Annotated in this window: 103 protein-coding genes, 2 tRNA genes and 2 pseudogenes (1 of these 107 cut by a window edge); 56 read left to right on the top strand and 51 right to left on the bottom strand. The window is 71.5% G+C overall.

The annotated features are described in order from the left end of the window. Positions 1-165: 165 nt before the first annotated feature. Entirely contained in the window at positions 166-1140 is a 975-nt protein-coding gene (locus ACFYX4_RS10865; protein WP_389329321.1) for an ArsR family transcriptional regulator, read from the bottom strand. A 278-nt stretch (positions 1141-1418) separates the two neighbouring features. On the opposite strand from ACFYX4_RS10865, the gene ACFYX4_RS10860 reads away from it, so the two are divergent. The 3 genes from ACFYX4_RS10860 to ACFYX4_RS10850 all read left to right on the top strand — a co-directional run bounded on the left by ACFYX4_RS10860 (position 1419) and on the right by ACFYX4_RS10850 (position 4766). After that, positions 1419-2639 (top strand): MFS transporter, encoded by a 1221-nt coding sequence (locus tag ACFYX4_RS10860; protein ID WP_389329318.1) that lies wholly within the window; start codon positions 1419-1421, stop codon positions 2637-2639. Continuing rightward, positions 2636-3406 carry a rhomboid family intramembrane serine protease gene (locus tag ACFYX4_RS10855; protein WP_389329315.1) on the top strand — a complete coding sequence of 257 codons (771 nt, stop codon included), beginning with the start codon at positions 2636-2638 and terminating at the stop codon, positions 3404-3406. Before ACFYX4_RS10860 ends, ACFYX4_RS10855 begins: the two co-directional genes overlap by 4 nt. A 250-nt stretch (positions 3407-3656) precedes the next feature. Then, the gene (locus ACFYX4_RS10850) at positions 3657-4766 is read left to right on the top strand and encodes a M20/M25/M40 family metallo-hydrolase (protein ID WP_389330233.1); all 1110 of its coding nucleotides are present in this window, start codon (positions 3657-3659) and stop codon (positions 4764-4766) included. 48 nt (positions 4767-4814) lie between these two features. Here ACFYX4_RS10850 and ACFYX4_RS10845 read toward each other — a convergent pair whose 3' ends face one another. Then, positions 4815-5513: a nucleotidyl transferase AbiEii/AbiGii toxin family protein gene (locus ACFYX4_RS10845; RefSeq protein ID WP_389329312.1), complete on the bottom strand. Its 699-nt coding sequence runs from the start codon at positions 5511-5513 to the stop codon at positions 4815-4817. 233 nt (positions 5514-5746) lie between these two features. Here ACFYX4_RS10845 and ACFYX4_RS10840 point away from each other — a divergent pair, with 233 nt between their 5' ends. After that, positions 5747-6070: a barstar family protein gene (locus ACFYX4_RS10840; protein ID WP_389329309.1), complete on the top strand. Its 324-nt coding sequence runs from the start codon at positions 5747-5749 to the stop codon at positions 6068-6070. Positions 6071-6190: 120 nt separating this feature from the next. On the opposite strand, the gene ACFYX4_RS10835 is transcribed toward ACFYX4_RS10840, so the two are convergent. From ACFYX4_RS10835 to ACFYX4_RS10790, 10 genes are all read right to left on the bottom strand, one after another. Then, on the bottom strand, positions 6191-6865 hold the full coding sequence (locus ACFYX4_RS10835) for a CoA transferase subunit B (protein WP_389329306.1): 675 nt from the start codon (positions 6863-6865) through the stop codon (positions 6191-6193). After that, a complete protein-coding gene (locus ACFYX4_RS10830; protein WP_389329303.1) occupies positions 6862-7617 on the bottom strand; it encodes a CoA transferase subunit A in 756 nt (251 codons plus the stop codon). The genes ACFYX4_RS10835 and ACFYX4_RS10830 overlap by 4 nt, the downstream gene beginning before the upstream one ends. 11 nt (positions 7618-7628) lie before the next feature. After that, on the bottom strand, positions 7629-8399 hold the full coding sequence (locus ACFYX4_RS10825) for an SDR family NAD(P)-dependent oxidoreductase (protein ID WP_389329300.1): 771 nt from the start codon (positions 8397-8399) through the stop codon (positions 7629-7631). Then, positions 8396-9148, bottom strand: coding sequence for an SDR family NAD(P)-dependent oxidoreductase (locus ACFYX4_RS10820; protein WP_389329297.1), 753 nt, complete (start codon positions 9146-9148; stop codon positions 8396-8398). Before ACFYX4_RS10820 ends, ACFYX4_RS10825 begins: the two co-directional genes overlap by 4 nt. Beyond that, positions 9145-10122: a fumarylacetoacetate hydrolase family protein gene (locus tag ACFYX4_RS10815; protein ID WP_389329294.1), complete on the bottom strand. Its 978-nt coding sequence runs from the start codon at positions 10120-10122 to the stop codon at positions 9145-9147. Before ACFYX4_RS10815 ends, ACFYX4_RS10820 begins: the two co-directional genes overlap by 4 nt. Before the next feature lie 116 nt (positions 10123-10238). Next, positions 10239-11177, bottom strand: a complete 939-nt coding sequence (locus ACFYX4_RS10810) for a VOC family protein (RefSeq protein WP_389329291.1) — start codon at positions 11175-11177, stop codon at positions 10239-10241. A gap of 24 nt (positions 11178-11201) precedes the next feature. Next, positions 11202-12278, bottom strand: a complete 1077-nt coding sequence (locus ACFYX4_RS10805; protein ID WP_389329288.1) for an amidohydrolase family protein — start codon at positions 12276-12278, stop codon at positions 11202-11204. After that, positions 12275-13405 carry an FAD-dependent oxidoreductase gene (locus ACFYX4_RS10800; RefSeq protein ID WP_389329285.1) on the bottom strand — a complete coding sequence of 377 codons (1131 nt, stop codon included), beginning with the start codon at positions 13403-13405 and terminating at the stop codon, positions 12275-12277. The genes ACFYX4_RS10805 and ACFYX4_RS10800 overlap by 4 nt, the downstream gene beginning before the upstream one ends. Positions 13406-13428: 23 nt before the next feature. After that, a complete protein-coding gene (locus tag ACFYX4_RS10795) occupies positions 13429-14400 on the bottom strand; it encodes a cyclase family protein (RefSeq protein ID WP_389329282.1) in 972 nt (323 codons plus the stop codon). Beyond that, positions 14397-15395, bottom strand: coding sequence for a fumarylacetoacetate hydrolase family protein (locus ACFYX4_RS10790; RefSeq protein ID WP_389329279.1), 999 nt, complete (start codon positions 15393-15395; stop codon positions 14397-14399). Before ACFYX4_RS10790 ends, ACFYX4_RS10795 begins: the two co-directional genes overlap by 4 nt. A gap of 136 nt (positions 15396-15531) precedes the next feature. Here ACFYX4_RS10790 and ACFYX4_RS10785 point away from each other — a divergent pair, with 136 nt between their 5' ends. Beyond that, positions 15532-16473: a LysR family transcriptional regulator gene (locus ACFYX4_RS10785; protein ID WP_389329276.1), complete on the top strand. Its 942-nt coding sequence runs from the start codon at positions 15532-15534 to the stop codon at positions 16471-16473. A gap of 299 nt (positions 16474-16772) precedes the next feature. Further along, entirely contained in the window at positions 16773-18056 is a 1284-nt protein-coding gene (locus tag ACFYX4_RS10780; RefSeq protein WP_389329273.1) for an MFS transporter, read from the top strand. A 470-nt stretch (positions 18057-18526) separates the two neighbouring features. Here the strand turns inward: ACFYX4_RS10780 and ACFYX4_RS10775 are convergent. The 3 genes from ACFYX4_RS10775 to ACFYX4_RS10765 form a co-directional block, all read right to left on the bottom strand. Next, positions 18527-18602: transfer RNA gene (locus ACFYX4_RS10775), tRNA-Arg, on the bottom strand. A 101-nt stretch (positions 18603-18703) separates the two neighbouring features. Then, entirely contained in the window at positions 18704-20311 is a 1608-nt protein-coding gene (locus ACFYX4_RS10770) for a helix-turn-helix domain-containing protein (RefSeq protein WP_389329270.1), read from the bottom strand. A 259-nt stretch (positions 20312-20570) separates the two neighbouring features. Continuing rightward, a complete protein-coding gene (locus ACFYX4_RS10765; RefSeq protein WP_389329267.1) occupies positions 20571-21878 on the bottom strand; it encodes a M6 family metalloprotease domain-containing protein in 1308 nt (435 codons plus the stop codon). A gap of 323 nt (positions 21879-22201) precedes the next feature. On the opposite strand from ACFYX4_RS10765, the gene ACFYX4_RS10760 reads away from it, so the two are divergent. Further along, positions 22202-22855 carry a TetR/AcrR family transcriptional regulator gene (locus ACFYX4_RS10760; protein WP_389329264.1) on the top strand — a complete coding sequence of 218 codons (654 nt, stop codon included), beginning with the start codon at positions 22202-22204 and terminating at the stop codon, positions 22853-22855. Between the two features lie 143 nt (positions 22856-22998). Next, positions 22999-24537 (top strand): MFS transporter, encoded by a 1539-nt coding sequence (locus tag ACFYX4_RS10755; protein WP_389329261.1) that lies wholly within the window; start codon positions 22999-23001, stop codon positions 24535-24537. A gap of 153 nt (positions 24538-24690) precedes the next feature. Here the strand turns inward: ACFYX4_RS10755 and ACFYX4_RS10750 are convergent, their stop codons facing one another. Next, a complete protein-coding gene (locus tag ACFYX4_RS10750) occupies positions 24691-25200 on the bottom strand; it encodes a MarR family winged helix-turn-helix transcriptional regulator (RefSeq protein ID WP_389329258.1) in 510 nt (169 codons plus the stop codon). A gap of 199 nt (positions 25201-25399) precedes the next feature. On the opposite strand from ACFYX4_RS10750, the gene ACFYX4_RS10745 reads away from it, so the two are divergent. Then, positions 25400-26167, top strand: coding sequence for a dioxygenase (locus tag ACFYX4_RS10745; protein ID WP_389330230.1), 768 nt, complete (start codon positions 25400-25402; stop codon positions 26165-26167). A 66-nt stretch (positions 26168-26233) separates the two neighbouring features. On the opposite strand, the gene ACFYX4_RS10740 is transcribed toward ACFYX4_RS10745, so the two are convergent. Further along, entirely contained in the window at positions 26234-26749 is a 516-nt protein-coding gene (locus tag ACFYX4_RS10740) for a GNAT family N-acetyltransferase (RefSeq protein ID WP_389329255.1), read from the bottom strand. A 172-nt stretch (positions 26750-26921) separates the two neighbouring features. On the opposite strand from ACFYX4_RS10740, the gene ACFYX4_RS10735 reads away from it, so the two are divergent. Together ACFYX4_RS10735 and ACFYX4_RS10730 are read left to right on the top strand one after the other, a co-directional pair. Further along, positions 26922-27917: an RNA polymerase sigma factor RpoD/SigA gene (locus ACFYX4_RS10735; protein ID WP_389329252.1), complete on the top strand. Its 996-nt coding sequence runs from the start codon at positions 26922-26924 to the stop codon at positions 27915-27917. 845 nt (positions 27918-28762) lie between these two features. Then, positions 28763-29422: a TetR/AcrR family transcriptional regulator gene (locus ACFYX4_RS10730; protein ID WP_389329249.1), complete on the top strand. Its 660-nt coding sequence runs from the start codon at positions 28763-28765 to the stop codon at positions 29420-29422. Positions 29423-29636: 214 nt separating this feature from the next. On the opposite strand, the gene ACFYX4_RS10725 is transcribed toward ACFYX4_RS10730, so the two are convergent. Then, complete coding sequence (locus ACFYX4_RS10725) at positions 29637-30638, bottom strand: helix-turn-helix transcriptional regulator (RefSeq protein ID WP_389329246.1); 1002 nt, start codon at positions 30636-30638, stop codon at positions 29637-29639. Between the two features lie 63 nt (positions 30639-30701). Between ACFYX4_RS10725 and ACFYX4_RS10720 the strand changes: the two genes are divergently transcribed. From ACFYX4_RS10720 to ACFYX4_RS10700, 5 genes are all read left to right on the top strand, one after another. Continuing rightward, positions 30702-32240 (top strand): MFS transporter, encoded by a 1539-nt coding sequence (locus ACFYX4_RS10720; RefSeq protein WP_389329243.1) that lies wholly within the window; start codon positions 30702-30704, stop codon positions 32238-32240. Positions 32241-32510: 270 nt separating this feature from the next. Continuing rightward, positions 32511-33272 carry a DeoR/GlpR family DNA-binding transcription regulator gene (locus ACFYX4_RS10715; RefSeq protein WP_389329240.1) on the top strand — a complete coding sequence of 254 codons (762 nt, stop codon included), beginning with the start codon at positions 32511-32513 and terminating at the stop codon, positions 33270-33272. Continuing rightward, the gene (gene pfkB / locus ACFYX4_RS10710) at positions 33269-34216 is read left to right on the top strand and encodes a 1-phosphofructokinase (RefSeq protein ID WP_389329237.1); all 948 of its coding nucleotides are present in this window, start codon (positions 33269-33271) and stop codon (positions 34214-34216) included. The genes ACFYX4_RS10715 and pfkB overlap by 4 nt, the downstream gene beginning before the upstream one ends. Before the next feature lie 337 nt (positions 34217-34553). Further along, the gene (locus ACFYX4_RS10705; protein WP_389329234.1) at positions 34554-36686 is read left to right on the top strand and encodes a fructose-specific PTS transporter subunit EIIC; all 2133 of its coding nucleotides are present in this window, start codon (positions 34554-34556) and stop codon (positions 36684-36686) included. 515 nt (positions 36687-37201) lie between these two features. Further along, entirely contained in the window at positions 37202-37402 is a 201-nt protein-coding gene (locus ACFYX4_RS10700) for a hypothetical protein (RefSeq protein WP_389330228.1), read from the top strand. Positions 37403-37460: 58 nt separating this feature from the next. On the opposite strand, the gene ACFYX4_RS10695 is transcribed toward ACFYX4_RS10700, so the two are convergent. From ACFYX4_RS10695 to ACFYX4_RS10685, 3 genes are all read right to left on the bottom strand, one after another. Further along, positions 37461-38207 carry a DUF6227 family protein gene (locus ACFYX4_RS10695; protein ID WP_389329231.1) on the bottom strand — a complete coding sequence of 249 codons (747 nt, stop codon included), beginning with the start codon at positions 38205-38207 and terminating at the stop codon, positions 37461-37463. 195 nt (positions 38208-38402) lie between these two features. Continuing rightward, positions 38403-39629, bottom strand: a complete 1227-nt coding sequence (locus tag ACFYX4_RS10690; RefSeq protein ID WP_389329228.1) for an Ig-like domain-containing protein — start codon at positions 39627-39629, stop codon at positions 38403-38405. A 161-nt stretch (positions 39630-39790) separates the two neighbouring features. Beyond that, on the bottom strand, positions 39791-40825 hold the full coding sequence (locus ACFYX4_RS10685; protein WP_389329225.1) for a P1 family peptidase: 1035 nt from the start codon (positions 40823-40825) through the stop codon (positions 39791-39793). Between the two features lie 49 nt (positions 40826-40874). Here ACFYX4_RS10685 and ACFYX4_RS10680 point away from each other — a divergent pair, with 49 nt between their 5' ends. Then, positions 40875-41057: a hypothetical protein gene (locus ACFYX4_RS10680; protein ID WP_389329223.1), complete on the top strand. Its 183-nt coding sequence runs from the start codon at positions 40875-40877 to the stop codon at positions 41055-41057. A 19-nt stretch (positions 41058-41076) separates the two neighbouring features. Here ACFYX4_RS10680 and ACFYX4_RS10675 read toward each other — a convergent pair whose 3' ends face one another. Continuing rightward, positions 41077-41568: an MscL family protein gene (locus ACFYX4_RS10675; RefSeq protein ID WP_389330225.1), complete on the bottom strand. Its 492-nt coding sequence runs from the start codon at positions 41566-41568 to the stop codon at positions 41077-41079. A gap of 189 nt (positions 41569-41757) precedes the next feature. Next, complete coding sequence (locus tag ACFYX4_RS10670; protein WP_389329220.1) at positions 41758-42393, bottom strand: hypothetical protein; 636 nt, start codon at positions 42391-42393, stop codon at positions 41758-41760. Positions 42394-42483: 90 nt separating this feature from the next. Here ACFYX4_RS10670 and ACFYX4_RS10665 point away from each other — a divergent pair. Next, positions 42484-42909 (top strand): annotated as a pseudogene (locus tag ACFYX4_RS10665) (GNAT family N-acetyltransferase); the annotation flags it as partial. A 53-nt stretch (positions 42910-42962) separates the two neighbouring features. Here ACFYX4_RS10665 and ACFYX4_RS10660 read toward each other — a convergent pair. The 4 genes from ACFYX4_RS10660 to ACFYX4_RS10645 all read right to left on the bottom strand — a co-directional run bounded on the left by ACFYX4_RS10660 (position 42963) and on the right by ACFYX4_RS10645 (position 47496). Then, positions 42963-43796 (bottom strand): S-methyl-5'-thioadenosine phosphorylase, encoded by an 834-nt coding sequence (locus tag ACFYX4_RS10660; RefSeq protein ID WP_389329217.1) that lies wholly within the window; start codon positions 43794-43796, stop codon positions 42963-42965. A gap of 144 nt (positions 43797-43940) precedes the next feature. Then, positions 43941-44270, bottom strand: a complete 330-nt coding sequence (locus ACFYX4_RS10655; protein ID WP_389329214.1) for an FmdB family zinc ribbon protein — start codon at positions 44268-44270, stop codon at positions 43941-43943. Positions 44271-44337: 67 nt separating this feature from the next. Further along, positions 44338-45642, bottom strand: coding sequence for an MFS transporter (locus tag ACFYX4_RS10650; RefSeq protein WP_389329211.1), 1305 nt, complete (start codon positions 45640-45642; stop codon positions 44338-44340). Between the two features lie 273 nt (positions 45643-45915). Beyond that, on the bottom strand, positions 45916-47496 hold the full coding sequence (locus tag ACFYX4_RS10645; RefSeq protein ID WP_389329208.1) for a potassium/proton antiporter: 1581 nt from the start codon (positions 47494-47496) through the stop codon (positions 45916-45918). 199 nt (positions 47497-47695) lie between these two features. Between ACFYX4_RS10645 and ACFYX4_RS10640 the strand changes: the two genes are divergently transcribed. Next, positions 47696-50539 carry a penicillin acylase family protein gene (locus tag ACFYX4_RS10640; protein ID WP_389329205.1) on the top strand — a complete coding sequence of 948 codons (2844 nt, stop codon included), beginning with the start codon at positions 47696-47698 and terminating at the stop codon, positions 50537-50539. Between the two features lie 113 nt (positions 50540-50652). Here ACFYX4_RS10640 and ACFYX4_RS10635 read toward each other — a convergent pair whose 3' ends face one another. Beyond that, a complete protein-coding gene (locus ACFYX4_RS10635; protein WP_389329202.1) occupies positions 50653-51267 on the bottom strand; it encodes a 5-formyltetrahydrofolate cyclo-ligase in 615 nt (204 codons plus the stop codon). A gap of 99 nt (positions 51268-51366) precedes the next feature. Between ACFYX4_RS10635 and galU the strand changes: the two genes are divergently transcribed. From galU to ACFYX4_RS10600, 7 genes are all read left to right on the top strand, one after another. Beyond that, positions 51367-52293 carry a UTP--glucose-1-phosphate uridylyltransferase GalU gene (gene galU, locus ACFYX4_RS10630; protein ID WP_389329199.1) on the top strand — a complete coding sequence of 309 codons (927 nt, stop codon included), beginning with the start codon at positions 51367-51369 and terminating at the stop codon, positions 52291-52293. A 5-nt stretch (positions 52294-52298) separates the two neighbouring features. Continuing rightward, positions 52299-53624: a gephyrin-like molybdotransferase Glp gene (gene glp, locus ACFYX4_RS10625; RefSeq protein ID WP_389329196.1), complete on the top strand. Its 1326-nt coding sequence runs from the start codon at positions 52299-52301 to the stop codon at positions 53622-53624. An 87-nt stretch (positions 53625-53711) separates the two neighbouring features. Continuing rightward, positions 53712-54227 (top strand): cyclic pyranopterin monophosphate synthase MoaC, encoded by a 516-nt coding sequence (moaC, locus tag ACFYX4_RS10620; RefSeq protein WP_389329193.1) that lies wholly within the window; start codon positions 53712-53714, stop codon positions 54225-54227. Next, complete coding sequence (locus tag ACFYX4_RS10615; protein ID WP_389330222.1) at positions 54212-54760, top strand: molybdenum cofactor biosynthesis protein B; 549 nt, start codon at positions 54212-54214, stop codon at positions 54758-54760. Before moaC ends, ACFYX4_RS10615 begins: the two co-directional genes overlap by 16 nt. Next, positions 54757-55476, top strand: a complete 720-nt coding sequence (locus ACFYX4_RS10610) for a GNAT family N-acetyltransferase (protein ID WP_389330219.1) — start codon at positions 54757-54759, stop codon at positions 55474-55476. Before ACFYX4_RS10615 ends, ACFYX4_RS10610 begins: the two co-directional genes overlap by 4 nt. A gap of 172 nt (positions 55477-55648) precedes the next feature. Next, a complete protein-coding gene (gene glpR, locus ACFYX4_RS10605; RefSeq protein WP_389329190.1) occupies positions 55649-56995 on the top strand; it encodes a gephyrin-like molybdotransferase receptor GlpR in 1347 nt (448 codons plus the stop codon). Between the two features lie 85 nt (positions 56996-57080). Further along, positions 57081-57154 (top strand) — tRNA-Ala (locus ACFYX4_RS10600). A 26-nt stretch (positions 57155-57180) separates the two neighbouring features. Here ACFYX4_RS10600 and ACFYX4_RS10595 read toward each other — a convergent pair. Further along, positions 57181-59601 (bottom strand): FtsX-like permease family protein, encoded by a 2421-nt coding sequence (locus ACFYX4_RS10595; RefSeq protein WP_389329187.1) that lies wholly within the window; start codon positions 59599-59601, stop codon positions 57181-57183. Then, positions 59595-60368, bottom strand: coding sequence for an ABC transporter ATP-binding protein (locus ACFYX4_RS10590; RefSeq protein WP_389329184.1), 774 nt, complete (start codon positions 60366-60368; stop codon positions 59595-59597). The genes ACFYX4_RS10595 and ACFYX4_RS10590 overlap by 7 nt, the downstream gene beginning before the upstream one ends. A 176-nt stretch (positions 60369-60544) precedes the next feature. Here ACFYX4_RS10590 and ACFYX4_RS10585 point away from each other — a divergent pair, with 176 nt between their 5' ends. Next, on the top strand, positions 60545-61885 hold the full coding sequence (locus ACFYX4_RS10585; protein ID WP_389329181.1) for a sensor histidine kinase: 1341 nt from the start codon (positions 60545-60547) through the stop codon (positions 61883-61885). Beyond that, complete coding sequence (locus tag ACFYX4_RS10580; protein ID WP_389329178.1) at positions 61855-62517, top strand: response regulator; 663 nt, start codon at positions 61855-61857, stop codon at positions 62515-62517. The genes ACFYX4_RS10585 and ACFYX4_RS10580 overlap by 31 nt, the downstream gene beginning before the upstream one ends. Positions 62518-62560: 43 nt before the next feature. On the opposite strand, the gene ACFYX4_RS10575 is transcribed toward ACFYX4_RS10580, so the two are convergent. Further along, positions 62561-63043, bottom strand: a complete 483-nt coding sequence (locus tag ACFYX4_RS10575; RefSeq protein WP_389329175.1) for a GNAT family N-acetyltransferase — start codon at positions 63041-63043, stop codon at positions 62561-62563. A 78-nt stretch (positions 63044-63121) separates the two neighbouring features. Between ACFYX4_RS10575 and ACFYX4_RS10570 the strand changes: the two genes are divergently transcribed. Then, on the top strand, positions 63122-63925 hold the full coding sequence (locus ACFYX4_RS10570) for an exodeoxyribonuclease III (RefSeq protein WP_389329172.1): 804 nt from the start codon (positions 63122-63124) through the stop codon (positions 63923-63925). Here the strand turns inward: ACFYX4_RS10570 and ACFYX4_RS10565 are convergent. Further along, positions 63922-64632, bottom strand: a complete 711-nt coding sequence (locus tag ACFYX4_RS10565) for a MerR family transcriptional regulator (protein WP_389329170.1) — start codon at positions 64630-64632, stop codon at positions 63922-63924. The two genes, ACFYX4_RS10570 and ACFYX4_RS10565, sit on opposite strands and share 4 nt — an antisense overlap. 185 nt (positions 64633-64817) lie before the next feature. Between ACFYX4_RS10565 and ACFYX4_RS10560 the strand changes: the two genes are divergently transcribed. The 5 genes from ACFYX4_RS10560 (at position 64818) to ACFYX4_RS10540 (ending at position 69756) form a co-directional block, all read left to right on the top strand. Beyond that, the gene (locus ACFYX4_RS10560; protein WP_389329167.1) at positions 64818-66635 is read left to right on the top strand and encodes a flavin-containing monooxygenase; all 1818 of its coding nucleotides are present in this window, start codon (positions 64818-64820) and stop codon (positions 66633-66635) included. Continuing rightward, positions 66632-67651, top strand: coding sequence for an alpha/beta fold hydrolase (locus ACFYX4_RS10555; RefSeq protein WP_389329164.1), 1020 nt, complete (start codon positions 66632-66634; stop codon positions 67649-67651). The genes ACFYX4_RS10560 and ACFYX4_RS10555 overlap by 4 nt, the downstream gene beginning before the upstream one ends. Next, positions 67648-68541: an SDR family oxidoreductase gene (locus ACFYX4_RS10550; protein ID WP_389329162.1), complete on the top strand. Its 894-nt coding sequence runs from the start codon at positions 67648-67650 to the stop codon at positions 68539-68541. The genes ACFYX4_RS10555 and ACFYX4_RS10550 overlap by 4 nt, the downstream gene beginning before the upstream one ends. A 90-nt stretch (positions 68542-68631) precedes the next feature. Further along, on the top strand, positions 68632-68823 hold the full coding sequence (locus ACFYX4_RS10545; RefSeq protein ID WP_389329159.1) for a hypothetical protein: 192 nt from the start codon (positions 68632-68634) through the stop codon (positions 68821-68823). A gap of 159 nt (positions 68824-68982) precedes the next feature. After that, positions 68983-69756 carry a hypothetical protein gene (locus tag ACFYX4_RS10540; protein ID WP_389329156.1) on the top strand — a complete coding sequence of 258 codons (774 nt, stop codon included), beginning with the start codon at positions 68983-68985 and terminating at the stop codon, positions 69754-69756. On the opposite strand, the gene ACFYX4_RS10535 is transcribed toward ACFYX4_RS10540, so the two are convergent. Then, positions 69745-73029: a S41 family peptidase gene (locus ACFYX4_RS10535; RefSeq protein WP_389329153.1), complete on the bottom strand. Its 3285-nt coding sequence runs from the start codon at positions 73027-73029 to the stop codon at positions 69745-69747. The genes ACFYX4_RS10540 and ACFYX4_RS10535 overlap by 12 nt on opposite strands. Before the next feature lie 231 nt (positions 73030-73260). On the opposite strand from ACFYX4_RS10535, the gene ACFYX4_RS10530 reads away from it, so the two are divergent. Both ACFYX4_RS10530 and ACFYX4_RS10525 read left to right on the top strand, forming a co-directional pair. Continuing rightward, complete coding sequence (locus ACFYX4_RS10530; RefSeq protein ID WP_389329150.1) at positions 73261-73860, top strand: TetR/AcrR family transcriptional regulator; 600 nt, start codon at positions 73261-73263, stop codon at positions 73858-73860. 182 nt (positions 73861-74042) lie between these two features. Beyond that, positions 74043-76256, top strand: coding sequence for an MMPL family transporter (locus ACFYX4_RS10525; protein WP_389329147.1), 2214 nt, complete (start codon positions 74043-74045; stop codon positions 76254-76256). Positions 76257-76383: 127 nt separating this feature from the next. Here ACFYX4_RS10525 and ACFYX4_RS10520 read toward each other — a convergent pair whose 3' ends face one another. Beyond that, entirely contained in the window at positions 76384-76632 is a 249-nt protein-coding gene (locus ACFYX4_RS10520; RefSeq protein ID WP_389329144.1) for a hypothetical protein, read from the bottom strand. Positions 76633-76993: 361 nt separating this feature from the next. Between ACFYX4_RS10520 and ACFYX4_RS10515 the strand changes: the two genes are divergently transcribed. The 3 genes from ACFYX4_RS10515 (at position 76994) to ACFYX4_RS10505 (ending at position 78943) form a co-directional block, all read left to right on the top strand. Then, positions 76994-77509 carry a lamin tail domain-containing protein gene (locus ACFYX4_RS10515; RefSeq protein WP_389329141.1) on the top strand — a complete coding sequence of 172 codons (516 nt, stop codon included), beginning with the start codon at positions 76994-76996 and terminating at the stop codon, positions 77507-77509. A 163-nt stretch (positions 77510-77672) separates the two neighbouring features. Continuing rightward, positions 77673-78170, top strand: a complete 498-nt coding sequence (locus ACFYX4_RS10510) for a YbaK/EbsC family protein (protein WP_389329138.1) — start codon at positions 77673-77675, stop codon at positions 78168-78170. After that, on the top strand, positions 78167-78943 hold the full coding sequence (locus tag ACFYX4_RS10505; protein WP_389329135.1) for an EamA family transporter: 777 nt from the start codon (positions 78167-78169) through the stop codon (positions 78941-78943). The genes ACFYX4_RS10510 and ACFYX4_RS10505 overlap by 4 nt, the downstream gene beginning before the upstream one ends. A 59-nt stretch (positions 78944-79002) precedes the next feature. Here ACFYX4_RS10505 and ACFYX4_RS10500 read toward each other — a convergent pair whose 3' ends face one another. From ACFYX4_RS10500 to ACFYX4_RS10490, 3 genes are all read right to left on the bottom strand, one after another. After that, positions 79003-79542 carry a hypothetical protein gene (locus tag ACFYX4_RS10500; protein ID WP_389329132.1) on the bottom strand — a complete coding sequence of 180 codons (540 nt, stop codon included), beginning with the start codon at positions 79540-79542 and terminating at the stop codon, positions 79003-79005. Between the two features lie 284 nt (positions 79543-79826). Further along, positions 79827-80531 carry a hypothetical protein gene (locus ACFYX4_RS10495; protein ID WP_389329129.1) on the bottom strand — a complete coding sequence of 235 codons (705 nt, stop codon included), beginning with the start codon at positions 80529-80531 and terminating at the stop codon, positions 79827-79829. A 244-nt stretch (positions 80532-80775) separates the two neighbouring features. Beyond that, positions 80776-81462, bottom strand: coding sequence for a maleylpyruvate isomerase family mycothiol-dependent enzyme (locus ACFYX4_RS10490; protein ID WP_389329126.1), 687 nt, complete (start codon positions 81460-81462; stop codon positions 80776-80778). Between the two features lie 224 nt (positions 81463-81686). On the opposite strand from ACFYX4_RS10490, the gene ACFYX4_RS10485 reads away from it, so the two are divergent. Continuing rightward, entirely contained in the window at positions 81687-82592 is a 906-nt protein-coding gene (locus tag ACFYX4_RS10485; RefSeq protein WP_389329123.1) for a hypothetical protein, read from the top strand. A gap of 569 nt (positions 82593-83161) precedes the next feature. On the opposite strand, the gene ACFYX4_RS10480 is transcribed toward ACFYX4_RS10485, so the two are convergent. Beyond that, positions 83162-84925 carry an ATP-dependent endonuclease gene (locus ACFYX4_RS10480; protein WP_389329120.1) on the bottom strand — a complete coding sequence of 588 codons (1764 nt, stop codon included), beginning with the start codon at positions 84923-84925 and terminating at the stop codon, positions 83162-83164. A 245-nt stretch (positions 84926-85170) separates the two neighbouring features. Between ACFYX4_RS10480 and ACFYX4_RS10475 the strand changes: the two genes are divergently transcribed. Then, positions 85171-86085 carry a phosphotransferase enzyme family protein gene (locus ACFYX4_RS10475; protein ID WP_389329117.1) on the top strand — a complete coding sequence of 305 codons (915 nt, stop codon included), beginning with the start codon at positions 85171-85173 and terminating at the stop codon, positions 86083-86085. A gap of 3 nt (positions 86086-86088) precedes the next feature. Here the strand turns inward: ACFYX4_RS10475 and ACFYX4_RS10470 are convergent, their stop codons facing one another. Then, positions 86089-87462, bottom strand: coding sequence for a sporulation protein (locus ACFYX4_RS10470; RefSeq protein WP_389329114.1), 1374 nt, complete (start codon positions 87460-87462; stop codon positions 86089-86091). A 210-nt stretch (positions 87463-87672) separates the two neighbouring features. On the opposite strand from ACFYX4_RS10470, the gene ACFYX4_RS10465 reads away from it, so the two are divergent. Then, entirely contained in the window at positions 87673-88233 is a 561-nt protein-coding gene (locus ACFYX4_RS10465; protein WP_389330216.1) for an ATP-binding protein, read from the top strand. Positions 88234-88580: 347 nt separating this feature from the next. After that, the gene (locus ACFYX4_RS10460) at positions 88581-88832 is read left to right on the top strand and encodes a hypothetical protein (protein ID WP_389330213.1); all 252 of its coding nucleotides are present in this window, start codon (positions 88581-88583) and stop codon (positions 88830-88832) included. Positions 88833-89241: 409 nt separating this feature from the next. Here the strand turns inward: ACFYX4_RS10460 and ACFYX4_RS10455 are convergent, their stop codons facing one another. Beyond that, complete coding sequence (locus tag ACFYX4_RS10455) at positions 89242-90021, bottom strand: GntR family transcriptional regulator (RefSeq protein WP_389329112.1); 780 nt, start codon at positions 90019-90021, stop codon at positions 89242-89244. A gap of 167 nt (positions 90022-90188) precedes the next feature. On the opposite strand from ACFYX4_RS10455, the gene ACFYX4_RS10450 reads away from it, so the two are divergent. The 5 genes from ACFYX4_RS10450 to ACFYX4_RS10430 all read left to right on the top strand — a co-directional run bounded on the left by ACFYX4_RS10450 (position 90189) and on the right by ACFYX4_RS10430 (position 95304). After that, positions 90189-90539, top strand: coding sequence for a hypothetical protein (locus ACFYX4_RS10450; protein ID WP_389329109.1), 351 nt, complete (start codon positions 90189-90191; stop codon positions 90537-90539). Further along, the gene (locus ACFYX4_RS10445; RefSeq protein ID WP_389330210.1) at positions 90539-91840 is read left to right on the top strand and encodes an FtsK/SpoIIIE domain-containing protein; all 1302 of its coding nucleotides are present in this window, start codon (positions 90539-90541) and stop codon (positions 91838-91840) included. The genes ACFYX4_RS10450 and ACFYX4_RS10445 overlap by 1 nt, the downstream gene beginning before the upstream one ends. Continuing rightward, positions 91837-92034, top strand: a complete 198-nt coding sequence (locus ACFYX4_RS10440; protein WP_389329107.1) for a hypothetical protein — start codon at positions 91837-91839, stop codon at positions 92032-92034. The genes ACFYX4_RS10445 and ACFYX4_RS10440 overlap by 4 nt, the downstream gene beginning before the upstream one ends. Before the next feature lie 296 nt (positions 92035-92330). Beyond that, positions 92331-93671, top strand: coding sequence for a replication initiator (locus ACFYX4_RS10435; RefSeq protein ID WP_389330207.1), 1341 nt, complete (start codon positions 92331-92333; stop codon positions 93669-93671). Between the two features lie 865 nt (positions 93672-94536). Further along, on the top strand, positions 94537-95304 hold the full coding sequence (locus ACFYX4_RS10430; protein ID WP_389329104.1) for a DUF6585 family protein: 768 nt from the start codon (positions 94537-94539) through the stop codon (positions 95302-95304). Positions 95305-95365: 61 nt separating this feature from the next. On the opposite strand, the gene ACFYX4_RS10425 is transcribed toward ACFYX4_RS10430, so the two are convergent. Further along, the gene (locus tag ACFYX4_RS10425; RefSeq protein ID WP_389329101.1) at positions 95366-96814 is read right to left on the bottom strand and encodes a recombinase family protein; all 1449 of its coding nucleotides are present in this window, start codon (positions 96812-96814) and stop codon (positions 95366-95368) included. A gap of 26 nt (positions 96815-96840) precedes the next feature. Between ACFYX4_RS10425 and ACFYX4_RS10420 the strand changes: the two are divergent. Continuing rightward, a pseudogene (locus tag ACFYX4_RS10420) lies at positions 96841-96963 on the top strand (EamA family transporter); the annotation flags it as partial. A 13-nt stretch (positions 96964-96976) separates the two neighbouring features. On the opposite strand, the gene ACFYX4_RS10415 reads toward ACFYX4_RS10420, so the two are convergent. Next, positions 96977-97375, bottom strand: coding sequence for a VOC family protein (locus ACFYX4_RS10415; RefSeq protein ID WP_389329099.1), 399 nt, complete (start codon positions 97373-97375; stop codon positions 96977-96979). A gap of 256 nt (positions 97376-97631) precedes the next feature. On the opposite strand from ACFYX4_RS10415, the gene ACFYX4_RS10410 reads away from it, so the two are divergent. Next, positions 97632-97907 carry a DUF1876 domain-containing protein gene (locus ACFYX4_RS10410; RefSeq protein ID WP_389329096.1) on the top strand — a complete coding sequence of 92 codons (276 nt, stop codon included), beginning with the start codon at positions 97632-97634 and terminating at the stop codon, positions 97905-97907. Positions 97908-97913: 6 nt separating this feature from the next. On the opposite strand, the gene ACFYX4_RS10405 is transcribed toward ACFYX4_RS10410, so the two are convergent. The 6 genes from ACFYX4_RS10405 to ACFYX4_RS10380 form a co-directional block, all read right to left on the bottom strand. Next, positions 97914-99089 (bottom strand): serine hydrolase domain-containing protein, encoded by a 1176-nt coding sequence (locus tag ACFYX4_RS10405; RefSeq protein WP_389329093.1) that lies wholly within the window; start codon positions 99087-99089, stop codon positions 97914-97916. Between the two features lie 75 nt (positions 99090-99164). Beyond that, a complete protein-coding gene (locus ACFYX4_RS10400) occupies positions 99165-99569 on the bottom strand; it encodes an organic hydroperoxide resistance protein (RefSeq protein WP_389330204.1) in 405 nt (134 codons plus the stop codon). A 131-nt stretch (positions 99570-99700) separates the two neighbouring features. Continuing rightward, positions 99701-100189, bottom strand: coding sequence for a MarR family winged helix-turn-helix transcriptional regulator (locus tag ACFYX4_RS10395; RefSeq protein WP_389329090.1), 489 nt, complete (start codon positions 100187-100189; stop codon positions 99701-99703). Beyond that, complete coding sequence (locus tag ACFYX4_RS10390; protein WP_389329087.1) at positions 100186-100959, bottom strand: energy-coupling factor ABC transporter ATP-binding protein; 774 nt, start codon at positions 100957-100959, stop codon at positions 100186-100188. The genes ACFYX4_RS10395 and ACFYX4_RS10390 overlap by 4 nt, the downstream gene beginning before the upstream one ends. 89 nt (positions 100960-101048) lie before the next feature. Further along, positions 101049-101810 (bottom strand): cobalt ECF transporter T component CbiQ, encoded by a 762-nt coding sequence (gene cbiQ, locus ACFYX4_RS10385; protein WP_389329085.1) that lies wholly within the window; start codon positions 101808-101810, stop codon positions 101049-101051. A gap of 3 nt (positions 101811-101813) precedes the next feature. After that, positions 101814-102887 (bottom strand): energy-coupling factor ABC transporter permease, encoded by a 1074-nt coding sequence (locus ACFYX4_RS10380; protein WP_389329082.1) that lies wholly within the window; start codon positions 102885-102887, stop codon positions 101814-101816. A 183-nt stretch (positions 102888-103070) separates the two neighbouring features. Between ACFYX4_RS10380 and ACFYX4_RS10375 the strand changes: the two genes are divergently transcribed. After that, entirely contained in the window at positions 103071-103427 is a 357-nt protein-coding gene (locus ACFYX4_RS10375) for an SsgA family sporulation/cell division regulator (protein WP_389329079.1), read from the top strand. A 31-nt stretch (positions 103428-103458) separates the two neighbouring features. On the opposite strand, the gene ACFYX4_RS10370 is transcribed toward ACFYX4_RS10375, so the two are convergent. The 3 genes from ACFYX4_RS10370 to ACFYX4_RS10360 form a co-directional block, all read right to left on the bottom strand. Continuing rightward, positions 103459-105129, bottom strand: a complete 1671-nt coding sequence (locus tag ACFYX4_RS10370) for a penicillin-binding transpeptidase domain-containing protein (RefSeq protein WP_389329076.1) — start codon at positions 105127-105129, stop codon at positions 103459-103461. A 271-nt stretch (positions 105130-105400) separates the two neighbouring features. After that, positions 105401-107041 (bottom strand): penicillin-binding transpeptidase domain-containing protein, encoded by a 1641-nt coding sequence (locus ACFYX4_RS10365; RefSeq protein ID WP_389329073.1) that lies wholly within the window; start codon positions 107039-107041, stop codon positions 105401-105403. A 163-nt stretch (positions 107042-107204) separates the two neighbouring features. Continuing rightward, positions 107205-108956 carry a dolichyl-phosphate-mannose--protein mannosyltransferase gene (locus ACFYX4_RS10360; RefSeq protein WP_389329070.1) on the bottom strand — a complete coding sequence of 584 codons (1752 nt, stop codon included), beginning with the start codon at positions 108954-108956 and terminating at the stop codon, positions 107205-107207. A 63-nt stretch (positions 108957-109019) separates the two neighbouring features. Between ACFYX4_RS10360 and rsmI the strand changes: the two genes are divergently transcribed. The 5 genes from rsmI to rsmA form a co-directional block, all read left to right on the top strand. Then, on the top strand, positions 109020-109892 hold the full coding sequence (gene rsmI / locus ACFYX4_RS10355) for a 16S rRNA (cytidine(1402)-2'-O)-methyltransferase (RefSeq protein ID WP_389329067.1): 873 nt from the start codon (positions 109020-109022) through the stop codon (positions 109890-109892). A gap of 236 nt (positions 109893-110128) precedes the next feature. Continuing rightward, positions 110129-110539 (top strand): hypothetical protein, encoded by a 411-nt coding sequence (locus ACFYX4_RS10350; protein ID WP_389329063.1) that lies wholly within the window; start codon positions 110129-110131, stop codon positions 110537-110539. 83 nt (positions 110540-110622) lie between these two features. Then, positions 110623-111501, top strand: a complete 879-nt coding sequence (locus tag ACFYX4_RS10345; RefSeq protein WP_389329060.1) for a TatD family hydrolase — start codon at positions 110623-110625, stop codon at positions 111499-111501. Between the two features lie 135 nt (positions 111502-111636). Then, a complete protein-coding gene (locus ACFYX4_RS10340) occupies positions 111637-113262 on the top strand; it encodes a ubiquitin-like domain-containing protein (RefSeq protein ID WP_389329057.1) in 1626 nt (541 codons plus the stop codon). A 129-nt stretch (positions 113263-113391) separates the two neighbouring features. Further along, positions 113392-113520: the beginning of a 16S rRNA (adenine(1518)-N(6)/adenine(1519)-N(6))-dimethyltransferase RsmA gene (rsmA, locus tag ACFYX4_RS10335; RefSeq protein WP_389329054.1), read on the top strand. It continues 738 nt past the right edge of the window; 129 of the gene's 867 nt are visible here — the first part of the coding sequence; it begins with the start codon at positions 113392-113394; the stop codon falls past the right edge of the window.

Genomic DNA, 113520 nt, shown 5'->3' with positions numbered 1-113520 from the left:
GCCGCTGGGGCGGCACGGGTGGGCGCGGCGGCACCCCGTAAGCGCCGGGCTGCGCGACCCACCCCGAGCCCCAGCCAACCGGCACGACTCACCCCGAGCCAAAGACCAACCCGCACAACTCACCCCGAGCCAAAGACCAACCCGCACAACTCACCCCGAGCCGAATCACCCCGCCGCCCCCACCACCGCATCCCCCACCCCCGTCCGCGAATACAACACAGACCGCCCCACCCTCCGCCGCTCCACCACCCCCGCCTCCAACAACACCCGCAGATGCCGCCCCACCGACCCCAGCCCCTGCCCGGTCAGGGCGACCAGCTGGGTCGTGCTCAGCGGACCCTCACCCAGCAGCACCAGAACCGTCGCCCGCCCCACCCCCAGCAGCGCGCCCAGCGCGGCCGGCACGGCCCGCCGCCCCTGCTCCCCGGCTAGCGCACCCACGCAGGGATACACCACGGCATACCGCCCCCACCCTTCCTCCTCCTCCCAGGACACCCACCCCGCCCGCGGAGTGACCGGCACGAACATCAGCTCCGCCCCGGAGATCTCCCGAGGCGGATACTCATGCGCGTTCACCTGCAACCGGCTCTCCCCGAGCCACCGCGTCCCCGGCCGCAACGAGTCGAGAACGGCCGCCCACCCACCCCGACTGACCTGCGCCGTCCGCACCGCGACATCCGCTTCGAGCACCCTGCGCCGCCGCTCCCAGTACGGCCGTACGCCCGCCTCCCACACGTACTCCAGCAACTCGGCCGCCCGCTCGGGCAGATCGTCCCGCTCCAGGACGTCCGGCAGCGGCCCGGCGAGCGAGACCCGAAGATGCGCACGGGCCGCCGCCGCCCGCGCGCCCCGCACCCGCTCGACGCCCTCAGCGAAGCTCTCCCCGTCGCGGGGCGTGGGCGTGAGGAAGTCCGCGAGCCAGTACCGCCCGAGTCCGGCGCGCACCAGCCGCGCGGTGACCGGATCGGCGGCGAGCCGTGCCCGGTAGCCGGGCAGGTGCGCCCGCAGCCACGCCGTCTCACCGGGATGCGCGCCCACCCCCGAGTGCAGCAGCTTCAGACTCGCGAAGGTCTCCGCGAGCGGCGAGATCACGAACCGGCTCCCGGCCAGAGTGTCGGCATTCACCTGCCACCAGCCCACACCACCCACCCCCTCCCTGACCCAAGACCGCCGCCCCTGCCCAAGACCGCCCTGCCCACGACCGCCCCTGCCCAGCCCACGCGAAGATTCCCCCGCCCACCCGAAGCCCACGCCCCCGAAGAATCCCCCGCCCACCCGAAGCCCGCGCCCCCGAAGAAACCCCCGCCCACCCGAAGAAGCGCACCCCCACCCGAAGAAACCCCCGCCCCCCGCCGGAGGCTTTCGCACTCGCGCGAAACAATAACCACCACCCCCCACCCCACCCGAGACTCCGGCGCATGACCGCCTACCGACGTCTCCTCCGCACCCCCGAGTTCACCCCCCTCCTCCTCTCCTCCGCCGCCCATACCGCCGCCCAGACGATCGCCGGCCTGGCCCTCGGCACCCTCGTCCACCGGGCCACCGGCTCCCCGTTGCTCTCGGCGGTCAGCATGTTCGGCCCGTCCCTCGCCCAGGTCGTCGGCGCGAGCGTCCTCCTCTCCGGGGCCGACCGCCTCCCCCCGAGACGAGCCCTGGCCGGCCTGTCCCTCGCCTTCGCCGCCACCACGGCCGTCCTCGCCGCCCCCGCCCTGCCGATCGCCGCCGTCTTCGTCGTCGTCCTCGCCCAGGGCCTGGTCGCGGCGCTCGGCGGCGGGGTTCGCTGGGGCCTGCTGAACGAGATCACCCCCAAGGACGGCTACCTCCCCGCCCGTTCCGTCTTCAACATGATGAACGGGCTCCTCCAGATCACCGGGTACGCGACCGGCGGCGTCCTCGTCACCGTCCTGTCCCCGCACCGCGTCCTCCTCCTCGCCGCCGTCCTCCACACGACCGCCGCGCTCACCGCCCGCGCCGGACTGACCGCCCGCGCACCCCGTGCCACCGGCCGACCCTCGGCCGCGGCGACCCGCCGCACCAACGCCGTGCTGTGGTCCTCCCGCCCCCGCCGCCTGCTCTACCTGGGCCTGTGGCTGCCCAACGGCCTGATCGTCGGCTGCGAGGCCCTCTTCGTGTCGTACGACCCCGCCGGCGCCGGAGCCCTGTTCGCCTGCGCGGCGCTGGGCATGCTGGCCGGCGACCTCGCCGTCGGCCGCCTCCTCCCGCCCGCGCTGCGCGCCCGCCTCGCCACCCCACTCCTCCTGCTCCTCGCCGCCCCGTACGCCGTCTTCGCCCTCCGCCCGCCGCTGCCCGTCGCCGCGCTCGCCGCCGCCGTGGCCTCGGTCGGCTTCGGCGCGAGCCTCGTCCAGCAGGAACGACTGATGGCCCTCACCCCGCCCGAACTCGCCGGGCACGCGCTCGGCCTGCACTCCGCCGGGATGCTCACCGCGCAGGGCGTGAGCGCGGTCCTGGCGGGCACGGCGGCCCAACTCACCTCTCCCGCAACGGCGATGACGACGATGGCGCTCGCGTCGGCCGCGGTGACCCTGACACTGGCGCGGGCGGGATCCCCACGCGCCGCCGCACTCCGTAGAGTGCGAGGCGAGGGGGACGGGGTCCACCAGGGAGGGGAAGCAGGATGAGCAAGTCGGACGGTTCGCTGGCCAGTCCCGAACGGATGATCGCGGAGGCGCGGAAGGCGTTCTTCACGATGTTCGGTTTCCTGGCGCTCATTTGGCTGGTGCAACTGGCCAACTCCGCCCAGGACTACGGGCTCGCCCGCGACTACGGCGTGACGTCCGGCGACATCGGGACGCTGCCGCACATGCTGTCCGCGCCGTTCCTGCACTGGAGTTGGGCCCACATCGAGTCCAACTCCGGCCCGCTGTTCGTCTTCGGCTTCCTCGCCGCCTACCGCGGGGTCACCCGCTTCCTCGGGCTGAGCCTGCTGGTCGCGCTGACCAGCGGCACGGCGGTCTGGCTCCTGGAGCAGGGCGACGCGGTGACGGTCGGAGCCAGCGGCCTGGTCTACGGCTACTTCGCCTACGTCGTCGTCCGCGGCCTCTTCGACCGGCACCTGATCGACACCCTGATCGGTCTCGTCATGGCCGCGTCATTCGCCTATATCCTCACCACGGCCGTCCCCGGCACCCCCGGGATCAGCTGGCTGGGCCACCTGGGCGGCCTCGTCGGCGGCCTCGCGGGAGCCTGGATCTTCCGCTCCCGCACCCCCCGGCCCACGACCGCGCCGTCCTCCACCGCACCCCTGGGCCCCGCCGCCCCTCCCGCGTCCCCCGCATCCCTCGACGCGCGCCGCCCCGCCACCGGGAAGGGCCGCGCCCTCCCGCCCGCCGCCGACCACCCCCGCGCGGCCCTCCACAAGGAACTGGACGACCTCGGTCTGCTCTGACGTAGGCATTTGGTCGCTGCCGCCGGCATGTCCTGCGCCCGCCCGGCGTCGTTGACGCGACGGCGGCGCTCCCGGACGAACGGGAGCCCCCGCGGCGGAAGGAGGCGACGACGTCATGCCACGACGGGAAGCCGAGAACGAGAAGAAACGAGAAGAGGCGCGAGAAGGGGCGCGAGAAGAGGCGCGAGGAGAGGCGAGAGAAGGGGCGAGCCCGGTGAGCCGGGGCCGCCCAGCGCTCGCGCTGCCGGCGATGCTGGCCGATCTGGAGGAGCTCGTACGGTGCGAGTCCTTCTCGGCGGACCACGCGGCGGTGGCGCGCAGCGCCGAGGTGGTCGCAGCCCTCGGCACCCGGCTGCTGGAAGCAGCGCCGGAGACGATCGTGATCGACGGGGTGACCCACCTGAGGTGGACGTTCGGACGGCCGCGCGTCCTGCTGCTGGGCCACCACGACACGGTGTGGCCCCTCGGCTCGCTCCGCTCCCACCCCTGGTCGGTCGAGAACGGCGTCGCCCGCGGTCCGGGCGTCCTGGACATGAAGGCCGGCCTGGTGCAGCTGTTCCACGCGCTGGCGTCCCTGCCGTCCCGGTCCGGTGTGTGCGTGCTGGTCACCGGGGACGAGGAGGTGGGCTCCCCGACCTCCCGCCGGCTGGTCGAGGAGGCCGCGCGCCGCTGTGCGGCCGCCTTCGTGCTGGAGGCGTCGGCCGACGCGAGGGGCGCGGTCAAGATCGCCCGCAAGGGCACGTCACGGTACGAGGTCGTGGTGCACGGCCGGGCCGCGCACGCGGGCGGGGAGCCGCACAAGGGGATCAACGCGTCCGTCGAGGCGGCCCACCAGGTGCTGGCCGTCGCCGGGATCGCGGCCACGATGGCCGACGCCGACGCGCCCGACCCCGTCCTGGGCGCGGCGACCGTCACGCCGACCCTGCTGACCTCGGGCAGCACGCGCAACACGGTGCCCGCGCGGGCGAGCCTGTGGATCGACGCGCGCGTGCCGACGGCGGCGGCGCAACGCCGTGTCGACGAGCTCGTACGCGGCCTCACCCCCGTCACGCCGGGCGCGCGCCTGGAGATCCTGGGCGGCGCCCAACGCCCCCCGATGCAGCCGGACGCCTCGGCCGACCTGTTCGCCCTCGCCGCCCGCGTCGCCGAGGACCTGGGCCAGCACCCCCTGCGCGGAGCGCCCGCCGGAGGAGCCTCCGACGGCAACTACACCGCGGCGACGGGCTGCCCCACCCTGGACGGCCTGGGCGCAGTGGGCACGGGCGCCCACGCGGACACCGAACACGTCGACATCACCCAGCTGATCCCCCGAACCCGCCTACTGGCAGAACTGACCACCAGAACCCTCAACTCCCCCTGACACAAAGCCCGCAACCCACGCCGCGATCACCTGACCGGCGAACGGAACTCACTCTTCTTCCGCGTCCTCCGCGTCCTCCTCCTCGGGAGGCGACGACTCGAGCAGCCGCTCGCCGATGTCATCCGCCCACTCCTGCGCCCACAGGCGGAGCGCGGCGACGGCGTTCCCGTCCAGGCCGTAGGAGGCGAACTCGACGTCGTCGATCATCTCCGCGCCGGTCAGACGGGCCTGGAGATCGGTGAGGTCGAGGGTGTCACGGGCATGGCGGCGGCCCAGTTCCTCCAGCTCCGGGTGGCTCCAGCGCTCCGCGGCGGCGTGGACGTCGATGAGATCGCGGGCGAGTCCGCGGTCGGCCAGCGCCCGCACCTTCGTGCCGACGACGTCGTCGAGGGAGAGGGTGAGCCCCAGCTCCGTACGGACCGGTGGCCGCCAGAGCACCTCCTTGAGGACGTCGACCTGGCACTCCTCACCGGTGACGGGCTCGGCGACGACCAGCCGCGCGGACAGCGGATCCGCCTCCGGCGCTCCGGGCACGAGCCACCCGCGCTCCTCCAGCCCGGCGCGGATCGCGACGGCGATGTCCTCCATCCCGGCCGGATTCTCGGTCGCGACGGCCACATGCCGACCGGCCCGCTCCACAAGCCCATGCGCCTGAATGGCGTACCCACCGGTCACCGCGAGCGGATAGGCGGCGCCCACATCGAGGAGATCGGCCAGGAGACGCCGATGCAGTTCCGTCAGCTTCACGCGGCAAGTGTGACTCATCGTCACCTCGCGTACGATTCCCGCGATGCTGTTCCTGGACACGGCAGCCCACCGAACGGAACCCGCCCGAACGGGCCGACGCCAGACGGCCGCCGCGGCCACCGCGGTACGGCTCTGCGCAATGGGGAAACGATCAGCGACTCAATCCACCTGATCCACCTGATCCACCCGATCCACCTGGCCACCACCCCCTTGATGAAAGACTCCCGACTGCCATGACGGACGAAACAGACGAAGCAGAGCCGACGCTCCCCGACCCCCTGGTCATCGACCTGACCGAGGTACGGAGCGCAGAAGAACTCCAACGGCTGCTCCAGCAGGAGCTGTTGTTCCCCGACTTCTACGGCCGCAACTGGAACGCCTTCTGGGACGCGATCACAGGCCTGGTCGAACTGCCCTACGACCTCACCTTCACCGGCTGGCCCACCTTCTCAACAGCACTCCCGCCGGAGGCCCGACAACTACGCCGACTCCTCGACGACTACCTCAGCGAGTACGGCAAGTACGCCAAGTCCCAGCGCGTGATCCGCTACGAGTAGCGACTGGCTGGCCGACCTCGACACCCTGCTGACGCGCTACGAGGACGCCTTGCGGGAGCACAACATCTCGCGGCCGTACTTCCTGCCCGAACCTGCGAGCGGGGTTGTGGACGACCGCGTTCAGCAGGCAGCGGTGACGGCGTCGGTCCGCAGGGGCGCGGCCGTCTTCGCGGTGATCTCGTCGAGGGTGATGCCGGGTGCGGTCTCGACGACGGTGAGGCCGTCGGGTGTGATGTCGAGGACGCCGAGGTCGGTGATGACGCGGTGGACGCACCCTTCGCCGGTGAGCGGCAGGGTGCACTCGGTCAGGATCTTCGGGCTGCCGTCCTTGGCGGTGTGCTCCATCAGGACGATGACCCGGCGGGCGCCGTGGACCAGGTCCATCGCCCCGCCCATGCCCTTGACCATCTTTCCGGGGATCACCCAGTTGGCCAGGTCACCGCGTTCCGACACCTGCATGGCGCCCAGCACCGCGGTGTCGATGTGACCGCCGCGGATCATGCCGAAGGACAGGGCCGAGTCGAAGAAGGAGGCCCCCGGCAGGACGGTGACGGTCTCCTTGCCCGCGTTGATGAGATCCGGGTCGACCTCGTCGGCGGTCGGATAACGGCCGGTGCCGAGGATGCCGTTCTCGGAGTGCAGCACCACCTGCACGCCGGGCGGGAGGTGGCCGGGGACGAGTGTGGGCAGGCCGATGCCGAGGTTGACGTAGGAGCCGTCGGTGAGGTCAGCGGCGGCGCGGGCGGCCATCTGGTCGCGGGTCCAGCCCCGGGGCGTGTCCATCGTCGCGCTCATGCTCGTACCGTCCTCTTCTCGATCTGCTTGTCAGCGGCCTGAGCGGGGGTGAGCTCCACGATCCGCTGGACGAAGACGCCGGGCAGGTGGACGGCGTCGGGGCTCAGCTCGCCCGGTTCCACGAGCTCTTCGACCTCGGCGATCGTGATCCGGCCGGCCATCGCCGCGAGCGGGTTGAAGTTGGCCGCGGCGCGGCGGAAGACCAGGTTGCCGTGCCGGTCCCCCCGCCAGGCCCGGATGAGGGCGAAGTCGGTGGTGATGGCGTGCTCCAGGACGTGCGGCCGGCCGTGGAAGTCGCGGGTCTCCTTGGGCGGGGAGGCCACGGCGACCGAGCCGTCCGCCGCGTACCTCCACGGCAGACCGCCGTTGGCGACCTGGGTGCCCACACCGGCCGGGGTGTAGAACGCGGGGATGCCCGCGCCGCCGGCGCGCAGCCGTTCGGCCAGTGTGCCCTGCGGCACCAGTTCCACCTCCAGCTCGCCCGACAGGTACTGGTGGGCGAACTCCTTGTTCTCGCCGACGTAACTGCCCGTCACGCGGGCGATCCGGCCGGCGGCGAGCAGCACGCCCAGCCCGCGGCCGTCCACGCCGCAGTTGTTCGACACGACCCGCAGGCCGGTGGCGCCCTGCTCGTGCAGGGCCCGGATCACCACGTCGGGGACGCCGCTGAGGCCGAAGCCGCCGACGGCCAGTGACGCGCCGTCGGGAATGTCGGCGACCGCCTCGTCGGCGTCCACGCTGACCTTGTTCACTGAGCGACCTTTCAGCCGGGGAGTACGGACGACCAGCCGCCGTCGACGACGAGGTTGGCGCCGGTGATGTACGAGGCCTCGTCGGAGGCGAGGAAGACGGCGGCGTTCACGACCTCGTCGGGGAGGCCGACGCGGCCGAGGGAGATGTGGCGGGCGATGGTGCGCATGGGGTGGTCGGCGGCGAGCAGGTCACCGCGCGAGCCCTCGGTGTCGACCATCCCGGGGCTGACGCAGTTGGCCCGGATGCCGTGCGGGGCGCCTTCGGCGGCGAGTTGGCGGGTCAGGGCGATCACGGCGCCCTTGGAGGCGGAGTGCGCCGTGCGCCGGTTGGTCAGCGAGCCGGTCAGTCCGGCCGTCGAGCCGACGGTGAGGACGCAGCCGCAGCTGCGCACCAGGTGCGGCCAGGCGACGTGCGCGGCCAGCCACACCGAGTCCAGCTCCGCGCGCAGGGTGAAGGTGAAGTCCTCGTACGGCTGGGTGTCCACGGCTCCGAAACGGACGGCGCCGGCGTTGGCGTAGAGGATGTCGATCCCGCCGAAGGCGTCCACGGCCTCCTGCACCCACGCGCGGACGGAGGCCTCGTCCGTGACGTCCAGCGGGCCGGGAGTCAGGGCCGTGCCGCCCGCCTCCCCCACGAGCCGCTGGGTCTCCAGCGCCGCCTCGTGCAGCAGGTCTCCGCCGACGACGATCGCGCCCTCGGCCGCGAAGCGCAGCGCCGCCGCCCGGCCCTGGCCACGGGCGGTGCCCGAGATCAGGGCCACCTTGCCTTCGAGGCGTCTCATGACGCCTCCGGGCGCAACGCGTCGGCGATGGACTTCACGCCGCCGTGCGCGGTGAGTCCGCCGTCGACCGGGATCTCGGCGCCGGTGATGAAGGAGGACTCGTCGGACAGGAGGAAGATTACGAGCGGGGCGACCTCGTCGACCGTGCCGGTGCGGCCGAGAGGGGTCTCGCGGATGTTCGCCTCGCGGAATGCGGGCGCGGCGGAGGCGGTCATCTCGGTCTCGATGAAGCCGGGGTGGATCGTGTTGACGCGGATGCCGCGCGGGCCGAGCTCCGTGGCCGCGGTCTTCGACAGGCCGCGCAGCGCCCATTTGCTGGTCGTGTAGGCGACCGGGTAGTGGCCGCTGAGCGCGGCGGTGGAGCCGACGTTGACGATGGACGAGCCGGGCGGCATCAGCGGCGTCAGGTGCTGGATGGCAAGGAGCGGGCCGGTGACGTTGACGGCGTGGACGCGGGCGAAGTCGTCGGGGGTCACTTCGTCGAGGCGGGCACGCCAGGTGATGCCCGCGTTGTTGACCAGGCCGTGCACCTGGCCGTACGACTCCCGCAGTTCGGCGGCCAGCTTCGCCCAGTGCTCCTCGTCGGTGACGTCGAGGCGGCGGCAGCCGGGGGCCTCGGTCACGTCGGTGGCGATGACGCGGGCGCCCTCGCGGGTCAGGGCCTCGGCCTCGGCGGCGCCCTGGCCGCGCGCGGCGCCGGTGACGACGACGACCTTGCCGAGGAGCCTCTTGGAGTGCGGGTCGTTCACGGCCGCTCCCGGGTGCGGCGGCGGGCGGTCGGCAGCGGCTGCGGATCCCTGCCCGCGACCACGGTGTTGGAGACGGTGCCGATCCCCTCCACGGTGAGGGTGACGGTGTCTCCCGGCTTCAGTGGGGGCGGGGACTGCTCGCCCCGGACGCCCCACAGCTCGGCGAGGCAGCCGCCGTTGCCGCAGGTGCCGGAGCCGAGCACGTCGCCGGGGCGGACGACGGTGCCCCGCGAGGCGTAGGCGACCATCTCCTCGAAGGTCCAGCTCATGTTGGACAACAGGTCTTTGCCGACGACCTCGCCGTTCACCGAGGCGGTCAGTGCCAGGCGCAGAAAGCCGTCGGTGTCGTGGTACGGCTCCAGCTCGTCGGCGGTGACCAGGTACGGGCCGAGGGTGGCGGCGGTGTCCTTGCCCTTGCACGGGCCGAGGCGGACCTGCATCTCGCGGGACTGGAGGTCGCGGGCCGACCAGTCGTTGAAGACCGTGTAGCCGATGATGTGGTCCCGTGCCTGGTCGGGAGTCAGGTCGCGCCCCTCCCTGCCGATGACCGCGGCGACCTCCAGCTCGAAGTCGAGGACCTCGCTGCCCGGCGGCACCGGGACGTCGTCGTGGGCGCCGATGACGGCGTACGGGTTGGTGAAGTAGAACGTCGGGGCGTCGTACCAGGCTTCGGGCACCCCGCCGACGCCGGCCCCGTCGACGGATCGCCGTACCCCTTCGACGTGCTCCTCGAAGGTGACGAAGTCCCGCACGGTGGGCGGCTGGAGCGGTGGCAGCAACCGCACCTCGGACACGTGGGGGCCCGGCGGGACGTCGAGCGTGGCGGCCCCGGCGCGCAGGAGCGCGTCGAGTCCGTCGCCGCGGCTGATCAGCTCCGTGAGCGAGCGCGCCCCGGGAACCGGGTGGAGGGTGCCGTCCTCCTCCACGACGGCGACCCGGCGCTGGTGTCGGTGTTCATAGGTGGCGAAACGCATGCACGGCTCCAGGATCCGGCGGTCATCGACAGCAGTGGAAGCCGGGGACGCGGCAAGGGCGTCAGGGCGGTGACAGGGCCACCGCGTCCCCGGGGTTCTGGACACGACCCAGGGGGTCAGACCGGCGGGGCGATGAACACACCGCGGTCGACGTCGTTGAACGACTCCTTGGCGATCAGCTCGTTCATGGGGTTGGCGGTGCCCCACTGGTCGGTGACCTCGGGCTGGGAGAAGTCGTAGACGTGGGGGTGCCAGGTGTCCTCGTCCAGCAGCTCCAACTCCGTCGTGTACTCGACGGTGTTGCCGTGCGGGTCCAGGAAGTACGTGAACGTGTTGTCGCCCGCCAGGTGCCGGCCCGGACCCCAGACCTTCTTGAAGCCGGCGCGGATCACGCGGCCGGAGCCGCGCATGTACTCGTCCAGGCCGCGCATCTCGAAGGAGACGTGGTGCAGGGAGGTGTGCGGGCCCTTGGCGATGGCCATGGAGTGGTGCTGGTCGGAGATCCGCATGAAGTGCATGACGTCACCGACGTGCGGCGAGCTGAGCGTGTCGGAGTGGCGGAAGCCGAGGTGGGTCTCGTACCACTCACGGGTCCTGTCCAGGTCCGGCGAGTTCAGCACGACGTGCGACAGCTTGACCGGGATCGACTCCTTCTCCTCGATCTTGCGGTGCTGCCGTACGTCCACATCGGCGGACACTTCGATGGTGCGGCCGTCGACGTCGAAGAAGCGGAAGCCGTAGCCGCCACCGGGTGTGTCGATCTTGCCCGGCTGGGAGATCAACCGCACGTCGCCCGCGAGGAGTTGTTCGGCGAGGGTGTCCACGTCCGCCGCGCTCGCGGCGCCGTACGAGACGAGGTCGAGGCGCTTCTCCTCGGCCTTGCGCAGCCGCACCACGTACTGCTCGGGGCTGCCCTCGGCGGCGAGGAAGGAGATGCCGGAGTCCTCGGCGACCTGGGTCAGGCCCCAGACGCCGGCGTAGAAGTCGAGCTGTTTGTCGTAGTCGGGCACAGCGAGGTCGACGTGCCGCAGATGGGTGAGCAGGCGTGCGCTCATGGTGGGTTTTCCTCCGGTGGGGGGTCAGGTGAGGCGCAGCAGCGTTGTCGCGTTGCCGCCGCGCACGGCGTGGAAGTCGTCGTCGGGCAGGCGTGCGGCACGCAGTGCGCCGACGGGGTCCTCGGTGCCCATGTCGAAGGGGAAGTCGGAGCCGAGCAGCACCCGGTCCGCGCCGGCCGCGCCGATCAGTGCCCGCAGTACCTGCGGGTCGTGGACCAGGGAGTCGAAGTACAGGCGCTTGAGGTAGCTGCTGGGCAGGTGGGCGCAGCCCGCGCCCGCGTCGGAGCGGGCCGACCAGGCGTGGTCGGAGCGGCCGATGTGGGTGGGCAGATAGCCGCCCCCGTGCGCGGCGACGACCTTCAGCTCCGGGTGCCGGTCCAGCACCCCGGAGAAGATCAGGTGCGAGAGCGCGACGGCGTTCTCGGTGGGCTGGCCGACGGTGTTGGACAGGTACCACTGGTCGAGGCGCTCGTCGAGCGTGCAGCCGAAGGGGTGCAGGAAGAGGATCGCGCCCGTCTCCTCGGCCCGGGTCCAGAACGGTTCGTATGCAGGGTCGGACAGTTCGCGGCCCGGCGCGTGCGAGGAGATCTCGACGCCCGACAGGCCCATGCCCATGGCGAGTTCGAGTGCGCGCACCGCCGATTCCGGGTGTTGCAGGGGGGCGAGGCCCAGACCGTGCAGCCTGCCGGGAGCCTGGGCGCAGTGGGCGGCCGTCGCCTCGGCGGCGAGGCGGTACACCTTCTCCGCCGTCTCCTCGTCCGCCCAGTAGTGGTAGTGCGAGGGCGACGGGCTGACCAGCTGGACGTCCACGCCCTGCGCGTCCATCGCCGCCAGTCGTACGGCGACGTCCGTCAGCCTCGGGATGCGTTCGGCGACCATGGGGCCGCTGACGGCCAGGGCCGCGGGCCCGTTGCGGCGGGCGTCGAGGGCCTTGGCCTTGGCCAGGCCCCGCAGGCCGGCCACCAGGGCCTCGACCTCGGGGATCAGCACGTGCGCGTGTACGTCGACAGTCGGGGACGTGCGCGCGTCCGTGCTCGACGAGGGGCGGGGACCGGGCTGGGGGCGGCTCCCGGCGGTGGCCGGGGGAGGGTGGGCCGTCACGGCAGTTCCTTGAGGGCGGTCATGGTGCGGCCGATCAGTCCGGGCACATCCGCGTCGTGCACCTGGTCCAGCTGCCACTGGCAGAGCTGGACGGACGCGTCGACGACGGTCCGGACGCGCGGGACGCGTCGGTCGTAGTACGCCTGGAAGAGGGCGTCGTCCCATGCGCGCCCGCTCGTGAGCAGTTCCGTCAGGACGGAGGCGTCCTCCAAGGACATCGCCGCGCCCTGGGCGAAGGTGGGCGGGCAGCAGTGAGCGGCGTCCCCGACGAGGACGACCCGGCCGCGGTGCCAGGAACCCTCGACCAGATGCCGGTCGAACCACGTGTAGTTGACCTTCGCCGGGTCCGTGATGTGCTTGGTGATCTCGGGCCAGGCACCGCCGTACTGCTCGGCCAGCCGGCGCATCTCGTCCGCGTAGGTGGCCGGGTCGATGGAGTTGCGGTCCCGGTTGGCCTCGACGACGTAGGCGTAGAGGGTGTTCTCGCCGGTGGGGGTGTAGCCCGCGATGTAGGCGGGGCCACCGAAGGTGAGGTCCGAGCGGGTGACGCTCTCGGGGCGCGGGGCGGGGGCGCGCCAGATGGCCATGCCGACGGGCTCGGGACGGTCGCTGATGCCGATCGCGGCGCGGGTCGTGGAGTTGACGCCGTCGGCGGCGATCACCAGGTCGTAGCGGCCCTCGGTGCCGTCGCTGAACCGGACGGAGACACCGTCGGCGTCCTGCTCCAGGGTCTCGGCGGTGGTGCCCAGGCGTACGGTGGCACCTGTCGCGCGGACGGCGTCGATGAGGATCTGCTGAAGTTGCGGCCGCCGCATGCCGAGGGTGGCGGGCAGGTCGTCACCGCCGGACTTGATGTCCTCCTTGACGAACAGCAGGGTGCCGTCGGGGGCGGTCACCCCCAGCGAGCCGTAGGCGAACCCCGATGCTTCCACCTGCTCCCACACGCCCAGCTCGCGCAGGACACGCAGGGCGTTGCCCTGGAGGGTGATGCCGGAGCCGGTGGTGGCGTTCCAGTCGGGTCTGGCCTCGATCAGGTCGACCAAGAGGCCGGCCCGGCGCAGCAGGATGGTGATGGCGTTGCCGGAGGCGCCGCCGCCTATGACGAGGACCGTGCGGGGTGTGGTCATGGGGAACTCCCTTGTTCCGCCGCTTACTTGACGGCGATCGGATTGACGGGGGAGCCCACGGCTCCGGTGATGGGCAGGGGTGCGGCGGTGAGCCAGAACTCGTACACGCCGTCGCGGGCGCAGTCGTCCGCGAGGGCGTCGGGGTCCCACATCTCGCCGATCAGCAGGCCCATGTTGGGGATGACGACCTGGTGCAGCGGCTGGAAGGCGCCGTCGAACTCGTTCGGCCGTACCTCGAAGCCCCAGGTGTCGGTGGCGATTGCGGCGATCTCGCTCGCGTGCAGCCAGCCTGCGGTGGTGAAGGACAGACCGGGCGAGTCGCCGCCCGCGTAGTCGCCCCAGCCCTCGCGGCGGGCGCGCGTCAGCCGCCCGGTCCGGACGACGACGATGTCCCCGCGGCCGACGGCCACGCCGTGCGCCTCGGCCGTCGCGCTCAGGTGTTCCTCGGTGATCGCGAAACCGTCCGGAAGTTCCCCGCGTTCGTCGCCGATCACCCGGCCGACGTCGAGGAGGACCGCGCGCCCGGCGACGTACGGGGCCATGTGCTCGATGCCGGTGACCAGATCGCCGTCCGAGGTGACGGTCTTCGCGGCGTCGCGTCCGTTCCACGCCTTGCCGTGGTCGAAGATGTGCCCGAGCCCGTCCCACTGGGTGGAGCACTGCAACGGCATCGCGATCACGTCGTCGGCGCCGCCGATGCCGTGCGGGAAGCCCTGGTTGCCCAGCGCCGCGTCCGTGCCCGTGTCCAGCATGGTGTGGACGGGGTTGGTGCGGCGGCGCCAGCCCTTCTGCGGGCCGTTCATGTCGAACCGCTGCGACAGCGAGAAACTCACGCCCCGGCGGACCAGTGCCGCACCCTCGCGGCGCTTGGCCTCGTCGAGGAAGTTCAGCGTGCCGAGCACGTCGTCCTCGCCCCAACGCCCCCAGTTGGAGTACCGCTTGGCGGCCTCGTTGATGGCGCCCTCGGTGTCCGTGGGGTCGAGCGGGGCCGTCATGACACGGTCCCCTCGGCGACGCAGCGGGTGCGCTGCGCGCCCAGACCCGTGATGGAGCCCTCCATGACGTCGCCGTCGCGCAGCAGCCGTCCCCAGTGCATCCCGTTGCCGGCCGGGCTGCCGGTGAGCACCAGGTCGCCGGGCAGGAGCCGGGCGGTCTGGGAGATGTACGACACCAGCCGGGCGATGCCGAAGAGCATGTCCTTGGTGGACTCGTCCTGCATGGTCTCGCCGTTGAGCTTCAGCGTGACGCGCAGGTCACCCGGGTCGGCGATCGACTCGGCGGGCACGATCCACGGGCCGAGCGGGGTGAAGCCGGGGGCGTTCTTGCAGCGCAGCCAGTCGGTGCCGATGGCCTTCATGTCGCGGCGGAAGACGGTGGCGCGGTCGGTGAGGTCGTTGGCGATGGTGTAGCCGGCCACGTACTCCAGGGCCTCCTCGACCGTCACCTGGTATGCGGGCCTGGCGATGACGGCCGCCAACTCCAGCTCCCAATCCGGCTGTTCGGCCCAGTCGGGGAGTACGGCGTCGTCGAAGGGGCCGGTGATCGCGCTCGGCAGGCCGATGAACACGTACGGCAGGTCCTCGGCCGCCCGCCGGTCCATGACCGCGGCGATCTCGGCGCGTGCCTCCTCGACCGTGCGGGGGTCGTCGGGGGAGCGGTGGGCGACCTCCAGGTCGATCACGTGCTGCCGGTAGTTGGCGCCGGACTGGAAGACCTGGCGGGGCTCGACCGGCGCGTGCGCCCGCAGGTGCTCCAACGGTCGCCAGTCGGCCGTCTCATCGGCCGCGAGTTCGTGCAGGCGAGGGAGCATCTCGTCCCAGCGGTCGAAGATCTCCCGGGCCGTCAGGGCCGGTTCTCCGAGGGCCTTACGAAGATCCAGCACGCGCCCCCCGGGGATCACGAGACCGGGGAAAGGCGCCTGGTCAGAGGCGGAGAGAACGCCAAGGGCGAAGGGTCCGGAGAAGGACGGGAAAACGGCTGCGGGTTTCACGGGTATGTCCTCCAGATTGCGGTGGCACCAATGTGGCCCTCACCCAGTAATCTGGGAAATCGATTCTTTAGATGTTGATCATCGGTGGTGCAAATGCCGCTGCCGCAAGCGGCCCCGCTCCCGCTCTGGAGGCGTCGTGTCCCTCTCCGGCCTCGATCTCAACCTCGTCCTGTCCCTGCGGGCCCTGCTGGAGGAACGCAACGTCACCCGCGCCGGGCAGCGCGTCGGGCTCAGCCAGCCGGCGATGAGCGCGGCCCTGGCCCGCCTGCGCCGCCACTTCGACGACGACCTGCTCGCGCGCGTCGGCAAACAATACGAACTGACCGCCCTCGGCCGCGCTCTGCTGGACCGCACATCGACCGCCTGCGACCTGCTGGAACGGGTCTTCAGCAGCAGGGCCGACTTCGCCCCGGGCAGCGAGGAGCACGAGTTCACCCTGCTCACCTCCGACTACGCCCTCGCCGTGTTCGGCGCCGAGCTCGCCCGGACCGTGCACGCCGAGGCCCCGGGGGTACGGCTGCGCTTCCAGCGGACGCCCATCGACGTCACGGAGGACACGGCACCGCTGCTCAGCACGGCCGACGCGCTGCTGATGCCGCGCGGCATCATCAGCGGTTTCCCCGCTGTCGACCTGTTCACCGACCGCTGGGCCTTCCTGGTGGCCGAGGCGAACGACGAGGTCGGCGACCAGCTGACCATGGAGAACCTGGCACGGCTGCCCTGGGTCATCTACCAGCGCGCCTACGACGCTCCGGCCGCCCGGCAGCTGAGCATGCTCGGCGTCGACCCCCACGTGGAGATCTCCGTCGACAGCTTCCAGGCGCTGCCCTTCCTGGTCGCCGGCACCCGCCGGATCGCTCTGGTACAGCAGCGCCTGGCCGAACTGCTGCGCGGCGTGGCCGCCGTACGCCTCATGGAACCCCCCTACGGGGCAGTCCCTCTCCAGGAGGCGCTGTGGTGGCACCCGGTGCACACCCACGACGCGGCCCACATCTGGCTGCGCGAGACCGCGGCCCGCGTGGGAGCGAAGCTGGCCGCTACCGAGCCCAGTCGTATCGCCACGGTCGCACAGAGATAGCGGGCCCGTGCTGGTGCCTGGCATCCAAGGCCCGGATGATCCACATCTTCGATATCGATCGGATGAGGGCTAGGCAGGGCCTGTCCGTTGGCCCATAGTCATCTCCACCCGGCGCCGGAGCCACCACACCGTCCCCCGCTGCCGGGACCGGGCGGGCGCCCGGCGCGCCTGCCCGCCGAGACGCCCGGCAGCCATCGGCTCCGGCTCCGAACCTGCCACGGATACCGGGCGGCCCGACGGCCCGACCATGACGGCCGCACCATCCCGTCCTCTCCCAACCCGCCACGTGGAGTTCCCGCATGCCTGCACCCGTGCCCCCGCTCCCGTCCCCGACGCCCACAGCCGTCGAGGACACCCCGACCGAGCAGGCCGTGTCCGGCGCCGGCCACCGGCTTCGCATCACGCTGCTGATGGCCGGCAGCTGTCTGCCCATCCTGGGCGCCGTACTCATCGCCCCCGTCCTACCGCAGATGCAGGCCCACTTCGCCGACGTGCCGGGCGTCGACGCGCTCGTCCCCATGGCCCTGACCATCCCCGCCCTCTCCCTGGCCCTGCTGGCCCCCTTCGCCGGCGTCATCGTCGACCGGCTCGGCCGCAAACGCCTGCTCGTCGTCTCGACCGTGCTGTACGCGATCCTCGGCACCGCCCCCCTGTGGCTGGACTCCCTCGGCGCCATCGTCGCCAGCCGCGCCCTCGTCGGTGTCACCGAAGCCGCCATCATGACCTGCAGCACCACGCTGATCGGCGACTACTACTCCGGCCGGCAACGCGACCGCTACCTCGCGATGCAGACGATGTGTGCCTCGATCTCCGCGACGGCCTTCTTCGTGCTCGGCGGCGCCGCCGGATCGGCCGGCTGGCGCGCACCGTTCTGGGCCTACGCTGTGAGCCTGCTGCTCGCCCCCGCCATGGCCGCCGTCCTGCCCCAGCCCCGACCGGCCGACCACGCAAACGAGCCCTCTCCCACCACCGGGGAACCGATGGCCAAGCGGCCCTTCCCCTGGCGTCCGCTGGCCCGCACGTGCGCGCTGACCCTCTTCGGCGCCGTCCTCTTCTACACCGTCCAGGTGGAGATGGCGTTCCTCCTGAACGACGTGGGCGTCAGCAACCCCGGCGTGATCGGACTGGCCACAGCCGGCTCCAGTGCCGCGGTCGTGGTCGGCGCCGTCGTCTTCGCCAAGACCGGCCGCAGCCCGCAAGCCTGGCTGCCCACCGCCTTCGGCCTGTCCGCCCTCGGCTTCGCGGTGATCTGGCTCGCCCCCAACCCCGTCGTACTGACCGCCGGCGCGGTGATCAACTGCCTCGGCAGCGGCATCATGCTGCCGAGCCTGCTCACCCTCGCCATGTCCAAGCTCGACTACGCCGACCGCGGCCGCGGCACCGGCCTGTGGACGGGCTTCTTCTTCCTCGGCCAGTTCATCTGCCCGCTCGTGGTCCTCGCGCTCACCTCCGCCGTCGGCACCCTGGCGAACGCCTTGGGCGTCCTCGCCCTCGCCGGGGCCGTGGCCACCGCCGCACTCGGCCTCGCCGCCCGGCGCCGGCGGACGGCCGCCCCGGAACCGATCCAGCAGACGGCGGGCTGACCACGCGGCGCCGATCCACCACGAGAACCGCACACTCGTCGAGATCGGCATCGCGGATTTCCCCGCGATGCCGATCGCCACGCGTTCCACTGGAAGAACGAAGTATGCCGACGCCGACCGTGATCGCCGCCACCCGTCGCAAGCCGGGTATGACGCACCAGGCGTTCCTGCACTGACTCCACTTCCGGGAGCAGTATGCGCTGCCCCTGTCGGTGTGCATGATCACGCCGGGGGCGTCGCCGTCCCGGGTGGTGTCTTCGCACGGCTTCCTGTGCGTCACTCCGCGCGTTCTCCGGACGCCCACCGGGTGACCCATGCGCGTCCGTAGGCGTTTCCGTACACCGGGTGGATGTGGAACGGGCGTGGGGCGTCATAGCACGCACCGCTCACGCAAACGGCCCCGGACGAGGAGTCCGAGGCCGAGTAAACGCCTCCCTGGAAGAGAAACCCCAGGTCAGATGGGTTACGTGTGGTGCCCCCGGCAGGATTCGAACCTGCGACACCCGCTTTAGGAGAGCGGTGCTCTATCCCCTGAGCTACGAAGGCATGGCAGGGCTGGGGTGCAGCCCGTTGCCGTCCACAGTGTAGCGGTTGGGGGTGTGGGGGCCGGTGCCTTGGTCGGGTTCGGGGGGAGGGGGGCTGGGGGGTCAGGTCAGGGGGACTTGGGTGTGGCGGGATGTCGTGTGGAGGTCGGCTTCGATCCGGGTTGCCGTGGTCAGTAGGTGGGGGAGGATGTCGCGTTCGCATTCCTCCTGGGTGCGGCGGGCCGTGTGGGTGGTCGTGGTGAGGGCTGCGATCGTGCGGCCGGTGCGGTCGTGGAGGGGGACGGCTATCGCGCGCAGGCCCTCCTCCCATTCCTCGTCCAGGAGGGCGTGGGTGGCCTCGCCGGCGTCGAGGAGCAGGCGTCCTGCCGCTGTTTTGCGGGCCGGCAGGCGGGTGCCCGCCGCTATGTCCACGCTCATCACGTGGCGGGCCGGTGTGCGGGCCACGTAGTGGATTTCGTCGCCCGGGGTGGGGGTGGAGGTGGTGAGGACCGCCAGGGACGTGGATTCCTGGACCCGGTCCGTCAGGGCTGCCATGTGGGGGGCCGCGATGCGGGGGAGCGTCGTGCGGGAGAGGGGCGGGAAGCCCAGGGCCAGGACCCGGGGGGTCAGGGAGAAAGTGCGGGTCGTGGCAGAGTGCGTGACCAGGCCCAGGTGTTCGTAGGTGATCAGGGCGCGGCGGGCCGTCGCTCTCGCCAGGCCCGTCGCCCTCGCCACCTCCGACAGGGTCAGGGCGGACCTTCCCTCGCCGAAGGCCGTCAGCACCGTCAGGCCCCGGGCCAGGGATTCGATGAACTCTCGGCCCAACTGCTGCTTCGATCCGCTCGTCCAGGTGGCCAGCCCCGTCGGGGTGGCCGGTGCCGCGGGGGCGGCGGTCGGTCGGCGTAGGTCCTCCTGCATCGCTTCTGCCGCCGTTCGGAGGCGGGGGAGGAGCGTCGTGCGCAAGGACTCGGCCGTGTGGCGGCTGGTGTGGCTCACCACGTTCGCCACGCAGGCGATCCTGGACGTGTCCGGGTGCCGTACCGGGACCGAGACCGCCACCAGGCCCGGTTCGATCAGCTGGTCGTCCAGGGACCAGCCGTCCTGCGCTGCCCTTTTCGTGCGGTGCGCGAAGTCGTCCCGCAGGGCCGCGTCCGCTTCCGGGCGGCGTGGGGGGAGTGCCGGGAAGTCCCGGTCGGCGGGGTCCGACGTGCGGCGGGTGTGCCAGCAGGTCCAGTCGGCGTCCGTCCACTCCGTGGCGAACAGCGGGCCTGGGGCGGTGCGTTCGGCCGGCAGCAGGTCGCCGATGCGGAAGCTCAGGGACATCGCCCGGCGGCGGGTCGCCTGGTGGATGAAGCGGATGCCGTCGCGGTCGGCCACCGCCAGGGAGACGGACTCGTCGAGTTCGTCCGCCAGGTCGTCCGCCCGGCCGCTGAGCAGCGCGGGCAGGCGCAGGGCCGCCAGGTAGGCGTTGCCGAGCTCCATCACGGGCGGTGCGAGTACGGCGTCCCGGCCGTCCAGACGGACGTAGCCCATGCGGGCCAGGGTCGCGGCGATCCGGTCGACCGTGGAGCGGGCCAGGCCGGTGGCGCGTTCCAGGGCGCTCAGGCTCATCGTCCCGCCCGCGGCGGCCGTCAGCTCCCGGAGTACGGCGATCCCGCGGATCAACGGCGTGACCGCCTCCTCCGGGACGGTCGGCGGCTCCCCGGCTGGCGTGGGCGTCTTCGCGGGCATGTGCTCGGTCTCCGGGACGGGTGCGGGGGCGGGACGGGTGCGGGGCGGGGTGGGGTGGCGTCGGCGGTCCCACCGTAATCGGCGCCGCGCGGATCTCTTTCCGGTGGCCGAGGCCGCCGCCGAGTTCTTCCCCTGCGGACCGGGCGCCCTCCAATTCCTTTGACCCTCCCCCTACGACCCCTACGACCCCTACGACCCCTACGACCCCTACGACCCCTATAAACCCCCTAAGACTGCCTCCGGGCTCCCCCAACGACCCCTACGACCGAGTCACCCGCACCCGATAGTTCCCCTCCAGGTCCGCCGCCGTCACCGCGATGCGGAGGCCGCGTACCGGATCCTCGAACTTCTCGCCCGGGGCGAACGGGGCGTCCGAGAGTTCCGCGTGGACGTTCGGGGTGCGGGTGCAGCCGCCGCTGTCGCGGTTGGCGTCGTGGACCCGTACCGGGCCCATGCCGGTGTCCACCTCCGCGTCGACCTTGTAGACGAGGACGCCGGGGCGGCACACCGCCTCGTCGTTGCCGCCGCGGGCGCGCAGCTCGACCGCGTAACCGGTGCGGCGGTCGATCGGTACGACGATCAGCTTGGGGCCGCCGGCGCGGAAGAGCGGGGTGAGGGTGTACTCGGCGGTGCCCGAGGCGACCGCGCAGCGCACCTGGTCGGTGTCCAGCCAGCCCAGTTTCCACTTGTGCCAGCCGAGCAGGTCGTTGTTGGCGCCCCAGTCCTCGCTCATGATGTCCCAGTGGCCCACCGCCCCCCCGCCCTCCTGGGTGTACAGGTCGGGCAGGCCGAAGACATGGCCGTTCTCATGGGGGAGCACCCGGTAGCCGGTGCGGTCGTAGGAGCCCGAGCCGTCGTCCTGCCGGGAGTAGACGAAGGACGCGTTGGCCACCGGGACGCCGTCCGCCACCGGGGCCTCGGTGTTGCCGGCGAACGTCACCGACAGGACCGTGTCCAGCGCGGAGGGCCCGGCGTTGGGCGTGACCAGCACGTTCATGAGGTCGTACGAGTGGAAGTCGACCTTGGGGTCGGCGGCGGCGACGATGTCCTGGACGAGCTGCCGGTAGCCCGGGTCGAAGGGGGCGCCGCGTTCCATGCCGTACTCCTCGAAGGACTTCGGCATGCGCAGCCAGCCGGGGATCGGGGTGTCGGGGCGGTAGTCGAGCCGGCCGTAGGAAGCCGTGCGGAACCACTCCTGGGTCTGCGGGAAGAACTCGCGGAACCGGTCCAGCGCCTTGCCCGCGCCCGGCGCGTCCGAGAAGTCGATCATCAGGGTGAGGGCGCGGACGGTGCCCGTGGAGCGTGCGTAGCCGCCGGGCGTCGGCACCCCCTCGGACATCTGCACGGTGGGGCTGCCGTAGATCAGGCAGGGGGCGTGGGTCGCGGTGCGGGCCGGGGAGACCGGGCCGGCGCCGCCCGTCGCCGGGTTCGGGGGGAGGCGGCCGGAGCCCGCGGAGGTGCTCACGGCGAGGGTCAGCGCCGTCACGGCCGCCAGGGCGGCCGCTCGGCGGGTGCGTATCCAGCGGGGGGAGGGGCGCGGTGCAGGGCGTTCGGGCTGCGGCTGCATGCGGGGACCCTTCGCTCCGGCAGCCACCCGTCACCGGCTGCACCCATGACATCACCCTCCGTCGTGGCATGGTGGTGCGCGCGTTGGGGCGGCCGATCGTGGGTTACCGGAAGGTAGGCGGAAGGGGGGTGAAGGGGGGCTCAGGAGGAGTGACCCAGGTCACAGGAAAAAGGTCCCGCCGTCGGAATTAACGGGGAGCGTTTCCCCGTTTAGCCAGTGTCCGACCGAAACGGGGAACGCCTCCCCGGTTCAAGAGTCCGGACGACGTACCCAGCACCACCGCACCACCGACGAACCCGGCACCACCACTGAAGGAGCACACCGTGCAGACCGCCCACCCCGTACAGCGCAAGGCGACCCGGCCGCGCGCCGACGCCCTGCGCAACCGGGAGCGGATCGTCACCGCCGCCCGGGAGATGTTCGTCGAGCTCGGTCCCGATGTGCCGCTCGACGACATCGCCCGCCGGGCCGGCGTCGGCAACGCGACGGTGTACCGCAACTTCCCCGACCGTGACGCGCTGGTCCGCGAGGTCGTCTGCTCGGTCATGGACCGGACGGCCGAGGCGGCCCGGCAGGCGCTCGCGGAGACGGGCGACGCCTTCAGCGCGCTGGAGCGCTTCGTGCACGCGGCAGCCGACGAACGCATCGGCGCGCTGTGCCCGATGGTCGCCAGCACGTTCGACGAGAACCACCCCGACCTCGTGGCCGCCCGGCTGCGCGCCGAGCAGCTCGTCGGCGAGGTCATGGGACGCGCCCGGCAGGCCGGGCAGCTCCGTGACGACGTCGGCATCGGCGATCTGATGGTCGCCGTGGCCCAGCTCAGCCGGCCGCCGGCGGGCACCGCGTGCCCGAGCGTCGACCGTTTCGTCCACCGCCACCTTCAGCTGTTCCTGGACGGACTGCGGGCACCGGCCCGATCCGTGCTGCCCGGCGCGGCCGTGACCATGGAGGACCTCCGCCAGGCCGCACCGATCTGATCGCACCTCGAATTGACCTGACCTTGACCTGATCTCCCTTCGACCGTCACCCGACCTCACCGAGAACTTCCGGCCGTCGCCGTCGACGCGCCGTCCCTTGGCTCGCCCCTTTTCCGTCACGAAGTCCCGAAGTGGGTACCCCCATGTCTGAAACAGCCAGCAAGGCTCCCGGCGCCGTCCAGGCGGACCCGGGCCGCTGGAAAGCGCTCGTCTTCATCGCGCTCGCCCAGCTGATGGTCGTCCTCGACGCCACCATCGTGAACATCGCCCTGCCCTCCGCCCAGCAGGACCTGGGCATCTCCGACGGCAACCGGCAGTGGGTCGTCACGGCCTACGCCCTCGCCTTCGGCGGTCTGCTCCTCTTCGGCGGCCGGATCGCCGACCTGTGGGGCCGCAAGCGCGCGTTCGTCGTCGGTCTGGTCGGGTTCGCCGCCGCCTCCGCGCTGGGCGGCGCCGCCACCAACGAGGCGATGATGTTCGGCGCCCGCGCCCTCCAGGGCGTGTTCGGCGCGCTGCTCGCGCCCGCCGCGCTCTCCCTGCTCGCCGTGATGTTCACGGACGCCAAGGAGCGCGCCAAGGCGTTCGGCATCTACGGCGCGATCGCCGGCGGCGGCGGGGCCGTCGGCCTGATCCTCGGCGGCTTCCTCACCGAGTACCTGGACTGGCGCTGGACGTTCTTCGTGAACATCCCGTTCGCCGTCGTCGCCGCGGCCGGCGCCTACTTCGTCATCCGTGAGCCGGAGGGCAGCCGCAACCGCTCCCCGCTCGACATCCCCGGCGTCGTCCTGTCCACCCTGGGCCTCGTCGCCCTGGTCTACGGCTTCACCCGCGCGGAGTCCGAGGGCTGGAGCGACTCCCTGACCATCGGCATGTTCGTCGCGTCCGGCGTGCTGCTGCTCGCGTTCGTGCTGGTCGAGGCGAAGGTCAAGGCCCCGCTGCTGCCCCTGCGCGTGGTCACCGAGCGCAACCGCGGCGGTGTCTACCTCTCGCTCGGCCTGGCGATCATCGCCATGTTCGGTCTGTTCCTCTTCCTGACCTACTACCTCCAGGTCGTGAAGGGTTACACGCCGGTGAAGACCGGTTTCGCCTTCCTTCCGATGATCGTGGGCATGATCGCCGGATCCACCCAGATCGGCGCCCGCCTGATGACCCGGGTCCCGCCGCGGCTGCTGATGGGCCCCGGCTTCCTGGTCGCCGCGCTCGGCATGCTGCTGCTGACCCGCATGGAGATCGGCTCCTCGTACACGACCCTGCTGCTGCCGGCGATGCTGCTGCTCGGCCTCGGCATGGGTACGGCGTTCATGCCGGCCATGTCCCTGTCGACCCAGGGCGTCGAAGCGCGCGACGCGGGTGTCGCCTCCGCGATGGTCAACACCTCGCAGCAGGTGGGCGGCGCGATCGGCACCGCCCTGCTGAACACCGTCGCCGCCTCCGCGACCACGTCGTACATCACGGACCACATCGCCTCCGCGTCCTCCGGGCCGCAGCAGCAGCTGGTCCAGCTGGAGGGCATGGTGCACGGCTACACCAGCGCGATCTGGTTCGCCGTCGGCATCCTGGTCGCCGCCGCGGTGATCGCCCTGACCCTCGTCAACGCCGGCAAGCCGGACATGGGCGCGGTGAACGGCTCCGGAGCCGAGGACGCCGACGAGGCCGTACCGGTACCGGTGGTCGCCCACTGACACCCCACGCCGCAGACATGTGCGGGGCGTTGTAAGCGGCGGTTGAACAGCACCCCCAGGGGCGCGGGGAACTGTGTGACCGGCCACTACGGCGCCGCAGCGAACCGCAGCCCCCGCCCACCGGCACGACCACCGGCGCCCCCCAGCGGAGCGTCACCGCAGCCAGGGCAGGTCCGCACCCGCTTCGTTCGGCTGGAGTCCCTCGGCGATGATCTGCATGATCTCGCCGAGGGACTTCTGCTGTTCCGGGGAGAGGCGGTCGAAGAGAGCGTTGCGCACGGCGGCCACGTGGCCCGGCGCGGCGCTCTTCAGCATCTCCAGGCCCTGGTCGGTCAGCACCGCGAACTGTCCGCGCTTGTCCGAGGGGCAGTCCTCGCGGCGCACCCAGCCGTTCTTCTCCAGGCGGGCGACGGCGTGGGAGAGACGGGAACGGGTGATCTTCGCCTGCATGGCCAGCTCGGTCATGCGCAGCCGCCGGCGGGGGGACTCGGCGAGTTTGACGAGGAGCCCGTAATAGATGTGCGGCATCCCCGCGTCACGTTGGAGCTGGCGATCCATGTGATCTTCGAGGAGGTAGGTGGCGTGCAGGTAGGAGCGCCAGATGCGCTGCTCCTCTGCGGTGAGCCACTGGGGCTCTTCAGCGGGTGCGGCAGCCGTCTTCATGCACTCCACTGTACGGGGTTTGTCCTTGAACATTAAACAAGTGGTGCGTACAGTGAGATGGCGATGAAGTTTTAGTTTTCAAGCAAAGGTCGCACAGGACCACACCGTCTACGGGGGCCCGCCCGGACCCTCGGAGGGAGTCGCCGCCATGTCCGCCCCCGCCGCCCAGGAACGCGCCGTCCCGCAGGAGCGGGAGCGCATGCCCGCCCTGTACCTCAGCCACGGGGCCCCGCCCCTCGCGGACGACCCCGTCTGGCCCGGCCAGCTCGCCGCCTGGTCCGCCGGCCTGCCCCGCCCCAAGGCGATCCTCATGGTCTCCGCCCACTGGGAGGAGGCCCCGCTCGCCCTCGGCGCCGTCGAGACCGTCCCCCTGGTCTACGACTTCTGGGGCTTCCCCGAGCACTACTACCGGGTGACTTACGCCGCCCCGGGCGCGCCGGAGCTCGCGGAGGCGGTACGCAAGCTGCTGCGCGCCCCCGGCACGCCCGTCCAGGACATTCCCGACCGCGGCCTCGACCACGGGGCGTACGTCCCGCTCGTCGAGATGTTCCCGGACGCCGACATCCCGGTACTCCAGATCTCGATGCCGACCCTCGATCCCGTGCGCCTGATGGAGATCGGCCGACGGCTCGCGCCCCTGCGCGACGAGGGTGTGCTCATCGTCGGCTCCGGCTTCTTCACCCATAACCTCGCCGCGCTGCGGCACACCGGGGGCGGGGTGCCGGGCTGGTCGGCCGAGTTCGACGACTGGGGGCGGCGGGCGCTGGACACCGGGGACGTCGACGCGCTGCTCGACTTCGCCCACAAGTCCCCGGCGGGCCTGCTCGCCCACCCGCGCACGGAACACTTCGCACCCCTCTTCGTGACGATGGGCGCCGCGGACGCGGCCGGCGAGCTGGGGGAGCAGCGGTCGGTGATCGACGGCTTCTGGCTGGGGCTGGCGAAACGGTCGGTGCAGTTCGGCTGAGACACCGTGCGGCGGTGCCGGGCTGTGCACGCTGTGCGGCGGTGTCGCGCCGTGCCCGGCGTGGAGTTACAGCTCCTTCTCGTGCCAGGCCACGTCCCAATACCTGCCGAACTTGCGGCCGACCTCGCGGTGCGTGCCGATGTGGCGGAAGCCGAAGTGTTCGTGCAGGCGCGTGGACGCCTCGTTGGGCAGGGCGATGCCCGCGTACGCGCGGTGCAGGTCCTCGTCGGCGAGCGCCTCGAACAGGGCGGTGTAGAGGAGCGTGCCGATGCCGCGGCCGCCGGCGTGCGGGGCGACGTAGATCGTCGCCTCCACCGACGTCGAGTAGGCGGGTTTCGCTCGGTAAGGGCTGGATGTGGTGTAGCCCAGAATCTCCTGTGAACCGGCGTCCCTGGCAACCATCAGGCGATACGGCCCGTCTTCAGGGTGGGAGAGCAGCCAAGGGCGGCGCTCTTCCGCCGTGAAGGCCACCGTGTCGAATGTGATGGGCGTCTCACGTACGTAGTGGTTGTAGAGGTCCGTGAGGGCGTCGAGGTCCGCCTCGACTCCCGGCCTGACCTGCACCTCTGTACGTTCCGTCATCATCTCGCCTCCCCGCGTGGCCGGACAGGGTACTGCATGATCAGAAAAATCGTGGGTTGGGTTGGGAATTCTGTCCTGATTCCAGTCGTTGTTTCCATCGGATGCAGGGCACCCGACAAGAGTGCCGAGCGTCCAGGACCACCCGCTGACCCACCATCGCAAGGGAGCACGCATGGCAACCCGTGCCGTCGCCCGTCGTCAGTCCGCCACCGGCGAGACCGGCGCGGCAAGCAGTGTTCGCGTACACGGCGGAGAGCTCGCCGACCGCGATCTGGTCGGCATGTACCTCGACGAGATCGCACGCACGCCGCTGCTCGACGCCGCCAAGGAAGTCGAGCTGTCGCAGATCATCGAAGCGGGTGTGTTCGCGCGACAGGTCCTCGACGGATTCGAGGAGTCCAAGACGGACGCCTCCCGTGAGGAGTTCGAGGCACTCGTCGCCGAGGGGGAGCGCGCCAAGGACGTCTTCATCCGTTCCAACCTCCGCCTCGTCGTCGCGGTCGCCCGCCGCTACCCGCGCAGCGGACTGCCCCTGCTCGACCTGATCCAGGAGGGCAACGCCGGTCTGGTGCGCGCGGTCGAGAAGTTCGACTACCGCAAGGGCTTCAAGTTCTCCACGTACGCGACCTGGTGGATCCGCCAGGCGATCACCCGCTCGATAGCGGACCAGTCGCGCACGATCCGGCTGCCCGTCCACCTGGTGGAGGAGCTGGGCCGCATCCGTCGCGTCCAGCGCGAGTTCAACCGGGAGAACGGCCGCGACCCGGAGCCGATGGAGATCGCCGCAGAGCTGGGCTCCACGCCGGAGCGCGTCGTCGACGTGCTCGACTGGGCCCGTGACCCGGTCTCGCTGAACATGGCGGTCGACGACGAGGGCGAGACGCAGTTCGGCGACCTGCTGGAGGACACCTCCGCGGTCTCGCCGGAGCAGTCCGTGCTGACGCTGCTGCGCAGCGAGGAGCTCGACGGCCTGATCGACCGCCTCGACCCGCGCACGGCCTCCATCATCAAGATGCGCTACGGCATCGAGGACGGCCGGGAGCGGACGCTGACGGAGGTCGGCAAGGAGCACGGCCTCACCCGCGAGCGGATTCGGCAGATCGAGAAGCACGCCCTGCTGGAACTGAAGAAGCTGGCACGCTCGACCGGGTTCGAGGCAGCGGCGTAGCGAAGACGGGGCACGGTCCCGCGACCGACGCGAGGTCACGCGGGCGGCTCTTGGGCCGCCGCGGGCCCCGGCGGGCCTGAGCGGCACGGCCGGCGCGGGTACCTGGGCCGCCGCAGGTCGGTCTGGGCCTGAGCGGTGCGGCTGGGGCGGGTGCTCCGGGCCGTCGTAGGCCCGCCTGGGCTTGGCCACGGCGGCCCGCGCGGGCTTCCTGGCCCTGAGCCGGTACGGGGCCCGTGTTGTGGCGATGGCGCTTGCGTCGGGCGGGGGCTTCAGCGCTGGCGCGTGCACGGCGGTGAGGGCCTCCGGCGCTCCCCGCTGGTGTCGACGCCGGCGTGCGCCCGGTGGCCGAAGTCCGCGCAAACATGGCGGTACAACGCCGCTTAACCGTCTCGACCGGGGGAACAAGACTTCAGGGCACGGGAGTTCGGATCCTCCGGACCCCGAAGCCTCACTGTGACCATGTGGTTGGCCGTAGTTCAGTGTGCGGTGCCTGCTGAGCGAATCCCTCCGCATGCCACGTCCCACAGACCACGTCCCGACGCACCCCCCCCGGCGCCGGGACCTTCAAAAGGCCGGGCCCGGCGCCTTCCCCCCCCAAGGCGCCGGGCCCGCCCTGCTTTCCCGTCCCGGAGTTGCGGGCGCACACGGACCGCGTGGACATGCTGAACGGCGGGGCACCCCGTACCTGAACCCCGGGGTGACCCGCCTGAATGGCAGATTGTGCCACATGGGCATAGCCTGCAAGGGTGACCAGTCCCGCCCCAGCCCCCTTCCCCTCTCGGGAAACCGCTTCCACTTCGCCTGCCTCGGTTTCGCTGACCGAGCGGCGCAAAGCGGCGACCAGGATGGAGATCGCCCGGGCGGCGGCCCGCCTCTTCGTGAGCCGTGGCCTCAAAGCCACCCGCGCCGAGGACATCGCCGGCGCCGCGGGCATCGCGCCCCGCACCTTCTACCGGTACTTCGCCACCAAGGAGGAGGCCGTCGCCCCCCTCTACGCGGCGGGCGCCAGCCGCTGGGCCGAGGCGGTGCGCGACGCCCCGCCCGGACTGCCGTTGCCGGAAGCGCTGGAACACGCGGCACGGCGCACCCTCACCCCGGGCGAGGGAGTGTCGGCGGCGTCCTGGGAATGGGTCCGCACCCTGATCCGCCTGGCCGCGAGCAGTCCGGCCCTGGGCAAGGTCTGGGCCGAGGTCTGCCATGCGTCGGAGGAGACCCTGGCGGAGATCCTGCGGGCGCGAGGGACGGGTTCCCCGGAGCCCGACAACGTTGCCGAGCCGACCCCACGCGAGCCGACCCCGCGCGAACCGTCCCCGCACGAACCGCCCCCGAACGAGCTGACCCCGCACGAGCGTTTCACCGCGGCGGTCGCCGGCGCCGCGGTGCGGGTGGCCGTGGAGAGCTGGGCCAGGGGAGACCACCCGCCGACCGGCTCGAAGGGCCCCGCCGAACTGGCGCTGCGCAACCTCGCGATGCTGCGGGGGATCGGATGGGAGGAGGGGCGCTAGCGGAGAGACGGCCGCCAACTGGCCGTGCGGGCAAGGCAGTCCGCCGTCCGTCGGCCACGGCGGCCCGCTCTGGGTCCCGTCGGCCAAGGCGGCCCGCTCTGGGTCCCGTCGGCCAAGGCGGCCCGCTCTACGTCCCGTCGGCCAAGGCGGCCCGCTCTACGCCCCGCCGGCCAAGGCGGCCCGCTCTACGCCCCGCCGGCCAAGGCAGTCCGCCCTACGCCCCGCCGGCCAAGGTCCCCGCCCTCCCCAACCGCCCGCCCAACTCCCTTACGCACTGCACCAGTTCACTCGGCCCGTGCACCGCGAACTCGCAGCCGATCAGGGCCAGGCGCATCGCCACCCACTCCACCGGGTCGGCGGTGACCCCGCGCAGCCGACAGCCGCCCGCCTCCCCCTCCCCGGATCCGCCCAGCTCCTCCGGTGCGCCGAGCCACGTCGGCAGCCGGCCCGCCACGAACTCCGCCGACTCCGCGAACGTGACGTCGTACGCGTACTCACGGGAATCGGGCCGCCGTTGGATCGACCGGCGCAGGTATTCCGCCGCGTCCCCCGTCGGCAGCTCGCGCGGCGTGAAGCGGGCGCCGGTGGCGAAGGGGTCCCGTACGCGGTCGACGCGGAAGGTGCGCCAGTCCTCCCGTTCGAGGTCGTACGCCACCAGGTACCACCGCCGGCCGGTCGACACCAGCCGGTACGGCTCGGTCAGACGCCGCGACTCCGTGCCGTCCTTCGCCCGGTAGGCGAACCGCAGCCGCTCCTGGCCGGCCACCGTGGACGCCATGACGGTCAGCGTCTCGGGGGCGATGCTCGCGCCGTCGCCGCTGGTCAGCGGGGTGGTCGCGGCCTGGAGGGTGGCGACGCGGTGGCGCAGCCGCGACGGCAGCACCTGTTCCAGTTTGGCCAGCGCCCGCACCGAGGCCTCGTCCACGCCCGCCAGCGCGTGCCCGGCCCCGGCCCGCAGCCCGACCGCGATGGCCACCGCCTCCTCGTCGTCCAGCACGAGCGGCGGCATCGCCTTGCCGGCGACCAGCCGGTACCCGCCGTCCGAGCCCATGGTCGCCTGCACGGGATAGCCCAGTTCGCGCAGCCGGTCGATGTCGCGCCGGACCGTGCGCCGGGACACCCCGAGCCGGTCGGCGAGCTCGCCGCCGGGCCATTCGCGGGGCGTCTGGAGGAGGGAGAGGAGCTGAAGCAGCCGTGCCGGAGTGTCCGTCGTCATGCGTTCGAGCATGCCGTACTACTAGGACATGATCTGACCTACTGCGCTTCTAGCGTTCGGGACATGACTTCCACCGAGACACCGCCCACTTCCTCGGGCACCGGGGCCCGCCGCCGCTGGTTCGCCCTCGCGATCGTGATGACCGCGGCCTTCATGGACCTCGTCGACGTCACGATCGTCAACATCGCCATCCCCTCCATCCGGCAGGAAGCGGGCGCCTCCTGGAGCCAGATCCAGTGGATCACCGCCGGCTACGCGCTGGCGTTCGCCGCCGGGCTCGTCACCGGCGGTCGCCTCGGCGACATCCACGGCCGCAAGCGGGTGTTCCTCGTCGGCATCGGCGGCTTCACCCTCGCCTCCGCGCTGTGCGGGTTCGCCGCGAACCCGGAGATGCTCGTCGCCTCCCGCATCCTCCAGGGGGCCATGGCGGCGCTGATGGTCCCGCAGGTGCTGTCGATCGTGCACGCCACCTTCCCGGCGCACGAACGGGGCAAGGTGTTCGGCCTGTTCGGCGCGGTCGTGGGCCTCGGCGCGGTCTCGGGACCGCTGCTCGGCGCGCTGCTGACGCAGTGGGACCTGTTCGGGCTGGGCTGGCGGCCCATCTTCCTCATCAACCTGCCCGTCGGCGTCGCGGGACTGATCCTCGGCAGCCGCTTCATCACCGAGTCCCGCGCGCCGAGGGCGCTCAAGCTCGACCTCGTCGGCGTCGCGCTCGTGACGCTGGGCCTGCTGATGCTGCTCTACCCGCTCACCCGTGGCCGGGAGCTGGGCTGGCCGCTGTGGGGGTACGTCTCGATGGCCGGCGCGCTCGGCGTCTTCGGCGCGCTGGTCGTGTACGAACGGCGCAAGGGCGCGCGGGACGGCTCTCCGCTGATCGAGCTCTCCCTCTTCCGGGTGAAGAGCTTCGCCGCCGGCATCGCGGTGCAGACGGTCTTCGGCCTCGGCCTCGGCATCTTCTTCCTCGTGTGGACGCTGTACATGCAGGACGGCCTCGGCTGGAGCCCGCTGCGCGCCGGCCTCACCGGCATCCCGTTCTCCCTCGCCGTCTCCACGGCCGCCGGTCTGTCCGTGCAGAAGCTGGTCCCGCGCTTCGGCCGCAAGGTGCTCCAGGCGGGCGCGCTGACCATGACCGTCGGCGTCCTGCTCTACATCTGGGAGTCCGAGCGGTACGGCCTCGGCATCGAGCCCTGGCAGATGGCGCTGCCGCTGGTCGTGATGGGCGTCGGGATGGGCCTGATCGTCGCGCCGCTGACGGACGCGGTGCTGTCGGAGGTGCCGCGCGAGCACGCCGGTTCGGCGTCCGGGCTGATCAACACCGTGCAGCAGATGGGCAACGCGCTCGGCCTCGGCCTGGTGTCGGTGGTCTTCTTCGGCCGGATCGGCGATCGGCTGACCCCGGTCCAGGCGGGCCCGGAGTTCGTGGAGGCGTTCCGGTACGCGCTGGGCTGGGTCGCCGCGGTGATGGGCGCGATCTTCCTGCTGATGTTCGCCCTGCCGAAGCGGCCGGCGCAGCATGTGGAGGGGGCGGAGGGCGCGGCAGAGGAGGGCGCGGCCGGGGACGAGCCGCCCGCGCGGGAGCGGAGGCACGAACTCGTGGGCTGAACGAGGACTGCGACTCGTGGGCTGAACGACTCCGACTCGTGGGTCGAACAAGGACTCCGATGAAGGGCCCGGTGCGTGCCGCCGGGCCCTTCGGCGTGCGCGGCGCGCGCCTCCTCGCCGCGAACCCGTTCACCCGTCACCGCCCACCCGAAGTCCGTTCATGCCCGAATCGAGCCCGAACCTGTTTACTTTCCCGAAAACCGGGCGTAGCCTCCGTGAAGAAACCACAAGTTCGGGCACGAGTCGGGACGAGTCGGAGGCGAAGCGGACATGTACGCACCGGAGCGACAGCAGGAGATCCTGCGGCTCGCCCGTGACGGCGGCCGGGTGGACGTCGTGTCGCTGGCCGAGGAGTTCCAGGTCACGGCGGAGACGATCCGCCGCGACCTGAAGGCCCTCGACCGCGCCGGCCTCGTCCGCCGCGTCCACGGCGGTGCCATACCGGTCGGACGCCTCGACTTCGAGCCGGACCTCGCGGAGCGCGAGAGCACCTCCGCCGATGAGAAGGACCGCATCGCCAAGGCCGCCCTCACCGAACTGCCGTCCGAGGGCACGATGATCCTCGACGCCGGTACGACGGTGGCCCGCCTGGCCGCGGCCCTCCCGCTGGAGGCCTCGCTCATCGCCGTCACGCACTCCCTGCCCATCGCGGCCCGCCTCGCGGACCACCCCGGCATGCAGCTCCACCTGGTCGGGGGGCGCGTACGGCACCGTACGCGCGCCGCCGTGGACGCCTGGGCGCTGCGCGCGTACGGCGAGATCCGCGCCGACGTCCTGTTCGTCGCCGCCAACGGCTTCTCCGCCGAGCACGGCCTCACCACCCCCGACCTCGCCGAGGCCGCGGTCAAGAGCGCGGCGATGGCCGCGGCCCGCCGTGTGGTGCTGCTCGCCGACTCCGCCAAGCACGGCCAGGAGCACTTCGCCCGCTTCGGCGACCTGAGCGACGTGGACCTGCTGATCACCGACAGCGGGCTGAGCCCCGACGACGCGGCCGCCATCGAGCGCGGCGGCACGGAAGTAGTGCGCGCATGATCCTCACCGTCACCCCCAATCCGTCCCTCGACCGCACCTACGAGGTCCCGTCGCTGGAGCGCGGCGAGGTCATCCGCGCCACCGGCGAACGCATGGACCCCGGCGGCAAGGGCGTCAACGTGTCGCGCGCCGTGGCCGCCGCCGGACGGCGCACCGTCGCCGTCCTGCCCCTCGGTGGTGCGCCCGGCGCACTCGTCGCCGACCTGCTCGACGCACAGGGCATCGAGGTCGCGCCGGTCCCGGTCACCGGAGCCACCCGCTCGAACATCGCGCTCGCCGAGTCCGACGGGGTGCTCACGAAGATCAACGCGCCGGGTCCCGAACTGACCGCCGCCGAGCAGGAACTCCTGCTGGAGACGGTGCGCGAGCAGTCGCACGACGCCGACTGGATCGCCTGCTGCGGCAGCCTGCCCCGGGGTCTCGCGCCCTCCTGGTACGCCGACGTCGTCGCACGGGCGCACGCCGGTGGCGCGCGGATCGCACTGGACACCTCCGGGCGCGCGCTCCTCGAGGCGCTGCGCGAGCGGCCCGACGTCGTGAAGCCGAACGCCGAGGAACTCGCGGAGGCCGTCGGGCGGCCCCTGGCGACCGTGGGCGACGCGGTGAAGGCGGCGGAGGAACTGCGCGAGATGGGCGCCCGCGCCGTCCTCGCGAGCCTGGGCGCCGACGGGCAGCTGCTGGTGGAGGACGAGGGCACCTGGTTCGCCTCCGCGCGCGTGGACGTCGTCCGCAGCAACGTCGGAGCGGGCGACTCCTCCCTCGCCGGCTTCCTCATCGCCGGCGGCAGCGGCCCGCAGGCCCTCGCCTCCGCCGTCGCGCACGGCGCCGCCGCCGTCCAGCTCCCCGGCAGCGTGATGCCGACCCCGGCCGACCTGGACCCGGCGGCGGTGACGGTCACCTCCGAGGTGCCGGCGGACCGCGAACTGAAGGAGCCGGTGTCATGACCACCCACGACGTCTCGGCGTACGAGGCGTGCGCCGGGGCACCAGTGACGGTGTCCCCCGGCCCGGCCGCGGCCCGGCCCGCCCCGCCGATGCCGATGCCGACCCCCGCGCCGCTCCCGACTCGGCGAGGCTCCTCGTTACTCGCCGTTCCCGACGGCCGGCAGGGCACCCTGAGCCGCTCTGCCGTCCGGCGGAGGCGGGGGATCCCCTGCCCCGCCTCCGCTGTCTCTCCCACCCCCGTCCCCACCCCCGCCCCTCCGGCAACCCCCCACGACATCCCCGTCCCCACCCCCGCCCACCCCACGCTCCGGGCGATACGCGTGCGAAGGAGCCCGCGATGAGTGACATGATCACCGCGGACCTGGTCGACCTCGACCTGTCCGCCCAGACCAAGGAAGCGGCGGCGCGATCCCTCGCCGAGCGCATGGTGACCAAGGGCCGGGTGACCGACCTGGAGGGCTTCCTCGCCGACGTCGCCGCCCGCGAGGCCCAGATGCCGACCGGCCTCGACGGCGGCATCGGCATCCCGCACTGCCGCAGCGCCCACGTCACCGAGCCGACGCTCGCCTTCGGGCGCAGCGCCGACGGCATCGACTTCGGCGCCCCCGACGGCCCCGCCGACCTGATCTTCCTGATCGCCGCCCCCGCCGGCGCCGACGACGCCCACCTGACGATTCTGTCCTCCCTGGCCCGTCAGCTGATGAACGACGACTTCACCTCCGCACTGCGGTCGGTGGGGGACGCGGGCGCGGCGGCGGCGCTGATCCGCGGCGAAGAGCCGGCGGAGAACGCCGGTGACGCCGGTGAGGGCGTTAGTGGCGGTGAGGGCGCGGGCGCCGCGGGTGCCTCCAAGAACGCCGCCGTGGCGTCGGCGGCGGCCTCCGCCGACGCCACGGCGGACAGCACCGCCACCCCGCCGGGCGGCGAACCGGACACGAGCGCCGCCCCCGCCGCCGAGCGTCCCTTCCGTATCGTCGCCGTCACCTCCTGTCCCACCGGCATCGCCCACACCTACATGGCGGCCGAGTCCCTGGAGAACGCGGGCCGTGACGCGGGCGTCGAGCTGGTCGTCGAGACGCAGGGCTCGGCCGGCTTCACCCGGCTCGACGCGGCCGTCATCGCCGCCGCGGACGGCGTGATCTTCGCCCACGACGTCCCCGTGCGCGACAAGGACCGCTTCGCCGGCAAGCCCACCGTGGACGTCGGAGTGAAGGCGGGCATCAACCGCCCGGCCGAACTGATCTCCGAGGTCCGCGGCAAGGCCGAGCGCGGCGAGGTCACCGCGTCCGCGACCGGCGGCTCCGGCGGAACGCCCGTCGAGCGGACCGGCGAGTCCGGCGACAGCTACGGCACCAAGCTCCGCAAGTGGCTGATGACCGGCGTCAGTTACATGGTCCCCTTCGTCGCCGCGGGCGGTCTGCTGATCGCGCTCGGGTTCGCGATCGGCGGCTGGGAGATCAACAAGGCGCCCTCGGTCATGGAGCACTTCTCCTGGACCCAGGTCGACAGCTGGGCCGCCCTGCTGTTCCAGATCGGCGCGGTCGCCTTCGGCTTCCTCATCCCGGTCCTCGCCGGCTACATCGCCTACGGCATGGCGGACCGGCCCGGTCTCGTCCCCGGCTTCGTCGGCGGCATGATCTCCTCCACCATCGGCGCCGGCTTCCTCGGCGGCCTGGCCGCCGGTCTGCTGGCCGGTGGCGTGGTCCTCGCGATCCAGCGGGTCAAGATCCCGCCGGTGCTGCGCGGCATCATGCCGGTGGTCGTGATCCCGCTGATCTCCTCGATGGTCGTCGGCTTCCTGATGTTCGTCGTGATCGGCAAGCCCATCGCCGAGGCCCAGAAGGCCATGACGGACTGGCTCGCCGGCCTCTCCGGCACCAACGCCATCCTGCTCGGCGTCCTGCTCGGCCTGATGATGTGCTTCGACCTCGGCGGCCCCGTCAACAAGGTCGCGTACGCCTTCGCCACGGCCGGCATCGCCGTCGCCGACCCCAGCGACTCCGCGATGAAGGTCATGGCCGCGGTCATGGCGGCCGGCATGGTCCCGCCGCTGGCGATGGCCCTGGCCACCACCGTGCGCGGCAAGCTCTTCACCCAGACCGAGCGCGAGAACGGCAAGGCGGCGTGGGTCCTCGGCGCCTCCTTCATCTCCGAGGGCGCGATCCCGTTCGCCGCGGCCGACCCGCTGCGCGTCATCCCCGCCTCCATGGCGGGCGGCGCGGTCACCGGCGCCCTGTCGATGGCCTTCGGCGCGACCCTGCGCGCCCCGCACGGCGGCATCTTCGTGGTCCCGCTGATCGGCAACGCGTTCCTCTACCTGGTCGCCATCGCGGCCGGCGTGTGCGTCACGACGGCCCTGGTCATCATCCTCAAGGGCCTGCGCAAGCCGGCCCCCGGCGCGGCGGCCCCGGGCACGGAGACGGGCGCGGCGGCTCCGGCGACGCAGGAGAAGCAGCCGGTAGCGGCGTGAGCCGTGGATAGCCGGTAGCGGCAGCACAGCGTTACCGGCAGTACCGCCAGTACCGGCAGTACCAGTGGCACGGCTCGAACGGTTGGCCGGTCGCAGTCCTCGCCCTCATGGGAGGGGACCGCGGCCGGCCGTCGCCGTTCCCGTTCACCGTCCGCACTACCTGCGAGATACATCACGGTTCGGGACCGAAATCCCGGAGCGTGCTGTCTACTGTGCGCATGCCTGAGGACCTCTCGATCCCCCAGACGGTGGGCGCCGCCGCCCTCGCCCTGGCCTTCGCCGCCTGGCTGTACGTCCTCTCCCGCATGCTGCGTCGCGGTCACCGCGGCCCGGTCGCACGGGGCTCCGCCGGTACGCGGGGCACGGGTGGCACGAGCGGCGGGACGGGCAGGGGCGGCGAGAGCGGCGTGAACGGCGCGAGCGGCCGAGCGGGAGGGCGGCGCGTACGGCGCGCGGGGGAGCGTCCGCGGCTCGACCGGCGCGCGAGGCGCGTACGGAGCTCCCGGGCGGACAGTCTGCGCCTGAGCTCCGACGGATGGCGCAGGGGCGCCGCCGCACGCCCCGCGGATCCCGCCACACCCCAGGCCCTCCCCGCGCTCCCGGCCCTCCCACGCCAGCGCCAGGCCTGCCCGCACCTGGAAACCGTCGAACTGACCCCAGCCGAACAGGCAGCCTTCGCAGGCCTGGTACGCCAACTCACCGACGACAGCCGCTGACCGGGCCGCCGAGCCGGACACCGGGCCCGCTGCCGGGCGGGTTCGAGGGGCAGTGGGGTCAGGAGACCTGTGCTGCCCGTCGCTCCATCGCCTCTCGGGCCGCCGCTTCCGACGGATACACCTCGCACATGTGCCGTCCGTCGGGCGTCGCCGTGTGTTCGACCTCCCACAGGGAGATCTCCTGGCCGTCGCGCAGCAGGAACGCGTGCTCGTAGAGCGCGAAACCCAGGCCGATGCGCCCGGCGCGGCACGGACGCCCGAACGCCTGGGTGATCTGGTGCGCGAACGCCGTCGTCAGCAGCGTGGCCGTGTCGGGGCCGGGCCGGTCGGCGTTCTCCGCGCGGCGCAGCAGCCTGCGCGCGTGGTCCGCCGAGTCGTCCGGCACATACACGTGCCGCGGCGCGGGGATCGGCGCCAGCTGCACCAGCACCGGCAGCTCGAAGTCGGGCGTGTCCGGCGGCAGCGGCAGCCGGGCCGTCGCCGCGCGCAGCTCCTCCTCGTCCACGTACACCTCGTGCTGCGGCTCGCTGCCCGGCGTGGGGTTGTGGACGAGCTCCCACAGGGTGAGCGCACACCCGTCGGCCAGCAGCCAGGTGTGCCGATACGTCTCGCGGTGCAGCCCCGCGCTGTGATGCGCGGAGTGCAGTGAGCTGTCGTGCGCCAGCGCGCAGTCGAGCCGCCTGATCGTGTCGTCGGGCAGCTCGAACGAGTTCAGGGCGCGACCGAGGAGCCGCGCGAGGTGCTCCTCCGGAGTCTCGGGCGACTCGGCTGGTCCGTGCGCTGCCGTCTCGTACGGAACGCTCAAGGTCTCTCCCGGCGTCGCTGCATGTCACCTTGTGGGTGCATACCGTAGCCCCTCGGCCGGACATCATGTCCGGGAACCGAGAAAACGTCCGTCGTGAAAACGTCGGGGCCGCGCGAGATGTTCCCGCGCGACCCGAAGATCCCTCAGAAACCGCCGGTCAGCGGCCCCTCCCGCCGGAACCCGGCCGGAGCCCCGTCACACCGCGCTCCCGGCGGTCCACTCGCTCCACGCCATGTTCCAGCCGTTGAGCCCGTTCTCCGGGGCCACCGGCTTGTCGGCGGAGTTCTTGACGATCACCACGTCCCCGACGACGGAGTTGTCGTAGAACCACTTGGCGGGGGTGTCGCCCTGCGCGCCCCGCACATCTTGCAGCCCCACGCAGCCGTGGCTGGTGCCCTCCCGGCCGAACGGCGGATTGCCCTTGTTGTACCAGTAGTTGCCGTGGATGAACGTGCCCGACTTGGTCAGCCGCATCGCGTGCGGCACGTCCGGGATGTCGTACGCGTTGGCCAGGCCGACCGTCCTGCTGTCCATGTGGTGCTGCTTGAACTTCTCGGAGATCACCATCTGCCCGTTGTACGTGGTGAACTCCGAGCTGCCCGCCGAGATCGGCACCGACCGCAGCGTGCTGCCGTCCCGCACGACCGTCATCGTCTGCGTGTTCACGTCGACCGTGGACACCTGCGACCGCCCGACGGTGAAGCTGACCGTCTTCTTCTGCACCCCGTGGACGCCGTTCGCGCCCTCCACCCCGTCCAGGTCGATCTTCATCGTGACCTTGGAGCCGGCCTTCCAGTACTCCTGCGGCCGGAAGTCGAGCCGCTGCGACCCGAACCAGTGCCCGACCACCTTCTGTCCGCTGCTGGACGTCACCGTGATGTGCGACTGCACGGCCTTCTTGTCGGTGATCGCCTTGTCGAAGGTGAACGACACCGGCATCCCCACGCCGACCGTCGTGCCCTCGTCCGGCGTGTACGTCCCGACGAAGCTGCCGGCCGTCGTGACCGTGGTGAAGGCCGAGTCCGCGGCCACCGTCCGGCCGTTCGCGTCCTTCGCGGTCGCCGCTATCTCGTACTTCGTGCCGCGCTCCAGCTGCTGCTTCGGCTTCCAGCTCTTCCCGTCGGCCGCCAGCGAACCCTCCACGGCCTGCCCCGAACCCGCCACCGTCATCTTCACGGCGGTGAGTTCGCCGCCGCTCACCGTGACCCCCGTCGAGTTGATCGACGCGCCGGTCGAGCCGTCCTTCGCCGAGATGGCGATCTTCGCGGTGGCCGTCTTGGCGGAGTCCTTGCCGTTCTTGCCCCCCTTGCCGTCGTCCTCGGCGTTGGCGCTGCCGCCGCAAGCGGTCAGGGTCAGGGCGCCGACCACGAGGGCGGCACAGGCCCCCAGTACGCGCCGCGCTGCTATGTCCGGCGTTGTCACGGGCTGCTCCATCTTCATGCGATATACGAGATCCGCTCCTTACGCCGAGGAAGAGGCTCGCACCGCCCAACTGGGTTCCCGCTGAACCCCGTTGGCACATTCGCGTGACAGAACCAAGACAATCGCCGCTCGCGCCCTGCAATGCGCGCTGGGAGGGCCCCTCACTCCCGCACGCCGTACAGCTCCGTGTACGACGGCCACCCCTCGTCAGCTCCCGTCTTCACCGACTCGGCGGCGCGCACCGCCCGCACGATCGCCCGGGTGACCATGTCCGCTCCCGCCGCGAGGATGTCGTTCAGTGCGAGCGGCCGGTCGGCGGGGAGCGGGTGGGCGCCCGTCGCCAGGGTGAAGACCGTGTCGCCGTCGTTGAGGAGGTGGACCGGCCGCACGGCTCTCGCGATGCCGTCGTGCGCCGTGCCGGCGAGCTTCTGCGCCTGGGCCTTCGTCAGCTCCGCGTCGGTGGCGACGACGGCGAGCGTCGTGTTCAGCGGCGGCGGCGCGTTCCTCGCGGCGGACTCGGCCAGGCGGCGGCGTGCCGCGTCCCGCACCCGATCCTCCGGATACTCCACCCGCCCCTGGAACAGCTCCCCGTACAACACCCCCGTCTCCGGATCCAGCGCCGAACCCACCGCGTTGGCCACCACCAGCGCCGCCACCGTGACCCCCGAGTCGAGGACGACGCTCGCGCTGCCGACCCCGCCCTTCATCGGCCCGAGCACCGCACCGGTCCCGGCGCCGACGCAGCCCTGCGGCACCGGCGCGCCCGGTCCGGTCGCCGCGGCCGCCTCGACCGCCGCCCGGCCGGTGGCCGCGTCCGGACGGGCCCGGAAGTCGCCGCCGCGCCCCAGGTCGAAGACGCAGGCGGCGGGCACCACCGGCACGACGTGGGCCGGGTCGGGGCCGACGGACACTCCGCGCCCCCGCTCCTCCAGCCAGGCCATCACCCCGGACGCCGCGTCGAGCCCGTAGGCGCTGCCGCCGGTCAGGACGACCGCCTCGACCCGCTGCACCACGTTGCGCGGGTCCAGGGCGTCGGTCTCCTTCGTGCCGGGGCCGCCGCCGCGTACGTCCACGGCGGCCACGGCCCCGCCCTCAGGCGCGAGGACGACCGTGGTGCCGGTGAGCCAACCGCCGCCGACGCGCGTGGCATGACCCACCCGCACACCGGCGACGTCCGTCAGAGCGTCAACTGTCATGCGGGCCAGTCTCGCGGGTCCGTCACCGCCGGGGCCGTACCCTGGAGGCATGACCACCCCCTCGGCTCCCGAGCCGCGCGAGCCGAAGCCCGCGCTGATCTTCGACGACCCCCTGGACCAGCAGTCCTCGGACGACACGGACCGCGGGTGGGGCGAGCGTCCGGGGGCCGGCGGCGACAGCGCGGCCGACCTGAAGCGCTTCCTCGACGAGAAGCCGCCCCACCACCTCTGAACCGGCCGCGCCGGCCCCGCTAGCGACCGCCGGAGCCGACCCCCGATCCGGGACCGGTGCCGGGGCCGGGGACGAACCCCGAGCCGGGGCCCTGGCCGAATCCCGTGCCCGGCTGACCGCCTTGCTGCTGCTGGGCGATCAGCGCGTCGCGGATCTCCTTGAGCACCTCCAGCTCGGTCACCTCGATGATCTCTTGCGTGCCCTCCTTCGCCTTCCTGCGCGCCTCCACCCTCGCCAGGTACTTGGCCATGGGCAGCACCATCAGGAAGTAGACGACCGCCGCGGTGATCACGAAGCTGAGCGTCGCGCCGAGGACCGAGCCCCACAGCAGCTGGATGCCCTGCTCGCCCTCGCAGGACGAGCTCAGGCACGAGCTGTAGTGGTCGAGGTTCTTCGTGCCGATCGCGCCGACCAGCGGGTTGATGATGCCCTTCACCACCGAGTTGACGATGCTCGTGAAGGCCGCGCCGATCACCACCGCCACGGCCAGATCGACGACGTTCCCGCGCATCAGGAAGGCCTTGAAGCCCTGCAAGACGCTCGGTTCCTTCTTGTTCTCGCTCACCTCGGGGACACTCCTCTGCACAGGTTGTGGAAAGAACAGCTCCGCAACCTACGTCAGGGCGAGCGGGCCGTGTCCAGTCAGGGGGCGCCTCGGTAGGATTCGACACCGAACCGCGCAGAAACCGCACCACGAGCTTCACCAGAGCGTCACCGCCAGCCGTGCCGTCGCGCTCGCGCCCGCCAGCCGCGCCGCCGTGGTCCGTGGCACCGACAGCACGACGAGCGCACCGCCGTCGATCTCTTCGCCCAGGGGCTCCGGCACCTTCGTCACCAGCGCCCGGCGCGCCACCGTCCGCGCCTCCCCGCCCGTCGCCGTCTGCTCGGCGGCGATGACGTCGACACGGTCCCCGGGGCGCAGCAGCCGTACGGTGGCCGCGTCGGCGATCCGCACCGGGGCCGCCACCACCGTCTCGGCGGCGGGTCGACGGCGTACCGGATCGTCCGTCGCCGGGAGGGCGCCGGTCCGCTTAACACCTTCGCCGGGGTGTCCGCGGGCCCCGTCGGCCTCGCCCGGACCCGCCGCCACGAGCGCCGCCGCCGTCACCGCGAGCCCCAGCGCTACAGCCCGCCTGCGGCTGCGCACCAGCCGCCGCGCCTGATACCGCCCGCCCCGCACCCGCACGGGAGGGAACTGCGGCACCTCGCACGGCGCGGGAGCCTCCGTGCCGGGCGGACGGGAAGTCGTAGGCGGGGGAGAGGGAGTTCGGGTCGAGGAAGACGGAGTCGGGGCGAAGAAAGAGGGAGAGGGAGAGGGAGAGGGAGCGAAGGACACGGGATCACCACCAGCGACGAGGAATCGGCCTGCGAGACCACGATCGGTCATCTCGCCGCCGCTCGCCGGGGCCCGTGGACCGCCGAGTGATTGTGGACAACTCCCTCACCCGAACGGCGAATTCCGCCCCCGGCCGCCCCCGGCCGCCCCCGGCTGACCCCGGCCGCCCCGGCGGTCCCGGCGGTCCCGGCGGTCCCGGCGGTCCCGGCCGCCCCGCTCCTCGAAATCACCGCGCTGTACGCCTCGAACCGCGAGTTCCAGGCGCTCAGTGGCGACTTCCCCGACCCGGACGACATCCGTCCCGAGCAGGTCGCGGCGGCGCTGGCGCGGGAGCTGGCGAACCCGGACGTGGAGGTGCTGCTCGCCCGTGACGCCGGGCGGCTCGTCGGAGTCGTCATCACCCTCGCCCACCACCCCGACCCGGCCGACCCGGACCCGTGGATCGGGCTGCTGATCGTCGACGCGGCCGTACGGGGCCAGGGCTACGGGTGGCGCATCGCCGAGGCCGTCGAGTCCCGTTTCCGCACGGCCGTCCGCGCCCCGCTCCCGGCCCGCCCCGCCTCCCCGCCCTACGGCAGCGCGAACCCCGGATTCAGCCCGCCCAGCGCCGTCGTGCACAGGCAGTCCCGTTCGTCCTTCGCCGGCAGTGCCGCCACCGCGTCGAACAGCACGCCCCGCAGTCGGTCCACGTTCGCCGCGAACACCCGCAGCACCTCCTCGTGCGAGACGCCCTCGCCGGTCTCGGCGCCCGCGTCCAGATCGGTGACCAGGGTCAACGAGGTGTAGCAGAGCTCCAGTTCACGGGCGAGCGCCGCCTCCGGATGGCCCGTCATGCCCACCACGGACCAGCCCTGCGCCTGGTGCCACAACGATTCGGCGCGGGTCGAGAAGCGCGGCCCCTCGATCACGACCAGGGTCCCGCCGTCCACCGCCTCCCATTCCCGGCCGCGCGCGGCCTTCAGCGCCGCCGAGCGCCCGACGGGGCAGTAGGGGTCGGCCAGCGACACGTGCACCACGTTCGGCACCGTGCCGTCGGGCAGCGGAAGCCCGTCGAAGTAGGTCCCCGGCCGGGACTTCGTACGGTCGACGAGCTGGTCCGGCACGAGCAGCGTGCCCGGCCCGTACTCGGGGCGCAGCCCGCCCACGGCGCACGGACCGAGGATCTGGCGCGCGCCGACCGAGCGCAGCGCCCACAGGTTGGCCCGGTAGTTGATGCGATGGGGCGGGAGGTGGTGGCCGCGTCCGTGCCGGGGCAGGAAGGCGACCCGCCGGCCGGCGATCTCGCCGAGGAAGAGGGAGTCGCTGGGCGGTCCGTACGGGGTGTCCACCTGGATCTCGGTCACGTCGTCGAGGAACGAGTAGAAGCCCGAACCGCCGATTACGCCGATCTCTGCGTTCGCCATGACCAGCACAGTAGCCGCAATCGAACACCGGCCGGCCCCGGCCCGGCTCCCGCTCCACGGCCGCAGACCGGCAGCCCTCCCGCTCCGGACACGCCGAAGACCCTGTCGTCGTGTCGTACGACGACAGGGTCCCGAAAGCGATCCCTACGCGGCGGAAGTGCCGGCGGACGTGCTCGCGCCGGACGACTTCGACGCCGAGGAGGACGACGAAGAGGACGTCGACGAAGATGAAGAAGAAGACGACGACGAGTCCGAGGACGTCGACGACTTCGACGCCGGCGAGCTGCTCGACGAGGAGCCGCGGCTGTCGTTGCGGTAGAAGCCGGAGCCCTTGAAGACGATGCCGACCGCGGAGAACACCTTCTTGAGGCGGCCACCGCACTCGGGGCACTCGGTCAAGGCGTCGTCGGTGAACTTCTGCACCGCCTCGAGGCCCTCGCCGCACTCGGTGCACTGGTACTGGTAGGTCGGCACTGTCTTCCTCCTGGCACTCTCACTCGATGAGTGCTAACGACGATCCATAGTGACGTATTCCGGGGGATCAGTCCACTGTCACCGGCGCGCGGTGACCGACGCCACGTGCGACGGTGAGGTTCCGGGGGCTCCCCACCAGCCGGGAACGCAGCGCCAGCAGGACCGCCAGGGCCAGCAGCGTGCCGCCCAGCGGGACCAGGAATCCGGCGCCGGTGTGGAAGCGGTCCTCCAGTTGGCCGGCGACCGTGACGGCCGCGGCCTGGCCGAGCGCCACCGCGCCCGTCAGCCAGGTGAACGCCTCGGTGCGCGCCCCGGCCGGCACGAGGCTCTCGACCAGCGTGTAGCCGGTGATCAGGGCGGGCGCGATGCACATGCCGACCAGGAGGCCGAGGCCGGCCAGCACGAGCACCGAGTGGGCGGTCCACAGGCCGGAGGCCGCCAGCGCCAGCGCGGCGTAGGCGACGACGAGGCGGTGCTGCGGGGCGGCCTTCCAGGCGACGGCGCCGCAGACCAGCCCGGAGAGCATGTTGCCCGCGGCGAAGGTGCCGTACAGGACGCCGTTCAGGCCGGGCTCGCCGATCGACTCGGTGAAGGCGGCCAGCGACACCTGCATGCCGCCGAAGACGGCCCCGATGCCCAGGAAGGTCACGATCAGCACGCGCACGCCGGGGACGCGCAGGGCGGAGTCGTGCTTCACGCGTGCGTGGCCGTCGGCGGCGGCCACCGAGGGCTGGGTGCTCTTCTGCGCGGCGAACAGCAGTCCGCCCACGAGGGTCAGCGTGGCCTCGGTGACCAGGCCGGCGGCCGGGTTCACGGCGGTGCACAGGGCGGTCGCCAGCAGGGGGCCGACGACGAAGGTCAGTTCGTCCGTGACGGACTCGAAGGCCGTCGCGGTGCTCATGAGGGGCGAGCCCTTCAGCTTCACGCCCCAGCGGGCGCGCACCATGGGGCCGACCTGCGGGACCGAGGCGCCGGTGGGCACGGCCGCGGCGAACAGCGCCCACAGGGGCGCGTCGGCCAGGGCGAGGGCCGTCAGGGTGAGGGCGGCCACGGTGTGCAGGAGCACTCCGGGGACGAGGACGGCGCGCTGGCCGTAGCGGTCGGCGAGACGGCCGCTGTAGGGCGCGAAGAGCGCCATGGAGACGCCGGTGACGGCCGCCGCGGCGCCGGCCGCGCCGTAGGAGCCGGTGGTGTGCTGCACGAGCAGCACGATGGAGAGGGTGAGCATCGCGAACGGCTGGCGTGCCGCGAAGCCCGGCAGCAGGAACGTCCATGCGCCGCGCGTGCGCAGCAGTCGCCCGTATCCGGGGCGGGGGGAGGCCGACGAGTCCTTCGACTGCTTCGACGGCTCGGAGGTGACCGTGGATGCCACGGCCCGTGCCTTTCTGCCGCCTGGTAGCGCGACCCCGGGGCTGCGGGGGCGCCGAGAGCTGTCCTCTTGCGCGTACGCGGTAGATACCGGCGCTCACTGCGGAGGTCGTTCCGGCCGCCATACGGTCGCGCCAGCTCTGCGTCAGGCAGAGTTGGTTCGATCAAGGTGCGCCTTCATTGTACAGAGATCATTCGCCGTCCGACCTGTGAAAACGAGCACCATGGACTGCCCCGCCTGTGATCGGGGGCGGTGTGAACGGTGCGAAACCTGTTCTTAACGCCCGCCGGGGCCGGTTCCGTCGGTGCCGAGCCAGCCGGCGAGCTTGCCGCCGTGGCCGACGGCGCGCAGTCGTCGTTCGGCGGCGTCGCGAACGGGGTCGGTGGCGACGACGAGGAGTTCGTCGCCGCGCCGCAGCACCGTCGTCGGCAGGGGCACGAACGACTTCTCGTCGCGCACGACGAGGGTGACGGCGGCCCCCGCGGGCAGCCGCAGCTCGTTGACCTCGACGCCGTGCATCTTGGAGCCCTCGGGGATCGCGACGGACAGCAGGTGTCCGCGCAGCCGCTCCAGGGGCGCCGACTCGATGCCGAGGTCGGCGGCCTCGGCGTCCTCGCCCAGGCGCAGCTTGCGGGCCAGCCAGGGCAGCGTCGGCCCCTGCACCAGGGTGTAGACGACGACCAGCACGAAGACGATGTTGAAGATGGTGCGGCTGGCCTCGACGCCCTGCACCATGGGGATCGTGGCCAGGATGATGGGCACCGCGCCGCGCAGTCCCGCCCAGGACATCAGCGTCTGCTCCTGCCAGGGCACCCGGAACGGCGTCAGACAGGCCACGACGCTGAGCGGGCGGGCCACCATGGTGAGCACCAGGCCGATGAGCAGCGCGGGCACCACGTCGTCGCCCAGCTCGTGCGGGGTGACCAGCAGGCCGAGCAGCACGAACATGCCGATCTGGGCGATCCAGCCGAGGCCGTCGGCGAACCCGCGCGTGGCGGGCCAGTGCGGCAGCTTGGCGTTGCCCATGACCATCGCGGCGAGGTAGACGCCCAGGAAGCCGCTGCCGTGGGCGATCGCGCCGGCCGCGTAGGCGACGACGGCGATGGCCATGACGGCGATCGGGTAGAGGCCGGAGGCGGGCAGCGCGACGTGCCGCAGTCCCCAGGAGCCGAGGAAGCCGACCGCCGCGCCGATGGCGGCGCCGATGGCCAGCTCCAGCAGTATCTTGCCGATCAGCACGTACCAGTGCTCGACCGGTCCGGCGGTGGAGAAGGCGACGACCAGGATGACCACGGGGGCGTCGTTGAAGCCGGACTCGGCCTCCAGCGTGCCCGTCACGCGCGCGGGGAGGGGGATCTTGCGCAGCACGGAGAACACCGCCGCCGCGTCCGTGGAGGACACCACCGCCCCGATGATGAGCGCCTGCCGCCACTCCAGCCCGACCAGGTAGTGCGCGCCCGCCGCGGTGACGCCGACGCTCACGGCGATGCCGCCGAGGGCCAGCGCGGTGGCGGCCGGGAGGGCCGGCTTGATCTCCTTCCACTTCGTGCCGAGGCCGCCCTCGGCCAGGATCACGACCAGGGCGGCATAGCCGATGACCTGGGTGAGCTCGGCGTTGTCGAAGTGGATGTCGCCGATGCCGTCCTGGCCCATGAGGACGCCGATGCCCAGGTAGACGAGCAGGCTGGGGAGCCCGCTGCGCGAGGAGATCCGGACCGCGGCGACGGCGACGAGCAGGACGAGCGAGCAGACGAGCAGGAGCTGGTTGAGGTGGTGGACAGTCAGCGGCTGTTCCCTTTTTCCCGGCGCGCGCGACGCGCGCGCGTGTGCACATGTACATCGGACACGAGGCGGCACGCCGCGAGCCCAACTACTTCGTTACCTTACCTAACTCTTGACGATTTCTTGACGTTCGCACGGGCAAGATCGAACGTCCTTCCGGGCCCGTTGCCGACTCCGCGTCAAGTGCCTCGGACCCCTGCGCCTATGGTTGCTCCAGCGCTCATTCAAAAGGACAGCCCGCCCTGCCGCTCGCGTTAGGACAGCAAGGACAGCGATGCCCCCCAACACCACCGCCACAACGGGTGACAAGCCCGGCAAGTCCGGCAGGAAGAAGGGGCGCAAAGCCCGTCTTATCGTGCTCGTACTGGTGCTGGCCATCATCGGCGGCATCGCGTACGGCGCCTACTGGTCGATCAGCACGGTGCGGGCCTCCTTCCCGCAGACCGAGGGCTCGCTCACGCTGGAGGGCCTGTCCGGGCCGGTCGACGTCAAACGCGACGGCTACGGCATCCCACAGATCTACGCGTCCTCCGACGCCGACCTGTTCATGGCGCAGGGCTTCGTCCAGGCGCAGGACCGGTTCTACGAGATGGACGTGCGCCGGCACATGACCTCCGGGCGTCTGTCGGAGATGTTCGGCAAGAGCCAGGTCGACAACGACGAGTTCCTGCGCACCCTCGGCTGGGACCGCATCGCCAAGCAGGAGTACGAGACCAAGCTGTCGCCGGCCACGAAGAAGTACCTCGAGGCCTACGCCAAGGGCGTCAACGCCTATCTGAAGGGCAAGGACGGCGAGGACATCTCCCTGGAGTACGCCGCCCTCGGGTTCGCCAACAGCTACAAGCCCGCCGAGTGGACTCCGGTCGACTCGGTCGCCTGGCTGAAGGCGATGGCCTGGGACCTGCGCGGCAACATGCAGGACGAGATCGACCGCGCCCTGATGACCAGCCGCCTCGGCCCGCAGCAGATCGCCGACCTCTATCCGACCTACCCGTACGACCGGAACCAGGCGATCGTCCAGGAGGGCCAGTACGACGAGTCGACCGGGACGTTCGAGCAGGACGGCGGCTCCAGCGGTTCCAGTGGCTCCGAGGGCGACTCCAGCGGCTCGTCGAGCGGCTCGTCGAGCGGCTCCGGCAGCTCCGACGGCTCCTCCGGCGGCACGGGCACGTCCGGCAGCACGGACGGCACCAGCGCCGGCGCCGTGGGCTCCGACGCGCAGAGCCAGCTCTCGGGCCTGTACGCCGTCCTCGACGACCTGCCCACGGCCGTCGGCGTGAACGGCAACGGCATCGGCTCCAACTCCTGGGTCGTCGCCGGCTCGCACACCATCACCGGCAAGCCGCTGCTGGCCAACGACCCGCACCTGTCGGCCTCGCTGCCGTCCGTCTGGTACCAGATGGGCCTGCACTGCCGCACCGTCTCCAGCGCCTGCAAGTACGACGTCTCCGGCTACACCTTCTCCGGCATGCCCGGCGTGATAATCGGACACAACCAGAAGATCAGCTGGGGCATGACCAACTCCGGGGTCGACGTCACCGACCTCTACCTGGAGAAGCTCTCCGGCGACGGCTACCTCTACGACGGCAAGGTGAAGCCGTTCACCACGCGCGAGGAGACCATCAAGGTCGCCGGCGGCTCCCCCAAGAAGATCGTCGTCCGGCAGACCGAGGACGGCATGCCCCTGCTGTCCGACCGCAGCAACGAGCTCGTGAAGGTCGGCCAGAAGGCCGGCGTCGGCAATGAGGCGCCCGACCGCGGCGACGGCTACGCCGTGGCGCTGAAGTGGACCGCGCTGTCGGCGGGCACCTCCATGGACGCAGTGTTCGCCATGAACAGGGCGGCCGGCTGGGACGACTTCCGCGCCGCGGCCAAGCTCTTCGACGTGCCCTCGCAGAACCTGGTCTACGCGGACACCGACAACCACATCGGCTACCAGCTGCCCGGACGGATCCCCACGCGCGCGAAGGGCTACGACGGCTCGGTCCCCGCCCCGGGCTGGGACCCGAAGTACCAGTGGACCGGGTACATCGACTTCGAGAAGCTCCCCTTCGAGTACGACCCGGCGCGCGGCTACATCGTCACCGCCAACCAGGCCGTCGTCGACCCGGACAAGTACCCCTACACGCTCACCAAGGACTGGGGTTACGGCACCCGCAGCCAGCGCATCGTCGATCTGATCAAGCAGAAGATCGAGGGCAACGGCAAGATCTCCACCGACGACATGCGCCAGATGCAGATGGACAACGACAGCCAGATCGCGCGGCTGCTCGTGCCCACCCTGCTGAAGCTCAACCTCAAGGACCCGGACGTCCGCCAGGCGCAGGACCTGCTCCAGGGCTGGGACTACACGCAGGACGCCGATTCGGCCGCCGCGGCCTACTTCAACGCGGTCTGGCGCAACATCCTCAAGCTGGCCTTCGGCAACAAGCTGCCCAGGGAGCTGAGGGTCGAGGGACAGTGCCTGTGGGTCGACCCGGTCAACAACACCGGCCCCGTCGACGACACCGGCAAGGTCCGCGAATGCGGTCAGCGCGACGCCGAGCAGGCGCAGCCGGACGGCGGCGACCGCTGGTTCGAGGTCGTGCGCAACCTCATGCAGAAGCCGGACAGCGACTGGTGGACGACGCCCGAGTCGGGCAGGCGCGCCGGCGCCGACCACAACCGCGACGACCTGTTCGAGCGCGCCATGATCGACGCCCGCTGGGAGCTGACCGCCAAGCTCGGCAAGGACATCGACACCTGGAGCTGGGGCCGGCTGCACCGCCTGTTCCTGAAGAACCAGACCCTGGGCACCAGCGGCCCCGGCTTCCTCCAGTACGTCCTCAACCGCGGCCCGTGGGAGCTCAGCGGCGGCGAGGCGGCGGTCAACGCGGCCGGCTGGAACGCCGCCGGCGGCTACGACGTCGTGTGGGTGCCGTCCATGCGGATGGTGGTCAATCTCGCCGACCTCGACAAGTCGAAGTGGATCAACCTCACCGGCGCCTCGGGGCACGCCTTCAGCGCCCACTACACCGACCAGACGGGCAAGTGGGCCAAGGGCGAGCTGCTCGACTGGGCCTACTCGAAGAAGGCGGTCGACGGCGGCACGAGCGAGACCCTCGTGCTCAAGCCCTGACGCCGTCCCGTCCGTCCAGGCCGCCCGAGCGGCCACAAGGGGCGCGCCACGCACACACGCGTGGCGCGCCCCTTGTCGTACTTCAGAAGTAGTGCGCCGGGACGTCGTGCCGCTCAGCTGAAGCGGCGCACCCCGGAAGGCGTCACCACCGCGTGCACCGGCGCGTCGTGCGGCTCCTCCGGGACGCGCTCGACGACCTCGCCGTCGTACAGCAGCACCACCAGCGAGGCGCGGGAGCCGGAACGCGCGAGACGCGCCAGGACCCGGTCGTAGGAGCCGCCGCCGCGCCCGAGCCGCATGCCGCGCGCGTCGACCGCGAGGCCCGGCAGCAGCACCACGTCGGCGTCCGTCACGGCGTCCGGGCCGAGGCGCTCCCCGGACGGCTCGAACAGGGCCATCCGGCCGCCGTGCCGCACGCGCGCGAGGGAGCCCTCACCTTCGTACGCGCCCCAGTCGAGGTCGTCGTCCGGCAGCAGCGCGGGCAGCAGGACGCGCACGCCCCGCGCGCGCAGGGCCTCCAGCAGGGCGAGCGTGCCGGGCTCACCGCCCACGGAGACGTACGCCGCGACCGTCGAGGCGCCGGCCAGCTCCGGCAGGTCCAGGGCGTGCCGGGCCAGCGCTGCGGCCGCCTCCCGCAGGTCGTCCGCCGGCAACGCGTTCCTCACCGCGAGGAGCTCTCGCCGCAACCTGCGCTTGGCAGAATCCGGGCCGCCGGTGGTGTGCCCCATATGTTCGCTCCCGCTTCAAGCAGTACCAATGTGCTCATATGAGCATCAAGCAGCCGGGGGTGCAGTTTCCCGTCCAGGGCACCGGATATGGTGGCCGGCATGACTCAGTCGCACCCCAGGATCAGCAAGGCTGTCATCCCCGCGGCCGGCCTCGGCACCCGGTTCCTGCCGGCGACCAAGGCCACTCCCAAGGAGATGCTGCCGGTCGTGGACAAGCCGGCGATCCAGTACGTGGTCGAGGAGGCCGTCGCCGCGGGCCTCGACGACGTCCTCATGGTCACCGGCCGCAACAAGCGCCCCCTCGAGGACCACTTCGACCGCAACTACGAGCTCGAGTCGGCGCTGGAGAAGAAGGGCGACGCCAACCGGCTCGCCAAGGTCCAGGAGTCCAGCGACCTGGCGACCATGCACTACGTGCGGCAGGGCGACCCCAGGGGCCTCGGACACGCGGTGCTGTGCGCGGCGCCGCACGTCGGGCAGGAGCCGTTCGCCGTCCTCCTGGGTGACGACCTGATCGACCCGCGCGACCCGCTGCTCCAGCGGATGATCGAGGTCCAGGAGCGGCACGGCGGCAGCGTCATCGCGCTCATGGAGGTCGCGCCCGAGCAGATCCACCTGTACGGCTGCGCCGCCGTCGAGGCGACCGAGGACGGCGACGTCGTCAAGGTGACCGGCCTCGTGGAGAAGCCCGACCCGGCCGACGCCCCCTCCAACTACGCGATCATCGGCCGCTACGTCCTCGACCCGAGCGTGTTCGACGTGCTGCGCAAGACCGAGCCCGGACGCGGCGGCGAGATCCAGCTCACCGACGCCCTCCAGCAGCTCGCGCAGACGCACTCGTCGGCGGACACCGCCGCGGAGAAGGCCGGCGGCCCGGTCCACGGCGTCGTCTTCAAGGGCCGCCGCTATGACACCGGCGACCGCAGCGACTACCTGCGGGCCATTGTCAGACTCGCGTGCGAACGTGAAGACCTGGGCCCGGACTTCCGGACCTGGCTTCGCAGTTACGTCACGGAGGAGATGTAGCCACAGTGAGCACCGCCGCGCCCCGTACCGCCGGGCAGGAAAACCGCCTCTGGTCGGTGGACGAGCACCTGGAGGACATCCTCGCCACCGTCCGCCCCCTCGAACCGATCGAGCTGCAACTGCCCGACGCCCAGGGCTGCGTCCTGGTCGACGACGTCACGGTGGCGGTGTCGCTGCCGCCGTTCGACAACAGCTCGATGGACGGGTACGCGGTACGGGTCGCGGACGTGGCGGGCGCGAGCGAGGAGTTCCCGGCGGTCCTGGAGGTCGTCGGGGACGTCGCGGCGGGCCAGGCGGGCCTGCTGCACGTCGGACCCGGGCAGGCCGCCCGGATCATGACCGGGGCCCCGCTGCCGCACGGCGCGGAGACCGTCGTCCCCGTCGAGTGGACCGACGGGGGGCTCGGCGAGGGCCCGGTCGACGGGATGCGGGCCCGCAGCCTCGCCCCCGAGCAGGCCACGGGCCACGTGCGCGTGTACCGGCCCGCCGGGGCACGCGCGCACGTACGCGCGAAGGGCAGCGACGTGAAGGCCGGCGACCGCGCCCTGGACGCCGGCACCGTCCTCGGCCCGCCGCAGATCGCCCTGCTCGCCGCGATCGGCCGCGGCACGGTCCGGGTGCGCCCCCGCCCGCGCGTGGTGGTGATGTCCACCGGCAGCGAACTCGTCCAGCCCGGCGAGGAGTTGGGCAAGGGTCAGATCTACGACTCCAACAGCTTCGCCCTCACCGCGGCCGCGCGGGACGCCGGTGCGATCGCCTACCGGGTGGGCGCGGTGGCCGACGACGCCGAGACCCTCCGCGCGACCATCGAGGACCAGCTCGTCCGCGCCGACCTCGTCGTCACCACGGGCGGCGTGAGCGTCGGCGCGTACGACGTCGTCAAGGAGGCCCTGTCGTACGTCGGGGACGAGGACCAGGCGGGCAGCGGGGTCGAGTTCCGCAGACTCGCCATGCAGCCCGGCAAGCCCCAGGGCTTCGGCTCCATCGGCCCCGACCACATCCCGCTGCTGGCCCTGCCCGGCAACCCGGTGTCGTCGTACGTCTCCTTCGAACTGTTCGTACGGCCCGCGATCCGCACCCTGATGGGCCTGACCGACATCCACCGGCCCACCACGCGCGCGAAGCTCACCGCGGACGAGGCGCTCACCTCGCCCAAGGGACGCCGCCAGTTCCTGCGCGCCCAGCACGCCGACGGGACCGTCCGCCCGGTCGGCGGAGCCGGCTCCCACCTGATCGCCGCTCTCGCGCACGCCGACGCGCTCATCGTCGTCCCGGAGGACGTGGAGTCGGTCGAGCCGGGCGCCGAGGTCGAGGTGGTCCTGCTCGGCTGAGCACTCCCCGTTGGGGGTACCGTGTCGCGCACGACAGGCCCGCGCGCCGCACACCGCGCCGGGCCCGGACCGGGAGCGCGACACGGTATGAGCAGGCAGGACCGGCAGGACCGGCAGCAGGGGCACGGCGGGCAGGACCGGCTGACGCACATCGACGACGCCGGCGCCGCCCGTATGGTCGACGTGTCCGGCAAGGACGTGACCGCGCGCACCGCGCGCGCCAGTGGACGCGTCCTCGTCGCGCCCCGCGTGGTCGAGCTGCTGCGCGGCGAAGGGGTCCCCAAGGGCGACGCGCTGGCCACCGCGCGGATCGCGGGCATCATGGGCGCCAAGCGCACCCCCGACCTGATCCCGCTGTGCCACCCTCTCGCGCTCTCCGGTGTGAAACTGGACCTGTCGGTCGCGGACGACGCCGTGGAGATCACCGCCACGGTGAGGACGACGGACCGCACGGGCGTCGAGATGGAGGCGCTCACCGCGGTCTCCGTCGCCGCGCTCACCGTGATCGACATGGTGAAGGCGGTCGACAAGGGAGCGGTCATCACGGACGTGCGCGTGGAGGAGAAGACGGGCGGCAAGTCGGGCGACTGGAGCCGGGCGTGAGCGCCGGGGCGCACCGGGCCGCGTCCGCGCCGTACCGCGCGCTGGTCGTGACCGCGTCCAACCGGGCCGCCGCCGGCGTCTACGAGGACCGGGGCGGGCCGCTGGTCGCCGAGGGCCTGCGGCGCTTCGGCTTCGCTGTCGACGGCCCGCAGGTGGTCCCCGACGGCGACCCTGTGGAGGCGGCCCTGCGCGCCGGCGTGGAGGCCGCATACGACGTGATCGTCACCACCGGCGGCACCGGCCTCTCGCCCACCGACCGCACGCCGGAGGCGACCCGCGCGGTGATCGACAGCGAGGTGCCGGGCATCGCGGAGGCCGTCCGCGCGTTCGGCCGGGAGAAGGTGCCGACCGCGGCGCTCTCCCGGGGCCTGGCCGGGGTGGCGCGCCGGACGCTCATCGTCAACCTGCCCGGTTCCACCGGCGGGGTGAAGGACGGGCTGGCCGTCCTGGAGCCGCTGCTGACCCACGCCGTCGACCAGCTGCGCGGCGGTGACCACCCCAGACCCGGCGACAGCAGTGGGGGTGCGCGCTGAACAGCCTGTCCTGGCCCGTCGAGCTCGCGGAGGGCGATGTCGTCCTGCGGCCGATAAAGCTGCGCGACCAGCGGTCCTGGCGTGAGATCAACCGGCGCAACCGGGACTGGCTGCGCCCCTGGGAGGCGACCATCCCGCCGCCCGCGCCGAGCGGGCCGATCGCGCACCGGCCGACCTACCGTCAGATGGTGCGCCATCTGCGGGCGGAGGCGAACGCGGGGCGGATGCTGCCCTTCGTCATCGAGTACCAGGGCCGTCTGGTCGGCCAGTTGACGGTGGCCGGGATCACCTGGGGCTCCATGTGCTCGGGGCACGTCGGCTACTGGGTGGACGAGTCGGTGGCCGGGCGCGGGGTGATGCCGACGGCGGTGGCGCTCGTCGTGGACCACTGTTTCCGCACCGTCGGGCTGCACCGCATCGAGGTGTGCATTCGGCCCGAGAACCGGCCCAGCCGCCGGGTCGTGGAGAAACTCGGATTCCGCGAGGAGGGGTTGCGGCCCCGTTATCTCCACATCGACGGAGCCTGGCGCGACCACCTCGTCTTCGCGCTCACGGCGGAGGAGGTGCCGGAGGGGCTGCTGAGCCGCTGGCGGCGCTCCCGTCCGCGCACCGCGTCCGGCGACCTGTCCGGCGACCCGTCCGGGCCCCTTGACCAGTCCTCGCCACCGCGTGACCCGCAGAACACCCGGGGGAATCAGACCAGCCCCGGTAATTGAATAAGTGTTCGAAATTGATCGAGCGATGACCGTCTTGGGGGCATTGAATTCGCCGCCCGACGGCCCGCTGATCGCATCGGTCACAAAAAAAGTTCGAAATATCAGCCAGATCGTGCGACACACCGGCCCAATTGGCGGATGGCCTCCCGCAAACCCCTCTACCGTGTGAGACGTGAGCAGCAGCGGCCTCATCTACGCAGTCATCGTCGGGGCCTGGGCCGCCTACTTGGTGCCGATGTGGCTCCGTAGGCAGGACGAGCTGAACGAAGCCCGTCCGACGGAACGCTTCAGCACCGCCATCCGGCTGCTGTCCGGACGGGCGGGCATGGAGCGCCGGTACGCCAAGGACCTGCGGGCGCGCTCGACCGAGGAGGACGAGCCCGACGCCGACGTTCCGGACGCGCCCACCGAGTCGGTGGACGTCCGGGCCTTCGCCATGCCCCCGACCCGTCCGCAGACCAAGGTGACGGTGCAGGAGCGCGAGCAGGCGCGCCCGGAGGGGGCGCGCGATCCGGCGCGTGAGCCGATGCGCGATGCGGCGCCCGCCCCCGCGCACGCCTCCACGCACGCCCCCGCGCCCGCTTCCGCCTCGGCAGCCGAGCCCGGCGCGTCCCCGGCCCCCTCCCGGGTGCCGGAAGCGCGCCGCACGCCCGCGCCCGCGGCGTCCGCGGCCGGCGCGGCGGCCGACGCGGCCTCCACACAGGCCGCCGCCGCCCGCGCCCAGCGTTCGAAGGTGCTCGCGCGCCGCCGGCGCACCACGGTGATGCTCTTCCTCGCCTTCACCATGGGCGCGGTCGTCGCGGCCGTCGGCGGGCTCGCGTTCCTGTGGGCGCCCGGCGTGCCCGCCGTCCTGCTCAGCGGCTACATCGCCTACCTGCGCTCCCAGGAGCGGCGGCGCTTCGCGTACCACATGGACCGCAGGCGCGCCGAGGCCGCCGCCCAGCGACTGCGCGAACGTCAGCCCCGCCGGCGCGGCCCCGCGTCCGGGACGGCGCACCAGGCGTCGTCCGTGGACACCGGCGCCGACGCCGGCGCAGAGGAGCCGCACGAGGTCACCGAACCGGAGACCGACCCCGGCCTGCTGGCGCTCGCCGCGGACCGCAGGGCGCTCGTCGAGCAGACCGACCACGCCGAGTGGGTCGACCAGCAGCGCGAGCGGCAGCGCCGGCCCGGACACGGCGAGAGCTGGGACCCGGTGCCGGTCCCGCTGCCGACGTACGTGACCGCCCCGGTCGCCCCGCGCGCCACCTCCGACGTGGACCTGGGCGCGCCGGACGCCTGGAGCTCGGCCCGTTCGAGCTCCTCGGCCCCACCGGAGCAGGAGACGCCCGAAGCGAGCGCGGACGCGTCCGCGCCGTCCGCGTCGAACGCCGAGGGCGACGAGCCGGCCCGCGCGGAGGACGGCGAGCGCAGCGACGCACGGCGCGCCGCGTCCGCCCGCCGCTCGCGCGAACGAGGCCGCACCCCGCTGTTCGACCAGTACGAGGACGGCGAACGCCCCCGGGCCGCCAACGAGTGAACGGTCTCCCGTTCCCCCCGGCCAGGGCCCGGGGAACGGATTTCCAAGCAGCCCGATGGGGGTGCTAGAGTTTCACTCGTTGCAAGGGCCTGTGGCGCAGTCCGGTAGCGCACCTCGTTCGCATCGAGGGGGCCAGGGGTTCAAATCCCCTCAGGTCCACGCAGCATGGGAGCCCGTTCCTGATTTCAGGAGCGGGCTCCTTGCCATGTGCCCGGTGGGTGCCGCAGGGCCAAGGCCGTCGGGATCAGGGTGGCCGTCAGGGCGAGCAGTGTGCACGCGCCCGTCGTCCAGGCCAGGGCCGTCCACGGCACGACGATCGTCGGCGGTGCCGACAGCAGGTGCAGGGCCGTGGCCGTCGCGGCCAGGTCGGTCGCCGTCACCGTGAGGCCCAGCGCCGTGCCCAGTGCCACCACCGTCAGCGCCTCGGCGGCCGACAGTCGCAGCACCTGGCCGGCGGTCGCCCCGGCCAGCCGCAGCGCCGCGAGGTCCCGGGCGCGTCCGGCGGCGTCCATGGCCAGGGTGTTGGCGAGCGAGAGGCCCGTATAGAGGAGCGCGATGCCCAGGACGAGGAACAGCCCGAGCCGGGTCGTCCCGTCGGTCCGCGGCTCGGCGGCGGCCACCCAGCGCGCCCTGCTCCACACGTCCGCCCCGGCCACCGCCCGCAGGCCCGCCGCGACCGCTCGCGCGTCGGCCCCCGTCCGCAGCCGTACGTCGACCCGGTCGACGGCCGCCCCGCCCGCGTTGGCGGCGGTGACGTAAGCGCCGTTGTCCCCCGTCCCGGTGGCCAGCACGGCGACGATCCGCAGGGACCTCGGCGTGCCGTCACCGAGCCACACCCGCACCGTCTCTCCCACCCGGTGCTCGGCCCACTCCTCGTTGACGACGATCGACCCGTCGTCGAGATCCTCGACCCGCCCGGCCGTCACCGGCAGCCGCACGGTCCCCGCGAGGAGCGCCGGATCGACGGCCCGCGCCTCGGACCGCACGAGCGCCACCCCGTCCTCCAGGGCGTACACGGCGGTCCCGGCGGTGGGGGAGACGACGGCACCGGGCACCCGCCCAAGTGCCCTCACATCCATGGGAGTTCCGGTCCGCGGCGTCACCACGAAGTCGGCCGTCGTCCGCTCCCGCACCTCCGCCGCCCGCGCCCCGTCCAGCGTGGCCGGCACGCCCAGCAGGGACCCGGCTAGGGCCACCGTGACCAGGACGGGCGCGGCGACGGCGGCGGTGCGCCGCACCCCGGCGACGGCCCGCGCCCGCACCAGCAGCCCGGTCGTCCCGGGCAGCCGGGGCGTCAACGGCCGTACGAGGGCGGGCGCAAGCAGCGCCACCGCCGTGATCAGCAGCATCGGACGGGTGATGTAGGTCTTGCGGTGCAGCAGCTCGCCCGGCTCGGTCAGCAGCGTGTACGTCAGCGTCGCCACGGCCGCCGGCAGCAGCGCCGTACCGCACGCCCGTCGCGCCCAGGTCAGCGCCCGCCCGTCCACGGACGCCTCGCGCAACGCCTGTGCCGGCGCGGTCCGTCCCGCCCGCCAGGACGCGGTCACCGCCCCGGCCAGAGCGACCGTCAGGCCCGTCCAGAAGGCGAGGTGGTACGGCCAGACGTCCCCGCCGATCGCGTACCAGCGCGGTGCGAGGCCGCCCTCGACGACGAGTTCGCCCAGCCGGGGCGCCGCGCACGCCCCCAGCGCGCACCCCGCCGCCGAGGCGAGCACGCCGACCAGCAGCGCCTCCGCGAGCACCGTCCGCCGCACCTGACCCGGGGTGGCGCCGGCGGTGCGCAGCAGGCCGAACTCCCTTCGCCGCCGCTCGACCGCGAAGGCGAAGGTGGAGGCCACGACGAACACCGACACGAACGCCGTCACCCCGCCCGCCGTGCCGAACAGCGCGTTCAGCGCGGTGAGCGCCTCCGCGTCCCGGCCGGGATCGGCGTCGGCCAGCCGCCGTTCGCCCCCGGTCAGCACCCGGACGCCGCTGCCGGCGACCGCCGCCCGTATCGCCGTACGTACCGCCGCCGAATCCGCCTCCACCACCAACTGCCGTAAGGCTGGCGACAGTTGTGCGGCTCGGGCGTCCGTGTGGAACACGGCGTCCTCGAAGCCGAGCCCCCGCACGGTCCCGACCACCCGCTCCCCGCTGCTCAACCGCTCGCCCACGACCGCCCAGCCGCCCGTGACCACGACCTCGCCGTCCGTGCGCGGAGCCCGGCCGGCGCTCAGCTCGTACGGGGCGAAACGCGCCGTCGACCACGGGTGCCCGACCAGTCCGCCGGGGCCGTCCGCGACCCGCACCGGGAAGGAACGGTCCTCGGTGACCGGCCCGAGCGCCCGCAACGCGGCGACGACGGCGTCCGGCACGGCGCGCGGACTCGCCAACTCCGCCGTACGCGCGCCGATCGGCGTGTCCACCCGCAGGGTGTCCTGACCCCGCACCACCACCGCCGACGCCCCCGCGAACCGTTCCGGCGCCCGCACCGGCGCCTCCCGCGACGCGGCCAGCGCCTGCCCCATCACGGCGAGCAGCCCCACGCCCACCGTCAGGGCCACGAAACTGCCGACGAAGGACGCCCAACGGGCGCGCAGAGTGCGCAGGGCGGCGCTCAGCACGGGACCCCCTCCGACCGGGTGCTCTCCAGCCCCGCCATCCGTGCCGCGATCATCTCCGCGTCCGCGCCCACACCCGCGCCCACGTCCGTCCCGGTGAGTTCGTCGTGCACCCGGCCGTCCACCAGGAACACCACCCGGTCCGCGTAGGACGCGGCCACCGGGTCGTGGGTCACCATCACGACCGTCTGGCCGTCGTCGGCCATGGTGCGCAGCAGCGTCAGGACCTCGCGGCCCGTCGTCGAGTCGAGCGCCCCTGTGGGCTCGTCGCCGAACAGCACCTCGGGCCGGGTGATCAGCGCGCGGGCCAGTGCCACCCGCTGCTGCTGGCCGCCGGACAGCTCGCCGGGCCGGTGCCCGCCGCGCTCGCCCAGCCCGACCTGCCGCAGCGCCTCGCGCACCCGGGCCTTCGACGGCCGGCGGCCCGCCAGCCGCAGCGGCAGGGCCACGTTCTGCTCGGCGGTCAGCGCCGGGAGCAGGTTGAAGGACTGGAACACGAACCCGATCCGCTCGCGCCGCAACAGCGTCAGCCGCCGCTCGCTCAGCCCGGTCAGCTCCATGCCGCCGATCCGCACCGAGCCCGCGTCGGGCCGGTCGAGCCCCGCCGCGCACTGGAGCAGCGTCGACTTGCCCGACCCGGACGGTCCCATGACGGCGGTGAAGGAGCCGCGGGGCAGCGCGAGGGTGACGTCGTCGAGGGCGGTCACCCCGGCGGTCGCGGACCCGTGTCTGCGCCGCACGGCGGTCAGTTGGACGGCGTACTCGGTCATCTCGGCCCGTACTCCCACTCGTTGACGATTCCGACGATTCGACGGGTCCACGAAACCGCGCGACGGCGCTCCCGGTCGCTGGGGCAGGGGCGAGAACCGGGGTAGGGCCAGGCATACCCCCGGACCTCCGTCCGAACGGATGGCCCGCGACCCGTCCCCCTTCTACGGTGATCGGCATGCTCCCCCGCCCCCTCCGAGCCCCCCGAACCGTGGCCGCAGCGCCCGCGTCCGTCTGGCAGGCCCTCGCCCGCCCGCGCTACCTGCTGTCGCCGTGGCCCTGGCGTGCCGTCGCCTACCTGCTGTCGGGGACGCTGACCGGGGCCGTGGTCCTGGTGGGGCTGGTGGCTTGGGCGGTCGTGGGCGGCGTCCTCGCGATCGTCCTCGTCGGGCTGCCCCTCGTCGCGGCCCTGGCCTTCGCCGGGCTGCCCGTGGCCGCCCTGGAACGACGCCGCCTGCGGCTGATCGCCCCCGCAGGCACGCCCGCGCCCGACCCGCACGCCGAACCGCCCGCCCCCGGCCTGCGCAGCTGGCTCACCACCCGGCTGCGCGAGCCCGCCACCTGGCGCGAGCTCGGCCACGCCCTGCTCACCGCGGGCCTGCTCTGGCCGGCCGAGGCGCTGCTGCTCGGCGTGGCCCTGGCCGCGCCCCTCACGGTGACCGCGACCCCGCTGCTGATGGCGACGGTCGGCGAGGGCCGGGAGGCGAAGGTGCTGAAGGTGTGGATGGTCACCGACTGGCCGACCGCCTGGGCCGCCGCCGCGCTCGGCGTGCTGCTGCTGGCCGCCGGGGCCCACGTCCTCGGCGTCGCGGCCGGCGCCCGCGCCGCCCTGACCCGGCTGCTGGTCGCCCCGGACGACGGCGACCAGCGGGCGAGGGTGGTCGAACTGACCCGTTCCCGAGCCCGGTTGGTCGACGCCTTCGAGACGGAACGCCGCCGCATCGAACGCGATCTGCACGACGGCGCCCAACAACGCCTCGTCGCCCTCACGATGAGCCTCGGCCTGGCCCGTCTCGACGCCCCGCCCGGCGGACCCCTCGCCGAACAGCTCGCGCGCGCCCACGAGTCGGCGGGGGCCGCGCTCGCCGAACTGCGCGAGCTCATCCACGGCATCCACCCCAAGGTCCTCGCCGACTACGGCCTGGAGGCCGCCGTCGCCGACGCCGCCGACCGCTCGCCCGTCCCGGTCGACGTGGACCTCGCGCTGCCCGGCCGGCTTCCGCGGCCCGTCGAGACCGCCGCGTACTTCGTGGTCCGCGAGGCGCTGGCCAACGTCGCCCGGCACAGCGGGGCGAGCCGCGCCCGGGTCGGCGGCGGGCACCGCGCCGGACGGCTCGTCCTGGAGCTGGAGGACGACGGCCGCGGCGGCGCGGACACCGCCCGCGGCACCGGACTCACCGGTCTCGCCGACCGGGTGTCGGTGCTCGATGGAAGACTGACGCTGACCAGCCCGCCGGGCGGGCCGACCCTGCTACGTGTGGAGATCCCTTGCGAGCCGACGGAACCGGCCTGCGCGTAGTCCTCGCCGAGGACGGCGTCCTGCTGCGCGACGGACTGACGGCCCTGCTCACCCGGTTCGGCCACGAGGTCGTCGCGGCCGTGGGCGACGCGCCGGCCCTGCTCGCGGCGGTCGCCGAGCACGCACCCGACATCGTCGTCACCGACGTCCGCATGCCGCCCGCCTTCCAGGACGAGGGTCTGCACGCCGCCGTCCGGCTGCGCGCGGAACGCCCCGCGCTGCCGGTCCTCGTCCTCAGCCAGTACGTGCAGCGCGCCTACGCCGCCGAACTCCTCGACTCCGGCGACGGCACCGGCGTCGGCTACCTCCTCAAGGACCGCGTCGGCCAGGTCGAGGAGTTCGTGGACGCCCTGCGGGAGGTCGCCGCCGGCGGCACGGTCGTCGACCCCGAGGTCGTCCGCCAACTCCTGCGCCGCCGCCGGGATCCGCTGGCCCGGCTCACCCCGCGCGAGCGGGAGGTGCTGGCGCTGGTGGCGGAGGGCAGGTCCAACGGGTCGATCGCGCGGACCCTGGTCGTCTCGGAGGCCGCCGTCGGCAAACACATCGGCGGCATCCTCATGAAGCTGGACCTGCCCCCGGCGGACGACACCCACCGCAGGGTGCTGGCGGTCCTGGCCTACCTGAGAAGTTGACCGGCCCGCGGAAGCCGACCGGACCTGACGAGCCGAGCGGGCTTCACGAGCCGAGCGGCTTGGCGTAGCAGCGGCTCTCCTCGTGGAACCGGTAGTAGCCGAACTTCGCGCACGGCTCGTACCCGCTGGACGCGTACAGGGCGATGGCCTCCGGCTGCTGGGTGCCGGTCTCCAGAACCATGCGGCGGCGGCCGGCCGCGCGGGCGTCCTCCTCCAGCGCGGTCAGGACGCGGCGCGCCAGGCCGAGCCCGCGCATCTCCCGGATCACGAACATCCGCTTGAGTTCGGCGTCGCCGTCCTCGTTGCCCTCGCCGTTGTGGTCCTGGCTGCGCCAGCCGCCCGTGGCGACGGGACGCTCCAGCGCGTCGTAGGCGATGAGGTAGATCCCGCGCGGCGGCTCGAAGTCGGCCGGCTCCAGCGCGGTGGCGTCGCCGCCGTCGCCGTAGCGCTCGTGGTACTCCGCCTGGACCTCGTCGTTCAGCTTGACGGCGTCGGGGTGGTCGAAGGGGACGCGGCGTATGTCCATGCTAGTCAAGGTACGTCTGTGCATTCTCTGCGGGAGGGCGAAACCGGACGGGGTCCAGTGTGCCGGTATCGTGCCCGGGTGCTGACCGTGACCTCCGTGAACGTGAATGGGCTGCGTGCCGCCGCGAAGAAGGGCTTCGTGGAGTGGCTCGCCGGGACCTCCGCCGACGTGCTGTGCCTCCAGGAGGTGCGCGCCGAGGCGAAGCAGCTGCCCGACGAGGTCCGCGCCCCCGAGGGCTGGCACGTCACGCACGCCCCCGCCGCCGCCAAGGGCCGCGCCGGCGTCTCCCTCTACACCCGCCGCGAGCCCGACGCCGTCCGCGTCGGCTTCGGCTCGGCCGAGTTCGACGCCGCCGGCCGCTACGTCGAGGCCGATCTGCCCGGTGTGACGGTCGCCTCCCTCTACCTCCCGTCCGGCGAGGTCGGCACCGACCGCCAGGACGAGAAGGTCCGCTTCATGGACGAGTTCCTCGCCTACCTCAAGGACCTCCGCGAACGCGCCGCCGCCGACGGCCGCGAGGTCGTGGTCTGCGGCGACTGGAACATCGCCCACCAGCAGGCCGACCTGAAGAACTGGCGCTCCAACACCAAGAACTCGGGCTTCCTGCCGGAGGAACGGGACTGGCTGACGCAGGTGTTCACGCCGGAGGCGGGCGGCTACGTCGACGTCGTCCGCGCCCTGCACCCGGACGTCGCCGGGCCGTACTCGTGGTGGTCGTACCGGGGGCGGGCGTTCGACAACGACACGGGATGGCGTATCGACCTGCATGTGGCGACGCCCGGTCTCGCCGGGAAGGCCGTCAAGGGCTTCGTGGAGCGGGCGGCCACGCACGGCGAACGCTGGTCGGACCACGCGCCGGTGACCGTGGTGTACGACCTCTAGCCGGCGTCCTGCGCGTCCTGCGCGGCCGGTCCGCCCGGTGCGTTCGCCGCCGCCGTCGCGTCATGGCCACGTTCGCGCAGTCGCCGGTCCAGGGCCAGGGACAGTTCCGCCTCCACCACGCTCCGGGCCAGCGGCCGCAGCCGGGGCAGGTCGTTCTCGGTGGCGTGGCGCAGGACCAGGTCGGAGAAGAGGTCGGCCAGGGCGTCGGCGTGCTCGCGGACGCGGGACCCCGCCGCGAGGACCGCGGCGAGCGGGATGCCCTCGCGGACCAGGGCGGCGGAGACGTCCAGCAGCCGCCGGCTGATGTGGACGATCTCGTCGCCGTCGGTGCCGAGATAGCCGAGGTCGAGGGCGGCGGCGAGGTTCTCCGGGGTGACCTGGCCCTCGAAACGGGCGGCGAGCTCCTCGGGGGTGAGGCGGACCGGCTCCTCCTCGGTGGGCCCGCTGACGCCCAGCAGGTCGGCGACGTCCCGGCCGTGGTCGAGGGCGTCGGCGAGTTCGGCGATGCCGTTGAGGGTGTGGCCGCGGTCCAGCAGGGCCGCGATGGTGCGCAGACGGGCCAGGTGATGGTCGTCGTACCAGGCGATACGGCCCTCGCGGCGGGGCGGCGCGAGCAGTTTGCGCTCGCGGTAGAAGCGCAGCGTGCGCACCGTGATGCCGGCCTCCCTGGCCAGCTCCTCCGTCCGGTATTCCCGCTTGTCCGTCACGCCGGAAGCCTATGTCGTACGGTCGGCGCCCGCGGCGGTGGCCGCTGACGCGGGACGAGGCGATCCGCTGCCGGCCCGGGGAAAACGTCCCCCGCACGGCCCCTACCCATCAGTACGCGGCTGCTCTACGCTCCCATTGCGCCAGTGTTCACTGGCAACGTCGCGTTGAGGCAGGAGGCGTCGGGATGACCGAGCACGTCCATGTGCGGGTGGCGGTGATCGGATCGGGGTTCGGCGGACTCGGGGCGGCCGTGCGGCTGCGAAAAGAGGGGATCACCGACTTCGTCGTGCTGGAGCGGGCCGGCGGCGTCGGCGGCACCTGGCGGGACAACAGCTACCCCGGGTGCGCGTGCGACGTCCCCTCCCACCTCTACTCGTTCTCCTTCGCGCCCAACCCCGAGTGGCCGCGCACCTTCTCCGGGCAGGAGCACATCCGCGCCTACCTGGAGCACGTCACGGACGTCTTCGGGCTGCGCCCGCATCTGCGCTTCGACTCCGAGGTGAAGCGGATGACCTGGGACGCCGAGCGGCTGCGGTGGGACATCGAGACCGCGAGCGGAAGTTTGTCGGCGGACGTCGTGGTCTCCGCGACCGGTCCGCTGTCCGACCCGAAGACCCCCGACATCCCCGGTCTGGACTCCTTCCCCGGCAAGGTCTTCCACTCCGCCCGCTGGGACCACGACTACGACCTCACGGGCAAGCGGGTCGCCATGGTCGGCACCGGGGCCTCCGCCATCCAGATCGTGCCCGCCATCCAGCCGAAGGTCGGCCGGCTCACCCTCTTCCAGCGCACCCCGCCGTGGGTGATGCCCCGCGTCGACCGGGCCATCACCGGCCCGGAGCGCTGGCTGCACCGGCGGCTGCCTGTCACCGCGCAGGCCCGGCGCGGGCTGCTGTGGGGCATCCGGGAGCTCCAGGTGCAGGCCTTCACCAAGCACCCGAACGAACTCGGGTTCGTCGAGCAACTCGCCCGGCGCAACATGGCCCGCGCGGTGAAGGACCCGGCCCTGCGGGCCAAGCTCACCCCCGACTACCGCATCGGCTGCAAGCGGATCCTGCTGTCCAGCGAGTACTACCCGGCGATCACCCGCCCCAACGTCGACGTCGTCGCCGCCGGGCTGCGCGAGGTCCGCGGCTCCACCCTGGTCGCCGCCGACGGCAGTCAGGCCGAGGTCGACGCGATCGTCTTCGGCACCGGCTTCCACGTCACGGACATGCCCATCGCCGACCGGGTCGTCGGCGCGGACGGGCGGACGCTCGCCGAGAGCTGGAAGGGCGGCATGGAGGCCCTGCGCGGCGCGAGCGCGGCCGGCTTCCCCAACTGGATGACGATCATCGGGCCCAACACCGGCCTCGGGAACTCCTCCATGATCCTCATGATCGAGTCCCAGCTGAACTACATGGCCGACTACCTCCGCCAGCTCGACGTCCTCGGCGGTCCGGGCGTCCGCGCCGCCCTCGACGCCCGCCCGAGCGCCGTGCACGCCTGGAACCGGCGGGTGCAGGACCGGATGCGGCGCACGGTGTGGAACACGGGCGGCTGCACCAGCTGGTACCTGGACGCGGCCGGCCGCAACACCACCATCTGGCCGGGCACGACGTCCGAGTTCCGCCGCGCCACCCGCCGAGTGGACCTCGCGGAGTACGAGGTACTGCGGACGTCCGCGGCGGGTGTCGGCGCGGCGGGTCTCGCGGCTGCGGGCGCGACGAAGGCCGCCTCGGCGGACGCGCCCAGCGCCGGGGCGGCGGCAGCGGCGGGCGCGGGTGCCGCCGCCGCGACGAAGGCCGGCGCGGCGGACGCGCCGGCTGCGAGGTTGGCGGCCGCGAGCAGTTCTGGTGCTGCGGAAGCGTCGGGTGTCGGGTCGGCGGGCGCGATGGAGGCCGACTTGGCGGACGCGTCCAGCGTCGGGGCGGACGGTGCGACGAAGGCCGGCGTGGCGGAAGCGCCGGGCGTCGGGGCGGCGGGCGCGAGTGGTTCCGGGGTTGCGGAGGTGAGTGCGTGAGTGTGGTTCCGGGCGTTCTCCGTGATCTCTACGAGCCGCCCGCCCCCACCCGTGTCCTCACCGCCACCTCCGCCGACGGCACCACCCTCCACGTGGAGGTGCACGGCCCCGGCACGGGCAGGGATGCCGGTGCCGCTCCAGGCGCCGCCCCCGGCCCCGGCACGGACGCCGCCCCCGGCACACCCCCCGCCGCCCCCGCCGTCGTCCTCGCGCACGGCTGGACCTGTTCCACCGCCTTCTGGGCGGCTCAGATCCGTGCCCTCGCCGTCGACCACAAGGTGATCGCCTACGACCAGCGCGGCCATGGGCGGACCCCGGCGAGCCCCGCGTGCAGCACGGACGCCCTCGCCGACGACCTCGAAGCCGTGCTGGAGGCCACCCTCGCGCCCGGCGAGCGGGCGGTGGTCGTCGGGCACTCGATGGGCGGGATGACGATCATGGCCGCCTCCTCGCGGCCCGCCTTCCGGGCCCACACGGCGGCCGTCCTGCTGTGCAGCACGGGCAGTTCGCGGCTGGTGGCCGAGTCGACCGTGCTGCCCCTGCGCCCCGGCCGGCTGCGGACCTGGCTCACCGGACACATCCTCGGCTCGCGGGCCCCGCTCGGCCCGGTCACGCCGATCGCCCGGCGGATCCTCAAGTACGCCACGATGGGCGCCGGTTCGGCCCCGCACATGGTGGAGGCGTGCGCCAGGATCGTGCACGCCTGCCCGCGCCGGGTGCGGCACTCCTGGTCGAACGTCCTGGACCTGCTCGATCTCGACCACGGTGTCAGGGAGTTGAGGGCGCCGACGGCGGTGCTCGTGGGCGCCGCCGACCGTCTGACGCCGCCGGTCCACGCACGCCGGCTCGCCGAGGCGCTGCCGGACTGCGTCGGCCTGACCGAACTCCCCGGCGTCGGCCACATGACCCCGGTCGAGTCGCCGGACCTGGTGACCGCGCGGATCCGTGAACTGGCCGCCGCGCACGCCGAGTCGCCGTCCGTCACCCCCGCACCGCAGATCGAGGAGAGCGCATGAGCAAGGTGGGTCTCGAAGGGCAGGTCGTGGTGGTCACCGGGGCCGCCCGCGGCGTCGGGGAGCTCCTCGCCCGCAAACTGTCCGCCCGGGGCGCGAGCATCGCGCTGGTCGGGCTGGAGCCGGACGAGCTCAAGCAGGTCGCCGAGCGGCTGCACGGCGACAGCGGGCACTGGCACGCCGACGTCACCGACCACGACGCGATGGTCCGCGTCGCCGGGGAGGTGAAGGAGCGCTTCGGGAAGGTGGACGTCGTGGTCGCCAACGCGGGCGTCGCCGCCGGCGGTCCCTTCGCCGACTCCGACCCGCAGGCCTGGCGGCGGGTCATCGAGGTGAACCTCATAGGCTCGGCGGTCACCGCCCGCGCCTTCCTGCCGGCGCTGACGGAGAGCCGCGGCTACCTCCTCCAGATCGCCTCGCTCGCCGCGATCACCCCGGCGCCGATGATGACGGCGTACTGCGCGTCCAAGTCGGGCGTGGAGGCGTACGCGCACAGCCTGCGCGCCGAGGTCGGCCACAAGGGCGTGCGGGTCGGGGTGGGTTACCTGTCCTGGACCGACACCGACATGGTGCGCGGGGCCGATCAGGACGACGTGATGCGGGAGTTGAGGCAGCGGCTGCCCTGGCCGGCGAACAAGACCTACCCGCTGGGCCCGGCCGTCGACCGGCTCGTCGACGGCGTCGAGCGCCGATCCGCCCATGTGTACGGGCAGTGGTGGCTGCGCGGGATGCAGGGGGTGCGCGGCTACCTGCCCGGCGTCATCGGGACGGTCGGCCGGCGGGAGATGAGGCGCTTCGCGGGGCGGCTCCAGGGGGTGCGGACGGGCCTGATGGGAGCGGGCGGCGCGGCCGACGAGCAGGCCCGGGCTGCGCGTATCACGCACCGTAGTTGATCGAAATGCGAGCGTTGTCCTCCCGTGTGAATCTGGTCGAGGCCCGATCGAGGGCCGATTCCCCTCACCCTCCAATGGGAGTGAACCCACATGGGTATGAAGGACAAGATGAAGGACCAGGCCGAGCAGTGGCAGAACCAGGCCAAGGAGAAGATGGACCAGGCCAAGGAGCAGGGCCAGCAGCGCGGCCGTCAGCGTGGCCACGAGGAGGACCCGCAGCGCACGCCGCGTGAGCGTGAGCGCGAGGAGCAGGACCGGTTCGACCGCGACTACGAGGTCTGAGCCGAGCGCCTGATCTCAACTCCTCGGCGGTCAGGGCCGTTTCGCACAGCCCGCCGCTGAACGAAGGGGTGTCCCCGACGGGGGGCACCCCTTCTCACGCCCGGACCGGCTGCGGCAGACTGCTCGTCGTAGCGCAGCCGAGGGGCGGGGGAGCCGGTCGTGCAGCAGGACCTGACGGTCAACCTCGTCGCCTCGTTCCTGGCGTTCCTCGTCGGCTGGCTCGGGCGCAACCTCGTCCACCACTACCGGACGCGCCAACCGGCCGCGCGGGTATGGCGGTTGGACCGCTCCCGGCGGACGGTGGTGATCGTCAGCGAGTCGCGCAACGCGTCGGCGTCCTTCCCGAAGATCCCCGCGGCGGACGCGCTGGCGGCGATGAGCATCCGTCAGTTCCTGTCGCAGGAACTGCGGTTGCATGAGGTGACCACGGTCAGGGCCGGCGTCTTCGCCATGGCGTCGGACGCCGAGGAGAACCTGGTGGTGATCGGCGGTCCGGTCGGCAACGGCGTCTGGCGGCTGCTGGCCGACCAGGTGAACGCCCCGTACGCGTTCCGGCGTTCCCCGGACGGGTACGCCATCGTCGCCGTGGACGAGGGCGGGGGCGAGGGGGAGGTGTACCGCGAGTCGTCGGACGACGACGGGACGACGATCGTCGACCACGCCGTCGTCGTGCTGGCCCGCAACCCGTTCGCCCCGCAGAGCCGTCTCGTGATGATCGCGGGCTGCGCCCTGCTGGCGACCTCGGGCGCGACGCAGCTCTTCGGCCGGGGCGAGATCCGCGGTCTGGCCAAGGCGTACGACACGACGAAGCCGCTGGCTCTCGTGGTCCGGGTGGAGAGCGTCGGCGGGTATGTGCGCAGGCCCGAGGTGGTGGCCGCCGCGAACTTCACCCAGGCCGCGACCGGCCGGCCCGCCCCCGCCTCACGCCCCTGACGCGCGCGGCGGCAGCTTAGGGCGGGAGCGGTCCGGGATGTCGCTGTGGTCCGGGGGCGAGGCCGGGGGGTTGGTCTCCAGGAGGTCCAGGGCGAGGCGCACGGCGTCGTCGAGCTGGGCGTAGCGGCCCTCCGCCCAGTCCAGCGGGGTGCGCAGGGCCTCCAGGTCGGGGGCGACGCCGTGGTTCTCGACGGACCAACCGTAGGCGTCGAACCAGGCCGCGTTCATGGGGACGGTGATGACGGTGCCGTCGCCGAGCCGGTGCCGGCCGGTCATGCCGACGACGCCGCCCCAGGTGCGCTGGCCGACGACGGGGCCGAGCTCCAGCAGCTTGAAGGCGGCGGTGATCATGTCGCCGTCGGAGGAGGTGGCCTCGTCGGCGAGCGCGACCACCGGCCCGCGGGGCGCGTTGGAGGCGTACGACACCGGCTGGGCGTCCCGGGTCAGGTCCCAGCCGAGGATCGTGCGCGTGAGCTTCTCCACCACCAGTTCGCTGATGTGCCCGCCCGCGTTGCCGCGCACGTCCACGAGCAGCGCGGGCCGGGACATCTCCATGCGCAGGTCGCGGTTGAACTGGGCCCAGCCGGAGCCGCCCATGTCGGGGATGTGCAGATAGCCGCACCGCCCGTCGCTCAACTGCCGCACCACTTCACGCCGTTTGGCCACCCAGTCCTGATACCGCAGCGGCCGCTCGTCCACGAGCGGCACGACGGCGACGCGCCGCTTCCCGCCCCCGCCGTTCCCCTCGCCCTCCCCCGAGCTGAACGTGAGTTCCACCGTCGAGCCCCCCGCCCCCGCGAGCAGGGGGAACGGGCCCGTCACCGGGTGCACCGGGCGGCCGTCCACGTGGGTGAGGAGGGAGCCCTCCCGGATGCCGGTGCCGGCCAGGGGGGAGCGGGCCTTGGAGTCGGAGGAGTCGCCGGGGAGGATGCGGGCGACCGCCCAACCGCCGTCGCGGCGGACGAAGTTCGCGCCCAGCAGGCCCTGCCGGCGTTGGTAGTGCGGCGGGCCCTCGTTGCGGCGGGCGGCGGTGACGTAGGCGTGCGAGGTGCCCAGTTCGCCGAGCACCTCGCGGAGCAGGTCGGCGAACTCGTCGGGGGAGGCGACCCGTTCGACCAGCGGCCGGTACTGCTCCAGCACCGCGTCCCAGTCGATCCCGCACATCCCCGGGTCCCAGAAGTAGGCGCGGATCAGCCGCCCGGCCTCCTCGTAGGCCTGCCGCCACTCCGCGCCGGGGTCCACCTCGTGCAGGATGCGCCGCAGGTCGATCCAGACCGTGGTGTCGAGGTCGCCGGACTCCGTGGAGGGCGTCGCCCGCAGCTCGCCCTCGTCGACGACGACCAGCCGGGAGCCGTCCCCGCTCACCGCGAACCAGTCGAGATGGCCGACGAGTTCGGACTTCTTCGCCTTGCTGATGGTGAAGTACTCCAGCGTCGGCCGCCCGCTGGTGTCGTCCGGGTTGGCGAAGGTCTCGCCCAGCGCGCCCGAGATCGGCCAGCGCAGCCACACCAGTCCGCCGCCCGCGACCGGATGCAGAGCCGAGTACTTGGAGGCGGGGACCGGGAACGGCGTCACCCGGTTCTCCAGCCCCTCCACCTCCACGGTGACCGTCCCGTCGCCCTCGCCGCCCTCGTCGTCGTCCAGCGGATCGAGTCCCCCGGCGGCCGGCCGGCCCTCGGGGCTCAGCGCGAACGGGGAGGGCGTCGCGGAGGACAGCGGCACCAGGTAGGGGCGGCAGCCCAGCGGGAAGGACAGGTCCCCGGTGTGCACGTCGTAGACGGGGTCGAAGCCGCGCCAGGACAGGAACGCGAGGTAGCGGCCGTCCCGGGTGAAGACCGGGTTCTCGTCCTCGAACCGCCCGTTGGTCACGTCGACGATCAGCCGCTCGCCCTTCGCGAGCCCGGCGATGCGCGCCATCTTGATCTGCCGCAGGGACCGCCCGATCCCCGGGTGCGACCAGGTGAGCCAGGCCCCGTCCGGGGAGAACGCGAGGTCGCGCACGGGCCCGTTGACCGACCGGATCAGCTCGGTGACCTCGCCGTCGGAGTCCTCGCCGGGGTCCAGGAGCAGCAGCCGTCCGTCGTGGGAGGCGAGGGCGAGCCGTTCGCCGTCCGGGTCGGCCACCAGCTCCAGCACCCGCCCGAGCTTCCCGGAGGCCAGCCGCCTCGGCTCCCGGTCCCCGCTGGCGCGCGGCAGGAAGGCGATCTCGACGGCGTCCTCGCCCTCCGCGTCGGTCACATAGGCGACCTGTCCGCCCGAGCCGAGCATCTCCGGCAGCCGGACCCGTACCCCGGGAGTGTCGGTGATGGTGCGCGCGGGGCCGTCCCGGTGCGTCAGCCAGTACAGGCTGCCGCGCACCACGACCGCGCCGGCCCGCCCGGTCTCGTCCACCGACATCCCGTCCACGTGCTGGGCCGCCGGGATCTGGTACGGCCGCCGCCCCGCGCGCGGCCCGCCGAGCCGTACGTCGAGCCGGCGCGGCCGGGAGCCGGCGGACAGGTCGTCGACGATCCACAGGTCCCCGGCGCACTGGTAGACGACCCGGTCGCCGTCGCTGGAGGCGTGCCGGGCGTAGAAGGCGTCGTGGTCGGTGTGCCGGCGCAGGTCGGAGCCGTCGTGGGCGCAGGAGTAGAGGTTGCCGACGCCCTCGTGGTCGGAGAGGAACGCGATCCGTCCGCCGGCGAACATGGGCGAGTGGAGATGGCCGCCGAGGTCGGGCAGCAGCCGCCGCCCGTGCAGCCAGAGCCGGCCCATGGCCCCGCCCCGGTAGCGCTTCCAGGAGGCCGGCTCGTGCGGCGGGGCGCCGGTGAGGAGCAGGGTCCGGCGCTCACCGTCTACGTCGGCGCACTGGAGGTCGGAGACGGGCCCCCAGGGCAGCTTGCGGCCGGGGTCGCCGTCAAGGGAGACCTTGTAGGCCCAGGTGAAGTGGGAGAAGGGCTGGCCGTGGGAGGCGACGGCGAGGATGTCGGTGTTCCCGTCCGCGTCCGGTGGCGTCCAGCCGCACACCTGGGTGTCGAGGCTCCCCCAGTACGTCAGCCGCCGCCCCGGGCCCCCGTCCACCGGGACCAGGTGGATCTCGGGCACCAGACTGCGCCAGCTCGTGTACGCGACCTGGCGGCCGTCGGGCGAGAAGCGGGGGTGCCCGGCCTTGGTGCGGTCGACGGTGAGCCGCCAGGCGCGGCCCGGCCCGTCGAGGGGGGCCAGCCAGAGGTCGTCCTCGGCCACGAAGCACAGGAGGTCACCGCTGAGGTGCGGCAGGCGCAGATAGGTCACCTCCCCATGCTTTTCCTCCGGATGAACCCGGGCAACTCGTGCCGAAGAGGGGCGAGGTGTCACGGCGTGTCCCGGTCCGCCGCCCGCGTGACCCGCGACACCGCCCGCGTGACCCACAGCACGTACGAAACAGTTTCGTTTCGCAAGAGAGCTGCGCTACTCTCGTCCTGTACGAAACCGTGTCGTTCGGAGGGCTCTCCGCAGCGGCGCCCGGAGCAGGAGGCGAGCGAGATGACTGAGACCGCAACCGTGCGTCGCAGTCGGATCACCCCCGAGCGCGAGGCCGAGCTGTACGGCGCCGTGCTCGACCTGCTCCGCGAGGTCGGCTACGACGCCCTCACCATGGACGCCGTGGCCGCCCGCACCCGGTCCAGCAAGGCGACGCTCTACCGCCAGTGGGGCGGCAAGGCCGAGCTGGTCGTCAAGGCGCTGCGGCACGACAAGCCGGGGCCGGCCGACGAGATCGACACCGGCTCGCTGCGGGGCGACATGCACGCCCTGGTGACCCGCGAGGACGACTGCACCATGGAGCGCAACACCGCGCTGATGCGGGGCGTCGCCATGGCGATCCACCACGACGCCGAGCTCCGCCAGGCGTTCCGCGAGCAGCTGCTCGAACCCGAGATGGCCGCGTTCCGGCGCGTCCTGCAACGGGCCGTCGACCGGGGCGAGATCCGCGCGGACTGCCCCGCGCTCGACTTCCTGGTACCCATGCTGGTCGGGGCGTTCGCCACCCGCGCGCTCCTCGACGACCAGCCGCCGACCCAGGCCTACCTCCTGTCGTACACGGACGCCGTGGTGCTCCCCGCCCTCGGCGCACCGCCCGTCTGACCCTCCCCACCGACCGTCCCCGCGGTCCGCCCATCCTGACGTCACCGCTCACGTCGTCGGGCCGATCACCCCTGCCTCCCCGCTGGGTTGGTCACCCCTGCCCTCGGGGCCCGTGCCGGATTCCCGGCCGGGATCGCCGGCACCGGCCCCGCCGACCACGACCTGACCGGGAGAACGCCTCCGTGGCCACGTTCCTCTACAAACTCGGCCGGCTCGCCTTCAGGCGACGCCACTTCGTCGCCCTGATCTGGGTGGCGCTGCTGACGCTCGCGGGCGTCGGCGCCGCCTCCGCGCCCACCGCCGGAAACACGTCCTTCTCCATCCCCGGCACGGAAGCGCAGAAAGCTTTCGACCTGCTGGAGCAGCGCTTCCCCGGGATGAGCGCCGACGGCGCCACCGCCCGGGTCGTCTTCAAGGCCCCGGAGGGCGAGAAGATGACCGACGCCGCCAACAAGGCGATCGTCGAGAAGACCGTCGGGGACTTGTCCGACGGCTCCGAGGTCTCCTCCGTCGCCGACCCCTACAAGGCCAAGGCCGTCAGCGAGGACGGCACGATCGCCTACGCCTCCGTGAAGTACGACGTCTCCGGCATGGAGCTGGAGGAGTCCTCGCGCGACTCGCTCAAGGAGGCCGCGAAGGAGGCGCAGGACGCGGGCCTGACCGTCGAGATCGGCGGTGACGCCCTCCAGGCCACCCCCGAGACCGGCACCACCGAGATCATCGGCCTCGCCGTCGCCGCGGTCGTCCTCGTCATCACTTTCGGCTCCCTGCTCGCGGCGGGCCTGCCCCTGCTGACGGCGGTCATCGGCGTGGGCATCGGCGTCTCCTCGATCACCGCGCTCGCCGCCACCCTGGACCTCGGCTCCACCACGTCCACGCTGGCCTCGATGATCGGCCTCGCCGTCGGCATCGACTACGCGCTGTTCATCGTCTCCCGCTACCGGGGCGAACTCGCCGAGGGCCGCTCCCGCGAGGACGCCGCCGGCCGCGCCGTCGGCACCGCGGGCTCCGCCGTCGTCTTCGCCGGCCTGACCGTCGTCATCGCCCTCGTCGGCCTCTCCGTCGTCAACATCCCGATGCTGACGAAGATGGGCGTCGCGGCGGCGGGCACGGTCGCCATCGCCGTCCTCATCGCCCTCACCATGATCCCGGCCCTCCTCGGCTACGCCGGCCGCAGGGTCCGCCCGTCGGGCGAGAAGAGCAAGCTGCTCGGCGGCGGCCGGCCCAGGTCCGCCGAGAAGGCCGCGAAGCCCAACATGGGCACCCGCTGGGCGAGTTTCGTGGTCCGCCGCCCGGTCGCCGTCCTCCTCCTCGGCGTGATCGGCCTCGGCGCCGCGGCCGTCCCGGCCGCCTCGCTCGAACTGGGCCTCCCCGACGACGGATCCCAGCCCACCTCCACCACCCAGCGCCGCGCCTACGACCTGCTCTCCGAGGGCTTCGGCCCCGGCTTCAACGGCCCGCTGCTGATGGTCGTCGACGCCAAGGCCAGCGACGACCCGCAGGCCGTGTTCACCGAGGTCGGCGACGAGATCAAGAAGCTCGACGGCGTCGACACGGTCACCCCGGCCGCCCCCAACAAGGCCGGCGACACGGCGACCATCACCGTCGTCCCCGACTCCAAGCCCTCCTCGGTCACGACGGAGAACCTGGTCCACGCCATCCGTGACACGGGCGCGCGGATCAAGGCCGACACGGACGCCGAGGTGCTGGTCACCGGGTCGACGGCGATGAACATCGACATCTCGCAGAAGATGAACGACGCGCTGGTCCCGTATCTGATCCTGGTCGTCGGCCTGGCGTTCCTCCTGCTCATCGTGGTGTTCCGCTCGATCCTGGTCCCGCTGAAGGCGGCCCTCGGCTTCCTGCTCAGCGTGCTGGCCGCGCTCGGCGCCGTCGTCGCGGTCTTCCAGTGGGGCTGGCTGTCCGGCCTGATGGGCGTCGAGGAGACCGGACCGGTCATGTCGATGATGCCGATCTTCATGGTCGGCGTGGTCTTCGGCCTCGCGATGGACTACGAGGTCTTCCTCGTGACCCGCATGCGGGAGGCGTACGTCCACGGGGAGAGCCCCGGCCAGGCCGTCGTCACCGGCTTCCGGCACGGCGCGAGGGTGGTCACCGCCGCCGCGGTGATCATGATGGCGGTGTTCGCCGGGTTCATCGGATCCTCCGAGTCGATGGTCAAGATGATCGGCTTCGGCCTGGCCATCGCGGTCTTCTTCGACGCGTTCGTCGTCCGCATGGCCATCGTCCCCGCCGTCCTCGCCCTGCTCGGCAAGAAGGCCTGGTGGCTGCCGAGGTGGCTGGACCGCGCCCTGCCCAACGTGGACATCGAGGGCGAGGCCCTGCGCACCCAGGGCGGACCGAAGGACGAGGACCGGGAACTGGTCCGCGCCTGATCGCCTGACGCGGCGCGCTCGCGCGGCACGACGATCCGCCGCCGCGAGCGCGGCGCGCACAGACCGCCGGTGAGGGTTCCGTGGGGACGGGGCGCCCTCACCGGCTCTTCTTTTCCGCGCGCGCCCCCTACGGCGCCGTGAGCCACCGGTGCAGGGCGATGTGCACGTGCTCGGGGAGGGCGCTGAGCCGGTCGATGACGTCGAGATCGCCGGGCATGGGGGCGATCCCGGCCGCGGTCAGCGCGGCGTGGAGCTCCAGCCTCCGTACGTCACGCGGGTCCAGGACGAGGTCGAGGCGCTGGGCGGGGTTGGGCGGCGGCAGCAGGAAGTCGTCATGTGCCGGGGACTGCCGGCCGATCAGGGTGGTGGGGGCCATGGTCGGGCTCCTTCCTCTCAAGCGCGGGGAGTCCGGTGCCGAGGTGATCAGCACCGGGTTCGTGCAAGGGGACTTCGCGCCGGCCGTTCCGGTTGCGGACGGGCGCGGAGACCACCCGGATGCAGCAGGAATCCTGTGACCCACTTTTGGGTGACGACTTCGGGCCGCAACCGCCGTCAAAGGCTCAACCACGGCCACGTCGTTCATTCAGGGCATGGATGGACATTGCACATGAGTGTCACCGGAATGTGGTTGATCAGTAACACAGTGCGCGGTCGGGCCCACACGCTTCGAAATCGGTGGTCATCTGTGGGGGCAGCGGCCGACCCGGTCGCGGCTCGCACCACCACAAGGAGACCTCGTGACTGTTTCGACTGTTTCCGCCCGCCGTCTGGCCGCCGCCTCGCTCGCGGCCGCCGCCCTGGTCGGCGCGGCAGCGCTGCCGGCGACCGCCGCCGACCGCACGCCGCACCGGCCGCAGGTGGAGATCAGTGACGTGCAGTACGACGCGCCCGGCGAGGACCGGCGCCGCAACCGCTCGCTGAACAAGGAGTGGGTGGAGCTCAAGAACAACACCCGCCACACGATCAACCTCCGGGGGTGGACGCTGACCGACAGTGAGGGAGACAGGTACACCTTCCGCAACTACCGCCTGGCCCCCCGCGACACCGTCCGCGTCCACACCGGCGAGGGCCGCGACACCCGTGGCGCCGTGTACCAGGACCGCAACCGCCACGTCTGGGACAACCGCAAGGACACGGCCACGCTGCGCGACGACCACGGCCGCGTGATCGACCGCGAGTCCTGGAACGAGCGTCGCGACCACGGCGGCGACCGTCACCACGGCGACCGCCACCACGGCGGCGACCGTCACTGACACCAGACACGCGCACTGACGCCTAGCCCGCACGGACAGCGGCGCGTCCAGCCCCACCGGGGCCGGACGCGCCGCTCGTCCGTGTGCGGCGGACGGGGCCGTGCGCCGCAGCCGCCCCGAACCCGGTCGCCTGCCACATACACCTACCGCTAGCGTGCCCTGCATGACGACGACAGGAGCCCACGCCCACCCCCGTTTCGCCGAAGCCCTGAGCGATCTCGGCCTTGCCGACGTGACCCCGCGCATCCGCCGCTTCCCCGACGCGACCCGCACCGCCGCCGAGGCCGCCGCCGCGGTCGGCTGCGAGCTGAGCCAGATCTGCAAGTCGCTGATCTTCGCGGCGGACGGCGTGCCGGTGCTGGTGCTGATGGACGGGTCCGCCCGCGTCGATCTCGACCTCGTGCGGCGGGAACTGGGTGCGGAGAAGGTCACCCGGGCCGCCGCCGACGTCGTACGGGAGACGACGGGGTACGCGATCGGCGGGGTGCCGCCCTTCGGGCACCGCACCCGCACCCGGGTCCTCGCCGACCGCGGCCTCCTCGCGCACGACGTGGTGTGGGCAGCCGCGGGCACCCCGCACACCGTGTTCCCGATGGCGCCCCACGACCTGGTCGCCCACGCCGGCGCGACCCTCGTGGACGTGCGCGAGCGCACCGCGTGACGCCGCTGGTCACCGCAGCCGTCCTGCTCGCCGCGGTCACGCACGCCTCCTGGAACGCGATCGCCCACCGCATCACCGACAAACTCACCGGCTTCGCCCTCATCTCGGGCGGCGGCCTGCTCATCGGCCTCGCACTCACGCCGTTCGCGGCGTTCCCGGCGGCGGAGGCCTGGCCGTACCTTTTCTTCTCGGCCGCCGTCCACATCGCCTACTACGCGCTGTTGATGCGGTCCTTCCAGCTCGGCGACTTCGGCCAGGCCTACCCCATCGCGCGCGGCTCCGCCCCGCTCGTGGTCACCGTCCTCGCCGCCGTGTTCGCGCACGAGGTGCCCGACGGCTGGGCCGCCGCCGGCGTCGCGGTGTCCTGCGCGGGACTGACCGGGGTCGCCCTGTGGGGCCTGCGCGGACGGCGGCCCGACTGGGCGGCGATCGGCGCGGCGCTGGCGACGGGATTGACCATCGCCGCGTACACGGTCCTCGACGGCCTCGGCGTCCGCGCCGCCGGCTCCCCGCTCGGGTACATCGCCTGGCTGATGGCGGTCCAGGGCACCGTCCTGCCCCTGTACGCGATCAGCCGCTGGCGCGGCCGGACCCTCCGGAAGCTGCGCCCCTACGCGGGCCTCGGCCTGCTGGGCGCCGCGCTGTCCGTCGCCGCCTACGCCCTCGTCCTGTGGGCGCAGACCCGCGCCGCCCTGGCCCCGATCGCCGCGCTGCGCGAGTCGTCAGTCAAGTCGGGTTCACGCGGTAATTGCCTCACCGCTCAGCATGCTTGACGGGAGGGTTCCGGAGCCTGGTGTCTCGAGCCTGCAGAGCCGGCCTGGCGTCGGCGCGGTCATCCCAATGATGCGCCGAACAGGCCTGCCTGGGCATCGGCAGCTGACAACTGCACCGTTCCCCGGTGAGAGATCTCCACTTTGTAGAAGTCCTCGCCCTTGGGGACGTTGTCGACAGCGACGCCGAACGCGCATGTCCCGGAATTCAGTGTCGAGTCACCGAGCTCGCCAGTGGCGATGACTGTGCCTGCCGCGTCGTACACGGTGACGGCTGTGCCTTCGGCGATGTCGTCGTACCCGCCGCTGCCCTTGCACCCGCCCAGGCCGTTGCTGACCGCGTCCTCGGTGAGTTCGAAGTTGCCTGTGAGGGTGAACGTCACGGGCTCGGTCTCAGCGGTCAGGGTCTTGCTGCGGCTCTCGCTCTTTGTGCCGCTGGCGGTGTCCTGGTTGCCGGTGAAGCCCCACACCGCGCCCACGGCACCGCCTCCGATGACGGCACCTGCGACCGCCGCGAGCAGGAGAGGGATGCGCTTGCGCGCGGACGGCACCGGTGATCCGGGCGCAGCATCCGGTGGTGGCGGCGGGTGTTCGGTGCTCATGGCCCCCCCTTTGGCTGTGCGTGGAATGCCATCGTGCGCGATGCGCGGGCTGCGTGAGCGAGGTGTATCCAGGTTGTAACCGTACGTGTTGTAGTGGTTGCGGCAGCGCGCAGCAAGGCGGTGAAGACTCGCTTCGGAGCGGCCAGGGCTCAGCTGCAGAACGCTCGGCATGTCCGCACACGCCAGACCCGAGTAGCTCGACAGCACAACGCGTCGGTGAAGGCAGTCCGGGCCATTCGTCCGTTCGTCCTCGCGACGAGATCGCCCTCATCACGAGACGGAGGTCAGGACGCGTCCGGTGGCAGGCTGCTCAGATCCAGGACATCGGCCGCCGGCGGGGGCTGGATGTCCAAGCGGTTGTTGAAGCCGCTGAACTTTGTGACGCGGCGGTAGTGGGCTTCGCGGTAGTCCACCCTCAGAAGGTACGGCTTGCCCTCGGCAGCCACGTAGAAGGTGTAGTTGCCTCCCTCGACTTCGTCGTCCGGTACTTCCACGGGGATGACTGGCTTGCCGTCGAGCTCGGTCGGGTCGCCCTTCGTGGCTTTGCCGAACGAGGAGAACGGCCACATACAGTCCGCCAGGTCGTCCGCCGGCTTCGCCGCGCTCACAGGGCTCTTCAGCCACGGCTTGTGCCGCATCGCGGGGACCGTCTTCCGCCCCCACATCTCGAGGTACACGTCATTGGGATGGATGTAGTCCGTCTCACCGATCCGGATCTGCTCCAGCTCGGAGCCGTAGGACCAAGTCCCCTTGAACGTGCATCTGCTCTTGAGATCGGTCGTCAGCCGACTGGAATAGCTTCTGCCGCCGCCCGCGGAGGTGACGTCCATGACGATGGTCACCGATGTGAGCGCCTTCATGGTGCCGTTGGCGTCGCCGAGCAGTTGGTCGGCGGAGCGTGTGTCAGCTGTGCCGGCGGCATCTGCACAGCCGACTGCGACAGCTCCCGTGAACAGGCACAACGCAGCAGCGATCGCCTTCGTTCGCATGATCCCCCCTTGGACGTAGCGCGGCACAGAGTACCGGGCGGTGATCTTCCATCCCGGGCGGATGCGCCATCGGCCCGAGCGGCTGCTCATGCTGCTGAACGGGAAGCGCGGCCAGCTCGTCCGGCGAGACACCCCGCGACCACCGCGGACCCGCTGGTGACCTAGCGGAAGCCGTCCAGCAACAGCACGTCGGTCAAGCCGGGTTCCTACAGTAATAACTTCGCCGGTCAGGGGGCAGGAGTGCTTAACCCAGGGTGAGCCATCGGACGCCCAAGCTGCTGACCTCCAACGCTTCCTCCTCGGTGATCGGCTCGCGACCCGTCGCCTTGCGCAGGAAGCGAAGCTGACTCCAGCCGAGCTTCTCCAGCGCTGGTGCCCCATCCGGTCCACCGAGCAGAAGATCCTGTACCAGATCCGCGGCTTGGGAGGTCAGCCACGGTTCGCGCCCCAGGGCGTCTGCAAGGTCCAGGCCGTGCACGGCGACCTCGACCACCCGCGTCAGCAGGAACTCCGACAGGAGCATCGGATCGCCGTGCCGGGTACGCACTACACGCCCTTCCGGCTCGGCCTGGCACAGTCGCTCGACCTGCTGCCAGGTGGTGTTGAAGTTGTCGGCGAGGGCAGCACCGCTGAGTTGCTCGGCCGCATGGTCCTGAGCCAGAGCGATACGAGCCGCGTTGGTACCCGGAGCGAAACGGTCGTCGGGCCGGTAGTACTCCACTGCCGAGACCTCGGCACGGGGCGGCGCCGGCGCTGCCAGCATGCCCGGCAGCCACGCGATCACCACCCGGACATGCGCCAGCAACTCGCTCACCGTCCACGGTGCACACCGCGTCGGCAGACGCCACTCGGCCGCCGAGACACCGGTCATCGCCCGTGCGAGCTGCCCAGCCTCAAGACGAAACGCTTCAACTACCCGCCCCTGGTCCATGACGGTCAAGCTACCCGGCCGGAACTGGTGCAGCAGCAGACCGAACGCGCCCCGAGGGGCACGTCGGTCAAGCTCCGCTCACGCAGTAATAACTGCCACTGGCAGGGGGACTGGATGAGGTCATCTAGTACGCGACAGATCGTTCCCACGGCTAAAAGCATGGACCGGCACCTCATGATCTTGAGTTCTGCGCTAATCTAGTCACTGCGTCACATGGGGGGCATATGAGTACTTTCTGGCTAGAGCAATGGATTGATGAGTTTGATATCCGCTCTATCGAAGATGCGGAACGCGCACTCAAGCAACGGCGCCGTGGTCTCTCGCGGGTCCAAAATATAGCCGCATCGGTTCCGTTTCCTGAGCCTGAGCGGGAATTCTCCAAGGGCAGCTCCTTCGTGGCGGGGCGCGGAATCGATCTATCTGGGGACCTAGATTGCTGCCACCAAGTGTGCCAGATCAAGCAGGTCCAATCACTCTTCGGTCGCGCTCTCCACTACTTCGATGAGATTGTGGTAGCGGGGCCTTCCCCCTACCGCTTTGCGCGCGAGCTGATTGGCAGCGATGAAGCGGTGATTGGCAATCTGATCGAGCACGTCGCAACATTCCTGCATCTACGTCAAATCGGCGTACGGGACATGCTGATTTTCGTGCAGAAGTCACCAGCATGCCAAGAACATTTTATGCAGCACGCTCAAGAAGTCGGAATCGCTGAGGCTTTGGAGCAAGCTCACTCTTGGGTGGATCGCCTCGAAGCTGAAGGCGTGGTGCGTGATCTTCATCTGCACGACGACCATGCCCACTATCAGTTCGAGCATCAAGATCTTGAGCACACGGCTTGGGGAACGATCTGGAACCCCAACCCGAGCACCAGGGATATCGCGGAGTCGGTGTTTCAGCGATACGCTGCGCATCTCGTGTCAGACGTAGCCGCAGCTCGCGCTGCGGGGCTGCCCCTTGCAGCTCAGGTGCAATTGCATGAGAGCGTACTCACCGGTAGTCGAGTGCCTACTGCAGCAGAAGACGTCGCCATTAACCTGCAGATTCCCGTACTCGACCAGCTTCCAGTGCGTGACACGTCCGACTCCGCCACGACGAGTGGGACAGTTTCGAACGCTTTCGAAACGCCCTGAAAGAGGCTATTCAGGAACGTCTTGAGAGTAGCAAGTCTGGCGAAGATGTCGCGGACGAAGTGCTCGCCGACGTAATTACGCCAGCATTGAACGACATCTCGCAGAAGCTGCGAGTGACAGGAAGTACGCTGAGTCGAAAATTCGGGGCCGCCGCTACGTTTGGAACGGTTGGCATCACCGTGGGGCTCCTCGGAGGAATTCCCTTGGTTGTTGGCGGAGGAATCGCTGCCACCGTCACAGCACTTCCCGCGATCCAAAAGTACTTTGACGACAGATCTGCTGTAGAGCTATCGGACATGTACTTCTTGTGGCAGTTGGAGGAGCGTACACGTCACGGGCGTTGATGCCTCGAAGCGACCCAGCCTTTCGGCACTCGTCGTCCGAGGGGTGTGGCCTTCGAGCGGCTTCGCGAGTGCAGTGGTGCCCATGCCCATGCCCGTACGCATGGGGGAGGTTTCTGGCCTGACGGCGCCTCGCCTGATAGTCACGACCTCCCCATGGAAGTCGCGCGTGACCCCTCGTGGGGGTGCCGGCCACCTCTCCCGCCGACTGGTTGATTACCGTTCGCCTTACTGGGTGTCAACGTTGCAGTTTTCCGCGCAAGTCGCGTGCCCAAGCAGATATGAACTGATCTGGCCCGCAAAAATTTGAAGCTCTGGTATTGGTGACCGGTAGTGTCCTTCCTCGAATACTGTTCTTAGCCACTGGCCCTTGTTGGAGGGCGAGACAGAGCGTACCCAGCACTCAAGTTCACCTACTGGGACGACGAAAATTCCGCGCTTGGCGAAGTATTCCAAGAGGCGTTTCGTAGACCTATAAATCTCGCCATTCAGGCCTCCCAGGCCGCTTTTCTTCAAGGTCTTCCAATTGTTTGCCGTCTTCAAGATTTCGATAATTTGATCAACTTTCCCTTGTTCGAGCGTCGCTTTGCCTCGAGTGTTGCCAATTATTTCGGCGATCGATTTCTTGATCTCAGTGGCAGGCTTTGTGATCACGTCAGATCGGGCGTATTCGTGCAGAATGGAAAAGTCTTCCTTTACGTCTGCCCAGTTTCCACCCAGTGCGCTAAGCGCCTGCGTTAGTTTCGTGCGATCGTTCAGAAAATCGAAGTCGGCAACAACGGCTGTGGGTATTCCGCAAGTGCGGAGCTTTTCTGCGGCATCGCTCAGGCGCGCCTTTCCGTTGACGTGCAAGAATGTCAGGTTCTCGTGGCGTCCTCCACCGCGGACTACGTCAAACGTCGCCTCGTAAAACTGGCAATCGCCCTCCGCTTCACATAGTACGACACCGTCATGGAAAAGTCCGGACACGATGTTTGAGTAGCGCAAGAGGGGAGAGTTGAGAATTTCCTCCACCAGTTCGGGAGCTAGAGTCTTGGCTGAGTGAGCGCTGCTGGTTCGTGACAGTCGTATGAGAGCCAGTGGCCGGTGTGGTTGATCTGCTCTGACGGAGCTTCCGTCGAGGACGCCACTCAAGAAATCGGCGCTGTGGGTGGACACAAAAATCTGGCAAGGTGAGGGCGTGTGCATTGCAAGATATTTCCCCAGTAGCCTTGCCTGGGGCGGATGCAGAAAAGCCTCGGGCTCATCAATGATGATTACGGGTGTCGGGCGGACCAGCGTGTGCAGGACCAGATTTACAAAAGCTCTCATCCCGTCGCCTTGGTCATTCAGATACGGGAGTTTGGCGTATGCCTCTCTGAGGTGCGGCGGAGCCGGAGGGGGTGTGTCGTCCATTCCTGTGGAACCAACCTGCAGGCGGAAGTTGGGATCAAATCGATTGATGCTGATCGGCTCACCGAAGGCGGCCTCAAATAGTCCGGAGAATTTCGCGTGCCTTTCGCGACTCTCCCAAAGTGCCTGCGTGGGGTGGCTGGGAGAAATTGACTGGTCCCAGTGGTATGAATCAGTCTGGTTCTGAAGGCGGTCACCAGTCTGCTGAAAAGTCACTAGAAGGTGGCTGAGTTCGCCAATTCGGCGCTGGCTCCATAGGGCCTCAACCTGTCCCACCTCAGGGCCTGGCTCTCTTTCTCCTGGTCTGTTGGGAAGCGAGGTTCGCTGTCTCACAGGGTCGTATCGGGCTTCGTGCCCTCGGTCGTTCAGCCACTGAATTAGGTCGGTGCTGCTGCCCTCGGAGCGAAGCTCAATGCCAGCGACCCAGCGGCGGGGTTCTAGCGTTCCTGGAAAGTGCTGGATTAGTGTGGCCAACTCTCGCAGTAGCAGCGATTTCCCGCTGTTGTTGGGGCCGATGAAGACCGTCATGCCGTCGGTCGGTGGTGTGACGACAGTGCCGTCACTAAGCCTCAACTCCGCTACGCCGAAGGAAACACTCACAGGGGCCTCACTCTGCTGCATTGGGGCGGTGCCTGTCCCTCGCCCGTGAGAGCATTCAAGCCCAATGTGTTAGCTCGGGGCAGCGAGTTCTCCATTTTCCGTTGTCATCGAAGCCATCCCGGGGCCGGGAGCGTGTCGTGGGTGATGCCGTGGGTACGGTCGTAGTCGTGTCTGGTGCGCGTCGGGTTGGTCACCCGTAGGCGTGCGCTGGTTGATCGCGCGCGATTAGGGGAGCTGGTACGGGCATGGCGGTTGACGCTGCTTGCACGGATGAGGGGTTCACGTCGTCTGGGGCTGCGCGGGTCTTACGTGCCGCGTGCCGGTCTGCCGGACTCGATGACGACGGCGCGGAGTTGATCCGGCTAGGGGAGAACGCGCTGTTCCGGCTGGCCTCGGTGCCGGTGGTTGTGCGCATCGCACGGGGCAAGGAGTGGCTGTCCACGGCTCGCAAAGAGGTAGCTGTGGCCCGGTGGCTCGCTGCGGAGGGGATGAGGGCTGCTCGCATCGTTGAGGATGTGGAACAGCCTCTCCTGATCGACGGGCACCCGGTGACGTTCTGGCATCTGATCGTCGAGGGTGACCGCAAGGCGACCTACGGGGAGCTGGGCGGTGTTCTGCGGGATCTGCACTCCCTGACCGTTCCCGCCGGCCTCGACCTGCCATCGTTCGATCCCTTCGGCAAGCAGGAACGTCGGATCGACAAGGCTCCAGTCCCGGAGGATGACAAGTCATTCCTGCGGAAGCGCTGGCGCGAACTGCGGGACAAGCACGCCGAGCTGCGGTTTGAGTCGCCCAAGGGGCCAGTGCACGGGGATGCGCATGTGCAGAACCTCATGGTGGATGACCAGGGGCGGGTCGTCCTGATCGACTTCGAGGCGTTCTGCTTCGATCATCCTGAGTGGGATCTCATGGTGACGGCTGTGGAGCATCACAGTCTCGGGTGGCAGACCGATGCGCAGTACGCCGACTTCGTCGCGGCTTACGGGCGTGACCTGTACGACTGGCCCGGCTATGAGACCTTGCGCGGTCTGCAAGAGTTCGGCATGACGACGTGGCTCATGCAGAACGTTCGGGAGAACGAGGAGACCGCGGCCGAGTACCGGCGGCGCATCGCCGGCCTTCGCAATGATCGGGCACCTCGGGACTGGCGGCCCTGGTAGCCGTTACTCGTCGTCGTCCAAGCGGGCGAATGCGTCGCGTACCTTCTCGTTGAAGGTGGCCACGGTCAAGCTCGCAGCGTGGGCGCTGATGTCGCGCTGGAAGTCGGTGACGTAGCGCTGGAAGCGTGAGGACTGAAGGGAGTCGCCGCCCTCGACTGCGAGGCTCGCGGTGGTGACGGCGGCTTCCAACTCGCCGTTGAGAAGCTGGCTCTGGGCCAGCACCATGCGGCAGAAGCCAAGGGTGCGGGCGTACTTGGGGTCGGTGCTGTCGACGGCACGCTGAGCCTGCTCGACGGCTTCGCGTCGCATCTTGAGATCGCGGAAGCAGTGGCAGAGTTCGCCCATGAGCTCGGCTTCGTCGAAGTAGGCGAGCCATGCCGGGTCCTCGGCGGTGTCGGCCTGCTCGAAGTGCCGTGCCGCCTCGTTCATGGCGCGGGTGGCTCCGATGCGGTCGCCCGCGTTGGAGAGGGCGCGTGCCTCCATGGCTGAGTAGTTCGCCATGGCGCGCGGGGTGGCTCGTCCTTTGGCGCCTTCGACGGCTGCGCGGGCGAGCTGGATGGCTTGGGTGTGGTTGCCCAGGTAGTTCGCCTGGTGGCTGAGGTTGCCGAGGATGCGGGCACCGAACATGCGGTCGTCGATGACTTGAGACAGGCGCAGCGTCGACGTGAGGTAGCGATGGGCGAGCCGGTGGTTCCCGGTGTCGTACGCGGTCCACGCGAGTAACTGGGAAACCTCGGCGGCCACGCCGAATAAGGCCGTTCCCACCTTCTGGCTGTAGCTCGCGTTCAGCAGTGGCAGCACTTCGTACCGGAAGTAGTGCCGTAACGCCCTGTGGCCGTGGCCACCGCCGTACTTGAAGTCGAGTTGCATGAAAGTAGCGGCGGCATCTCCGATTGCGCGCACGTCGCGCATGCCGACGCGCTGTTGTGCCGGCCGGCCGGTCTCGATGCCGTCGGGGCGGGCGATCATCCATGACAGAACGGCTGAGCTGAGGTCGGCGTCCGCGATATTCAGGCGATCTGTGGTGGACGCCTCCGCGCGTTCCTGGGCGAGTCCGTCAAGGACGGAGAGTGCCTCGGGAAGCGTGCCGGGATAGCCGGTCGGCTCTGGAGTGCTTGCCCTCCCGGGAACGAAGAATCCGAGATCGCCGGCGGTGACCCGGCGTCCGAGCTTGGCGGACAGAACGTCTGCCATGATCTCCGCCGTCTCCGGCTTGATGCCGGATCCGTCTCGCCATCGCTGCACTGCGATGTGTGTTGTCCCGAGACTGATCCCTCGCTGTGCAGCGGTGTCCTGCATGCGTTTGGCCAGCCCTTTGTTCGAGACCTGGGCTTCGGCCATGACTGCGATCAGTTGCGCGTTCGGCTCCCGGTTCATGCTCCCCTGCCAACCCGAGAATGACGGCGAGTGTTCATCCTGTCACAGGGGTTTCGCCGGAGGGGGTTCATTGGTGAACCCCCTTTGCCCATAGAGGTGTTCACCTGAACCCCCTGGTGAACGCTCCCGGTCACGCCCGTGGGCCCGTGTACTGGCTTGCGTGATGAAAGCGGTGCCGTGAGGGGCTGACCGGGCCCGGAGAGGGACGTGATGGGGGCAAGAAATGCTGAACGCGTCGCACGCGAGTTGGACGCGTTCGCTCACTGGTTCGTGGGGCCGGCCTCTTCGGATGGCGGGCGCTTCCTGACGATCACGCTGTTCGCCGAGTCGCCGAACACGGCGCGCGTCGCCCGTGACATGACGGCGGTGTTCCTGAAGGACGCGGACGCGGCTGAGTTCGTGGATGACGCCCGGCTGGTGGTCTCCGAACTGGTCGGCAACGTGGTGAACCACGCTGTGCCGGATCGCGGCCTCGCTCGTCCTGGCGCTGCCCGGCGCATCGACTTGACGTTCAAGGTCTGGCCCAAGTGGGTGTTCATCGGCGTGGCGGATGAGGACTCCTCGCCTCCGTTGCTGCCGTTGGGAGACGCCTTCCCGCCCGGCCTGGCCGGTGAGCTGACGGAAGCGGTACTGCCCGACAGCGGCCGTGGGCTGTTCATCGTTCAGCGGCTGGCCTCGTCGGTCTGGTGGCGGCCGGATGAACAGGGCGGCAAGACGATCTGGTGCCGCTTCGACCGGGACCTCGGTGCCCCCGAACGAAAACCCTGCTGATCTCCGGGCTGCCCCGGCACCCTCCCACGCGATCGGGAGCGGACGGCGGCCCGGTTCCGGTCGGAGATGACCACTCCGGCCAAGAAGTGCGGCCCCTCGCGTTCCCCTGAGCGATGGGCCGCACTTCCCAACCCCATACCGAGACCGGGCCACCCCATCAGCCCTGGAAAGCGAAGGGTGGCCCGGCTGGGAACACGGCGGTTCCCGGTGCCTGATGGTACCGGGGCCGTCGTGCTGCGTTTCTGCCCCGGTGGAAGGAAGTTGACGATCCGTTACCTAGATCGGGGTCTGAAGTGAGTGAGTCAATCGGTACTGGCGGGATCGGACCCGATGACGGCTTGAACGTGATGGGGGCCGACTTCGGCCTGTGGGTGCCTGGCGTCGACTACCTGGCAGGTTGGCGTGAAGCACGTGAGGCTGCGGACCGGCTGAACCGGGCGTTCCTCGGGGTCGGACTGGAGCTGTCGGAGGCGCGGGCCGTAGCGGCGACGGACGATGCCGGGCGCGGCGTGGTGCGTCTGGTGGGCCTGCCCAGGGCGGCCGTCCAGCTCGCGGAGCTCCTGGAGGGGCTCGCCGATGGTGACGGTGGTGCGCGGTGAGGGGTGCTTCCGCTGGTGATCGTGCACGTGGGCACGTCGCCGGCTGGAGAGACTTTGGGCGGGAGCTGCCATGGGGCGAGTGAACAGGGGGCCTTACGCTGCTCAGGCGGATCGGGCAGGTGGTGCACCTGCCCGCGGTTGTGCCCGATTGGCCCCCTGTTCTTCGAGGCTCGCCCCATGGTGGCTGCCTAAAGTCTGGGAGGCCGGCGACCCCCGGCCCCATGGGCTCCGGCCTGCGGCGGCCGGTCGTCAACTCGACTTCTCCGGGGTGCTCCGGTGTGGGGCGTCCGGCGACCGGACGGGACCGGCGGCCACGCCGCACGCCCGGCCGGGGCGGCCGGGCGACCCGGCGCGCCGTAGGCGCGCCCTTGAGGAAGTGAAGAGTGTTTCGACCGATGCGGGCCGGCGGTCAGGCTCGGGCTCGTCGCGCGGGCTGCTTGTCGGCGGTGATCCGGTAGGTGAGTTCGGCGCGGTCGGCTCCGATGCGGAGTTCTTCGAGGATCAGGGGCCGGTCGTCGGTGTCGTGGGTGACGCGGGACAGGTGCAGGATCGGGGTCGCGTCGGGGAGTTGGAGCGTGGTGCGCTCGTCGGGCAGGGGCATGCGGGCGCGCACGGTCTCGGACCAGGTGAGCTTGTGCCCGTCCTCGGTGAGCTGCCTGTAGAACGCCGCCGGACGCTTGCACGGTTCCTCGGCGAGTGCCGGAACGGCTTCGGCCACGGCGAACGGGATGAGTGTGCGGTGCATCGCTCGGGTGCCCGTGCTCGGGTCGAACAGCAGCCGATCGCATCCGAACAAGGCTTCCTCCTCGCCGAGTTGGAGCAAGCGGCCGGTGGCCTTGGTGGTGTGGGTGCGGTAGGCGCTGGGCTCCTCGGTCTCCTGCCAGACATCGCCGTTGGGCATGACGAACTTCCCGTCCGCCGTGCGGCTGATGCGGCGTTCGATCGTCAGCGCCGGGTGCCCGTCGGAGCGTACGAAGCTGCCCTTGCCGTGGCGGACGTCGATCAGGCCTTCCGCGCGCAGGGCCGCGATGGCGTTGCGGACGGTGGGGCGGGACACGGCGTAGCGGTTCATGAGCTGGGCTTCGGACGGCAACAGGGAGTCGGGTGCGAACTCGCCCGACAGGATCGCTTCGCGGATGGCGGCGGCCACCTGCTGGTAGAGGGCTCCGGGGCGCTGGATCTCCGACATCTGGGCATCTCCGGCGGGTCGGGGTCGTAGGGACGTCGCACATGCGGCGTCACTCGTCAGCATAAGTAGTTGCACCGTTGCCGTACAGCACTCCAAACTCATCACTCGTAAGGACAAGTGACGTCAGAAGAAGTCTGATGTCGTGAGAGGCCAGGGAGGCCGAAGAAATGCAGTCCATTCCCGTGGACACGGCACGGCTGGGCGTACTGCGGTGCGCCATCGCGCCGGAAGTGAAGATCAGCAACTCCGAGACGCAGGAGGTGAAGAAGGACCGGGACGGCAACCCCGTCTACACGGTGGCCGTGACCGTGCGGCAGGACCGGCGGCGAATCTCCGTCATCGAGATCGCCGTCAGCGGTGAACCGACCGGGATCGAGGAAGGACAGATCGTCAAGGTCACCGGGCTGGTGGCGTTCATGTGGTCGATGGGCGACCGCCACGGCGTCAGCTTCCGGGCCGACGCCATCACGCCCGTGCACGGCACCCCGGCAGCGCAGCGCAAGGGCGGTGACGCGTGATGGAGCCGTACATCATCGCCCTCGCTCTGGCCGTGCTCGCCTGGATGCTCGTCGTCGGTGACCTGGTGCGCCGGCACCGGCCGGTCTGGCACTGGTACCTCGTCGGGTACCCGGTGACCGCCTGGCGGGTGGTGTCCACCTGGCGGCGCGTCGCCGTCCTCAACGACCTCGCGGTGTCCCGGTTCCCGGCACGCACACTCGTCGGTCACTTGCTGGTCAAGGGTGACCCGGTACGGCCGGTGGCTCCGCGCTGCTCCTTCCCCCGGGCCGTGCCTATGGGACTGTCCGTGCTGGTGCGGCTGCACGCGGGCCAGACCCCGGCGACCTATCTGAAGGCGGCGGACGCGTTCGTCCACGCGTGGAAGGTCCACGCGGTGCGGGTCACCTCGCCGGAACGCGGCCTCGTGCTCCTGACCGCGATGGCTCATGACCCGCTGGAGCGGCCGGGCTTAGCCACGGCCCCGGCCGAACTCCTCTCCGCCCTGATCGGCGCGCTGGAAACGGGCGGGGCGTGGGTGATGAACCTGCGACTGATACCGCACTGGCTGATCACCGGGGCCACCCGCTCGGGCAAGTCCACATTGCTGGCCCGGCTCATCACCCAACTCGCCACACAACGCGTCGCCCTGGTCGGTATCGACTGCAAGGGCGGCATGGAACTCGGCCTGTTCGCCGACCGGCTGAGCGCCCTGGCCAGCTGCCGCCGTGAAGCGGTGGCCGTGCTCTCCGCCCTGGCGGTCGACATGCAGGACCGGATGAGTGCGTGCCGGACGGCCGGGGTCCGTTCCATCTGGGAGCTCCCGGACAAGCTCCGCCCCATCCCCGTCGTGGTCCTGGTCGACGAGATCGCGGAGCTGTACCTGTCCGACGGCACCCGTGACAGCAAGGCGGAAGCCGAACAGTGCTCCACACTTCTGCTGCGGCTGGCCCAGCTCGGGGCCGCCCTCGGCATTCACCTGGTCGTGGCCGGCCAACGCGTCGGCTCCGACCTCGGCCCCGGCGTCACCGCCCTGCGCGCCCAACTCGGCGGCCGCATCTGCCACCGGGTCAACGACCCCGGCACCGCCGAAATGACCCTCGGTGACCTCAACAAGGACGCCGTGGCCGTCGCCCAAGCCATCACACCGGAAGAGCGTGGCGTGGCTGTCTGCACCGGCCCGGACGGCGGATGGAGCCGCGCTCGCTCCCACCTCACCCCGACCGATGAAGCCGTGGCCACGGCCCGGAAGTACTCCGCGATGACCCCGGAACTGCCCCTCGTCACCCGCGCGCTGGCGGCGCTGGAAGGAGAGTCCAAGTGATCAGCGAAGGTACGGCGTTCACGTTCGCGGTGGTCTTCGGGATCATCACCGTCCTCCTCGTCCGATCCCGCGACGTACGGCCCTGGGAGGCGGTCTGCGTCGGCCTCTTCGGCCTCTACCTCGGGCAGACCCCCGTGCTGTTCACCATCCACGGGCTCGTCACCTGGCTGATCAACGGCTTCTCCCACACCTGAGCAGAAAGGACACCCGGCCATGCCCATGCCTCGCGTGAGGTGCCCCCACTGCAAGGGCGACGGTGCCCGTAAGACCTGGACCGGACGGATCCGGCGCTGCCGTATCTGCCGGGGCGCCGGCACCATCCGCTGAACCTCACCCACCTCTGATCACGAAACGGAGTGATCCCCATGACTCACGGCGCACAACCCACCACCGTTCCGGCCGCTACGGCGGCTCACCCTGGAAGGTCACCACCATCACCCCGCAGTACACCCCTGCTGACCGGCGCGCTGCCCTCGACCGCGCGGCGCGCCTGCGTCAGCTCCCCGAAGCCGACCGCGATGCCATCCGTGTCGCCCAAGATCCGCAGTTCTCCCGCTGGCTGGAGCAGATCACCGCAACCGGCGGATGCGCTCACCCCGTCCACCTCTCCGGCTCCACCACGACCGTGGACGGCACGAGCGGCGAAATCCTCCACCACTACGACACCCGCAGCGAACCCGGCGAACGCCTTCTCGTCCGCTGCCGCAACCGCCGCGCCAGCATCTGCCCGGCTTGCTCCCGCCTCCACGCCGGAGACACCTTCCACCTCGTCCGCGCGGGCCTCCTCGGCGGCAAGAACGTTCCGGACACCGTCCGCCACCGCCCCCGGCTCTTCGTCACCCTCACTGCGCCGTCCTACGGCCCGGTCCACCACGCCGGAGAACGGTGCCACCCCCGCCGCAACGGCGGCGCCTGCGAGCACGGCCGTACCCTCGGCTGCGCAGCCGCCCACGCCCCGGACGTCCCGATCGTCGGCCAACCGCTGTGCCCCGACTGCTACGACTACACCGGCCATGTGCTGTGGCACGCGCATGCCTCCAAGCTGTGGGATCGCTTCGTCATTGATGTACGGCGGCGCATCGCCTCCTCCGCCGGCCTCGTACAGTCCCGCTTTGCAGATCAAGCCCGGCTGTCCTTCGCCCGCGTCGCCGAATACCAGAAGCGGGTGGCCGTCCACGTCCATGCCGTCGTCCGTCTCGACGGCCCGGCCGGTTCCGACGACGAACCCCCGGCCTGGGGCACCGTGGAACTCCTCACCGATGCCGTACGCGCCTCCGCCCGGCGGGTCCTGGTCCGCTCGACCTACAGCCCGGCCGTGGGTGAGCGGGCCCTGCGCTGGGGCGAGCAGATCGACGTCAGGACACTGCACACCAGCAGTGACGGCCCCGATGACGACGCTGTAGCCGCGTACGTCGCCAAGTACGTGACCAAGGGAGCCAGCGAGACCGGCGCCGGCGTCGATCACCCGCTCACCACCTGGGCCGATATCGAGGCGGCACCCGTCAGCCCACACGTCCGCGCTCTCATGCGCGCCTGCTGGCGCCTCGGCGGCCTCCCCGGCTACGAACCCCTGCGCCTCCGGGTCTGGACCCACACCCTCGGCTACCGCGGCCACATCCTCACCAAATCCCGCGCCTACTCCACCACCTACGCCGCACTCCGCGCCGAACGAGCCCACCACATGGGCCACACCGAAAGCCGCGACACGATCACCGAACGGAACTGGCGCTACGTCGGCTCCGGCCACACCCCTGGAGCAGCGCTCATCGCTGCTGGTGTCGCTGAGGACATCGCCACAAACCGTGAGATCACACGTGAGGTGCCCCGGTGACGAGACACCGCAGTGAACAGTGGGCTCGGGCGGTCGAACGCCAAGCGGCCAAGTTCCCCACACGCATCGGGCCGAAGAGCGCTGGTCGCCTCGCGCGGCTCCTCGGCACTGTACGCAGGGATGATTAGAGACGGCAGGTCTGGAGCTCATCTCGGGACATGTATCGCTGCCCCGAGATGGCCTCATTGGCCTGCTCGTATGCCGCGCCCCAGCGCACCCAGTGAGTCAAAGATCGACCATTTTCAGCCGAGTTGCCGGAGGGCACTTTCAAGATCGTGAGCTCTTGAGGTACTACATGCTTGTCGGCCCGAGGTGAAGTGCGTTCGTGAGCCAATCAGCCTTAGCAAGGGCTCCATTAAGCGCCGTACCTTCTCGGCATGACTCCCCAGACCTTGGCTCTCGTCATTGCCACACCCGTCGTTGTTGTGGTCCTCGTCGCTTGCCTGAGCCCCAACGCTCGCCAACGTGCAGATGCCTACCGCGTGTTCGAACGACTGTGCAGCATGGTTGAGCGAGTGACCAGAAGCCTGGTACGCCGCTAGGTGTATTGATCACGAGCGTTGTTGACAATGGCCGGGCTTGACCCGCGACGAGGGTCGACACCCCACGGACACGAACATCCCCTCCCGGCTTGTGTCCGTCTCGCCCTGACCCAGGACACGGTCATCAGGGACGGCATCTGCAAGCTGCCCCAGATCGGCACGAGCAAGGACAGGGCGGACTGCTCAGAGACAGGGCTGAAGTGGGGTGCCTCCTTCGAAACGGCTAGATTCGGCGTCGCCAACACGAGTTCCTGGGGGATGCCATGACAGATGAACCGCAGCAACACTCCGAGCCCGGGCCCCTGTTGAACTTGGGCTGCCTGATGTTGCTGGTGGTCTTCGGCGGCCTGGCGACGATGCTGTACGGCCTGGGAGTGCTGATCTTCGGCGACACCCCGGCCTCGTCCGCCGTCACCGTCCTCCTCGCGGGCCTGGCCGCCTCGGCCCTGGGCGTCGCCGTCATCAAGCGGTTCCCCAATGCCGTGGAGACGAAGGGATACGCCCCGTCGGCACGCGTCACCCGCCTGGCGGCCGAGCGTTCGCTGGGCGATCACGTCTTCACCCGCAAGAACACCAGCCCGCTGGAGATCGTGGCCGGCACGATGACCATCGGCACTGTGATCGTGGGAGCCCTGTGGGGCGTGAACTGGGTCCTCAGCAAGACCGGGACCGACATCCCTGGCCTCCAGAAGCTGGTGACCACCGTGGTGCTCTGTCTGCTCGCGGCGCTCGTCCTGGTGATCATCGCGCTTCCGGTCCTGTTGTGGAGAATGCCCAAGGGATTCGTTCGCACGCATCTGTACGCGGGCGGGCTCGTGTACACCTCCTACGGCCGCTCTCGTGCCGTGACCTGGGACGACGTCGACCGTCTTGTGCTCTCACGACAGGCCCATGGAGCCAATCTCTTCGGCGGCAAGGTGGTCGCCTACCACGTGATCACTCATGACGGGCACCGCCTGCGGATCGACGCCCACCCCCACCTGGAATCCGACCCCCTGGGCGAGCACCTGCTGAACGCCGTACGACTGCGCCGGCGCCCGGTACTGGAGGGCGGCCCGGCGGCGGGCGACCCCGGTCACCAGCGCATCTAAGAGCGATGGCCATGGGAACAACGCTGCTCCCATGGCCCACGGCCGATCGGAAGTGGAGCATCTAATCGAGCGGGTTCGGCTCGATGTCCACCCGGTCCGTGTCGAACCCCCTGCCCCTCCGCGTAGACGGACGGACGATCACAGCGGCGAACAGGAACCGATAGATCGCGTTCATGCGTGCGTGGTCCTCTGCCTCCTCCAGCTTCTTCCAGTGGGCCTCGGCCTCCGGTCCGGCGATGCCCTCCAGGACGACGACCGGCCGTCGGATGGTCTTCCGCTGCCGCTCCTTCATCCGCTTGACGATCGGCGCGCGCATGGCCTGGAAGTCAGCGGTCGTGAAGTCGTCGTCGTTGAGCCACAGCTCTTTCAGCTCCCGGAGCTTCTCGCGGTCCTTCTCGTCCGCGATGACGTCGGCCTCGGGGCGTGAGGTGGTGGCGGGCTCGTAGCCGGAGGTGTCGAGCTTGGTCAGGACCTTGATCGCCACATCCCGTACGAAGTCCTCCAGCGGCTCGGCGGAGATGGAGCGGTTGCACTTCTGCTGGTCCGTGTTGTCGGAGCGGGTGCACCGGTAGTAGGCGTACCGGCCGCTGTTCGAACCGCCCATGCGTGCTCCGCAGGAACAGGTGGCTACCCCGCGCAAGACGTAATTCCGGATCGGACGCTTCTTCGTGTCCTGGTGCTGCTTCGCGCGGTACTCCCGGACCCGCTGGACCTCGTCCCACTGGCCTCGGTCGATGATGGCCGGCCATGTCCCGACAGCCACCTCTTCGCCCAGGTGGAACCGCAGTCCTGCCACGAAGTGGGACGACAGCAGATGGCGTACGTTCTCGGGGTTCCACGCCTTGCCCTTGGACGTGGGGATCGCGCGTGCTGTCAGGTCCTGGGCGATGAGGCGCGGCGAGTCGCCGTCCAGGTACCGGCGGTAGACCTCGCGGACGATCTCCGCTTCTTCCTCGATGATCGCGCTGCCGTCGCGGGTGTAGCCGTACGGACGGTTGCCCACATGCGGCTGGCCTTCGCGGGCGTGGTCCTTCAGGGCGTCCTTGAGTCGGCGCGACGTGTCGTCGGAGGAGCGGCACGCGTGGGCTACCTCGATGCGGAGGATGAACCGGTCGTCGGGGTCCGAAAGGTCGCGCCGGTTCGCTTCGCCGTGCAGCAGGACGCGCTTGTCGTCGGCTATGGAGAGCAACTCTTCAAGATCCTTGGGCTGCCGCATGAGGCGGTCGGGGTGGTAGACGATGACGTGCCGGATCTCTCCGTCCGCCATCGCCTCCAGCATGGCTTCCCACCCCGGCCGCTTCCGGTTGCGCTGCCACGCCGAACGGTTGTTGTCCACGTAGATGTGCGTCGACTCCACGCGGAGCTTCAACCGGTCGGCGATGTCCCGGCAGATGCGCTCCTGGCGGTCCACCCCGGTCTGGTCCTCATCCCGGGCGTGGGAGATACGGCAGTAGATCGCCGCGGGTTCGCCCGGCGTGATCGTGGCCTTGCCTAACTTGGATCGGCTCATGGGAAACACTGTATGAGCCGGGCATGACATCGATCATCGTCGGCGCGGCGATCGGGGCCGTGTTCTTCAAGGAGCGGTTCGGCGCGCCCCGCATCGCCGCCGCCGGACTGCTCGTCCTGGGCATCGGGCTGATGCTGCACGCCGGTTGAGGGCCGTCCGGGGTCAGGGCCGCGCGTACGGGCGGGTCATGATCTCCATGTTGTGGCCGCTCGGGTCGTCGAAGTACGCGCCCCGGCCGCCGAACAGGCCGTTGACGCGGCCGGGTTCGGTGTGGCCGGGGTCGGCGTAGTAGGTGACCCCGACGGCCTCCAGGCGGGCGATCATCGCGTCGAACTGCTCGTCCGGCACGAGGAACGCGTAGTGCTGGGACTGGATCGGCTCGTCGCGCATCTCGTAGTAGTCGAGCGTGACGCCGTTGCCGAGGTCGATCGGCAGGAACGGGCCGAAGGGCGCGCCGACTTCGACGCCCAGGATCGCGGCCAGGAACTCGGCCGAGAGCCGGCGGTCGGCGGCGTAGATGGCGGTGTGGTTGAGCTGGGGGAGCGGTGTGCGACCTGTCATGTGCGGTGATTTCTCCGGGTCTTCGAAGGCGTTCCGTGGAAGAAGCTCTGCAAGACACGGAGGCACGGCGGGCCTCTCGCCCGCCCCGGGGTCACGCCGGGACCGGGCGCCTCGCTCGTGTATGGCCCATGGCCGACCCGGCAGTCACCCGGCCGACCCTACCGGCCCCGCCCGGCACGGACCAGTGCGTTCTCGGCCGGTGCGATTCCCGGCCCGGAGGCGCACCCTGGAAGCAGTAGTTCCGGAGGTGATCGTCATGATGCGTACCGCAGTGGGATGGCATGTCGAGATGGAGTTCCAGGAGGACGACCAGCACACGCGGGCGGTGGCGATGGTCCGCTTGCCCGACGGGACCGAGGTCCGGGCCCAGGGGCACGCGAGCCGCCACCGCGTCGACTCCAACCAGCCGAGGGTCGGCGAGGAGATCGCGGGCGCCCGCGCCCTGAACGAGATCGCCATGCAGCTGCTCACCAAGGCCCACATGGAGATCGACGAGGCGTCGGGGCGCACGTCGCACCCGATCAACGTCTGACCGACGTCAGGCCGGCTCGCCGTCCGGCGTGCTCGCGCGTACCGCCCGTACCAGCGCCTGCGCCCGCGGGTCCGCCGTCACGCTCGACCGGAAGCCGTTGGTGACATAGCCGAAGGCGATGCCCGACTCGGGGTCGGCGAAGCCGAGGGCCCCGCCGCGGCCGGGATGGCCGAAGGAGGTGGGGGACAGCAGCGGTGAGGCGGCGCCGTGCAGCATGTAGCCGAGGCCGAACCGGGTGCTGACCACCAGCACGCGGTCCGGCCCCGCCGCACGCTCTTCGCGCGCCGCGCGCGCCGTCTCCGGGTGGAACAGCCGTATCCCGCCCTCCACCTCGCCGATCAGCGAGGCGTAGAAGCGGGCGAGTCCGTCGGCCGTGGCGATGCCGTTGGAGGCGGGGAGGGCGGCGGCCCGGTAGGAGGGGTCGTTCTCGTCGGGCGTCGGGGTGATCGCGGCGAAGGCGCGGCGGGTGAGGGAGGAGGGGTCGGCGTAGGCGTCGGCGACGGCCCGCTTCGGCCGGGTCCTCAGCCCTCCGGCGGCGACGGGCGCCTCGGTCTGCCCGACGCGCCCCACGCGCCCGGCATGCTCCGGCGGCAGTCCGAGCCACAGGTCGGCGCCGAGCGGCCCGGCGATCTCGTCGGCGATCCACTCGGCGATCGGGCGTCCGGTGACCCGCCGGACCAGTTCGCCGGTCAGCCAGCTGTAGGTCTGCGCGTGGTAGCCGTGGTCCGTGCCCGGCTCCCACACCGGCGCCTGCGCGGCGACCGCCGCCGCGCCGAGGTCGGGGTCGGCGGCCTCGGCGAGCGTCAGCGGGCGGTCCAGCACGGGCACGCCCGCGCGGTGCGCGAGCAGGTCCCGCACGACCGTCCGCTCCTTGCCGGCCGCCTTGTACTGCGGCCAGTACGTCCCGACGGGCGCGTCCAGGTCCAACTCCCCGCGCTGGTGCAGCAGGAGGAGCACGGCGGCGGCGACGCCCTTGGTCGCCGAGCGCACGATCTGGGCGGTGCCCTGCTCCCAGGGCGGCCCGCCGTCCACGTCCCGGCTGCCGCCCCACAGGTCGACGACCTTGCGCCCGTCCCGGTAGACGGCCACCGCCGCGCCGCGGTCCCCGAGCGCCGTGAAGTTCCGTACGAACGCCTCCCGGACCGGCTCGAAGCCCTCGGCCACCACACCGTTCACGTCCACGCCCGCACGCCCTCTCCCGACTCGCCTTCGACTCCGCGGGAACGCCCTTCCGCGGCCTGCGATTCCTGGGTGGAGCTACCCCAGCAGAATCGTTACGTCGATGTTCCCGCGGGTGGCGTTGGAGTACGGGCACACTTCGTGCGCCGCGTCCACCAGTTTCGCCGCGAGGTCCGGGTCGAGGACGGGGAGCGAGACGCTGAGGGCGACCGCGAGGCCGTAGCCGCGCGTCTTGTTGGGGCCGATGCCGACCTTCGCGGCGACCGTGGAGCCGGTCAGGTCGTAGCCCGCCCGGTTGCCGACCAGGATCAGCGCGTTGTGGAAGCAGGAGCTGTAGCCGGCGGCGAAGAGCTGCTCCGGGTTGGTGCCGTTGCCGTCGCCGCCCATGGCCGGCGGCATCGCCACCTTGAGTTCGATCTGACCGTCCTGGCTGGTCACATACCCGTTCCGGCCCCCGTGCGCGGTCGCCTCGGCCACGTACATGATCTTCGTCGGACGGGTGTCGGCTGCGGCGTCCTCGGTCACTGCGGTCCCTCCCCTGAGCAGTGTGCAATTACATCGTGCACAAGGTACCGGCCGGTACGGGTCCGCTTCTCCCTCAGGGGGTGGGAAGTTCAGCGGGCGCGCTCCGCCGCCCCCTGCGCCCGTTCCGTGAGCTGCCACAACTCCTCGCGCAACCGCGCCACCTCCGCCGCGTCGACGCCCGTCGCCGCGAGCAGCGCGCCGGGAACGCGCTCCGCGCGCTCCTTCAGCTCCTCACCGCGCCCGGTGCACGCCACGAGCACCGAGCGCTCGTCGCGCGCCGAGCGCTCCCGGTGCACCAGCCCCGCCGCCTCCAGCCGCTTCAGCAGCGGCGACACCGTGCCGTAGTCGAGCCGCAGGGCCTCGGCCAGCTCCTTCACGGTGATCTCGCCGCGCTCCCACAGCACCAGCAGGACGAGGTACTGGGGGTAGGTCAGCCCCAGTTCGTCCAGGAGCGGGCGGTACGCGGCCGTCACCGCGCGCTGGGCGGCGTACAGCGCGAAGCACAGCTGCTGGTCCAGGAGCAGCGACCCGTCGGTCCGGGACGGCTCTGCGGTCTCCTCGGGCTCCTCGTTCGTCACGCGCCCATTGTCACGGAGCGCGGGTCGAACCCGAAGGGCAGCTCCAGCCGGTGGGCGCGCATCAGCTCCGCGTCGGAGAGCAGTCCGCCGGTCGGGCCGTCCGCCGCGATCACGCCCTCGCTGAGGATCAGCGCGCGCGGGCACAGTTCGAGCGCGTACGGCAGATCGTGCGTGACCATCAGGACGGTGACGTCCAACGAGCGCAGGATGTCGGCGAGTTCACGCCGTGACGCGGGGTCGAGGTTGGAGGACGGCTCGTCCAGGACGAGGATCTCCGGCTCCATCGCGAGGACGGTCGCGACGGCGACCCGGCGGCGCTGCCCGAAGGAGAGGTGGTGCGGCGGGCGGTCCTTGAAGCCGGACATGCCGACCTGGTCGAGCGCGCGGTCCACGCGGGCCTCCAGTTCGGCGCCCTTCAGTCCGGCCGCCGCCGGTCCGAACGCGACGTCCTCGCGGACCGTCGGCATGAACAGCTGGTCGTCCGGGTCCTGGAAGACGATGCCGACCTTGCGCCGGATCTCCGCCATGTGCCGTCTGCCGACGGGCAGTCCGGCGACGGTCACCGTGCCGGCGCCGCCGGTGAGGATGCCGTTGAGATGGAGGACGAGGGTGGTCTTCCCGGCGCCGTTCGGCCCGAGCAGCGCCACCCGCTCACCGCGCGCCACCGAGAAGTCCACGCCGAACAGCGCCTGGTGCCCGTCGGGGTACGCGAAGGCGAGCCCGGCCACCTCCAGCGAGGGCGGCAGCGCGGACGGAGACGGGGACGGCACCGAGGACGGCGGCTCGGACGAAGGCGACGGAGACGGGGACGAGGGCGACGGAGACGGGGATGAGGGCGGCGTGGGCGGCAGGGCGGAGGTCACAGGGTCCATCCCAGCACGCACACCACCAGCGCGGCCAACGGCAGCGTGAACGCGGACGACCACTGCGCCCGGGACGCGGTCACCTCGTCGATCACCGGCATCGAGCCGTCGTAACCCCGGCTGACCATCGCCAGATGCACCCGCTCCCCGCGTTCGTAGGAGCGGATGAACAGCGCGCCCGCCGTCTTCGCGAGGACACCCCAGTGCCGCACCCCGCGCGCCTCGAAGCCGCGCGACTCCCGCGCGATCCGCATGCGCCGCATCTCGTCCGTGACGACGTCGCCGTAGCGGATCATGAAGGAGGCGATCTGGACCAGGAGCGGCGGCAGCCTGAGCCGTTGCAGGCCGAGCAGGATCTCCCGCAGTTCGGTGGTGGAGGCGAGGAGGACGGAGGCGGCGACGCCCAGGGTGCCCTTGGCGAGCACGTTCCAGGCGCCCCACAGTCCCTCGACGCTGAGCGACAGGCCCCACCCGTCCACCCGCTCGCCCTCCGCCACGAACGGCATCAGCACCGCGAACGCGACGAACGGCACCTCGATCAGCAGCCGTTTCAGCAGGAAGCCGGCCGGCACGCGCGCGCGGAACGCGACGACGCCGAGCAGGGCCGCGTACAGGCCGAACGCCCACATCGCCTCGCGCGGGGTCGACACCACGACCACCACGAAGGCGAAGGCCGCCACCAGCTTGGTGTGCGGGGGCAGGGCGTGCACCGGCGAGTGGCCGGGCCGGTAGAGCCGGTGAGCGTGGCCGGCGCCCATGGCCTAGACGCTCGTGTTCGCCGGGGACGTGTCGTCCGAACGGCGCCTGCGTACCGCCCAGAACACGGCGCTGCCCGCGACGACGGTCATCCCGACGCCGATGACCCCGGCGAGGCCGCCGGACAGACGGGCGTTCTCGACGTCCTTGACGCCGTAGTCGGCGAGCGGGGAGTCGGCGGCGGCGTGCTCCTCCACCTTGGCGTCGAAGCCCTTGTCGGCGGCGACCTTCTCCAGGCCGTCGGGGTCGGCCGAGGCGTAGAAGCTGACGAAGCCCGCCAGCAGGAGGGAGGTGACCAGACCGCCCGCCCACAGCGCGCGGCGCGAGGCGCGCGCCGCGACGGGCGCCCCCTCCGCGTCGTCCGACGGGTTCGACGCCGACGCGGCGGGCGCGTCGACGAGTTCGCCGTTCACGCGCAGCTGGAGCCGCTGCCGCAGTCCGCGCGCCCCGTGGACCAGGTCCGGCCGGACGGCGAGCACGGCGCTGACGGTCAGCGCGGTGATCACGGCCTCGCCGATGCCGATCAGCACGTGCACGCCGACCATCGCGGTGGCGACCTTGCCGATCGGGACCTCGGTGGTGCCGCCGACCCAGTAGACGAGGGTGAAGGCGAGGGCCGCGGCGGGCACGGACACCAGCGCGGCCACGAAGGAGGCGCCGGTGACCGAACGGCGGCTGCCCGGCAACACCTTCAGCAGCGCGCGGAAGACGGAGTAGGCGACCACCGTCGTCACGACGGCCATGACGGTGATGTTCACGCCGAGCGCGGTCAGCCCGCCGTCGGCGAAGAGGATGCCCTGCATCAGCAGGACCACGGACACGCACAGGACCCCTGTGTAGGGGCCCACGAGTATCGCGGCGAGCGCGCCGCCGAGCAGATGGCCGCTGGTCCCCGCGGCCACCGGGAAGTTGAGCATCTGCACGGCGAAGATGAACGCGGCCACCAGGCCGGCCAGCGGCGCGGTGCGCTCGTCGAGCTCGCGGCGCGCGCCGCGAAGGCTCACGGCCACGGCGCCCGCGGCGACGACCCCGGCCACGGCGGAGGTCGGGACGTTGATGAATCCGTCAGGTACGTGCACTGTTCGATTGTAGTGGCCAGATGCGAACGGTTCGCAAGAGCGAGTGGCTCGTTTCTTGCACTCATGTATCGCACATATGAGATACACCGGTCTCGGGGGGCGTCGTCCGGAAAATATGCGACATTGGAGGGACAGCGGACGCATAGCTTCCGCACTGGTCACGCAACGTGAAGGGGCCGGTCGATGTCTGTAGTCGAACAGTACGCGCGCGCCCACATCGTCACGGACACGGACCTCGTCGAGGAGGAGCCGGTGGCCGTCCCCGTCGTTTTGCGCTACGACCCCGAGGACGACCCGCGCTCGGTCCGCGTGGGGCTGCCCGGCACCCAAGAGCGGACGATCGCCCGCGCCCTCCTCGAACAGGGGCTGCGCGCCCCGGCCGGCACCGGCGAGGTAAGGGTGTGGCCGTGCGGCCGGGTGCAGGCCGTGGTCGAGTTCCACTCCTCGCAGGGCGTCTCGGTGGTGCAGTTCGAATCCAAGACGCTGCTCCGCTTCCTGCGCCGCACCTACACGGCGACGGCGCAGCCCGTCATCCACTGAGCCGCCGACGGGCCACGAGGCCGACGGCGGCTCAGCCGCCCGCCTTCAGCAGCGCCGCGACGATCGGGCCCGCCGTGTCGCCGCCGTGGCCGGCCGCCTGGACCACGCCCGCCGCCGCCAGGTCGCCCCGGTAGGCGGTGAACCAGCCGTTGGGCTGCTCCTGGCCGTCGACCTCCGCCGAACCCGTCTTCGCGCCGTAGTCCGGGCCGAGGCCCGACATCGCCTTGGCGGCCGTGCCGTACGCGGCCGTGTACGTCATCAGCTCGCGCAGCTGCCCCGCGGTCGCCGGCGCCATCGTGCGCGCGGCGGTGGCCAGGGTGCGGTCGTCCACCGACGGGGCCACCAGATACGGCTGGCGGAAGGTCCCCGACTCGATCGTGGCGGAGACCGACGCCATGTTCAGGGGGTTCATCCGCACCCCGCCCTGCCCGATCAGGGAGGCCGCCATCTGGGCCTTCGACTGCACCGGGACCGCGCCGTCGAAGGTGGGCACCCCGACCGCCCAGTTGTTGCGGGACAGGCCGAACACCTGCTGGGCCTGCTTGGTCAGGCTGTCGTCGTCCAGCTCGCCGGCCTGGCTGATGAAGGCCGTGTTGCAGGAGCGGGCGAAGCTCGCCTTGAACGTGCCGTTCTTGATCTCGAACTCGTCGTCGTTCTGGAACTTCCAGCCCCCGTACGTGAAGTACTTCGGGCACGGGTGCGCCTTGTCCGCCGACGCCAGCCCCTTCTCGATCAGCAGCGAGGCGGTGATGACCTTCATGGTCGAGCCGGGCGCCAGGGAGCCCTGGAAGGCGGTGTTGAAGTTGGGGTTGCCGTTGGCGACGGCGAGGATCTCGCCGGTCGACGGGCGCACCACGACGACCGAGGCCCGCGCCTTGTCCGCCACCTGCTTCTCCGCCGCCGCCTGGAGGGACGGGCTCAGCGTCGTCTTCACCTTGCCCGGCGTGCCCTCGCTCAGCTCCAGGAGCGTCTTGTCGGAGGACTTCTTCGCCTTGGACTCCTTGCCGCGCGCCACCCGCAGTTCGACGCCCGCCGTGCCGCCGGACTTCTTGCCGTACTTCTCGCGCAGCCCGTCCAGCACCGTGCCCAGCGAGGGGTACTTCTTCGCGGTCAGCTCGCCGCCGTCCCGGTCGAACGCCTCGACCGGGGGGTCGCCGGCCTCGCCGGTCACCAGGGTGTCGCCGTCGGCGAGGTCGGGGTGGACCACGGAGGCGTGCCAGTCGACCAGCGGCTTTCCGTCCGATGCCCGGCGCACGACGGTCAGCGCGCTGTCGTACGCCAGCGGCTTGCTGACCTTCTTGTACGTCACCGTGCCCTTGACGGAGAAGGCCAGCTCGTCCCCCTTGCGGGCGCCGGCGGTGAGAGCGGCGCCGGTGATGTGCGCGTCCTTGGTGTAGCCGGTGAGCAGCGCCGCCGCGGCCTTCGGGTCGTCGGTGGCGGCGGCGGCCAGGTCGACCTTGCCCTGCTGCCAGGCCGTGAGGAACGTCCGGGCCGCGGTCGTCACCTCGGTGGCCGACAGCGGGCCCGTCTTCACGGTGGGCTTCTTCTCCGCCGCCGTCGACGAGCCGTCCTCGGCCGCCGCGCCGCCGCCGTACAGCGCGTACCCGGCGATGCCGGCGCAGCCGACGACCGCGGCGATCACGCCGCCGACCACGACCGGCCGCTTGTTCCGTCGCTCGGCGACGCGCCTTCTCTTGCCCACAGCCCGAGATCCTCCACGCTCTCAGGGGCCGCCCTCGCCCCACTGCCCTCACCGACCCCAACGAGGGGGACCAGCCTAGAGTCCCCGTCTGTGGGGGTGACGTCACGTGTGACGTCAACCACGCACCCCGGACGGCGTCTTACGTATGCCTTCCGTACGAAACGCGTCAGCTCCCCGGACAGCGCGCGTTCATCCCCCGTACGGCCCCGCACGAGGGGTGAACGCGCCGTGTCAGCAGCCCGCCCGGCGTCAGCGGCCGGCCCGCCCGGCGTCAGCCGCCCGCGCGCAGTACGGCCGCGACGATCGGGCCGGCCGCGTCGCTGCCGTGGCCGCCGTCCTCGACCATGGCCGCCGCGGCGAGGTCGTCGCGGTAGCCGGTGAACCAGCTGTCGGAGCCGGCGTTGCCGTCGACCTCGGCGGAGCCGGTCTTCGCGCCGATGCGCCCGCTCAGGCCGGACATCACCTCGGCGGCGGTGCCGCTGGTGGCGGTGCGGTTCATCATCGAGCGGAGCTGGGCCACGGTGGCGTCGGACAGTCCGCGCGCCTTGGCGAGCGCACGGTCGTCGAGGCCGCGCGGGACGATCACCGGCTGCCGGAAGGCGCCGGTCGTCGCGGTGGCCGTCACGGAGGCCAGGTTCAGCGGGTTCAGCTGGACCTGGCCCTGGCCGATCAGGCCGGCCGCGGTGTCCGGGCCGCCGGCGGCGGGGACGGAGCCGTCGAAGGACGGGATGCCGGTCTTCCAGTCGTCGCGCCCGAGGCCGAAGCGCTCCTGCGCCTCCCGGGTGAGCGAGTCGACCTGGACCTCGTCGGCGAACTTCACGAACGCGGTGTTGCAGGAGCGGGCGAAGCTCTCCGCGAGGGTGGCGTTCTCGTCCGGGTCCATGCCGGTGAGGTTGTGGAAGGTCTGGCTCTCGGAGACGGCCTCGTCGGGACAGGGGGCCGGACCGTTCGCCGTGGTCAGACCGGCGTCGATGAGGGTGGCCGCGCTGACGATCTTCATGGTGGAGCCGGGCGCCCGCTTGCCGAGGAAGGCCGCGTTGAAGCCGTCACCGCGGTTGTTGGCGACCGCCAGCACCTCGCCGGTGCTGGGCTTGACGGCCACCACCGACGACTGGCCGTACCTCGCCGCCGCCTTCTCGGCCGCCGCCTGCACGTCCGCGCTGATCGTGGTGGGCAGCTTGCCCGCCTTGCCCTCGGAGAGCGTGAGCAGCGGGGTGTCGGCGGTGTCCGGCGTGGCGTGCCTGACCGTCAGCTCGACGCCGGCCGTCCCGCCCGCCTTCTCGCCGTAGGCGGCGCGCAGCTGGTCCAGGATCGGGCCGAGCGAGGGGTACTTCTCCTTCGTCAGCACCTTGCCGTCGCGGTCGACGGCCTCGATGGGCGGCGCGGCGGACTCGCCGGTGACCAGCGTGTCGTCCATCGCCTTCAGCGCGGGGTGGGCGACGGACGGCTGCCAGTCGACGAGCGCCTTGCCGGTCGTGCCCCCGCGGACCACGGTGAGGGAGCTCTTGTAGGCGAGCGGCTTGGACTTCCCCTCGTACGACACGGTCGCCGTCACGCCGAACGGCACGGTGGCGCCGGCCGCCTTCCCCGGGGTGATCTTCACGCCGGTGATGTGCGCGGTCTGGCCGTAGGCGGTCAGCAGGGGCCCGGCCTTCTCGGCGTTGTCGGTGAGCGCCGCGGCGTCCGCGGCCCGGCCCTTCTCCCAGGCGGCGAAGAACGCGGCGGCGGTCTCCTCCACCTCGGACTCGCTCGGCGGCCCGCTCTTCTTCACGGACACCGGCCCGCCCGCCCCCGAAGCGCCGCCGCCGTCCGCGTTCAGCGCGCTCACGATGTTGAAGGCCCCGTACCCGGCCCCTCCCACCATCACGGTGAACACCGAGCCGACGATCGCCGCCTTGGCCCCCTTGCGCATGACCGAACCCCTCCCCGTTCACTCCCCGTCGACCCCGCGAGCCCCTCCGCACGCTTCTGAACGCGTTCAGAAAAACCGGGTCGTGCTCGCACTGTATGCGGAACGGGGGTCCGCCGGGACAGGAGTTTCCGGAAGTTGGCCGAACAGGGATCGGGCCGCCGCCTCACACCCAGGTATCCAGCCACATCCGCGACCGCCAGGAGTCGATCGGGATCGCCTGGCCCGTGTACAGCGGATAGAAGTAGATGAAGTTCCAGGCGATCAGCAGCACCAGCACGCCCGCCGCCGTCGCCCCCGCCACCCGCCGGGTGTCGCCCTTCCCCGGCCGGCCGACGAGCGCCCCGATCATCATCGTCACCGCCAGGCACAGGAACGGCAGGAAGACGACGGCGTAGAAGAGGAAGATCGTGCGCTCCTGGTACAGGAACCACGGCAGATAGCCGGCGGCGATGCCGCAGGCGATCGCGCCCGCCCGCCAGTCGCGGCGGAAGAACCAGCGCCACAGCACGAACAGGATCGCGAAGCAGGCCGCCCACCACAGCAGCGGCGTGCCGATCGCCAGCACCTCCCGCGCGCACTTCTCGCCCGCGTCCACCGGGCAGCCCTCCTTGCCGGGCGCCGGGGACTCGTAGAAGTACGACACCGGGCGGCCCAGGACGAGCCAGCTCCACGGGTTCGACTGGTACGGGTGCGGCGAGGTGAGGTGGGTGTGGAACTCGTACACCTGCGTCTCGTAGTGCCACAGGCTGCGCAACCAGTCCGGGAACAGCCAGCTCCAGCCGCTGCCCTTGCCGTCGCCGGCCGCCCAGTCGCGGTAGTAGCCGCCCGACCCGTTGTCGGCGGACATGATCCAGCCCGTCCACGACGCCACGTACGTCACCAGCGCCACCGGCACCGTGGCCACGAACGCGAGGCCCGTGTCCCGCCGCAGCACCGCCCAGTACGGACGGCGGGCGCCGGCCACCCGGCGTGCGGCGACGTCCCACAGGACCGCCATCAGGCAGAACGCCACCATCACGTACAGGGCGTTCCACTTGGTGCCGATGGCCAGACCCAGCATCAGACCGGCCGCCCAGCGCCACGGCCGCCATCCCAGCCTGGCCGTCTCGGCGATATGCGCGTTCGGCCGGCACCGGCCGTCCTCGTCCACGGGCAGCGCCGCCCCGAGCCGTGCGCGCGCCTTGTCCCGGTCGACCAGCAGACAGCCGAACGTCGCCAGCACGAAGAACATCAGCACGCCGTCGAGCAGCGCCGCCCGGCTCATCACGAAGTGCAGTCCGTCGAGCGCCATCAGCGCGCCCGCCAGACAGCCGAGGAACGTGGAGCGGAACAGCCGGCGGCCGATCCGGCACAGCATCAGGACCGACAGGGTCCCCAGCAGCGCCGTCATGAACCGCCAGCCGAACGGATCGAAGCCGAACATCAGCTCGCCCAGCCCGATGAAGAACTTGCCGACCGGCGGATGCACCACGTACGCCGCGTCCGCCGGGATCGGGACGTCGCCGCCCGAGGACAGCACCAGATCGTTGGCGTTCTTGTCCCAGTTGACCTCGAAGCCGCGGTGGACGAGCGCCCACGCGTCCTTCGCGTAGTACGTCTCGTCGAATATCACCGCCTTCGGGCTGCCCAGGTTCCAGAACCGCAGCACGCCCGCCATCAGCGTCACCAGCAGCGGCCCGCCCCAGCCCGACCAGCGCGCGATCCGCCCCGCCCACAGGTGCGGGATCCCCAGCACCTGCCACAGGCGCGGACCGGGCTCGGCGAACGGAGGCGACAACCGCTCACGGACGTCGCCGCCCGGCTCCGCCGTGTATCCGAAGCGGCGCAGCCGTTGTCGCCACGACGGCCGCTGGTCCTGCGGCGCGTGGTCCTGCCGGTAGTCCGTGGAGTCCATGGAGGACGCGGTACTGGTCACCGCGCCATCGTAGGGAACCCGTCTGTGGGAGTCCCGTGCTTGGGGTCCTGCGAGACTGGAAACGTGACAGACGCACCCGGAACCCTGGTCCTCGCCGGCACGCCCATCGGGGACGTCGCCGACGCCCCGCCCCGTCTCGCCGAGGAACTGGCCGGCGCGGACGTCGTCGCCGCCGAGGACACCCGCAGGCTGCGCCGGCTGACGCAGGCGCTGGGGGTGACCCCCAAGGGGCGGATCGTCTCCTACTTCGAGGGCAACGAGTCCGCCCGCACGCCCGAACTCGTCCAGGAACTCCTCGGCGGCGCGCGCGTGCTGCTGGTGACCGACGCCGGGATGCCGTCCGTGTCCGACCCGGGCTACCGGCTCGTCGCCGCGGCCGTGGAGCAGGACATCCGGGTCACCGCCGTGCCCGGCCCGTCGGCCGTCCTCACCGCGCTCGCGCTGTCCGGGCTGCCCGTCGACCGCTTCTGCTTCGAGGGGTTCCTGCCGCGCAAGGCGGGGGAGCGGCTGTCCCGGCTGCGGGAGGTCGCGGAGGAGCGGCGCACCCTCGTCTACTTCGAGGCCCCGCACCGGCTCGACGACACCCTCGCCGCGATGAGCGAGGTGTTCGGCGGGGAGCGGCGGGCGGCCGTGTGCCGGGAGCTCACCAAGACGTACGAGGAGATCAAGCGCGGGCCGCTGGCCGAGCTGGCGGCGTGGGCGGCGGAGGGCGTGCGCGGCGAGATCACCGTCGTCGTCTCCGGCGCGCCCGAGCGGGGGCCCGAGGAACTCGACGCGGAGGAGCTGGTGCGGCGGGTGCGGGTGCGGGAGGAGGCGGGGGAGCGGCGCAAGGAGGCGATCGCGGCGGTGGCCGTGGAGGCGGGGGTGGCCAAGCGGGTGGTGTTCGATGCGGTGGTTTCTGCGAAGCGTGCGGGGGGTTTGAGCGCGGGGGGTTGAGCGGGGGCGGGGGCGGTTGTGTCCGGGGTGCGGGTGGTGTCGTGGCTGGTCGCGCCCCGCGGCGGAGCCGCATATCGATACGGCCCCGCGCCCCTGGGTGGGGCGCCCTTGAGTCTGTTTCAAGGCGAGGCCAAATCGGGGCCAATTACTCGGCAGGTTTGCTGTGTTCACACGGTGTGAGGAGTCCACTGGGCTGAGGGCACATCGGCCCTGAACAGTGGATCGGAGGAGCCGGCATGGGTGAGATCACAGGGCGGCCCGGCCTGCGTGCCGCGGGGATTCCCGTCGTGCACGAGTCCTATTCCTTCGCCTGCATGCGCTGCGGGCACGGCTGGGAGCAGTCGTACGAGATCGAGCACCACACCGACGGCGACGGCCATGAGTTCGTGCAGTACGTGGCGGACGGGCGGGTCGTGCCGTCCCCGTTGAGCCGGCCCGTGTGCCAGAACTGCGACGGGCACATCGTGCGCATCATGCGGGCGGGGCAGGTCTCCTCGGTGCTCAGCGCGGCGCGGCAGCGGCCCGCGCCCGCGACGGAGCCGGCGGAGGCCGCGGGGCTGGGCGGCGAGGGCGGCGAGCGGGCTCGGGGGCAGCACCACTGGCACCTGTCCGATCTGCTCCACCCGTTCCAGCGCCGGGCCAGCTGAGCCCGCCGGGGGGCCGGAGCGGGGCCGGGGGCCGGGGGATTCGACGGAGGAAACCGGGGCCGTCGCTTTCGTAGGATCAGGGCATGCCTTCGAACGCCGACAAGAACGCCGCTCCGCCGCTCCCGGCCCCCCTCGCGGTGCCCGTCGCCGACTCCCACACCCACCTCGACATGCAGTCCGGCACGGTGGAGGAGGGCCTCGCGAAAGCCGCGTCGGTCGGGGTGACGACGGTCGTCCAGGTCGGCTGCGACGTACGCGGCTCCCGGTGGGCGGCCGAGACGGCGGCGGCGCACGAGTCCGTCCACGCGGCGGTCGCCCTGCACCCCAACGAGGCCCCGCGCATCGTCCACGGCGACCCCGACGGCTGGTCCCGGCAGGGCGCGCGGCAGGCGGGCGGCGACGCGGCGCTCGACGAGGCGCTCGCCGAGATCGACCGCCTGGCCGCGCTCGCGCACGTCAAGGGCGTCGGCGAGACGGGCCTCGACTACTTCCGCACCGGCCCCGAGGGCAAGGAGGCGCAGGAGCGCTCGTTCCGCGCCCACATCGAGATCGCGAAGCGGCACGGCAAGGCCCTCGTCATCCACGACCGCGACGCCCACGCCGACGTGCTGCGCGTCCTCAAGGAGGAGGGCGCTCCCGAGCGGACCGTCTTCCACTGCTACTCCGGCGACGCCGAGATGGCGGAGATCTGCGCCCGCGCCGGGTACTTCATGTCCTTCGCCGGCAACGTCACCTTCAAGAACGCCCAGCATCTGCGCGACGCCCTCGCCGTGGCTCCGCTGGAACTGGTCCTGGTGGAGACCGACGCGCCCTTCCTCACCCCGGCCCCGTACCGCGGCAGGCCGAACGCCCCGTACCTCGTTCCGGTCACGGTGCGTGCCATGGCCGCCGTGCGCGGCGTCGACGAGGACGTCATGGCGACGGCCCTGGCCTCCAACACCGCTCGCGCGTTCGACTACTGACCCGCTCGGACCGACCCAACCGAACACGACGATCGGTAGCCGAGTCGCTTTGGAGAGTGACGATCGCTCCGCTAGGTTCTGGGGGCCCGAACCGGACCCCCTTCCGGACCCCCAGGCCCCCTGGAGCGTGTCGGCGTGAGCAACTCGCACCATCCGCGGAACGCGCGGTACGCACAGCATCCCGCCTACCCCGCCTACCCCGAGTACGCCGAGTACGCCGAGTCCGACGCGTACGACGCGTACGACCCGTACGGCCACCCCGGCCCGGCCCCCGCCCCGCCGCCGCCCCCCGTCGACTTCCACAGCGCGGAGACCCTGGCGTACGGCGTGTACGTCGCCCCCGGCCAGCAGGGCACGCCGGGTCTCTACGGGATGACCGGGGCGTACGACGACACGTACCGGCCCGCCTATGAGACGCCGGCGTACGAGGCGATGCCGTACGGGGTGCCGGCGAACGCGGCCCACGCGTACGAGGCGGCGGCCGGCGATGCGGTGGCGGGTGAGGCGCCCACGCTCGTCGACTGGTCGCCGGTTCCCGTGGACTCCGCCGCGCCGACCGTGCCCGCTCTGTCCCTGCCACTCCCCGTGCCCCTGTCCGTGCCCGTCGGCGTGGGGCGGCGGGCCGGGCGGCGGCGCCGGGCGCGCGACGCCGAGCGCCCCGAGCGCTCCGAGTCGGCGGTGCGCCGGCTGCTCCCGCAGGCGCTCGTCGTCGCGTTCCTCGCCGGCGGCACCGCGGCCTTCGTCGCCGAGGACAAGGCGGTCGCGCTGACCGTCGACGGCGAGCAGCGCACCCTGCACACCTTCGCCGACGACGTCACCGAGCTGCTGGCCGAGGAGGGCGTGGCGGTGGGCCCGCACGACGCCGTCGCCCCCGCCCGGGGCACGCCCCTCACCAGCGGCGACGAGATCGCCGTGCGCTACGGCCGCCCCGTGCGGCTCACGCTGGACGGACAGCGGCGCGAGGTGTGGACGACGGCGCACACGGTGGACGAGGCGCTCAGACAGTTCGGGGTGCGCGCGGAGGGCGCGTATCTCTCCGTCTCGCGCTCCCAGCGCATCGGGCGCGGCGGGCTCGCGCTGGACGTCCGCACCGAACGCGCCGTGACGATCCTCGCGGACGGCCGCGCGCGCACCGTCCGCACCAACGCGGCGACCGTGGGCGAGGCGGTCGAGCAGGCCGGGATCACCCTGCGCGGTGAGGACGCCATCTCCGTCCACTCCGGCAGCTTCCCGAGGGACGGGCAGACCGTCACCGTGCTGCGGATCACCGGCGCGCAGGAGGTGCGCGAGGAGGCGATCCCGTTCGCCGTGCGCCGCGCCGAGGACCCCTCGCTGTTCCGGGGCACGGAGGTGGTGGAGCAGGCCGGGCAGCCGGGGCTGCGGCGGATCACGTACTCCCTGCGGACCGTCAACGGCGTCCGGGAGAAGCCGAGGCGGCTCCGCAGCGAGATCGTGCGGGAACCGCGGGCGCGGCTGGTGAAGGTGGGCACGAGACCGCTGCCGGCGTCCGTGCGGGGAGCGGACGACCTGAACTGGCGCGAGCTGGCGGTCTGCGAGTCCGGCGGCCGTCCCGACGCCGTGGACCCGTCCGGCACGTACGGCGGCCTCTACCAGTTCGACACCCGCACCTGGCAGAGCCTCGGCGGCACGGGCCGCCCCCAGGACGCCCCGCCGACAGAGCAGACCTTCCGGGCGAAGAAGCTGTACGTGAAACGGGGTTCGGCCCCCTGGCCCCACTGCGGGGCCCAGCTGAAGAGCTGACCGCCTCGGTCCTCCGAGCCGCGGGCGGCGCGCCCCACCCCGGTCGGCCTCGCCCCGCCCGGCCCCCGCCCGGCTCTCGAACCCGGCCGGCTGGACGGCCCCGCCCGGCACCCCCCGTACCCTTGTCCCGTGAGCAGCCCCACCTCCGACGCCCTGCTGGGCCCCGCCGACATCCGCGAACTGGCGGCAGCCCTCGGCGTCCGCCCCACCAAGCAGCGCGGCCAGAACTTCGTCATCGACGCGAACACGGTCCGCCGG

The organism is Streptomyces sp. NPDC002328 (assembly GCF_042890065.1).
Taxonomy (GTDB): Bacteria; Actinomycetota; Actinomycetes; order Streptomycetales; family Streptomycetaceae; genus Streptomyces.
Note: the sequence above shows the minus strand (reverse complement) of the source record. Positions and strands in the feature narration are given on the sequence as shown.

Coding starts and splice junctions, on each gene's coding strand:
- ACFYX4_RS10590 (WP_389329184.1), bottom strand. CDS start 60,368: ATGACCGAGTACGCCGTCCAACTGACCGCCGTGCGGCGCAGACACGGG.
- ACFYX4_RS10640 (WP_389329205.1), top strand. CDS start 47,696: ATGCCCCCCAACACCACCGCCACAACGGGTGACAAGCCCGGCAAGTCC.
- galU (WP_389329199.1), top strand. CDS start 51,367: ATGACTCAGTCGCACCCCAGGATCAGCAAGGCTGTCATCCCCGCGGCC.
- ACFYX4_RS10705 (WP_389329234.1), top strand. CDS start 34,554: ATGAGTGACATGATCACCGCGGACCTGGTCGACCTCGACCTGTCCGCC.
- ACFYX4_RS10365 (WP_389329073.1), bottom strand. CDS start 107,041: ATGCGCAAGGGGGCCAAGGCGGCGATCGTCGGCTCGGTGTTCACCGTG.
- ACFYX4_RS10680 (WP_389329223.1), top strand. CDS start 40,875: ATGACCACCCCCTCGGCTCCCGAGCCGCGCGAGCCGAAGCCCGCGCTG.
- ACFYX4_RS10545 (WP_389329159.1), top strand. CDS start 68,632: ATGGGTATGAAGGACAAGATGAAGGACCAGGCCGAGCAGTGGCAGAAC.
- ACFYX4_RS10855 (WP_389329315.1), top strand. CDS start 2,636: ATGAGCAAGTCGGACGGTTCGCTGGCCAGTCCCGAACGGATGATCGCG.
- ACFYX4_RS10770 (WP_389329270.1), bottom strand. CDS start 20,311: ATGCCCGCGAAGACGCCCACGCCAGCCGGGGAGCCGCCGACCGTCCCG.
- ACFYX4_RS10490 (WP_389329126.1), bottom strand. CDS start 81,462: ATGGACCAGGGGCGGGTAGTTGAAGCGTTTCGTCTTGAGGCTGGGCAG.
- ACFYX4_RS10445 (WP_389330210.1), top strand. CDS start 90,539: ATGGAGCCGTACATCATCGCCCTCGCTCTGGCCGTGCTCGCCTGGATG.
- ACFYX4_RS10860 (WP_389329318.1), top strand. CDS start 1,419: ATGACCGCCTACCGACGTCTCCTCCGCACCCCCGAGTTCACCCCCCTC.
- ACFYX4_RS10510 (WP_389329138.1), top strand. CDS start 77,673: ATGACGACGACAGGAGCCCACGCCCACCCCCGTTTCGCCGAAGCCCTG.
- ACFYX4_RS10795 (WP_389329282.1), bottom strand. CDS start 14,400: ATGACGGCCCCGCTCGACCCCACGGACACCGAGGGCGCCATCAACGAG.
- ACFYX4_RS10850 (WP_389330233.1), top strand. CDS start 3,657: ATGCTGGCCGATCTGGAGGAGCTCGTACGGTGCGAGTCCTTCTCGGCG.
- ACFYX4_RS10780 (WP_389329273.1), top strand. CDS start 16,773: ATGCCTGCACCCGTGCCCCCGCTCCCGTCCCCGACGCCCACAGCCGTC.
- ACFYX4_RS10815 (WP_389329294.1), bottom strand. CDS start 10,122: ATGCGTTTCGCCACCTATGAACACCGACACCAGCGCCGGGTCGCCGTC.
- ACFYX4_RS10735 (WP_389329252.1), top strand. CDS start 26,922: ATGGCAACCCGTGCCGTCGCCCGTCGTCAGTCCGCCACCGGCGAGACC.
- ACFYX4_RS10720 (WP_389329243.1), top strand. CDS start 30,702: ATGACTTCCACCGAGACACCGCCCACTTCCTCGGGCACCGGGGCCCGC.
- cbiQ (WP_389329085.1), bottom strand. CDS start 101,810: ATGGGCGCCGGCCACGCTCACCGGCTCTACCGGCCCGGCCACTCGCCG.
- ACFYX4_RS10725 (WP_389329246.1), bottom strand. CDS start 30,638: ATGACGACGGACACTCCGGCACGGCTGCTTCAGCTCCTCTCCCTCCTC.
- ACFYX4_RS10450 (WP_389329109.1), top strand. CDS start 90,189: ATGCAGTCCATTCCCGTGGACACGGCACGGCTGGGCGTACTGCGGTGC.
- ACFYX4_RS10800 (WP_389329285.1), bottom strand. CDS start 13,405: ATGACCACACCCCGCACGGTCCTCGTCATAGGCGGCGGCGCCTCCGGC.
- ACFYX4_RS10755 (WP_389329261.1), top strand. CDS start 22,999: ATGTCTGAAACAGCCAGCAAGGCTCCCGGCGCCGTCCAGGCGGACCCG.
- ACFYX4_RS10455 (WP_389329112.1), bottom strand. CDS start 90,021: ATGTCGGAGATCCAGCGCCCCGGAGCCCTCTACCAGCAGGTGGCCGCC.
- pfkB (WP_389329237.1), top strand. CDS start 33,269: ATGATCCTCACCGTCACCCCCAATCCGTCCCTCGACCGCACCTACGAG.
- ACFYX4_RS10425 (WP_389329101.1), bottom strand. CDS start 96,814: ATGAGCCGATCCAAGTTAGGCAAGGCCACGATCACGCCGGGCGAACCC.
- ACFYX4_RS10400 (WP_389330204.1), bottom strand. CDS start 99,569: ATGTACGTGGCCGAGGCGACCGCGCACGGGGGCCGGAACGGGTATGTG.
- ACFYX4_RS10825 (WP_389329300.1), bottom strand. CDS start 8,399: ATGAGACGCCTCGAAGGCAAGGTGGCCCTGATCTCGGGCACCGCCCGT.
- ACFYX4_RS10730 (WP_389329249.1), top strand. CDS start 28,763: ATGGAGATCGCCCGGGCGGCGGCCCGCCTCTTCGTGAGCCGTGGCCTC.
- ACFYX4_RS10495 (WP_389329129.1), bottom strand. CDS start 80,531: ATGCGAACGAAGGCGATCGCTGCTGCGTTGTGCCTGTTCACGGGAGCT.
- ACFYX4_RS10375 (WP_389329079.1), top strand. CDS start 103,071: ATGTCTGTAGTCGAACAGTACGCGCGCGCCCACATCGTCACGGACACG.
- ACFYX4_RS10750 (WP_389329258.1), bottom strand. CDS start 25,200: ATGAAGACGGCTGCCGCACCCGCTGAAGAGCCCCAGTGGCTCACCGCA.
- ACFYX4_RS10350 (WP_389329063.1), top strand. CDS start 110,129: ATGGGTGAGATCACAGGGCGGCCCGGCCTGCGTGCCGCGGGGATTCCC.
- ACFYX4_RS10520 (WP_389329144.1), bottom strand. CDS start 76,632: ATGGCCCCCACCACCCTGATCGGCCGGCAGTCCCCGGCACATGACGAC.
- ACFYX4_RS10585 (WP_389329181.1), top strand. CDS start 60,545: ATGCTCCCCCGCCCCCTCCGAGCCCCCCGAACCGTGGCCGCAGCGCCC.
- ACFYX4_RS10470 (WP_389329114.1), bottom strand. CDS start 87,462: ATGAACCGGGAGCCGAACGCGCAACTGATCGCAGTCATGGCCGAAGCC.
- ACFYX4_RS10530 (WP_389329150.1), top strand. CDS start 73,261: ATGACTGAGACCGCAACCGTGCGTCGCAGTCGGATCACCCCCGAGCGC.
- ACFYX4_RS10415 (WP_389329099.1), bottom strand. CDS start 97,375: ATGACAGGTCGCACACCGCTCCCCCAGCTCAACCACACCGCCATCTAC.
- ACFYX4_RS10685 (WP_389329225.1), bottom strand. CDS start 40,825: ATGACAGTTGACGCTCTGACGGACGTCGCCGGTGTGCGGGTGGGTCAT.
- ACFYX4_RS10635 (WP_389329202.1), bottom strand. CDS start 51,267: ATGGGGCACACCACCGGCGGCCCGGATTCTGCCAAGCGCAGGTTGCGG.
- ACFYX4_RS10560 (WP_389329167.1), top strand. CDS start 64,818: ATGACCGAGCACGTCCATGTGCGGGTGGCGGTGATCGGATCGGGGTTC.
- ACFYX4_RS10485 (WP_389329123.1), top strand. CDS start 81,687: ATGAGTACTTTCTGGCTAGAGCAATGGATTGATGAGTTTGATATCCGC.
- ACFYX4_RS10575 (WP_389329175.1), bottom strand. CDS start 63,043: ATGGACATACGCCGCGTCCCCTTCGACCACCCCGACGCCGTCAAGCTG.
- moaC (WP_389329193.1), top strand. CDS start 53,712: ATGAGCAGGCAGGACCGGCAGGACCGGCAGCAGGGGCACGGCGGGCAG.
- ACFYX4_RS10475 (WP_389329117.1), top strand. CDS start 85,171: ATGGCGGTTGACGCTGCTTGCACGGATGAGGGGTTCACGTCGTCTGGG.
- ACFYX4_RS10765 (WP_389329267.1), bottom strand. CDS start 21,878: ATGCAGCCGCAGCCCGAACGCCCTGCACCGCGCCCCTCCCCCCGCTGG.
- ACFYX4_RS10410 (WP_389329096.1), top strand. CDS start 97,632: ATGATGCGTACCGCAGTGGGATGGCATGTCGAGATGGAGTTCCAGGAG.
- ACFYX4_RS10660 (WP_389329217.1), bottom strand. CDS start 43,796: ATGGCGAACGCAGAGATCGGCGTAATCGGCGGTTCGGGCTTCTACTCG.
- ACFYX4_RS10675 (WP_389330225.1), bottom strand. CDS start 41,568: ATGCGCGGGAACGTCGTCGATCTGGCCGTGGCGGTGGTGATCGGCGCG.
- ACFYX4_RS10550 (WP_389329162.1), top strand. CDS start 67,648: ATGAGCAAGGTGGGTCTCGAAGGGCAGGTCGTGGTGGTCACCGGGGCC.
- ACFYX4_RS10345 (WP_389329060.1), top strand. CDS start 110,623: ATGCCTTCGAACGCCGACAAGAACGCCGCTCCGCCGCTCCCGGCCCCC.
- ACFYX4_RS10810 (WP_389329291.1), bottom strand. CDS start 11,177: ATGAGCGCACGCCTGCTCACCCATCTGCGGCACGTCGACCTCGCTGTG.
- ACFYX4_RS10500 (WP_389329132.1), bottom strand. CDS start 79,542: ATGAGCACCGAACACCCGCCGCCACCACCGGATGCTGCGCCCGGATCA.
- ACFYX4_RS10840 (WP_389329309.1), top strand. CDS start 5,747: ATGACGGACGAAACAGACGAAGCAGAGCCGACGCTCCCCGACCCCCTG.
- ACFYX4_RS10465 (WP_389330216.1), top strand. CDS start 87,673: ATGGGGGCAAGAAATGCTGAACGCGTCGCACGCGAGTTGGACGCGTTC.
- ACFYX4_RS10460 (WP_389330213.1), top strand. CDS start 88,581: ATGGGGGCCGACTTCGGCCTGTGGGTGCCTGGCGTCGACTACCTGGCA.
- ACFYX4_RS10745 (WP_389330230.1), top strand. CDS start 25,400: ATGCCCGCCCTGTACCTCAGCCACGGGGCCCCGCCCCTCGCGGACGAC.
- ACFYX4_RS10715 (WP_389329240.1), top strand. CDS start 32,511: ATGTACGCACCGGAGCGACAGCAGGAGATCCTGCGGCTCGCCCGTGAC.
- ACFYX4_RS10430 (WP_389329104.1), top strand. CDS start 94,537: ATGTTGCTGGTGGTCTTCGGCGGCCTGGCGACGATGCTGTACGGCCTG.
- ACFYX4_RS10740 (WP_389329255.1), bottom strand. CDS start 26,749: ATGACGGAACGTACAGAGGTGCAGGTCAGGCCGGGAGTCGAGGCGGAC.
- ACFYX4_RS10835 (WP_389329306.1), bottom strand. CDS start 6,865: ATGAGCGCGACGATGGACACGCCCCGGGGCTGGACCCGCGACCAGATG.